Here is a 94112-nt window from a genome sequence, read left to right as displayed (position 1 = left end):
TATTTATTCATCAATTCAAAGTTATTAACATTTTTATTAGCTATGAGTCTCCCCCTGCACCCCCTCTTTAATCATCATCATCATTATAGATATAATCTATTATACAAATCTAAAGGACTGCGCTCAAGGCGACAAATCGCTTTATTAGTGAATTTATTGTTAAAAATTCCCTTGTTTTAAATCGAACTCACGTTATTTAAGTAAGGCAGGAATGTCAATCCTTATTCCTCCCCTTTTCATTAGGGTATAATGCTGGCAAATTATCACTTTGAAAAATAGCTTTTGAATCTAAGTCTATGGCGGACAACTTCCCTTTGAATGCAGCACCTGTATCAATATTCCAAACATTACCGGCATGCATTGGGGTATCAGATTTAAAATTAGTAGTGGGCGTATGTCCTATATAAATTTCTTTATAATGTTTTAAACGGTTAGGATACATAAGAGAGTCTTCGCTTATATTACTGTCCTTTGTTAAGGCCATCTCCCAAAGTGTCCTATCAAAATAAAATGTTTCTTTGTACACTTCTTTTTCCACACCATGCATCGATGTAAAACCTGCGTGTACAAATAAACGATTTTTATCATCAATGTAATATAATGGCATGTTTTCAAAAAATGCTAAATGTTTCTTTTTTTCATCTTCAGAAAAAGGAGCATAACTTTCAATAGTTTCTTTTCCACCGTGCATATACCAAATAGGATCCACATCATCGGATCGCAACCAGTTCTCACACCAAACATCGTGATTGCCCTTTATAAAAACACTATTTATTTTTTGGGATAATTCTATTAAAAACTGAATGACCTGAGCCGATTCACTCCAACCATCTACATAATCACCCATAAAAATAAGGGTATCCCCATCTTTAATTTCAATTTTGTTCAATACTTGAATTAAAGCCTTTAAACCGCCATGAATGTCCCCTATAGCAAATATTCTCATGAGTATCTTTTTTTGGGTAAAAATAATTTTTTTTAAAAGCTTATAAAATTAAAATTACATTATTAATAATCGAATCCACATAAACTGTCAATTATATAAAAATCAACTTAATTATTCACCATAATTTATTAAGTTTATAATCTTATATAACATATAACGGAAATTATTTAATAAATGGAAATTAAAAAAGTATTGGTCGCTAATCGTGGCGAAATTGCGATAAGAGTTTTTAGGGCATGTGCAGAAATTGGCGTAAAAACCATTGGTATTTACACATTTGAAGACAGATATTCCCTGCATAGGCACAAAGCTGATGAAGCTTATCAAATAGGTGAAGACAATGATCCTTTAAAACCATACTTGAACATAAACATTATTATAAAAATTGCATTAGAAAGTGGTGCAGATGCTATTCATCCCGGTTATGGTTTTCTTTCCGAAAATGCAGATTTTGCACAAGCTTGTGAAGATAACAACATCATTTTCGTTGGACCAAAAGTAGCTGTTTTAAAGTCTTTAGGTGATAAAATCACAGCTAAAAAAGTGGCCCTAGATAATAATATTCCTATTATAAAAAGCAATATCAAGCCTCTAAACAATATAAAAACAGCTTTAAGTGAAGCTGAAAAAATTGGATTTCCTATCATGCTAAAAGCTGCTTCTGGCGGTGGTGGTAGAGGTATGCGCGTTATAAGAAAAGAAGAAGAGTTAAAAAGCGCTTTTAATGAAAGTAAACGGGAAGCCCTCAATGCTTTTGGAGACGATACCGTGTTTTTAGAAAAATTTGTAGAAAACCCAAAACATATTGAAATTCAAATTGTTGCAGACAACCACGGCAATATGGTACATCTATACGAGAGGGATTGTTCTGTACAACGCCGCTATCAAAAAGTCATAGAGTTTGCTCCTTCTTATGGTTTAAAAGAGGAAACCAAAACGGCCCTATACCAGTATGCCATTAACATTTGTAAAGCTGTAGATTATAATAATATTGGTACCGTAGAGTTTTTGGTAGATGCCGATGATTCGATTTATTTTATTGAAGTAAACCCTAGAATTCAAGTAGAACACACCGTCACAGAGGTAGTCACCAATATTGATTTGGTTAAGACTCAATTGTTTGTAGCAGGTGGATATAAATTATCCGATCAGCAAATAAAAATCGCCAATCAGGAAACTATAAAAGTAACAGGGTATGCTTTACAATGTAGAATAACTACAGAAGATCCTCAAAACGATTTTAAACCAGATTATGGGACTATTTCGGCATACAGAAGTGCTTCGGGGTTTGGCATTCGTTTAGATGCTGGAAGTATATACCAAGGGGTTACCATTTCCCCTTTTTTCGATTCCATGTTAGTTAAAGTTACTGCAAATAGTAGGACTTTAGATGGAGCCAGTAGAAAAGTAATACGTGCTTTATCCGAGTTTAGGATTCGGGGCGTAAAGACCAACATCCCTTTTTTGATCAATATTCTTAAGCACGATACTTTTAAAGAAGGAAAGGTAACGGTTAATTTTATCAAGTCAAACCCAGATTTATTTAATTTTAGCATACCCAGAAATAGAGCTACAAAACTGATCACTTACCTTGGTGATATCATCATAAATGGAAATGAGGACATAAAAAAATTAGATACATCAAAAACATTTGTAAAGCCTAAAATCCCAAAATTCGACGTAACGGCCAATTATCCTGAAGGCACTAAAGATCTACTCACAAAATTAGGTCCGGAAAAGTTTTCAAAATGGTTGAAGCATGAAAAAAAAGTTCATTTTACAGATACCACCATGCGTGATGCCCATCAAAGTTTATTGGCAACCCGAATGCGTACTTATGATATGATGAAAGTTGCAGAAGGTTACGCAAAAAACCACCCGGAAATATTTAGCATGGAGGTTTGGGGCGGCGCTACTTTTGATGTTTGCATGCGTTTTTTACAGGAAAATCCCTGGGAGCGCTTACAAATGCTTCGAAAAGCCATGCCAAATATATTGCTACAAATGCTTATAAGAGGCTCTAATGGTGTGGGTTACAAAGCGTATCCAGACAATTTAATAGAAAAGTTTGTAGAGCAATCCTGGGAACACGGCATCGATATTTTTAGAATTTTCGATTCCCTTAACTGGATGGAATCCATTGCGCCCTGTATTGATCATGTAAGAAAAAAAACAAAAGGTTTGGCAGAAGGTTCTATTTGCTATACTAGTGATATTTTAAATCCCAAAAACACGAAATACAATCTAAAATACTATACAAGCCTGGCCAAGGACATTGAAAATGCCGGCGCTCATATTTTAGCCATAAAAGACATGGCCGGCTTATTAAAACCCCATGCCGCTTTCGAACTTATTTCAGCATTAAAACAAAAAGTAAACATTCCCATTCATTTACATACGCATGATACCTCGTCCATTCAATCTGCCACCTATTTAAAAGCGGTAGAAGCTGGTGTAGATGTCGTGGATGTCGCCCTGGGAGGTTTATCTGGATTAACATCGCAGCCAAACTTCAACGCCATTGTTGAAATGCTAAGATTCGATGCACGGGAACCTTCTATAAATATAGATTCCCTAAATGATTACTCAAACTATTGGGGAGCGGTTAGAGAGTATTATTATCCTTTCGAATCTGGTTTAAAGTCTGGGTCTGGAGAAGTGTTTAAGCATGAAATTCCCGGGGGGCAATATTCTAACTTAAAACCACAAGCACAGGCTTTGGGCCTAGAGGACCGTTTTCATGAAATAACAAAAATGTACGGTGAGGTCAATCAGCTTTTTGGAGACATTATAAAAGTAACCCCTAGTTCAAAAGTGGTTGGGGATATGGCCCAATACTTAGTTAGTAATCGTTTAACTATTAAAGATGTACTGGAGCGAGGTCATAGCATATCGTTCCCTCAATCTGTTGTGAGCTTCTTTAAAGGCGATCTGGGCCAACCTGTTGGAGGCTTTCCAAAAAAACTTCAAAAATTAATTTTAAAAGACCAAAAACCATACTCAGATAGACCGAATGCCCATATGCCTCCTATAGATCTGGAAGAAGACTATAAATTGTTTAAAAAAACATTTGAGAAAGGGATGGGAAGACCCATTGACTTTACCGATTTTTTATCTTATAATCTGTATCCAAAAGTATTTACAGACGCCTATAACAAACATTTAAAGTATGGTAATTTAATGCACTTGCCTACTAAAAACTTTTTTTATGGCATGGATGTGGGAGAAAATATCATAGTTCCTATAGACAAAGGCAAAACCATACTCATCACCTTGGAATCTGTAGGTGAGCCTAATGCCCTTGGGATGGTTACCGTATATTTTAGGGTGAACGGACAAGGACGTAGTGTGGAAATTAAGAATAATGCCATCAAGGTAGACAAGGTTGAACATGTAAAGGCAGATAAAGCCAATGAAAAGCAAATAGGCGCTCCCTTACAAGGTATGCTATCTACCATTTTAGTGAAAAAAGGAGAGCAGGTGGCAAAAAATCAACCTTTGTTTATTATTGAAGCTATGAAAATGGAAACGACCATTACCGCTATTGAAAAAGGCACTATAAAACGAATTGTTTTAAAAGCTGGCACTATGGTGAATTCTGAAGATTTGGTATTACAGTTGGAATAATGCAAATTCCTGCGCCCGCCTGCCGGACGGGCAGAAAGGCAGGAATCTGCTTAAATAATAGAAGCTATAAACTAGTAGATTCCTGCCTTCGCAGGAATTTGTTAAAAATACTGTCCTATACCAAACACAAAACCCTTGGTTGCATTTTTGGTAATACCATAACCATAATCAATTCTAAAAATGGCATTATATATTTTTTTGTGAATAAAACGAAGTCCTAAACCTGGATATACCTTCACATTATCCGCTTTACTAAAATCACCAAAATCACCTCCCGGATTCCGCCATGTACCGCTATCTACAAAAGCATTCCCTTGTAAAACAAACCAGTTTTTTTCATATAGCGTATGGCGATATTCGGTATTAAGCACAATCACGCCTGTTCCTCTATCAATAGTATTACCAACACCTCTCACGTTTAAATTATTGTCCACGGAAAAGGGAGCAAATGGTGTTTCATCATTCGTTGATAGCCCCATTCTTAACCTGGAAGCCCAATTTCCTTTTGTCCCGACACGCTTAAAATAAAAGAAATCGTTCCAACCAATAAAAAAATCCGGTAACATATCATTGGTAGATGTTACATACTGGAAGTGAAACCGACTTCTAAATCCAGATATATATTGATAATAATAATCTAAGCTATTATACTCATAAATACCTTTTACCAGCCATTTACGTACATTCAATTCTGGCTTGTTATTAATATTTTCTCCTTTAAAGGTGTAATCTTCTACAAAATAATTTACTCCTAGCTCAAACCTGTTCTTAAAATTAAGCTCATACAAACCTAAAACCTCAAAAGACTTATTTCTATATTTATAGTTAGCCGTTTCATCTTCAAAAAAAACAGGTTCTTGAGTGGTTAAATCTTGATGGTTTACAGCCAGTCCCAGTCTATTTGAAAATAAATAAGGCGCCCTAAAATTTACAGCATAAGAACTATAAATGTCTTTTTGATAAAAACCACCGAATATCATATTTCTTCCCAGTAAATTAAACTCATAAAGCCCTAACCTGTAAGCAAACTCATCACCGTCTGTTGTATAAACATTTAAAGACGGAATGAGTGTAAAGTTTTCTTCAACATGATAGAATACATGGTATTGATTTCCTTCAGATGGAAAGATTTGATAATAAGCGTGTGCCACCGAAGGCAATCGTTTTAAGCGTAAAATATCCTGCTCCATAACCAAGGAGTCGAGCTTACTACCAGATTTAATGGTAGATATACTTTTTATGAACGATGCTTTCAGCTTTTTATTCCCTTGTATTTTAAGATCATGAACGGTATGTTCTTGGGAGAACAGACTAGACAACACCAAAATAAAAAAGGCAAAAAAGAGCACTGCTTTTTTCATTCAATTTTAAATGTTTTTAAAACAACCCAATTTACCCAATTATCTTCACTTACATCCATCAATGTAAAATTATATTCATTGAACTCACTTAAATTTTTACCATCTTTAACTTACCAATAATCATTGTATTGTGAATCATTTTAAATTAAATGCCCACATTGTGTTTGTTGGCTGTTACACCGAGATTTCACAGAGCTACACGGAGAAACCATTACCAAACCCTGCGTATCTCTGTGTCATTCTATAGGATCACAATCACTAGGGCATGGGGGCATAATACCAAATAAACTTCAAAATAACTGGTTAAATCCGTTTAGCTCACTATCTTTTATTTTTATAATTAGGAGTTCATGAATCTTCGATTTCTATTTCCTTTATTTTTCAATAAAAAACATAAACATAACTAGGCTATGCTTATGTTTTTTATCTCATCTAAAGAAAATATAATTCAAATTTATTACCAATCATTTTAAAATTCATTTGGTATAATTAAAACTATAGGCACACATTATATTTTATTTATATAGGCCATAATGCGCTTTTATCAAATCTTCCACCGGTTTGTTTTGGGGTGTAAACTGAGCATTGTTTTCTCCACCAGATTTATCATGCTTGTGGAACCATTTCCAAATAAATCCACCAGCAAACCAATCTTCTTTCCAAAACGTTTCAAACAATGCCTTGGTCGTATTCGTTTGTGCTTCCAGATTAACCTGTGCCATATCCCTATCACTTTTCCAAGGTTCTTTCCCAGAATAATCGACACTCCTATATCCAAATTCCGTAAATAAAATGGGTTTTTTATATTTTTCAGAAATGGTATTGATAACTTTTTTATGTTGCTTCCAACCTGTTAAACATGCTTCAACTGTTGGTGTTTTACTATCGCTAACGGGAAAATAAGCATCAACACCAATAAAATCCAGCAAGTCCCAAAAAGGGGTTCGTTTAAACTCATCCCAATTGGCGGCATAAGTTAATTTCCCTTTATAAACCTGTTTTATCTCGCCTATTAATTTAAACCAATAATCAGGTCTCTTATCAATAAACTTTTCCAGCTCGGTTCCAATACAAAAAATCTCTGCATTGACTTCATGGGCCAACTTCGCATATTCTAAAATAAATTTTGAATACGACGACTCTAAAATCCTCCAATTCGCTTCATTATTCATTTCTATATAGCCGGTAAACTCGCCATGCCAAACCCAAATTTGCGGTTTTAGCATGGTTTTAACCTTCTTTTTTCTAAGTTCCCGAATGTACTGTTTTACACCTGCATGAGTCTCTCCAAACCATTGCCCTTTTGTGTTAAACACCACCTCGGGATGTGACAGATCCCTAATAAACCCAAAAGGCATCACTGCCGCATAATTCGCATTTACATTAATTACGGGGTTAACATGATGGTGATTGATCGCTTCTCTTGCAGCTACAAAACTAACGCCATTAATCTTTTTAATTTGGGAATTGCAAGATTGAAGAAGCAGAAAAACCGTAAAGACAATGAGGAACTTGAATCTTTTCATATAGAAGTGGTTTCTTTCAAACTCCTAATTTACCATTATACCTATTGAATTTCAATATGACATCTAAATAATTTGAATTATTTTGGGATTTAATTGGTATTAACAAAATAATCCCTTGCTTGAAACGAACTATCCTTGAGGCATTCTTTTCAATTAAAACAACGCTCTTAAACCTAAACTAAATGTTTGCCCCAAGCCCTGAAAACTATTGCCCGTTACTATTTTTCCAAACGAAGCTTCCAGGTTTAAGGATGGTGTTAATTGATATTTCCCCCCAAAACCTAATTGAGTATAACGCTGAGAGAAATCGTTACCTAAATCAATTAAAAAAGCCTGTTGGGCATTAATAAATAATGTTGATTTATTTGAAGGGAAATAACTTAAAAAAGCGCTTAACGGTAAAAACAGACTATTGTTCGCAAAACGTTCGCTTACATTTTCGGTAACAGGATCGGCTTCTGAGGATTTTTCCCCGAAATTAAACCCAAAATCGGCCTCGGTAAAAATTTGCCAATCTCCACCTCCAAATGTTCTATCGAAAAAGAACTTTGTCTCCCAGAACGTACTTTTTTTATCCAAATAGGCCGCATTTGGGGCATCACTAAATATGGCAAAATAAACAGAACTTGTAAATGAAAAATTGGGGACATTAGCAAAAGGTTGTACTCTTATAGACGGTGCCATAGTTGTAAAACCACTTCTAGAATCAACTTTATTGTTATCAAAATCAAACACACTCAAAGCACCCTGACCTCCAAAAGTATTAGATCTAACTTGAAAAACGAAGCCAATATTTATTCTTGCATTATCACTTACTCCGGTGTAGATCTCAGTGGTATTGGTAAAAAAGTTTTGCCGTGCTATTTTTTGGGATTTACTCCCGCCATCCGTTTGTTCTGTTTGTGTATAAAGGCTATTAAAAAATTTAATATCCCATTGTCCTTTCTTCAACAACTTTGAAGGGGTATAGGTTTGAATATTACTTTTCCCTTGGCTTTCATCGTCTAATTCTTGCGAAAAACCAGAAAACGATATGGTCGTCATTGCCAGTAACGTAAATATGATGCTTTTCATTCTATTTTTGATTTGTTGTTCGTTCTTATTGTTTGTTTACATTCCAATTATATGGAAAGTAGCTTAGTTTGAAATTATCAGGTATTTTTTCTGTTCTATAGCCATTAATAAAATCTATTTCCGTTTTACCGTTCATGGTAAAATCCTTTTTATACCATGCCATAATTTGTGATACCCGAACGCGTTTCTTTTTAGTATTCACCTTTAAGAAACTACTGTTCAATGCTTGCTTTGTTTGCGCATCCATTTGCGAATTCAATGTCTCTGGCAGGTATGCCCTATTAATTAAAGGTGGACATCCTAAAGCACCGCACACCAATACGAAATGAAAACGGGCATCGTTAAATTGTGCTCTTAATAGTGTATGCTCAATAGCGTTTAAAGTGATTTTCTTTCCTGCCAAATTATAGGTGGTTTTATCAAAAAACCCAGTGTGGTCCAAAGGGGAGTTTGTTGGATAGTTATCTATAATGCCTTTTATTACCGATAAGTTATAAGCATTAATCCAAAATGCTTGATAGTTTTTAGCATCATCCTTTGATACAGAAATTGTTTCCGCTAATTTCAAAACCTCATGAAGCGATTCTTTATTGGAGTTAATTTTTGAATATGCAACTTTTCCGTCTGCTACATAAACCTTAAAAAAACTATCTGCCTTTTCAAAAAAAGTATTTAGATCCTGTGCAGAAAGCGACAGGCTTCCAAAATACATTAATACTAAAACACCTATATGCTTCATTTTTGTATCGTTATTGATTTTTAACTTTGCTTCAGTCTGAATGATCTTGACAAACTTTCAAAAAAAACAAAAAGTTTTTCGTTTCTAAATTTTGAACTCATCTTGATTTTTTGTTTTTAACCGAAATCGAAGATTCATGAACTCCAATTTATGATAATAAGAGTTAAGTGAACTAAAATGAGATGAAATTTATTCAGGTACAGTGTTTTTTGAAGGGCATAGCTGAGCTATGAATAAGAAAAACACCAAAATGTGGGTGAATTTCAGCTATTCTTGCCTGACGGAGCTACGGTGTACCCACAAATAAATAAACAAAATAATTATCATGATCTTTTTGCCATTGCCGCAAAAAGACCCAAACCTGCCTGCCGGTAGCTACGGTGTACCCACAAGTCATGATCTTCTGTCGCAGCCACAGATAAAAAGAACTCGCCCTATGTCCCTTGCTTTCTGTATAGGTTTGCCGCACCAGCCTTGCAGACCACTTTTTATAGAGCGCTCAGGTCTCCCTGCTAGCTGTTGGAAAAATACCATAGGACTGTCCCCGACCTTTCGGAAGGGGACCGAGCGTTTAAAAATAGTCCAGTGGACTATTTTAGCGTAGGTGCCAGACTGCGCGAAGGACTAAAAAGCTTCGAGGGACAGGAGCATTGGCGTTGGCCATGGCGGTGGGGCGACGCGAAGTTTTGGGCCCGGTTCTTCTCTGGCGGCAGCATGAGAAGAAATACCTCTCGAAAGGGCGTCTTTTCTTTTGTTACTTTTCTTTGGACGGGCAAAGAAACCGAAGATTCACGAACTCCAATTTATCAAATAAGATCAGTGAGCTAAAAGTAAGTAAAAAGGGTAATAAGCTTTTGTTCTTTATATTGAAAAAAGATGTGGGTACTCCGTAGCTGCCGGCCAGGCAGGTTTTAGGAAACAGAAAAAGTCAAACTGAGCTCTTTATCTTAAAACTTACAGTTAAAAGTAATTTATATTTATTCTAAATATGTGTCCTCACATTAAGTTCTTATCTTTAGTTGCGACATAAACCCTAACAACAACTAAAAATTCACAAAATACCCTTTACCAAATCGGCAGACTTGATCTATTATTTTGGCTAACTGTATTTTGACAATAAACAACAAATGGAGCACATTGTTATTATAGGAAATGGCATTTCGGGCGTGACAGCTGCAAGACATATTCGTAAGTTATCGGACAAACAGATTACCATGGTATCTGCAGAAACAGATTATTTCTTTTCGCGCACGGCACTCATGTATGTATACATGGGGCATATGACATTTGAACACACGAAACCTTACGAAGATTGGTTTTGGGAAAAGAACAGCATTAATCTTAAAAAAGGGTATGTTAAGCATATTGAAACCAAAAACAAGACACTTCATTTCTCAGAAGGTGATACTTTATCTTATGATAAACTCATTATTGCAACAGGCAGCAAACCCAATAAATTTGGATGGCCCGGGCAAGATCTAGATGGCGTTATGGGCATGTATCATAAACAAGATTTAGAAAATCTTGAAAAATATGCACCCAATAATAAGGTTTGTAAAAGAGCCGTCATAGTGGGTGGTGGCCTTATTGGTATTGAATTAGCAGAAATGCTTAACAGTCGTAATATCCCTGTTACTTTTTTAGTTCGAGAAGATAGTTTTTGGAATGGCATATTGCCAGAAGGAGAATCGACCATGATTAACAGACACATAAAGAATCACCATATAGATTTAAGGTTAAGCAACAATTTAAAAGAGATCATACCTGATGAGAATGGCAAGGTTAAATCTATAATCATAGAAGAAACCGGGGAGGAAATTGCTTGTAATGTTGTTGGTCTCACTGCTGGGGTGTCTCCTAATATTGATTTCATAAAAGATTCGGACATTGAAACCGGACGCGGTGTAAAAGTAAATCCGTTTTTAGAAACCAATATCCAAGATATATACGCCATTGGTGATTGTGCCGAACAACACGAAGGTATTAATGGGCGCCGCCCTATCGAAGCCGTATGGTACACAGGTCGTATGATGGGTGAAACGGTAGCGCAGACCATTTGTGGTAATCGTATGCAGTACAATCCCGGACATTGGTTTAACTCTGCCAAGTTTTTAGACATCGAATATCAAACGTATGGATGGGTATTTGCAAAGCCCCGGGAAAATGAATCCCATTTCCATTGGAAACATGCAGACGACACTAAATGTATAACGGTATGTTATGACAAAAAGACTAACGCGTTCTTAGGAATAAACACCTTCGGTATTAGAATGCAACATGAGATATTCGATACATGGCTTACAGAAAAAAAGGATGTCGATTATGTTATGAAGCATTTGGGAAAGGCCAACTTTGATCCAGAGTTCTATAAAACTTATGAAGCCGATATTTATGCTGTCTTTAAAAATGAATTACAAACCGTATAAAATATATCATGAGCAATAAATTAAATCACAGCATGTCTTTGGCAAAACCGGATGCTGTAGATATTTCAAACAAGCAAAAAGTAGCTTTGGCGATTGGTATAATAGGATTATTCATATTAACACTTGCTTTATTTAACACCCATTTTCCCCACAAAGGATTATTCTTGACCCTATCATTAGCCTTGATCTTTGCTGGTACAATAATCTATTCAAGGGATGCTTATTTAACCACATTAGAAGGCATAAAAAATGATGGCGTTTGGTTTAAATCCATATCGTCACGTGGTGTTTGGGGTTGGATTCTGGGGGTTATTTTAACAGCATTCTATATTGTATTGTATTTTTATCCGCAATATTTGGGATTGGGCAAAGATGGTGCAGAAAATACAGGCTTGGTTTCTCTTTTTGATCCTTTAAGCAATCTATTAAGTGGAAGAAATGCCAGTCAATGGTTTGTTTACGGAACATTATACACGGTAGCTATTTTGGCTTTTGGATATAAATTCATGCTTAAATACAGGCATAACAGATATCAACAATTACGAACGGCTTCTGTTATGTTTTTTCAATTAAGCTTTGCCTTTTTGATCCCGGAATTTATGTATGTCATGAATTCCGATCTGCCTTATTATGATCTTAAAAGCATATGGCCCCTTAACTATTACCTTTTTGATGAATGGTCTGTAAAAGCATTTCTCTCTAATGGAAATATTGGGTTAGGGCTCCTATTATTTGGGATCATTTCTATTTTTGTTATCACGCCCATATTGACCTATAAATATGGAAAACGCTGGTACTGTTCCTGGGTTTGCGGTTGTGGCGGGTTAGCCGAAACTGCTGGTGACCCTTTTAGACATTTATCTTCTAACAAAATGTCTGCTTGGAAATTAGAACGTTGGTTAATTCATACGGTACTGGTATTTTCTGTAGTTATGACGGTAGCCATGGTATATAGCTATTTAGGCTATGATCACAATACGTTTTGGCTAACTAGAGGCGTATTTATTAGTTTGGTCATGGGGTTTTTAACCTTAGTTTTTGCAGGGGTGATGTATTTTAAACGTCACGAACTTGGTAAAGATGCCAAATATGGGGCCATAGGTTACTTTGTTGTTATTGTATTACTGGTTACCATGCACTTAACCGGTACAAGCGAACATGTGCTCTTTATAAAGGGAAGTGACTTACGTGCTGCTTACGGGATCTATATAGGCGCTATATTTTCTGGAGTTATTGGCACCGGGTTTTATCCTATTTTAGGAAGTAGGGCCTGGTGTCGTTTTGGTTGCCCTATGGCTGCTATTTTAGGATTCCAACAGCGTTTATTTTCTAAATTTAGAATCACGACTAATGGCGGACAATGTATTTCATGTGGCAACTGTTCTGTTAGTTGTGAAATGGGCATTGATGTTCGTGCCTATGCCCAAAAAGGTGAAAATATAGTACGTTCTAGTTGTGTGGGTTGTGGTATCTGTAGTGCGGTATGCCCAAGAGGTGTTTTAAAGTTAGAGAACGACACGATGAAAGGACGTATTAACCCAACAGAAATACTGCTAGGAAACAATGTTGATTTAATGGATTTGGTTAATAATAAATAGTTTTCAGTCGCAGTCTGCAGTTTAGTTTTATTTGTCATTTTAAAACTAAAAGACAAAAGACAAAAGACAAAAGACAAATTAAGGTTAACCTGTCATGCTGAGATAAATAGTTTACAGTTTTCGGTCGCAGTTTGCAGTTTAGCCCTAGAAAAAAAAGTGTTAATTAACGAGAATTGGAAAGGTTTGATTGAGTTTTCTAAAAATTATGCAGAATAAATAGAGAACAGCCATCGACAAGCTCGGACTGACATTTTGTTATTTAAATTGTCAACCTAATTAAATGAAAAGTAGTTATTTTAAATTAATGACATTGAAACGAAAAGACAAATCAAACTCATTCAGTCATGCTGAGATAAAAAGTTTGAAGTTTTCAGTCACAGTTTTCAGTTTAGTCCTATTCGCCACTTTTAGTGTGAACGCCCAAACATCATATAAGAAAACCTATTATGATAACGGCCATATAAAATCTGAAGGATGGATAAATAATGATCATAAGAAAATCAACTATTGGACATTTTATTATCCTAACGGTCACGTTAAAAAAGAAGGCCATTTTCAACAGGATAAACCTGTAAAATATTGGTATTTTTATGCCGAAAATGGCAATAAAAAATCGGAAGGCCATTTTATTGATGGTAAAAAGAACAATTGGTGGCTGTTTTATAACGATATGGAAAAAATTGATCACAAATGCCAATTAAAAGACAATCAGAAAAACGGTTATTGCTTGATGTATAAAAACGAAAAATTAGTTTCTGCAAAAAAGTATAAAGCTGGTAAAAAAATTAAGGAGTGGACAGATTACAAGTCCTTTAAGAAAGAAAACAAACTCTCTGATCTTCAATGACACGTATAAAAGTTATCATACCCGCTTATAATGAAGCGGAATCAATCGCGAATGTCATTAATGATATCCCAACCAGTGTTGATGAAATTATTGTAGTGAGCAATAATTCCAATGATGATACCGAAATTAATGCAAAAAAAGCAGGTGCAACCGTTTTAACCGAGGCCAATAAAGGTTACGGTTATGCTTGTTTAAAGGGGATGGATTATATCGCAAACCAAGAAAAGAAGCCAGACATTATTGTGTTTTTAGATGGTGATTACAGTGATTACCCTGAAGAACTAACCAAAATTGTCGATCCCATTATAAATGATAATATAGACTTTGTAATAGGTGCACGAGTAAAACGACTTAGAGAACAAGGTTCTATGACGGTGCCCCAAATTTTTGGAAATTGGCTGGCAACTTCTTTAATGACCTTGTTTTTTCGTGCAAAATTCACAGATTTAGGGCCTTTTAGAGCCATTAAATACGGGAAACTATTAGCACTTAATATGGAAGACAAAACCTATGGATGGACAGTAGAAATGCAATTAAAAGCACTAAAACACAAATTTACATATACCGAAATACCAGTTAATTATAGAAATAGAATAGGGATTTCAAAAGTTTCAGGCACGGTTAAAGGCGCTATATTTGCAGGCATAAAAATTTTAGGTTGGATTTTTAAATACAGTATTAAAAAATGATTCCTCAAACTATTATAATAGTGGTTTATACTATAGCTCTTTTGCTTATATTCTTATATGCATTAGCGCAATTAAACCTTCTTTTTAATTACATCAGTGCTCAAAAAAAATGTGATGATTGTTCAAAATTCGACCTTTCAAACCCTGACGAGGTTCCATATATAACGATACAACTACCTGTTTATAATGAAATGTATGTGATGGAACGTCTCCTGGATAACATGGCAAAAATAGAGTATCCCAAAAACAAATTAGAAATACAGGTTTTAGATGATTCTACCGATGAAACTATCGAAAGCACACGCCAACAAATAGAAACCTTAAAAGCTACCGGATTAGATATTAGACACATCACCAGAACCGATCGTAGCGGTTTTAAAGCAGGTGCTCTTAAAAAAGGTCTAGAAGTTGCCAAAGGCGAGTTCATTGCCATTTTCGATTCTGATTTTCTTCCTAAAAAAGACTGGTTAAAACGTACCGTTCCCTATTTTAAAGATAAAAGTATTGGCGTAGTACAGACCCGCTGGGGTCACATTAACCGTAATTATTCCATACTTACAAGAATTCAAGCCTTTGCTTTAGATGCCCATTTTACGTTAGAGCAAGTGGGCAGAAACAGTAAAGGCCATTTTATCAATTTTAATGGTACTGCCGGGGTGTGGCGTAAAGCGTGTATTATAGACGCGGGCAATTGGGAAGGTGACACCTTGACCGAAGATCTCGATCTAAGCTACCGCGCCCAATTAAAAAATTGGAAATTCAAATACCTTGAAGATGTAGAAACACCTGCCGAACTTCCAGTCGTGATAAGTGCAGCCCGCTCACAACAATTTAGATGGAACAAAGGCGGTGCAGAAAACTTTAGAAAAATGATGTGGAAGGTACTTAAAAACGAAAACATATCAGCTAAGACCAAAGTACACGGCCTATTGCACTTACTTAACAGCACCATGTTTTTAAACATCCTGATAGTCGCCGTACTAAGTATCCCCATGCTATACATAAAAAATGAATATGCCCATTTAAAGCCTTATTTTTATGTGATGAGCTTTTTTGTAGTAAGCACTATTATCTTTTTTGTTTGTTATTGGATTATGTATAAAAAAATCTATGGCGACGGTATAAAAAACTTTATAAGTTATATAGGGATGTTCTTTGTGTTTTTCTCAATCGCCATGGGCTTTTCGTTGCACAACTCTATTGCTGTTCTGGAAGGCCATTTAGGTAAAAAGAGTGAATTTATACGCACTCCAAAATTTAACATCAACACATTAAAAGATAGTTGGAAAAATAACAAATACATAAAAAAAACAGTTTCGGTACATGTTATTTTCGAAGGGTTGCTTATGCTTTACTTCGGTTTTGGCATGTACAGCGCCTTTGTTGTGGGCGATCAAGGTGGTGATTTCGGGCTCTTCCCTTTTCACCTGATGCTGTTTTTAGGTTTTGGCTATGTATTTATTAAGTCTTTGACTTCTAAGGCTTAAAAAGTATTTTGCTTAGAAAACTAATTGATTACAGTAGTTTTACCGACCTGTCGAGCCCCCCTTAAAATCAAGGGCTTTCTATTTGGATTAGCCTTCCACTTATTTAGATGGGATGTTATATGTTGGTTAAAACTCATTTAATTTTGTAACAGAGTAAGGATAAAATATAGTCAAACCAAGATAAAATGTCGTTCGAAGCTATTTTTTAAAAATCAGAAACAATATGATCATATCAGTTGTTTTTCATCTATAGACCTGACAGGTTTTAAAACCTGTCAGGTCTTTTGTAACAAAATAAGGGTAAAATAGGTTTTAGAAGATTATTATTAAAAAAAATTTCCTTAAATTATTTTAACCATGCAACACACGCATTCAGTAAGCCAGATTAAAAATGGACTCTAATACAGTTTTGGCCGTTTCACTTTTATCCGTAACTATTCATCATTCAAAGTAATACAGTTGAATCAAGATGAAATATCATAGAATGAGCAGACCCGACAGGTTTAAAAACCTGTCGGGTCTCTTCAAATGCAGATTATGTTAAATTATTATGATTATCGATTTCATGTAACAAAATAAGGTAAAATAGGTTTTAGAAGATTATTATTAAAAAAAAATTCCTTAAATTATTTTAACCATGCAACACACGCATTCAGTAAGCCAGATTAAAAATAGACTCTAATACAGATTTGGCCGTTTCACTTTTATCCGTAACTATTCATCATTCAAAGTAATACAGTTGAATCAAGATGAAATATCATAGAATGAGCAGACCCGACAGGTTTTTAAAACCTGTCGGGTCTATTCAAATGCAGATTATGTTAAATTATTATGATTATCGATTTCATGTAACAAAATAAGGTAAAATAGGTTTTAGAAGATTATTATTAAAAAAAAATTCCTTAAATTATTTTAATCATGCAACACACGCATTCAGTAAGCCAGATTAAAAATGGACTCTAATACAGTTTTGGCCGTTTCACTTTTATCCGTAATTATTCATCATTCAAAGTAATAGTTCCCAGTTCAATAACCTCAAAATGATCCAGGGTGACTTGTTGTAAGTTTTTAAGGTCGTCATTATCCCATTTTTCATGAGGCGCACCCGAAATAAACATATCAGAACCAACATCGGCCAACATAAGCCCATATTTTTTCATAGCAGTTAGGATCATTTGATTTGTTTCTGAAAAACCACTGATATCATAATCTGCTTTGAGTCGTAATCTTCCACCAAAAGGCAATAGCTCGTCGCTTGTATTTCCAGAGACGAGATGTCTTGCAGGGTGTACATAACCTTCATACACCTTACTTCTTGTGATAGTAAAACGTATAGGATGGTCTATAACGCCCTTTTCTATTTCCGGATATCTTACCAATAACGGAAATATAGGTAAACCCGCAGCATCTGCCGACGTCCAGCCATCTGGTCTAAATTCTATTTTGTTTAAATCATAGGCAGCGGCCGAAGAGGCCTCAAAACCATTGTCCACTTGGGAAGCATTATATAATTCATATAACATACCATGCTCTACATCAACAGAAATAACATGACTATCACCTGCTCCATTGCCCTCTATAGGTGCATTTAAAGGAATAGGAAACGGTCCTTGGTCGCTCTCGTCTCCATAATTCCCGTCATAGCTATTGGCCCTAAAAGCTATGGGTACTTTTGGCTGACTTCCATTTACAGCAACATAAGGAATTCCAATAGGGGCACCTTGCCACTCACCACTACCAAAATCTGGAAAAGGGCCTTTATCGGCACCTATATTATTGATTATTAAATCTGAGTTCACATCAACAGGGCTAGAAGAAATATCTACATTTAAAGGGTGTGTTACTGGAAAAATCCGAATATTTTCAACAGCCTCTATATAGCCCGTTGGATCTGGGTTGGTATTTTTATCACTGGGGTCGTCCGATGAACACGAGGTCATGAAACTTACAGCAACACAAAGAACTGCCATGTTAAAAATTGGGGTTTTCATAAGTAGGTTATTTTTGTTTGATAACGTTTTATCTTTTTGAATATTTTATTCATTGCTTAGTAAGCCATTCCATTTTTAAACCGACCAACAAATAATATTATATTTGGTACATGCTTTTAAGCTCGACTTTTTTCAAACTAAATAGAACACCATTATTACTTACGGTATTATGTGTGCTATTTTATATAACTTTTGCCTACCATTTAATCAGAACAGACTATACAAAGCTTATTATGTTATATGTTGCTTTGTTTTTTCTATTCTACAAATTGGTTCAAATTCTAAAACATAACCTCTCGCTTTTAACATGGATTGCTTTTGGATTTCGAACGATCTTTATTTTAGCTATTCCCAATTTATCCCAGGATTTTTATCGTTTTATTTGGGATGGCCGTATGATTTTAGAGGGCATTAACCCCTATTTATATACTGTAGAATCGTTTATAAACAAAGGGGAGTTTCCTGTAGCTCAAGCTCAGGAACTATATGTGGGCATGGGAGCTCTAAATGCAAGTCACTTCACTAATTACCCACCAATCAATCAACTTTGTTTTGTAATTGCCAATCTCTTTCCGGGGAAAAGCATTTTAAATGCCGTTATTGGCTTAAGGCTTATTATTATTGCTGCCGATTTTGGCACCCTTTATTTTGGCAAAAAGCTACTTAATAAACTCCATATTCCTGCTCATAATATCTTTTGGTGTATTTTAAATCCATTTATAATTATTGAGCTCACAGGAAACCTGCACTTTGAAGGGGTTATGATATTTTTCCTTATCTGGAGTTTGTATTTATTATACGCTGGTAAATGGCAATGGGCGGCCATTGTTTTAGCATTATCGATTTCCGTTAAATTAATTCCGCTAATATTTTTGCCTCTGTTTTTTAAGTGGTTTATGAAACGTAATGTCATTTCGATAGAGCGAAGCGACGAGAAATCTCGTGATGATAAAAAACGGGGCTCTGTCTACGCTGGACTAACAAAACTAATCGGATTTTACATTATAACGGCCATAACTACCCTACTCCTATTTGTACCTTTTTACTCATTGGAATTTATAAATAATTATGCTCAGACGGTCGGTCTATGGTTTCAAAATTTTGAATTTAATGCTAGTATTTATTACGTAGCCAGGGAAATTGGATACTTATTTAGAGGCTATAACGAAATTGCCATTATTGGTAAGATAACCCCAATTATTGTTGTGCTGTTCGTTTTAACAATGGCTTTTTTCAGGAAAAACAAAACACCTGTTGAACTTATAACTACGATGCTATTGGTGTTATCTTTTTACTACTTTACCGCCACTACTGTCCATCCGTGGTATGTAGCAACCCTTTTAATGTTATCAATATTTACAAAATATAAATTCCCATTGGTTTGGAGCTTTGTCATTATATTAAGCTATTTATCCTATATAAACCTTAATAAAGCAGACAAATCTGAAAACTTGTGGGTTATTGGTTTAGAATACCTTATTGTTTACGGCGTCTTTATTTGGGAAACGCTTCTAAAAAAGAATGGCTCTCAAACTAATTTTAAACGTTCGATTCTATAAATGGCTTGATCGGTATCATCAAACACCTCTATAAAAGATAACTTAAAGGATTTACCTATATAAGAATTGTCATTTTTTAAATCGTAATGATAAAGTGCTTTGGGATGAATTTCTTCAAAATCTAACTGAACTCCATCATCAAACAAAAACGTATAATAACCGTCTTTATATTGTTGAAAAATTGCTGTTTCCATTTACAAATAATTTAATAGATAAGTATTACTCTTCTTCTCCAAAATCTGTATCTGGTATTAATGGGGTTGTAGTATCGGTATCATCATCTTCATCATCATCTCCAAAATCTGCCATAGCTTTTGCTAAACGCGTCCCTACTTTAACTAAATAGATGGTATCCTCGGTTTTTACTTCAACAGCTTCAATTAAATCGTTGTGTGCATTTCTAAAGGAAATGATATGATCATCATCATATCCATCTGGAAATTTTTCAACTAAAAGATTTAAAATATCTTTATTAAGCTTCTGATAGTCAACAATAATTCGTTTCATTTTCTTAAAATCGGTTAAGTTTTAATTTCCTTTGTTAGTGTTAATATACAAATTAATTTCAGAATTTGATTTAAATAAACAAATTTAAGTGAGTATTTTCGCTCTAAAATACGCAACAAAAACCTGTATCTATATAGGGTAGATATTCTAGAATAAAAGGAAGCTAGTTCTGAGATTCGATTGCTTATCCTATAAGCTGCTTTTAAATTTGACTTCCTAACTTTCAAAAGCCCGAACATGTAAACATATTTCATGATACTCAGCTAAATGCTACTACAAATGAAATATAAAAAATTTAATTTAAAGTTTTTTTAAAATTATTTTTATAAAAAATTTTGGAACTAATTTCAATGTATAGAATTCATCTTGACTTTTTGTCTTTAATCAAAAACAAGATCGTATATCCTACCTGCCAGGGCTACGGTGTACCCACAAATAATCACACCAAGTTAATTAGTTTCTACTTTGTACCAACGGCTTGTCCGAGACGTGTTCCTCCCTTTTTAGCAAAAAAGGGAGGTGGCTGTATGTGGTAACATACAGACGGAGGGTTTGTTTTTTTAAGTGTTCTTTTCTTGTTTAATTTGTCAAACGCCCCTTTCTTTTCCTCCTGGCGTCGAAAAATTCATCCCCTCTTCTGTTGAACTACCGTGTGTACATATCTCAGTTTAGTAGAAGCCATCCTTTATATATGGAGTTAAATTCATCCAGCCCATTCTTAAAGGTTATGGGGCCGGGCGGCCTCTCCGACCTGTACCCGTTCCAACCTCCCAATCGGGCGATAATCCATGTGGCCCAACTTAACCTGTCTCCAGCATAAGGGTTCTGGGTTTTTTCTGTATTTCCTTCCAGCTTTTCATTGAGCTTTTCCAAGCACGCTATCTCTTGGGCCTCAAAGACTTCTGTAATAGGCTGGCTTTCTTCATTTTCATAGGCAACCATCATCTGGCATATCTTCAAAACACCCTGCAGAATCAGTATTGCTAGTTTGCGTATGGCCCATCCAGTTTCTAGTTCGCTGCTCTCTATGGCAAAGCCCTTCTTTTTCATTAATCTAAAAACCTGTTCTATAAACCAGCGGCAACCGTACCAATCTATGATTGCCTTTGCCTGGTCTACCGTTTCTATGGTATGGGTTGTCCATAGCCTCCAACAGACAGGGGCTTCTCCTTTTGGCACTGTTTTCTCTGATTCTTTAGCTTCTATGATGTAGAGGCTCAGTGTTTTTGGAAGATGGCTACGGCACTTCCCGGGCCGTTTGATTTCTACTTGCTCATACCTGATTTCCATGTCTGATTGTCTGGCCTTTCTGTTGTTGCGCACGTCTTCATCAATGGCAATGGTGTAGGTTGCCTGTGGCTGTAACTTCTTTAAGTGATCAAATAATTTATCTGTGCCAGAAGCCAGTTTTCGATTTGTGCTCGCACGCACTAAAAGATGGGTCTTATCATCTGGTATCAAGGCAAACTGCTCATATATGTCTCCTTCTCTGTCTTGGATAATGGTAATGGCATCTGATTCTGCAAGGTTTTGCTTTGAGGCTTCGCTACTGCTTATCCATTTATAGGACTCTTTCTCTTCTATGGGAAGTTTATGGTATTGCCTGCTATGCCTGGTGCCATTGTCTTTGTCGCGATGCCATAGCTCTATATGGGAAAAACCAAGGGGTGTAAGGGTATGTGCGTCCAACACTAAACTAGGGTGTAGAAAAAAGCCCGTATGGTTACTGATTCTTACTGGGCCAAGGCCTGTGCCGGGTTGTAACCTGCCTGAATGTTTTGTGAAATCAAACTCTGTTCCGTCCTGAATTACTAAAAGATGACGCCCCTTACAGTGAGCTTTTAATCGGGAGGTGCATTCTGATATAAGTGCTTGTTCTTCCACTTTGGGATTGTTTAAGAATCTATAATTGGCTCGCTGTTCTGCATAATCTCTGGATATATGCCGGATGGTACTACTCTTCCCTCTTATTATCGAGTTTAATAATGTAGCCCCCTTTTTACCAACCGCTGGTCGGGTAAATGGCCGGTAAAGTCTATCGAATCCTTGATCGGTTCTGTTTGCATTATCTTGTCTGTTTTTTTATCATAAATATAATTCAATATTTGTGTACACACGGTAGTTCTGTTGAAGTGGGGAGTCGGTTCAATTATAATGACTTACTGTATAATAACACTTATCTGTCGTGAAAGCTATTGGCTGATCCCTTTAAGTGAACTGCGGACAAAATATAGTTCCTTAAATGATGTGAGTACACCGTAGCTTCCCGAGATAAGTTTTAGGAAATAGAAAAAGTAAAGATGCTCTCATTTTTTAAGTTGTATTCAAAAAAAAGCTACCCAAATAGGTAGTCGTGGTTGGAAGAAATTCTGACCACTACTATCTAAAAGACTAGTTTTTGTCCGTTCGAGCATTACTGAACTACAAAATATATTTTGTAGAGAGAGAAGCGAGAATAGTTTGCTGAGAACTAAAAACACCTCATTAAATATGGAGGTTTTGACGAAGTTTATGCTACGCAGTCAATTATTATAAGTCGAATAAAGAATTAATTAACGTGAGTTCGATTTAAAACCTGTCTGCCGACAGGCAGGCAAGGGAGTTTTTAACAATAAATTCACTAATAAAGCGATTTGTCGCCTTGAGCGCAGTCCGAAAGGTCATTAAAACTAGCTATTTAAATGGGTTTTGGATTGCGCTCAACCTGACAACCAAGACTAAATTATTGATAGTCAGATTAATAATATTATGATTACATCGAACTCACGTTAATTATATCTAAATTTTCTCTTCATCAGATATTTTTAAATTAGAAAAAACGATGCTGTTTCATAATTTTATGATAGATGTATTTAACCAATTATCGACATAAATAAAAGAGTTAGCCCTCATGTCGATTAAGATTATAATTTTTATATTTACGAGGAATTTAACTACTCTAATATAAAGTTTATTATGAAAAAAGCCCCGATACACAAGGTAATATCTTGTGGGAAGTACCTATTAAAATCAGATTTCATATATGAATACTATGATGATGATCCTTTTGCTTCGCTTACTATAAAATGTTCGAATGATGTTAATAACAATGAAAAAACTTTTCGTGCAGAAATAATAGCAATGATACCTGATAAAGTTAATGATTTTGATGTATTTGTTAGAGATGTGAAACAAATTGGAGATACCGATGTTTATGCTAGGAACATTGCCGTAAAGTGGGCAAGTACTGAAATACCTTTGACAGGAAAACAAGATATCTGGTTAATCCAGATTGAGTATAAAAGCAGCGAAGCATGTGAAAATGGAATCAGGGCATTCTATGAATATGATAAACTAGATGATGATAAAGTTGAAACTACAAGAGGAACAGTAACGACCTCTGCCGACCCTGAATGGGAAGGACTAAGGTAGTTTAGTTTTTCTTAAGATGCACAGACTATCATTAAAAAAACAATACCTCTTTCTTTTAGGGGGCATGTATAGTTTTATCCTTTTTGGAATCGAAAAACAAGCAATTGTCCGGATAGATCAAGAACTAAAAAAGCAATGTTATCATTGCTCAGCATCTACGACCTTTTATAATGATAAAGATACATATCATGGGTTACATATTGCATTCTCTTCAAATAATATAGACAGGGCTTTTGCATTATGTAATGAATTACTGAGACGGAATATTATAAAAAAACCAGAAGCGAAGTTTTGGTTATATACTATAAAAGGGCGTATTCTTAAAGAAAAAAAACTATATCCGTTAGCCATAAAGGCCATTTCTAAAGCTATTGAAATAGGTCATGCCAATGAGATTCTATATGTAAAGGAGTCTTATGCGACCCAGGGACAATTATATTATGAACTCAAGGAGTTTCATAAAGCAGTCACTGTTTTAGAACAATGGAGATCCGTCCATAATAAAAATGATATAAATTGGAATGTGAACCTACATAATTTGGGGATATGTTATTTACACTTAAAATCTTACGCTAAAGCCTCAGAGAGTTTACAGGAAAGTTTGGCAATAAACCAGAAACGCGGAGACACCCTAAACATGGCAAAATCTGCTATGGATATTGGCAATCTATATTATGTACAGTATCTAGATAGCATTGCTATTCCGTATTTTAAAAAAGGTTTGGAGTATGCAAAAAAAGCAAAAGATCTTAAAACGCTACGAAATGCTTATTTAAATATGGCTATAGTAGAAGAGAATAGAAAACGGTTTAAAAAGGCACTGGAATACAGAAAAGAAGCTGAAAAAGTAAAAGATTCTATTTGGAACAGGGATAAAATCTGGCAGTTAGCAGAAAAAGATAAAGAATTGACTGTACGACTGAATGAAGAAAAATTGGCAAAAGAACGCTTAAAACGTCATGGAGCTTTTGTTATTACATTTTTTAGCTTGGCAGGTATTGTTTTGGTGCTCTTTCTTGGCATAAAACTCAGAAAAAAGAACCGTAAGATTACATTTCAAAAAAAGAAGGTAGATGCGCTCAATACAACCAAAGATAAATTGTTAACTATTCTTTCTCATGATCTAAAAACCCCTGTATATTTTTTAAGCAATAAATTACTAGCTTTAAGTACAAAAGACAGTAAAGAGCAACGATACCTTGATAAAGAGATACAGGCATGTTACAGTATTGCTTCTAATACTAGTTTATTGATTGAAAATACTTTGCAATGGGCATTAAATAATAGGAATAAACTTTTGTTTAAACTTACCGTGATACATCTGGAAACTATGATAGATCAGGTACTGTATTATTTTAAACCAGTTATAGCCTTAAAGAAACTCAATCTTAATATTCAAATACCAGAATTTTGCACTGTAACAGGGGACAATAATACATTAAAAATTATATTTAGAAATATTTTTGATAATGCCGTTAAGTATACCCCAGAAGAAAGAGCCATTACAATTACTGCCAAAGAAGATAACGAAAGTATCCTTTTAATAATAGAGAATCCAGTTCTGGATAAAAAAACAAGTTCAAATGTCTCGGGGCCTTTTAACTCTACAGGGTTAGGACATCAGTTATGTAAAGAATTTGCTATAAAAAATGGAGGTGTTTTTGAAGTTTTTGAAACGTCCTCTTATATCCAGATCTCACTTTCTTTAAGAAAAAGCCATCAAGATGAATATATTTCTGTTTGAAGACAATCAAGAAGATATAGATCGTTTAAAAACAACAATTTGTGGAAATTACGATCTCATTGTAGCTAATACTATTGAGGATAGTCTAGAAATGATAAATAATGTTTCTTTTGATATTGCTATTTTAGATATTTTTATTGATGGAATGCCCAAAGGAATCAATTTAGCCAATAGCATTAATGCGTTAATCCCCAAAAAACCTATCATATTTTTAACCAGTAGTATGGATAGAACCGTTTTTGAATGTGCTAAATATACTGAACCTAGTTCTTATTTAATAAAACCTTTTAACCCCTTAGAGCTACAATATGCCATAGAATTAGCTTTTGAGGAATTTACCCGGCAACCTGCAGCATTTGCAACTACTAATGGCGTAATACTTCAGGATTATATTTTTGTGAAGTCCGATAAAATCATTTCTAAAGTAAATATAAAGGAAGTAATATACGTAGAAACCGATGCTAATTATTGTAATTTGGTTACCGCAGACCAAAAATATTTGATCAAGGTTTCATTACAAAAATTATTGGATCAAACCTTAAAACCATTATTTATACAAGTACACCGCAGCTATGTAGTAAATATAGATATGATCGAGCATATTTATTTACAGGACAATTTGGTTATTATGGAAAATGGTGAAAAAATAACCCTAAGCCATCGTTTTAAAAGTCAAATTTTAAAGACTATGAATCTTTTTAAATAATGTGGGATAAAGTTAAGTTTTAAAAGAAAGAGGGTGTCTAAAAAGTAAGTTCGATGTCATATTGAGCTTGTCGAAATATTTTTAACTTACTGATAATCAATATCGGTTTCGACAGAGCCTGTACTGAGCGAAGCCGAAGTACTCAACCTGACAAATCAAATTATAAAGACTTTTTAGACACCCTCTCCTTGCTTTTAATACCAGTAAAACTATCAAGAAATATTTAGGTTTCAGGAAGTAAAACAATAGAGGTGCCCCAGTTTGCCTGTTAATTACAATCAAGTCTTTGTTCTTGGTTCTAATAGCGAAGCGGCCTTACGGCTTTAGTCGGACACTAATGATTATAAAACTAAATTAGCTTCACTTTTTGCACTATTATTATCAGCCTGTTTGCCACCTGCCATTAAAAGACATTGAATAGACTGACCCATACCGTAGTACCCAATTAATCCCATTTTTATTGTAAATATTTCGGGATTCTTTGCAAATGGTGACGCAATTCTATTTAAATTCCAAAAAGCAGTCGTAATGGCACCTGTTACACTTTGTGATGTAGTACTATAGCCTAAAGGAGCAAATGATGTTATTAGACCAGCGACCCCTAAAGTACAGTCAATAAATTTGGTAGCATTTGCCCAAACTTTCATTTTAGGGTCGGTATTTTGTCTGTATGTAAATACATCTACAAGCTTTTCTATAACAGTTATACCATAGATTACTTCGTTCATTACTTTATCCCAGCGTTGCTTTGTGCTTTTAATTAAACCTGCGGCAAAATTTGGTGCTGTTGTTGTATAGAAGCAAATACCGTGTAATATAGAAACCGATTTAGAATCTGGTGCTGTTTTTTTTGCTATGTTTAAACCAATAAAAACAAAACTACTACAAAAGGCAGTAAGCCTCAGGGCTAATATAAAGCCTTCTTGAAGCGGAGTTAGATCATCATCGGTAGATTGCGTTTTAGTAATATTTGTTTCTGCAAGTTTTCTTGCCTGTGTGGCATTACTTACTGAAGGGTTTAGTACATCTTGTAATTGACTCCAAGAAGATGCAGAAATTAACGCACTTGTAGTTGCGTTATCTGGAAATGGTGCTTCATCTTTAAAAACTTTATACAATAGTGTTGCAGGAATGGCAAGTGCTAAACATACAACATCTAATAAAGACAGATCGTTTCCTGTAATTTTCTTATACAACCAAGATAATACAGGTATTTCAATCTTAGCATCTAAAATGTCTAATACACCTTGCATTAAAATCTTAATAATATCTAAGGCAGTATCTACTAGGCTTTCTACGCTCTCAATTAAAATATTTCCTATAATAGCGATACTTCTTTTTATAATTTCACCAATTGGTAAGGTATCTACCTGATTAATGACTTGCGTCTTAAAAGTATTGAAAGCATTTTCAAAAATGTCTCCTTCTGTTTCAATTGCAGAAGCCAAGGTATTTAAAAGGTCTTCTAATTGATTTGTTACGCCATTGATTATACTTGTATTGGTTGTAGATTTTGCTGCACCATTATTTAGATGATACGTTCCGTAGTTAGATTGGGGGTCGTCTTTTCCAGGGCAGCTTCCTACAGCTGCGGATTTTTCAGAAAGACTACCTGTTATTGTTTCAAGTCCAGCCAAGCTATCTATACGGCTTTGAAGATTATCAAATATAAGGTTCACATGCTCTTTAAGATCATCTACTTGATTTACAGAATTCTCGATACCTCTTTTAAACACATTTTTTAAAACATTATGTGTTCTTATAATGTCTCCCCACTTAAATAAGAACCCAATCCACTTAATTAAATCTTCAACAAATACCTTAATCTTGTTGAAAACAAATTCTACAGCACTTACTATAGTATGGTAGCAGTCTAAGACAAAAGTGTATAATTCTTCTCCAATAGTAATAAAGAAGTTAGCCACTCCATCAATCACTTGTACAAAGAAGTTTTTTACATCGTTTAAAGTATGTTTAATCCATTTAAAGATATCTCCAGCTTCTGCAACAATAGCATGTCCAATATCATCTGTTTGAACAGTTGCAGAGCGAAGTGCAAACTTATCTGTTTGGTTGTTTTTTTGGATGCCAAAATGCGATAATGCGTCTTCACCAGAATGATATGAAGAACCATTGATATTAAAAGACATGCCCCAGATTGTATTGTCTGTAGCTACAAAATTACTAGCATTATAAGACATAAGAACAGCATGTCTTGTTTTGGCTCTTCCGTGAACGTTTCCGTCTTGAGGAACATTTTTTGAAGCCGCTACAAATTGTTGAATTGCTTGAGCCGTAGATGCTTTGTCTTCAGCAGAAATATTACTAGAAACTAGTTTCTGAGTAGAGCCATCTGCATTGGTAACAGTTACATTACCAAGATCTTCTCCAGATTTGATGCTTTCCATAATGTTCATCATTTTTACCATTGGATTCACACTAACGGTATCTGGAGCACCTGCTAGTTGAAGGTTATAGCATACGCCTCCAATTTCTTGAGTTTCTTGGAGTATCGTTATAGTTCCTGTTTCGTCTGTAATAACTTGGTGAGGAACAGCTGGTGAGAGAATAGTAAATTTATTATTAATGTATACCGATACAGGACTAGTTGCTGTAATATCAACACGTTGATTACTTGCTACTAAATTATCTTCTCTTGATACCTGTATATGAGTCGTGTAGGTATTAAAAGACAATACATCATTAACATTTGTTGTTGGCAACGTAATATGTCTCTGCTCCCACATGGTAGTTGTAGGGTTTTGAATGAGTTTTACTAAGTTAGTGCCATCTGTATGTGCAAAAATTACATTACTAGAGTTTTCAGTATTCAAGTAGCTTGCAATTTGTGTTACTTCTGTTAAGATAGGAATTGGAGTAGACCAAGCTGTTGGTTCTGTTTCCCATCCTATAGGACACTTTGTATAAAAAACTTGTCCTTGTTTGTTAAGTCCCCAAACAACAATGTCCAAATTATTTGCATTTGCATGCAATTCTGTAACGTTTAAGAAAAGATCATTTTCTAAGATAACTTGACCAACATCTCCATCTTCTTGCTTGTTATAAGGAAAATAGTGTAATGCTTTGTCTCCAGAAACAAATAAAGCAGTTCCATCAGGGTTATTTTTTACCGAAGCCATGGCACTTGCTCCAGTAGGTAAGGCTAACCTAATTGGATTTGCAGGTATCGCAGGGTTAAATACATTGTATAAAGGTGTATAAATTAATTCTGTGAGCGTATTAATTTGTCCCATGGTATAGATACCTTCAACCAATTGATCTGATTTTTTTCCAAGGCAACTAGAAATTTTATAGGCATTTAAATCGGCAGATAAATCATGTTCATTCCATACCTGGCCAGTATTTTTCTTACTTGGGTCAAGGTAGTATCTATTTACAAATGTATTGGAATTACGGGAATCCTTAAGAATGTCTACGACAATATACTCTGTATTGGTGCTTTCTGCAATGTATATATCACTTACTTCAACTTTTGGATGGGGATGAGACTTATCATCATATGCTTGTATAGACCAAATAAGATCTGAAGCCCAAGTAACATCTTCGTTAACAAGATTTAAAGCGGTATAAATATAATCTTGATTTTCGCCTTTAATTGCTATAATAATATCTATATTATTAGTAGCTATATTTTGACCAACTTTAAATGTTTTTACTGCTATTTTTATACCGCCATTAAATTCACTTAAGCAAGAAGATAAATCTGTTTTTACCCATCCACTTTCAGAACCAGGTACTTCTCTTGTTAAGTAAAGAACATTATCTGTTCCTATAGAGAAAAATAATGAGTGCCCCTCTTTGGTTTGAAGTGCTTGAAAAGCTTTTTGAGGAGACATAATGTCTGCCTGCTTATTATTCTCCATCAATTCTGATGAAGCATTAATTTTAATATTCATATTATTTAGAATTAAGTTATAGGAAATATATTTACGATACAGTTTCTGGGGTTTTAATTGTAGCAGCCGCAGTTGCAGCAGCTTTAAGAGCAGATCTTTTAGCTATCATTTTAGTTGATGGTTCTACATAAGTGACATCCGAAACCAAATCTTGGCTATTTGAGAACTTAGCATTCTTAAATACAAATGTTTGACTTCCTGGAAACACCCAAATTCCAGATCCGTTTAACATGCTTTCTATTCTATTTTGATGACCAGTCATAAAATTGTTCATCCAGCCTTGAGTTGTATTTTTCATAGTCTTTATTAATTTGTCAATAAAGCCTAAAGTTGCAATTTTTGCCCAAGCACTTGAATCCATACGATCAGATTGATCTACAATTTTTGGAGCCGATCCTTTAACGGTTAAATTCCCATAGCTATTTACCCCAATAGTGTATACTACGGTAGATTTATACTTTGAACAATTTCCTTCAACAACTATTCCCCAACCACCGTTTACGTGCAACCATACTGTTGCCGTAGTAACAGTTCTAATTGTTGTACCCTCTAAATAAACATCTGTTTTAAGGTTATAATTGTAGTCTATATTTCCCCAATTTGGAATATGAGTATCACTGGAATGAGATTTCCTAGAAAAATTATAGGTTAAGATCTTAGAAGTCCCATCATTTACAACTTGATAAAATTGTGGTCTTGTTTCCCTTTTCCATCCCCATTTGAACTTTACAGATATAAAGTTTGCATGTACATTGCAGTTAGGAATAATACAAGCTGAATTTAGTGTTGGAGATAATACCGTGCTAAGGAAATTAGTAAATATTCCTTTTTTAATAGCCATTGCTCCATGATATTCAGATTTATTTACTTTATCTACCCAGTTCCATTCAAATTGAACAGGTGCAGGCATCTTGTTGTATTCTGTCATCACTAACCAATTTAAGGTATACATTTCATACTCTTTAGTGGCATTCCCTTTGTCATCTAAATATGGAGAAACCATAAAGTTTAAGTCTGTAGGAGCAATAGAAGATGAGTCTCCTGTACAAGAAGGTTTTATAGAATATCCTAATAAATAGTTACCATCTGGATTTATCTCAGACTTACTGTTGTCTTGCATATTCTTAAAATACTTGTTTAAGAATATTTTTGTTAAATAAATGTACACATCACTCGTTGGGTCAAGATTTTTAATCTCTGGCGTAGATTCTAATCCAGCAGTATTTAGATCTAAGTATAATTGCTGTACGCTAAACATAGATCCTGGGCAAAGGTTTTTAACTTGGCTTTGTACATCTTCTGGTAAATGAGAAAAGGCGCTATCATTTCCGTATAAATCTAAATCTACCGTAAAGCCAAATACCCAAGGAGCATCTTCACCTTCTTGGGATAAGTTGTTCCAACTTCCTCCGTCATATCCTCCGGTCCTTAAATCAACAACTTGAAATTCTTTACAGAAAAGATGATACGATACCGAAGAGCTTCCTTTGTCTAACTCTATAATATTTGGTAAAGAAGAAAGCGGGAAAGTAGTTGGTAATCCCATTTTTGTTTTGAATCCGAAAGCGAAAAAATTAGCAATTAACTTTTTAACTCTTTCATCGTTCATTGGCGCATCGTTAGGAACATCAAAAGGATCAAAACCCAATATTGCTTTATAAGCATTATAGTCTGTTTCAACAAAATGACTTTCCCCTTCAGGAACATCCTTTTTGTATACATAAATTTTCACAAATTCTTGACCATCAAATTTTAATAAAAATTGTTTCATCGTAGCGTTAATAGACGCTTGTGTTGTACCTACGACCATATCGTATCCATACTTGCTTGCTGATAAATCAGATTGAACTGCACTCATATTATTAGTTTTATAAATTAGACTTAATCCTTAAGTTGTTATTCCCGTTTTAAGGGAATCCAAATACAGAATTTTTGTTTTTTGATCTTTTTTGGTCAAAACTTTGTGCTCAACTTCCTGCCTGCCGGCGAGGCAGGGATTGGGTATAAAACCAACGAAATACCTCTATAGCTCTGCCTCGAGCCTGCCTGCCGGCAAAGGCAGGGATAGTTGATTTCAAGAAATTATTTATTTGCAAAAAAATGATAGTAGCTACTCAACCAAATATATTGTTTGCGATTATGTTAAACACCTCATTACTATACACATATGGCATCAAAAATTATTTATATTACCTTGATTTTAATATACCTAGTATTGTTTTCACATGCCAAAGTTGAAGAATTTAATAACAGCTTTTTAAAAATATGTATTAAGCGTCGTGTATATACTTGTGAGTGTGCAAAGTGTGTGTGTGAGCGTAAATGGTGGTGTATCAAAATAACACGTTTTGCCAAATCTCTTTTTTCAAACAAATTCAATATCTTTTTATAGGAAACCCTGTAAATCATCTTAAATTATACCAAATGAATTTCAAAATGATTGGTAATAAATTTGAATTATATTTTCTTTAGATGAGATAAAAAACATATGCATAGCCTAGTTCAATGTCATTAAGTTAAGGCCGTAATGTCAGTCTGAGCGCAGTCGAAGACCTATTGGAGTTCTAGTTTTTATTAGCATTTCGACTTTAGTTTTTGCTGAGCGCCCGCCTGCCGGACCTACGGTGTACCCACATTTTTTTTCAATATAAAGAACAAAAGCTTATTTCCTTTTTTACTTACTTTTCTTTGCTTGTCCAAAGAAAAGTAACAAAAGAAAAGACGCCCTTTCGAGAGGGATTTCTTCTCATGCTGTCGCCAGAGAAGAACCGGGCCCAAAACTTCGCGTCGCTCCACCGCAATGTCCAACGCCAATGCTCCTGTTCCTCGAAGCTTTTTAGTCCTTCGCGCAGTCTGGCACCTACGCTAAAATAGTCCCCCGGACTATTTTTAAACGCTCGGTCCCCTTCCGAAAGGTCGGGGACAGCCCTATGGTATTTTTCCAACAGCTAGCAGAGAGACCTGAGCGCTCTATAAAAAGCGGTATGCGAGGCTGGTACGGCAAACCTATACTGAAAGCAAGGGACATAAGACGAGTTCTTTTTATCTGTGGCCGCGACAGAAGATCATGATTTGTGGGTACTCCGTAGCTGCCGGACGGGCAGGCAGACGAAGTACAATCAATGTGACAAATAAAGAACAAATTCCCTTAACTTAATGACATCTAGTTATGGTTATGTTTTTTATTGAAATTTAAAGGAAATCGAAATCGAAGATTCATGAACACCTATTATAAAAATAAAAGATAGTGAGCTAAACGGATTTAACCAGTTGTTTTGAAGTTTATTTGGTATAAGGTTAATATATCACATAATTTTGCAAGTTTTGATGTTTTTAAGACTTTCAATTAATACTAGTTTTGTGGCATAAAACAAACATAATGGATATAGGATTTTTATTAGATATGGATGGTGTCATCTATAAAGGAAAAGAGTTAATTAAGGGAGCAGATTTATTTATCAAAAAACTACAAGAAAAAAAAATCCCCTTTCTATTCATCACAAACAATTCACAGCGTTCGAGAAGAGATGTGCAATTAAAATTGAGCAAAATGGGAATTGATGTATCCGAATCTAATGTATTTACATGTGCCACTGCCACTGCAAGGTTTCTTGCCAAACAAAAACCAAACGCTAGTGCATATGTCATTGGAGATTCTGGACTTATGAATGCTTTGCACGACAATAACATAGCAAACTGTGATTCAGATCCAGATTACGTAATTGTTGGAGAAGGAACTTCTTTTAATATGAATATGATAGAAGCAGCTACAAAAATGATTATGAAGGGAGCAAAATTAATTGCTACAAATTTAGATCCTAATTGCCCTGTAGCAGATGGAATAAGACCAGGTTGCGGAGCTATTGTTGCCATGCTGGAAACAGCTACCGGAAAAAAAGCATTCTCCATGGGGAAACCAAGTCCTATTATGTTTAGAGAAGCAAGGAAAGAATTGGGAGTGAGAACAGAAAAAACATTTATGGTTGGAGATACTATGGAAACAGATATCATCGGTGGAGTAGAAATGGGGTATAGATCTATACTTGTTCTTTCAGGAGGTACGAAAAAAGAAGACCTTAATAATTTCGCTTATCATCCCGATAAGGTCATTCCAAGTATTTATAGCCTTATGGACTTACCTGAGCTAAACTAGATGAATTTTTTAATTATTTAGCACTGTTTTTTAGTATAAGATACCAGAGAAACTATATAAAACTACCTGTATTAAATAGAAATACAAGTAGTTTTATTTTTAATATTTAGGTTTCGATAATACTTCAGATTATTGATTGTATTTTTTTATACTAAAAAATTAAAATATCTTTATAGGCACATCATATAAGCTGTCAACGCTTCTTTTTCTTTTTTTGTTAGTATTTAATTCAAAGATTATATTAAAAAATTCTGCTGAATCATCTAAATCAATGAATTAAAACAAAATTATTAAACTCTAAAAAACAAAAAAAGTCGGAAGAAAAAAATCTTCCGACCATGACTGCCCAAATAGGGCAGCTTACATTATATATGCTTTTCGTTTACAGCTTTTCTAATTTGGTAATTGTATGAACCTCTGTTTCTACATCCATACCATCAGCATCCTTATTTACTACAACTTCGGTTGTAAAAGTCACCTTAAAACTTGTACCAACTAAAGTTTGAGAGCTTAAATCGAAATCCTTTAAAACAGCATCATCAACTTTCTGAAAAGACAGAGTATATGTTTCACCATTGCTTTGAATCGTAAAATCATAAGTACTGTCCTTGTAACCATCGTAAACAGCTTCCACTTCCTTGGAATCTTGAATACTCAATTGCACTTCATTTAAAGGCCCTTCTGCCTTAAAACTTGATAATGTAAAAAACATCATCGTAAAACAACATAACATAAATAAAAGCTTTGTTCTCATTTTGATAAAATTTAAAATTAAAATAAAATAATTACAGGAGCTAACCTGCCGGTTAAGTTCATAATACACTAACAGTTTTACGTCTAAAACCATTATTAGTCATTATATTACTAAATACGCCTCAACATTTCTTTTTAGATTTTACAAAACGGCTTTTAACTAAAGATTAACAAAGTCGATGAATCCGGATTAAATATTTTAAATGAATTTCAATAAAAGTAACATAAATGAATTTTAGCCATTCCTACCTCTGGCAGCTACGGTGTACCCACAAATAATACAAATAATCACTCCTTGTTGTTAATTAGTTTCTACTTTGTACCAAAGGCTTGTCCGAGACGGGTTCCTCCCTTTTTAGCTAAAAAGAGAGGTGGCTGTATGTGGTAACATACAGACGGAGGGTTTGTTTTTTTTAAGTGTTCTTTCTTACATGTTTAATTCGTCAAACACCCCTTTCTTTTCCTCCTGAGGTCGAAAAATTCATCCCCGCTTCTACTCAACTACTGTGTGTCCACAAATAATGCACAATAAAAAGATAATGTAAATTTTATTTGTTCTTATTATAATTCACAAACCATTCATATAAAAATCATTATAGACTTAATATGACATTTTAGCTCTTTTAAAGCATTTTTAAAGTATTCAATTCCTGCACTGTAAGATGCTTCCATGACCCACGGGGAATATCTTTTTTGGTAAGGTGACCAATGGCAACACAATCCAAATTTTCAACCTCGTACTTTAAATAGTCAAATATGGTACGAATAATGGTGTTTCCTGTATTTTTAATTTTAAGCCCTATTTCTTTTTTTGAAGCCCCATCGATATAACTAATCTCTTCAACAGCAATTAATTTCCCTTCTACCTTAAAACCTGCCTGGATCTTTTTTAAATCTTCCAGCTTTAAGTTTTTATTTAATTCTATATGAAATAAACGGGGCACGCCATTTTTAGAGTTTGTAAACTTATCTACAATAGTATCATCATTGGTGAATAGTAATAAACCTTTAGAGTTTCTACCCAAACGACCGATGGGCTTTATTCTGGAAGTTGTTGCATTGGCAACTAAGTCCATAACTGTTCTACCTTTCCCTTCACTGGTTGTCGTCGCAAAACCCTTTGGTTTATTGAGCAATACATAAGCTTTTTTTTCTGGGTTAATACGGGCACCATCATAACGAACCTCATCATCTATTTTAACTTTGTATCCCATTTCTGTAATCACCTTTCCGTTTACAGAAACTAAGCCAGTAGCAATATGGACATCGGCTTCCCTACGAGAGCACATTCCAGAATTAGCTACATACTTGTTCAATCTAATTTCGTTAGGGTTAGATGGTTTTTTATTTTGCTGAGTGTCGTTCTTTCTAAAAGGTGCATGTCCTTTCGCAAAACTTCTCTTGGCGTCTTTTTTATTACCTCTAACCGAAGACTTTCCTTTTCTTTGCCCACCTTGTTGCTTACTCATTACTCTATTTTTTTGCAAAGATACAGAAAGGCTAACAGCTTTCAATCAACAAAATACCAAAAACTCCTTTATAAAAATAACGTAGCATATCACCTCCTTATAGAAATGGCCACCACATGAATGAGGTGACCATTTTTAAATATACTTTTACTTTAACCCTACTCGTTTATTAGCATCCATAAACCAGAAAAATGTATCATTCATGCCCAGGGCATCACCTGTATTAACAGGTCCCCGAACATTATTTGAACTCCCATTGGGGGGGGATCGTAAAATTGACCAACCACCTTGAGCTACCCATATAAAATCGGTCGTTTGTATAGCTATATCCCCTTCTCATATGAAATAAGTTCAACCATCCATATACCAGCCAGTCCTGCCATACAACTTCCTTTAATAAAAGAATTTCTCGAAACTAACTATACCTACCTAGCCGGACAGACAGGCTCTACAGAAACCCTGCCTTTGCCGACAGGTCCGACGCAATGCGTCGAGGCATGCTTTTCGATTAAATTCGATTTAAAACGACAGTAATATCAATCAGTAAAATACTAAAAACACCTAATACAATAATGAATTTTAATGTATTATGAAGAATAAGATAGTGTGTTTTTGTTTTAGATTTCCAAAGTAATACCAGAAACCCGAGCAATAACAAGGTACTTAAATAAAAATATAAATTCATATGTCCAACTTCAAACTTAAACAATAACAAATAAGTTGGGATCAAGGTTAAACCAGACAAAAGGGTTAACATGAACTTAGAGGCTTTTTCGCCATAAGCGATTGGAATGGTTTTATAATTCTGCACTAGATCTCCTTTTATATTTTCTAAATCCTTAGTGAGTTCCCGCATTGAAATAATTAAAAACAAAAACATGGCATGTACAAAAATGACCGTTTCAAAATTTTTATAATACATGAAAATGGCAAAAAATGGTGTAATAGTTAAAACAGCGGATGTTAGATTTCCAATAAACGGCCGTTTTTTTAACTTATGGGAATAAAACCAAATGGCAAAAATATAAATAGAAAAGAATACTACAGCCTTAAAGGAAACATAGCTAGCCATAATAACCGCTAAAAAATTTAAAACAAAGTAAAAAGAGAGTTTTGTATTTTGACTCACTAACCTATCTAATCTGGATTTAATGGGCCTATTGATTAGATCTTTCTCCGAATCATAAAAATTGTTTATAATATACCCTCCTGCTATGGTTACAGATGAGGCTAAAACAATCATAAATAAATTAAGATCGAAAACGACTTGTTTTAACGGTTTGTTATGTGCCAAAATATAGATAGATGTTAAATATTGTGCAATAACAATAATTAAAATATTATAGCCCCTTACAACAGAAAACAAGCTGAAAAACTTGAGTAAAATATGTTTTTGCCTTCTGTTTAACATAAAAAACTTAATATTAAAAATCAAGAATTTGGAATGACAAGCGAAGTTTAGAAGTTATAAACAACTTCTAATTTATAGTCTCTTAGGGATTGTTTTGCTCTATCAATATTTTCTGTAAATCCAAGAATGTAACCACCTCCACCAGAACCACAAAGCTTTAAATAATATTCGTTTGTTTCGATCCCTTTTTTCCAAAGCTCATGAAACTGTTGAGGAATCATAGGTTTAAAATGGTTTAGAACTACTTTAGACAAGTGCTTTGTATTCTTAAATAACGATTTAATATTTCCATTTAAAAAATCGTCAATACAAGCATCGGTATGTTTTATAAATTGGTCTTTAAGCATACTACGAAAACCTTCCTGCTTCATATTTTCCATAAAAATATGCACCATAGGGGCCGTTTCTCCAATAATACCACTATCTAATAAAAACACGGCATTTTTACCTTCATTCTTTTGGGAAGGGATCCCCGTTGCTTCAATATTATCTTTAGAATTGATTAGGATTGGAATACTTAAATAACTATTTAATGGATCTAACCCAGAAGATTTCCCATGAAAAAAAGATTCCATTGCCGAAAAAATGGCTTTTAATTTCAACAACTTCTCTCGTGTTAGATTCTCCAATACCGTAATTTTGTTCTGAGCATATTTATCGTAAATAGCAGCAACTAATGCACCACTACTCCCAACACCATAACCTTGTGGGATAGAAGAATCGAAATACATACCTGCATTAACATGCTGTTTTAACAACTCAATATCAAAAGTCACTAATTTAGAATCTATATTTTCTAGATAACCAACAAAGCGCTTTAAACTTGCGTTTGATTCGATAGCTGTATCAGAAGGATTTTCGGCCATCTTTAAAGCACCATTATAAAAATTATAAGGTATGGACAATCCTTTGGAATCTTTAATGATTCCATATTCTCCGAAGAGCAATATTTTTGAGTAAAAAAGAGGTCCTTTCATATTCTAAATTGACAATTGACAATTGAAAATTGACAATGTAAAACTGACAATTAACGTTGCTTTGAGGCTTTAATAATACTTATTAATAATTTTAATAGTTCTTTAATATCTAATTGAATACTAAGATACTCAGAATTATTCATATAATCCGTTTCATTCAGCAAATCTAACCAATATTCCGTTTCGTTAGCCTCTTTTAAAGCAATTGATAATTTATGAATAAAATCTGCTTTACTTTCAGCGTGTTCTGCTTCTCTAATATTTGCTCCAATAGATGTTCCTGATCTCAATAATTGTTTAGAGATTACAAACTCTTTTTTTTCTTCAGCTAAGAACTTATATAAATTAACAATTCTAACGGCAAAAAGATAACTTTTAGATTTAACAACATTATCCTTTTTCATTGTCAATTATCAATTTTTAGTTGTTAATTGTTAATTAATTTCGCTCCAAAACCAATTACATCGCAAATATAATGCCCATTTTGGCAATATGCAACTAATTCATTTTTAATGAACTCACAAACTTTATCCAATTCGTTCTCAGGATATAGTACATGCACATTTGCCCCTGCGTCCAAGGTAAAACACACTTTAGAGTTTGTGGCCTGTCTAAAGGCCCAAATTTTATTTATTATTTCTAAGGTATTTGGTTTCATTAAAATAAAATAAGGCATACTGGCCATCATCATCGCATGAAGCGTCAATGCCTCACTTTCAACAATTTCTATAAATGTATCTAAATCGCCTTCTTTAAATACACGTATTAAACTGGATAGGTTTTTATGGGCTTGTTTAAAACGTTCTTGTGCAAACGGATGACCGTGCATTAAATTATGGCCAACGGTACTACTTACTTGTTTTTCGCCTTTATCGACCAACAGAATAGTATCTTGATAATTTTTAAAGTTTTTGTGCACTTCAAATGGATACTTGATACCAAATAAATCCGAGCTTCCGTCAATCTCGTTATGTTTTCCCCAAACTACCAAATCGCCTTCCAGGCTTCTACAGGCACTTCCTGAGCCCAAACGTGCTAAAAAGGATGCTTTTTGAATGAAAAAATCATCGCTCATAATACTTTTATCTGTACTTAAAGCAGTATCAGATTCCATTAATAATTTCTCTACACTCATTAAACACATAGCCAAAGCACTCATACCACTGGCAGAAGATGCAATACCAGAACTATGCGGAAAGGTATTAGAAGTTCCAATCTTAAAATGATAGTTTCTTAAAAATGGCAAATAAGCTTCAATACGCTTAAAAAAGGTTTCGATTTTTGGCTTAAAATCATCTTTTTTATCGCCATCTAAAAAAACATCAAACGAGAAAGCATCTTGATCTTCTTTTTTAGAAAAACTCAAGGTTGTTGTTGTTTTGCAATGATCGAGTGTAAAACTAACCGAAGGATTCTGCGGGATTTGCTGTTCTTTTTTACCCCAATATTTAACTAAAGCAATATTACTGGGTGATGACCAAGTAAAGCTTCCGCTTTCAATAGAACTTGTATAGGCTTGGGGAGTAAATGGCTCGTCTTTCATGCTTATTTTAAATCTGCGGACAAAGACTGTTTAAAACAGACTTTTATAAATCGATTATTAGTATTTGGCAAAAATAGGAAATATCCAATGGTTTTATTTATCAACAGATGACATTGCTATCAACTTTACCATAGTTTTATAGTTTCTTGCAGTCGCCGTTGTTTTTAATTTACGCTCAAAAAAATTATTATTGTATTTAGCCTTACCGTAACCTGTGGAACAATAAAAATAAATACAGTTATTAGCTATCACAAACGTTTCATTTGGGTAAGTTATTTTTGAGACATCATCAATGAGGCCTTTATCTGGAACACTATACAACAGTGTAAAATAACTATTTGTTTTTTTCTCATCGGGAAACGGACAATTATCAAAAATATACTGTAAGTCTTCGGGGGTCTTGACAAGAATCGGTACTTCAAAACCAAAATGCGTTTTGATGGCCTCGTGTATTTTTAATTCCAGTTTATGAATGTCTTTTTCTGAGGACTTAAAAATCACATTTCCACTCTGAATATAGGTCTGCACTCCTTCTAAACCAGAATTTGTTAGTAGTTCCCGTAACTTTGCCATGGGGATTTTCTTTTGTCCGCTTACATTGATCCCTCTTAAAAGCGCGATGTATGTTTTCATATTAAATATTTCGTATGACAGAAAAAGACAAAATTGTTCTTTCAAATTTAAAGATATTATCTTACATATATACGATCGTTTGTCATCCTAATGTTTGTAAAAGGGAAGAATAATAAAGAATCCATAGTCAACTATCTTTATATCCAATGCTCCTTACCATGATGAGAAATCCTATTCAATAATCGATTTTGCTGCAATATAAGCGCTCGTCCAGGCATTTTGAAAATTAAATCCGCCCGTAATGGCATCTACATTCAAGATTTCACCTGCAAAATACATCCCTTCACAAAGTTTACTTTCAAAGGTCTTAAAGTTTACCTCTTTTAAATCTACACCTCCTGCCGTGACAAACTCTTCTTTAAATGTGCTTTTACCGGTCACCTTAAATACGGCCTCTGTTAATTGCGCTGCCAAAGCTTCCAATTGCTGTTTGTTTGTATCTGCCCAAGTCGTAGTCATTGACATATTGGATGCTAAAACCAATTGTTGCCATAATCTTTTGGGCAATTCGTATTGTGCAAATTTAAATACTGTCTTTTTCGCTAATTCTTGTTTAAATTCCTTTAAATCACCTAAACAGTCTTTAAAAGTTTGTTTTATAAAATTGATTTTAATTTGAAATTTATAATTGTGTTTTGCCAATTCCAAAGCACCAAATGCCGAAAGTTTTAAAATGGCCGGGGCACTCATACCAACATGCGTAATAAGCAATGGGCCTTCCGACTCTAAATGGCTGTCAACAACTTTAATGACTACATTTTTAGCCACAACACCGGGGATGTCTTTAATCCGGGAGTCTTTAATATCGAAAGTAAACAATGAAGGAACCGGTTGTAAAATAGTATGACCTAAACGTTCTAACAAATTCCAGATCTTCGGGTTACTACCTGTAGCTATTAGTATCTTTCTTGCAGTAAACACCTGTTCTGTGGTGCCTAACTCCCACAAGTCCTGTTTCTTTTTAATCGATTTTACCGAATGGTTATATAAGACGGCTACGCCTTTCTTTTTTGCTTCACTTAAAAAACAATCAATAATGGTTTGGGATGAATTTGATACAGGAAACATACGACCATCGTCTTCAATTTTTAATGGAACGCCTCTTTTTTCAAACCATTCCATAGTATCGCCTGTCATAAACTGATGAAAAGGTCCTAATAATTCTTTTTCACCTCTCGGATAATTTTGAACCAATTCTGAAGGTATAAACTCCGCATGGGTTACATTACAACGGCCACCGCCAGATATTTTTACTTTTTGAAGCCCTTCTTTTCCACGTTCCAAAAGAACTATTTTTAAGCTTGGGTTTTGCTCTGCTATATTAATGGCCGCAAAAAAACCGGCCGCCCCTCCACCAACAATAATAACGTCGTATGCTTTCATATTAAAATTAATGCGTAAATTTAGCACTATAAATGATCACAGCCTAAATGAATAAATTTCTTTTATCATTAATACTATTAATAGCTTCATGTAACCTAGAAAACAAAAACATTATTGCCGATTTACCCAAAGTACTAAATGAGGTTTCGGGAACAGAAATAGCACCAAAATCAGATTTAATCTGGATGTTAAACGATGGCGGGAACGCTTCCAGAATTTATGGCCTAAACAAAAAAGGCGCTATTAAAAAAGAACTGAAAATTGATGCAAAAAATCAGGATTGGGAAGATTTAGCATCAGACAAGGAAGGTAATCTCTATATAGGTGACTTTGGAAACAATGCTAACGAACGTCAAGATCTAAGGATTTTGAAAGTGCATGCAAATGACTTAAAAAGTTCAGAAAAAATCAAGGTTGAACGTATTTCTTTTGAATATCCAGACCAAGAAAAGTTTCCTCCAAAAAAGAAAAGGTTCTATTTCGATTGTGAAGCGTTCTTCCATTATAACAATAGCTTGTATTTATTTACCAAAAGCCGTGTGAAAAACGATTTTGGCAAAACACATTTATATAAAGTCCCTGCAAAAAAAGGGCATCATATAGCAGAACATGTTAGTTCTTTTAGTGCCTGTAATGATTCTTACTGTTGGGTTACCTCGGCCGATCTAAGCGATGATGGTGAACAAATGGTTTTACTAACCCAAAAATCATTTTTGGTTTTCACGAACTATACTTCAGATGATTTTTTCAATGGTACTTTTAAAGAATATCGTTTTAAAAATAAATCTCAAAAAGAGGGCATTTGTTTTAAAGATAAAAACACGCTTTATGTTACTGATGAAAGGGCTCATGGCAATGGTGGGAATTTGTATGAGTTTAGGCTGGAATGAATAGTTAAAACTGCTATCAGCTTGAACGTAGCCGAAAGGCCTTCAATACTATATTCTGATTCCTTTTTTTTAAATTATTTCAATTTGTCTGCATGAAGTTTACGCAGTTTTGCCAACTTAGGCGTAATTACAAAACTACAATAGCCTTGTTCCCGATTGTTCTTATAGTAATTTTGATGGTAGCCCTCTGCTTCATAAAACACATCTAGGGGACTAATTTCCGTAACCACGGGATCCTTATAATAAGGCGTTACTTTTTTTAAAACAACCTCAGCCATCTCTTTTTGCTTTTCATCATGATAATAAATCACCGATCGATACTGCGTTCCTCTGTCCGCTCCTTGTCGATTCAAGGTTGTAGGGTCGTGAGTTGTCATGAAAATAACCAAAAGATCCTCATAAGAAATCACATGAGCATCAAACGTTACCTGTATCACTTCTGCATGCCCTGTTAATCCTGAACAAATTTCACGATAGGTGGGATGCCCAGGTGCATTCCCGCCCGAATATCCAGAGACCACTTTTTCAACGCCTTTAATTTCTATAAATACGGCTTCTGTACACCAAAAACAACCGCCACCAAATGTCGCTAACTGTAAATTTTTATGGCTCATTTTTCTCCCTTCCGTTTTTCAGTTTTTAATTTTCCAATTGCATGGATTCCGAATTTATACAATAACGCAATCCACTGGGCTCGGGACCATCTGGGAATACATGCCCCAAATGCGCATCGCAGGTATTACACATCACTTCTACACGTACCATTCCAAATGCCGTGTCCCTTTCATACTTAACAGCATTTTCTTTAATAGGCTGTGTAAAACTGGGCCAACCTGTTCCCGAACTAAATTTAATAGCAGAATCAAACAAAGGGGTACCACAACATACACAACTATATTTACCTGCAGCGTGCGTGCTACAAAATGCACCACTGTGTGGGCGCTCCGTTCCTTTTTGCCTGGTAATTCTATATTGCTCTGGGGTGAGTTGAGCGCTCCATTCGTCATCTGTTTTCTCAACACGCCTATCTGGAGCTGGACTTCCATTTACGGAAAAATTGATTACTTCTTTCCAAGTTAGCATAACAATTATTTCTTTTTTTTAATTACCTGAATATACTTTGCCTTCATACTAGTCCGATCTTAATTTAGTTCCTTACAATTTCATTTACATCTAAACATTCACGTAAAGTAATATTGAAATATACGACAAAATAGTGCGTTTACCCTGTATTGATTAAAGTTTAGTATTTTTACTAAAAGAAGTGGTTTAAACTTTTTATAATTGGCTGCAAAATGTCCTTTTATCCCCATATTTTGTCTTTTTATTACTCCGTAGCGATGCTATGCAGCTCAAAAAAGCCTTCTTATGGGAACAAAATGATTATTTTTCGCTTCAATCAAAAAACATGTGCTCAGCTTGACTGGGTAGTTTAAACCACTTCAAAATCATTTCTTTTCTATGGACAATCTTATTACTGAAGCAGAAAAATATGTCATTCAATATTTAAATGAAAACCTCGATGGCAAGTTCGTTTACCATAACCTATCACATACACAAAATGTAGTGAAAAAAGCCAATGAACTAGCCAAGTTTGCCAATTTAAAAGAAACAGACAAATCACTTTTACTATTAAGCGCTTGGTTTCATGACACTGGCTACACTAAAGGCATAGATAATCATGAAGCTGAAAGCGTGAAAATTGCGAGTGCTTTTCTAAAAGAACACAACGTATCTGAAAACGATATAAAAAGTGTCTCTGATTTGATTTTTGCCACTAAAATGAAACACGAGCCAAAAAACGAACTGGAAAAAACAATAAGGGATGCCGATTGTTCTCATATAGGAAGTAAAAAATTCGGTGATACTACCGAGCTTCTTAGAAAAGAATGGGAGCTTGCATGTAGCAAGACACTCAGTGATGAGGAATGGCTCAATATGAATATTGATTTCCTATCTAATCACCATAGATTTTACACTCATGAAGCTTCTGCAAAGTGGAGTAAAATAAAGAGTGAAAATCTTGCGCAATTGCTAAAAAACCTAAACAAATTAAAGAAAAACAATACCAAATTAAAGCAAAAAGAAGAAGCATTAAGTTTTAAAAAAAACAAAACCGTATTGCCCGAACGTGGCATTGAAACCATGTTTAGGGTGACTCTTAAAAACCACATCACCTTAAGTAATATTGCAGATACTAAGGCCAATATTTTATTGTCGGTCAATGCCATCATTGTATCCTTGGTCCTTTCTAATTTAGTTTCAAAACTAGACAACCCTTCAAACCATTATTTAATTGTTCCCTCGATTATTTTTGTACTGTTTACGGTGGCATCCATTATTCTCTCTATTTTAGCCACACGCCCTAATATTACAAGTGGTAAGTTTACCAAAAAAGATGTTGCTAATAAAAAAGTTAATTTATTGTTTTTTGGTAACTTCCATAAAATGACCCTTAAGGACTTCGAATGGGCTATGGGTGAAATGATGCAGGATAGGGACTATCTTTATTCTTCGATGAAAAAAGATCTATATTTTCTCGGATTGGTCCTAAACAAAAAATATAAGATACTTCGTGTAACCTATAGTGTATTTATGATAGGAATTATAGTGAGTGTTATTGCTTTTGCTGTGGCCTTTCAGTTTTTTTCCGGAGCTACCCCTATTATATAGCTAAATCGAGATAAAATAACATGACCCTTCAGAGTGAAAAACCGAATTTCTTCGTTAAAAATGCTCGCCGTAACTAGGCTATGCCTACGCTTTTTAGCTTGAACTTCAATTTTTTATATCTAAATATTCTATGCCATTTTATATCGATTTAGCTATATCATTAAATTTTTGAACACCATTGATTGAAAATAAGGATTTTGAAGCTCTAAATTGTTCCGAAAAACCTTTGCCGTTTTAGCTTAACTAAATAACTTGGTACTTAACGAACTCATCTTAACTTTTTGTGTTTAACCGAAATCGAAGATTCATGAACTCCGATTTACGATAATAAGAGTTAAGTGAACTAAAATGAGATAAAATATGTGCAGGTAAGGCACTTTTTGAAAAGCATAGCTCCGCTACGGTTCATGAACTCATTTAATAAAAGTAACGAAATATGGACGACTTTCAACCATGCCTGTCTGCCAGAACTATGATGTACTCACAAATAATACAAATATACCAACGGCTTGTCCGAGACGGGCTCCTCCCTTTTTAGCTAAAAAGGGAAGTGGCTGTATGTGGTAACATACAGACGGAGGGTTTGTTTTTTGCGTGTTCTTTACATGTTTAATTCGTCAAACACCTCTTTCTTTTCCTCCTGGCATCGAAAAATTCATCCCCGCTTCGGCTGAAGAAGGGCAAGTATCAAATTAAAATAACATGATATAAGCAATATTTGGTTTTCTTAGATTAAAATGATGTTTGTCATTCCTGCGCAGGCAGGAATCCACTAGTTTTATAAATAGCACATTATAGATAAACAGTTCACCAATACCACCTTTACATCTTAATTAATAGTGCCCGTTGTGTATTATTACATCGGAATAGCAAATGATTTTGAACGATGTATATAAAATAAAAGCAAAAAAGGCTTAATCTTTCTAAACATTCAAGTGGATTCCTGCTTGCGCAGGAATGACAAGCAGGAAAGGCCAAAACTAAACCTTGATCTCCTTCATTAAATCTTCATAAGTATAAAATGATTTATCGTTTTCCTCCTTATGATATAACACGCTCACCCTAATAGCCTTAAGCCCTGTAACAGCCTGTAAATCCTCAAGCTCTACTATCTCAACATCGGTATCTAAATAATGCTTGGACTGTAAAAATTTTATATATCTTAAATACTCTCTCTCATCTTGTTTTTGAGAATAAACGATACTTATTTTTCCTTTTTGGGTAATTCGTTCTGTCGTGCCTTTTATGTAAGCTTTATCGACTCGTTTTTTTACAATTTCGTAACGAGCATTATAAGTCCCATCTACATCAAACTGTTTTTCATCCATTCTAAAGCTTATAGATAACGGTTGGTTAAACACTAATATCATAGATGCGACATTTAACGATACAGGGAAATTTGATTGCATTTGATAATAGGCATTTTCCATTTCACACATCACCTGTAATTGCCACAAACGTAAATTATACAAATAGATAAGATTAAAGCTATCCTCTCTGGTAATAGATTCACCAATATACATATTGTGCTCTACGCCATCTGTTTTAAAACGCTCAAAATAATGCGGGTACATTTGTTGTGCATCTACTTGTTTTGCATCCAAAAGGGATGCCATTTCCTTATTGATCAATGCAATAGTATCGTCATAGTCTTTTCTATGTTTATAAAGCATATTTACCTTATCATCAATACTATCAAAATAGGCATTAATTTGTCCTTTTAATTTATCTATAGTATATAAATGTTTAAGAACCGGTTCTATCTCCTGTTTAAAAAACCCAGAAATTTGCTGTTCGCTGTCCACTTGAAAATGGGTCGCTAAATCTTTAAGGTAATTATCGGTCTGATATATATATTGACCATAAATTGGTAGACTTTCAATTTCTAAAGCGCTTTCAAATATTCTTTTAATAGCTTCTAATTGAAGCGTTAAATCTTGCTGTGTGGCCTTATTTCGTGCCTCCGATGATCCTTTAATATCAATCTGTCCATAAAGCGGATAGATATTTTCAAAAGCTATCTTTTTAAAAATAGCTTGCTCGCCTCTCATTTCAGACTTAATAAAATGCTTCGCCTCTCTTTCAAATCGCCAATGCACACTTGGATGGATTGAGGTACATTCTTTTTGTATAATCGCTTCTATTAAATTCTCTTCTTCACTTTTTGACCGTTCAACTGTCGACACAATAAAAGGCATGACATCTATTAGTTTATTGGCATTGATACTATTAAGTACTTGCGGTTTATTTGATACTATTTCCAAGATCCCCATTAAACCTTTATCATTAGCTATAGGTGCAAAAATCGCACTTTTAATACCTTGTTCGTGTAACGAAACAATATGTGGCACTTTTCCTTTAGATAATTTAAATACCTTATCTACATCTGACACCGAAAAGTATTTATTTTCATTTAACAACCTATTATGTGACCAGCCACATAGAGCGTCTTCACAACAAGTACTTTCCAAATTGTTTAGCAAAAAGCTGTTCATTCCAACACCGTAAACATGTTCAAATGTTTGTTCTTCTTCATTATAGGTTGAAAATCCGACTTTTAAATCATTTACTCCTAAAAGGGACCTGAAAACCTCATGAAATTCTTCTATAAAACCTTCTTGTTTTCGCTTGTCTTCGCCTATAAGATTAGACTTGATATTAGATATGGATTGATCGTCGGTAACGTCAAAAATATTTGATATGACAAATCCTTTGAATATGTAGCTATTAGGCGGGAACTTTTCTTTCCAAAGCTCTATATTTTCAAAATTATCCAGTAATTCATTATAGTCTTCCCGAGTGATTTTTTTTGCAGCCTCAGTTCGAACAATTTCACAAAAATCTGCATTGTATAGTATTTTATAATAACGAAGGATCCCATTAACATCAGGAATTTCGTAATAAAATGGTCTTTTAAAATTCAAGTTATAGCCATAGCAAAAGCTTAAAATAATGGTACATGCAATAATATATGTATCATCTTCTGGCATATTTTTAATTTTGAGCTCAAAATCATTACCAGCTGCTTTAATAATACTTTTAAATCGTTCTGACGAATTAAAAATCAAATTATGGAAAGGAACCGATGCCGTTTTTATTTCATTTTTAGTTAGAATTGGACTGAATGAATCCTCAAGGATGATCGCTATCTCCTTTTCTCTTTCTTTTAATATTGAAATATCGCTAAAACCTTCTTTCAATTCTGGATATGCTTGAGCTGTATTTAAAATACGCTTCGCTCTGGCCGCAACAAATTCATCCTCACTTTTAGCTAAAGTTTCATATTGTTTAAGCAGTAAATTGAAACTCACTTTTAAATTTAAAGGTGAATCGGTATGATCGTTAATATCCATAATGTTAGATCTCTTATAATACAAAGTTACAAATTATTGGTTTGTTCAGTATGAACTAGACTTAATAACATCAAAAATGTTACAAGTTTATATGTTAAATTATAGGACCTCTTTTATCTAAAAAAAAAAATCGGCTGCATGGATCCTAAATAAAAAATTTATTGAAACCGATGATCCCTGTCAAGACGTAGGAGTATTTCGGTGGTCTCATATACAATCCCTAGCTTGCTGGCAACTATGGTGTTCCCACAAATAATACAAATAACCACTCCATGCTAATTAGTTTCTCTTTGTACCAATGGCTTGTTCGAGATGGGTTCCTCCCTTTTTAGCTAAACTACCCTGAGTACACATCCATAAAAAAGACACGAATGGCACAAATTTACACGAATCCAATGTTTTATGGTATTGATTGGACTCGGCATGAATATGAATCCCTATTCTATATAGGCTTGAAATCTGTCGATAGACAGAATAATTTGTGAAAATTTGTGCCATTCGTGTCCAATCTTTTTTTGTGCTTTTTTTGTATACTCACAGTAGTTTTTAGCTAAAAAGGGAGGTGGTTGTATATAGCTAAATCGATATAAAATAACATGAACCTTCAGAGTAAAAAACCGAATTTCTTCGTTAAAGATACTCGCCGTAACTAAGCTATGCCTGCGCTTTTTTCCTTGAACTTCTATTTTTTATTTCTAAATATTCTATGCCATTTTATATCGACTTAGCTATGCAACATACAGACGGCGGGGTCGTTTTATACATCTAGACTTATAATATTGTGCTTTTAATTATTTTTTAACTAAAAAAATAAAGATTTAATAATTTTACATATATTTATCTGAATATTAACCAATTAAAACTAAAATATATGTTTTCAAAAACAAATTTAATTTCAACGATTATGACCGCCATTTGGGGATTTTTTGGTGGTTGGTTACTTTGGGGCATTATAGGAGACCCTATCTTGGCAGAGCATACTATGACTTCTGGCCTTATGAAAGAAATGCCAGATATGGCTTTACTTGCTATTGGTTGTTTAATTGTAGGGTTCGCTTTTTCAACAATATATTCAAAATGGGATCGAGGCACATACAGTTTTTCCCATAGTGCACAATTTGGCATATGGATTGGTATTTTAATAGGCCTTGGTAGCGGACTTATCAATCACTCAACATCTCATATTTTAGACCTACCCGGAACTATTATAAATGCTATTATTTATGTTGTGCATTTTGCAATCATGGGTATTCTTGCAAGTTTAGTTTACAAAAAATTTAATTCTGAAGATCAATAATACGTACTAAATAATTTATACCAATTATTATTTAAAATGAGCTATAAATAATTTGATTTATATTTTGTTCTGATATGATAGAAAATTCAATCATAGCCTTTGTTCAATGTCATTAAGTTAAGGCCGTAATGTCAGTCTGAGCCTTTCGGCTCCGCTCAAGACAGGCTAAAGTCGAAGACCAATTGAAATTCTAGTTTTTATTAGCATTTCGACTGCGCTCAATGTGACAAATAAAGAACAAATTTCCTTAACTTAATGACATTGAGCCTTTGTTATGGTTTTATACCCTGTCAAGCTGAGCTCATGTTTTATATTGAAATATGAGCAAAATCGTAATCGAAGATTCATGAACTCCTATTTTTAAAATGAAAGATAGTGAACTAAACAAATTATAGGGGTTGTTTTGAGTCATAATTGGTATTATACGGATCATGCTCAAAAGTTGTGTTTAGGTAAAAGTTTTGGTCGATCTGAAAAAAAGGTCTGTCATCGACCTATCTTGATTTAACCCTCCTAAATTTCGACCTTGTCGAAATTATCCTCCCTTTTCAAAAAAACTACCGTGTGTACACATCTATAAAAAAGACACGAATGGCACAAATTCACACGAATCCAATACATTATGGAATAGATTGGACACGGCATGAATATGAATCCCTAGACTATATAGGCTTGAAATCTGTCAATAGACAGAATAATTAGTGAAAATTTGTGCCATTCGTGTCTAATCTTTTTTTTGTGCATTATTTGTGTACACACAGTAGTTTTCAAAAGTGAGGAGCAAGTCCGATTTGTATTTTCGGGTACAGTTTTAATATTACCCCATATGTTGAACTAGCAGGGCCCTCTTAAATTTAAGAGGAGATGAATTCTAATTTTAAGCCTAAAATTGGAAGAAAGAGGCGTTTTATTTTTATGATGCGCTCTGGTATACTTGGGCTATCTGGATTTACCTTGAAGTGGTTATTATGCACTTGGTCATGGCTCGTTATAAATGATTCCATACCGCACATCGCACACAACTTTTGTTCTTGATCCATTTATACTTAGTTCTTCTTAATAACGCCAGTTCGATGTAAGTTTTATTGAAAATAATTAAATTAATCGAGTAAAAAACAGTTGTTTGTCATGTCAACACCTGCCTGCCGGCAGCTACGGTGTACCCACAAATCATGATCTTTTGTCACAGCCGCAAATAAAAAGAACTCGCCCTATACCCTTGCTCCCTAGATAGGCTGCTATGCCAACCTCCGAGGTCGCTTTTTATAGAACGGTCAAGTCTCTCTGCTAGTTGTTGGGAAAAGGCCATAGGGCTGTCCCCGACCTTTCGGAAGGATAGGGTACAAAAGCTTCGAGGAACAGGAGCATTGGCGTTGGACATTGCGGTGGGGCGACGCGAAGTTTTGTCCCCGGTTCTTCTCTGGCGATAGCATGAGAAGAAATCCCTCTCGAAAGGGCGTCTTTTCTTTTGTTACTTTTCTTTGGACGGGCAAAGAAAAGTAAGTAAACTTTTGTTTTTTATATTGAAAAAAGATCTAGGCACACCGTAGCTGCCGGCAGGCAGGGAGCGAAGGATGAGCGACGAGACATCTCTTTATGATGAGATTCCCTGCCTTTACAGGCAGGCTCCTCGTTCCTCGTTCGGGACGACAAGGTTTCTTTTAATGACTGATTACCTGTTTATAATATATCGAACTCACGTTACTTAATGAATAAAGGAGCAGCTTCTTTTGAAATTCCCTAATTCATATTTGGTTGTGCTCCCATTTCTAAATTAAAAACAAACAAGAATAGAATGTTTTTATTCCTTATTTCTTTATCCAAATTCAATGGTGCTTGTTCTGGGCTAATAAAAGAAGACGCTACTTTTATAGCTAAATCAATATAAATAACATGAACCTTCAGAGTGAAAAACCGAATATCTTCGTTAAAAATTACTCGCCGTAACTAGGCTATGCCTACGCTTTTTACCTTGAACTTCAATTTTTTATTTCTAAATATTCTATGCCATTTTATATCGACTTAGCTATACATGAACTTGTTCACCGTGAAATGCAAATGTTTTTTCATTAGTTGTAAACTTTATTTGATTTAGGCATTTCCGTTTCCACAAAAAAGGCATCATTAGGAGTCCTTGACATTATAAACTCTAAAACCCCTCCATTAATAATTTCCTTATGTGTTATATAAGCTCTTTTTAGAGGTTTTCCGTTTAAAGAAACTTTTTTTACAAATTTATTTTCATCAGAAAAATTAATTGCTGTTATTCTAAACGTTTTGTTATTAGGTAATTGGATTGATGATTTTTCGAACAAGGGAATACCTATATGATAAATGCCCTGTGCCGGATTAACAGGGTAAAAACCTAATGAATTAAAAATATACCATGACGACATTTGTCCGCAATCTTCATTTCCACAATGGCCATTAGGTTCGTTTTTATATTGTTCTTCTAAAATTTGACGAACTAACTTTTGTGTTTTTGATGGTTTTCCTAAATAATTATATAAATAAGCGACATGGTGGCTGGGTTCGTTTCCATGAGCGTACTGCCCAATCATACCAGTACTGAACAGGGGTAGTTTGTCGCTAGCTTCTGGATAATAAGAAAACATGGAATCTAGTTTTTGTTCAAAACGTTCTTTTCCACCTGTTTTATTAATTAATCCATCCATATTGTGTGGTACGAACCAGTAATATTGCCACGCGTTACTTTCACAGAAATGAGGCGTATATTCTTTAGGGGTAAAAGGTTTAATAAAACGCCCCTTAATATCTTTTGGTTGCAGCCATGAATTGTGTTCGTTATATAGATTTTTCCAATTCCCTGAACGTTTTAGGAAATACTCATAATCCTCCTGTTTGCCCAAATCTTTAGCAAACATGGCAATACACCAATCATCATAGGCATACTCCATGGTTTTTGAAACCGACCAGTTTTCATGTTGACCGTCTACAGGAACATAACCTAACGCTTTATATAAATCTATTTGTCGGTCATTAACCATCGCACTTGCTTTACAGGCTCTAAATGCTAGCTCTGAATCAAAGTCAAAACCCTTAAAATAGGCATCGACAATAACAGGAACGGCATGATAACCAATCATCATGTTGGTTTCACTCCCTTGCATGGACCAAATAGGAAGCTCATCTGTTTCCTTATAATGGGCTAAGAGCGATTTTATCATATCTGGAACGCGCTCTGGTTGCGTAATAGTATATAAAGGATGTGCTGCTCTAAAGGTGTCCCACAATGAAAAGGTGTCGTAACGACGAAACCCTTGGGCCTTTGTAATCGTATCTATGCCTTTTTTATACTTTCCATTTTCGTCATTAGCAGTTTTGTAACTGCCATCAGTATCGCTCAATAAGGTAGGTGCTAACATCGATTGGTACATCATGGTATAGAAGATACTTTTTTTGTCTTCATTCGGGGATTGTATTTTAATTTTTTGAAGTTCTTGTTCCCAAATAAACAGGGCCTTTTCTCTATGAAAATCAAAATCAAACCCTGTTGTTTCTACTTTTATGGCATGAGCCGCCGCTTTGCAACTTGTTGTAGATAAACCCGTTTTAATGATTATTTTATCTCCATCTTCAACATGGAATTTAAGCGCAGCTTTAGTGCCCCCTTTTATTGGGGAAGTATACATCTCATCATCTTTATAGTAGTTAAGGGAAGAAAATGATTTAGAAAACTGCATTTGAAAATATACTTTTTGATTTCTGGCCCAGCCTGTTGACATGCGATAGCCTTGAATGGTAGAGTCATTTACTTTTTCAATGTAAGTACGGGTTGGTCTGTCCCAATTTAATGAGTATCCTAAATCGACATGTATTTCTGTATTTTTATCTTTTGGAAATGTATAACGGTGTATTCCGACCCTGTTTGTTGCTGTTAGTTCTGCCTTTATCCCATAATCCAATAAATCTACAGTGTAATAACCAGGAGATGCTTTTTCTTTGTTGTGGGAAAAAGATGAGAACGGTTTAAAATTATTGGCCTTTATTCTTTTAGTAGATTTACTATTGGTCGGCATGACTAATATATCATATAAATCACCTGCTCCTGTTCCTGTGAGGTGTGTATGTGAAAATCCTGTAATGATTGAATCTTGATAATAATAACCTGCTATTCTATCCCAACCAGGAATGCCAATATCAGGACTTAATTGTACCATTCCGAATGGTACTGTAGCACCAGGGTATGTATTTCCCGGGCCATCGGTGCCAATAAAAGGATTTACAAAATCGACTAACATTTTTGTGTTAGAGATATGTTGTGTTTCTTTTTTACAAGCGTACAGGGAGACAATAATGAAAAAATAAATACATGGATTTTTCATACGACATTTTTATTTTTTAGTAGACTATGGACTTTATATAAACGACTCTTTATATACGCCTCTTTAGAAATGATTGAACGTAATTTTGCCATAAGCTTCTTTGGCAAAGAAATATATATTCCCAAGCTTCTGATTAATGTATCGTTATAGTACCTAGCCGAGATCATGTCCAATTGTTTTCATGGAAAGGCTTCTTGCCTGTATTTGCTTTACGTTGGTGTTTTTCTTTCCCTAATTGAAATTCCCAATGATCCTTAGGTAAATTCATAGGCCAAAAACCATCTTCGAGAGCTGTTTTTTGAGAGTAAGAGGTTTTAAAGGGGGCAAATGGAATGGCTGTTTTTATAAGCCATTTTTCATCTAGGTCATTGGGATTGTTCAACGTAACATCAACACAAGCAATACATTTAATTTTTATATTTTTTTGTGCGCGATTGGCAATGTATATCTTAGGAATATTTTCTTGTGTTTTACTTTGAGCGTTTATTTCATTATAAGACGAAATAGACATTATAGACACTATAGTTTTAATCCAAAAATATTTCGCATTTAATCTGCGCATGAACTATAAAGAATGTTGTTTTGTGAATTCAAGAATCTCGCTTATATAACCAAAAGCTAAACCAACCACAGTGTCTGCTGCACCATAATAGATCGCAACTTTATCTGCTTCTATATCTTGTAATGTGGCACATGGAAAAATAACATTAGGGACATCTCCAACCTGCTCATATAATTCTGAAGGCGTTAATAGGTAAGGCTGTGTCCTATACTTTACAATATTTGGTTTTTCTTTATCTAAAATAGCAGATCCCATGGCATATCTAAAACCGCTACATGTGGTAATAACGCCATGATAAAACATAAGCCAACCCTCATCTGTTAAAAAAGGAACCGAGCCTGCACCTACTTTTGTGCATTGCCAGGCACTGTCCTTAAAAGGTGTTGGAGACATGATATGTCGATGCTCTCCCCAATATTTCATGTCTGGACTATAACTTAAATAGATATCACCAAAGGGTGTATGGCCATTATCGCTTGGCCTACTCATCATGGCATATTTTCCGTTAATTTTTTCTGGAAACAACACCCCATTTCTATTAAAAGGGAGAAAAGCATTTTCGCACTGAAAAAAATCTATAAAATCGAATGTGTAACCTACCCCAATGGTAGGGCCGTTATGTCCTTCGCACCAAGTAATCCAATAACGATCTTCTATAAAAACAACTCTTGGGTCGTACTTATAATCTCCTTGAACTTTGTCTATATCGCCTGCTTTAAAGTCAATAGGCCGATGATTGATGTTCCAATGGATGCCGTCTTTGCTAAAACCTGCAAAAATATTCATTTGCACGGCTTTGTTATCACACCTAAAAACCCCTGCATAGCCATCTTTAAAAGCGACTACTGCACTATTAAAAACACTATTTGATGTGGGTATTGCGTCTCTTTTAATTATGGGGTTTTCATTATATCTCCATACAACATCATGACTCTTTTGTGGCCGCTCTTGCCAAGGTAATTTTGGTTTCATTATTTGTTATAGCTTTTATTGTATTAATGCTTTTGCTTTTTGAGTCTAAGTTTTATTGTATCAGGTTCGTTTTAAAATAAACAAGGTGATCACCATAAATACCAACAATGATATACAAACTATTATATTCTTAGATCATTAAATATATTGAAAGTAAAGTAAAAGTTTTTTGTAAGATAATTTCTGTGAAATATAAGATAATTTCTGTAAAATAATTAAAGGCATCAATTTTAAATGATTTGACTATTTGTTCTGCTTAATTTGTTCTACTTATATTTGTTGCCAATACACTTCTAAAAACACATGTCTGCTTAACGGTTTTAGAGTATTCACTAATAATATTAAATATTTATAATTTTACCCATTATACGAATATTTTTAGACCAACAACAAGTGTAGAGGGTTAAACGCCCTAAAAAATGGAATAATGTTATGTTTCAAAAAATTAAGGATATTATCAATATAAACGATAAAAATAATTTTAATATTACGCTTAGGCACCATGTTATATTTTGGGTAGTTTATTTTCTGTTTACCACATTTAGATGGGGCAGTTATTTTAACGATTATGAATATGCTCTTAAAACAACGCTTTTAGGCTTTTCTATTCATATGACATTATGTTATTTTAACGTTTACTACTTAATGCCTAAGTTTATTTATACACGTAGATACATTATCTATAGCATAGTTCTTATTGTTTCTTTGTTTTTCATGGTGGTAGTAAAATTCAATTTAACATATTTTTTGGTTAGTAGTAATGTATGGCCAGAAGGCCCTGAAACAACCTCTACTTTAACTTTGAATTATAGTATTGAAATGATGTTAGGGGAGTTATATGTTGTCACTTTTGTAACAGCCATAAAAGTAACATTCGATTGGATTAGAGAGCATAAAAGGCTTGTGGATATGGAAAAACGGCAACTGGAAACAGAGTTACGGTTATTAAGAACCCAAATTTCGCCACATTTTTTCTTTAATACTTTGAATAATATCTACGCCCTAACGATTGAAAAATCTGACAAGGCTCCAAAAATCATTCTTAAATTATCGGAATTAATGAGGTATCTTTTGTATGAAACTAACCAAAGAAGACAGAGTTTGACGAAAGAAATAATTTGTCTTCAAAGTTACCTCGATTTAGAGCGTATTCGATATGGGAGTCAGCTAAAAATTGATGTCAATATTTCTGGAGTTATAGAAGATAAAGAAATTGCCCCTATGCTCTTGCTGTCTTTTATAGAAAACTCTTTTAAACATGGAGCCAATAAAAATGTGGGAGAAGTAAATATTAATATAGATTTTAATGTTATTGAAGATTTTCTTCACTTTAGAATTTCAAACCCCATTCCGACGGAGAAAAATAATAATGCTGTAAAAACTTTGACAGGGGGGATTGGTATTGGGAATGTTAAAAAAAGATTGGAATTGGGTTATAATGAAGGTGAATATGACCTTGATATCAATAACGATGGTAAAGAATATATTGTGAACCTTAAAATTAAAGTTTGATGAGTTTGAAATGTGTTATAGTAGATGATGAACCGTTAGCAATAAATGTTATTAAAAGTTATATAGAGGAAACTACAGGATTGGAGTTGCTCAATTCCTTTAACAATGCAGTAGAAAGTATTAATTATATAAGGGACCATGCTATAGACTTGCTTTTTTTAGATATAAATATGCCTTTGTTAGATGGTTTGAACCTTTTAAAAAGTTTAGATAAAAAACCACTTACTATTATAACGACCGCTCATGAAGAGTTTGCGGTAGAAAGTTATGAATTGGAAGTTTTGGATTATTTAGTTAAACCCATACCTTTTCACAGATTTATAAAGGCAATAAATAAAGCTTTTAAAGTCCATAACCAGACTAAAGGAGCTGCTGCGGCACATAATGATAAAGCTTTTATTTTTGTTAAGGTAGATAAAAAGAAAATGGCAAAAGTTTATTTAGATGAAATTTTATCTGTTGAAAGCTTAAAAGATTATATAAAAATAACAACACATACCAATAGATATATTGTACATCAAACTTTAGGAAGTTTTACCGATGAATTACCTTCTGATAGATTTATAAGAATACACCGCTCTTATACCATTCCAATTGAAAAAGTAGAAGCTGTTGAAGGTAATAGCCTTGAAATAGAAGGTATAAGATATACCATAGGTAGAAGCTATTTAAACGAAGTAAAAAGCATCATCCTGAAGAATAATGCTTCAAATGAGTAAAATTTATATATGTCCACTAGGGAGGAGTGATACAGGGTATGGACGGAGAGAATAATATTTAATAAACCCATAGATTTTTAAAAACTAAAAAATAACGAATACCATTATGTACATTTGTAGCAAACCTTAAAATGAGTATATTAGCAACATGCTATCCAAAAAGACTAAATACGGCTTAAAAGCACTAACCTATATAGCCAAAAGTGAGGGGGATAACCCTGTACAGATAAGTGAGATTTCTAAGTGCGAAAATATTCCACAGAAATTTTTGGAAAGTATTATGCTGACACTTAGGAAATCAGGTTTTTTAGGCTCAAAAAAGGGAAAACATGGCGGGTATTACCTTATAAAAGAACCGGCTCAAATTAAAATGTCCGATGTTATGCGTGTTTTAGAGGGGCCCATTGCTATGGTGCCTTGTGTCAGTTTAAATTTTTATGAGAAATGTGATGACTGTCCGGATGAGCATGAGTGCAGTGTTCATAAGCTTATGATTCAAGTACGCGATAATACTTTAAAAGTACTAAGGAATAATACCTTAGAAGACCTGTCGGGGTCTTTAAATGATAAAACTTCAAAAATAACGTAATGTTTAAGTGCACAATAATCGCTTGAAGATAAACATCGGATTGGGTTTAGTATTATAAACGTTCGAGGGACAAAATAATATCTAGGAACAATAATAAAACACCTCTTTCTTCCAATTTAAAATTGGAATGCGTCTTCTTTTAAATTTAACTACTGTATGTACACAAATAATGCACAAAAAAAAAGATTGGACACGAATGGCACAAATTTTCACAAATTATTCAGACTATTGACAGATTTCAAGCCTATATAGACTAGGGATTCATATTCATGCAGAGTCCAATTTATACCATAAAGTATCGGATTCGTGTGAATTTGTGCCATTCGTGTCTTTTTTAAAGATGTGTACTCACGGTAGTTAAATTTAAGAGGAGGGTCATTCCGCATTAAAATGACACTAAAATTTAAAATAGTACTCGAAAATATAAATCAGACTGCTCCTCATTTTCAGAAGGGAGAATAATATCGATAAAATCAAAATTTAGGAGGGTTAATTAAGATAAATTAATAGTAAGTTCTTTTTAAATACTATTTATAGCCAAGAAGCTTTTTTTTGTATATAAAATAAGGATAATATAACTTATCCATTATCCATTATCCATTATCCATTATCCATTATCCATTATCCATTATCCATTATCCATTATCCATTATCCATTATCCATTATCCATTATCCATTATCCATTATCCATTATCCATTATCCATTAAAATAAACAGATTTTATCTTCAATCGAAAAGAATGCTTCAAAGCAAACCCCTGAAGGTATTGAAATTGTCATTCCTGCAAAAGTGAGAATCCAAATAACAGAATTTCAATTTTAGAGCTTTATTTCAGGCTAAAAATCTAAAAATCAGGGATTGTTCCAAATAAGTTGCTAATAATTTTTGTCATGTAACAAAAAGTATTACTTTTGTAATTCCTATTAAATCTATAGGATTAATGTAATACAAGAGCAAATGATAGCGCAGATGTTATTAAAAAACAAAGAAAAGTCTACTTATAAAGCTGATAGTATTGGCGAAAAACCTATTAGAAGTGTTGCTAAGGCTTTAAGTTGGAGAGTTATAGGAACTCTAGATACATTAATTGTTTCTTATGTATTAACTCAAGAAATAACAGTAGCCTCGCTTATAGCGTCCGTAGATTTTTTAACTAAAATGGTGTTGTACTTTTTCCATGAGAGGATTTGGAATAAGATTAAATGGGGAAAATAACTGAAAAGAATATGTTTACAGAAAATCAAATACAAGAATTGAACGAGGCGTTTAAAGATGCGTCGCCCATAGCCATTATTAAAAAAGCTTTTGAGCTTAATAATAAAGCGGTAGTAACAACTAATTTCAGGCCTTATGAGGCTGTTATTTTACATGCAGTAAATTTAGTTGAAGCGAAAGTGCCAGTGGTTTGGTGCGATACGGGTTATAACACACCTCAAACATACAGACATGCTGAGCAGGTGATTAAGGATTTGGATTTAAATGTCTTTTTATATGTGCCAAAACAGACAACGGCGCACCGGGATGTTGTTATGGGAATTCCAAGTATAGATAAACCTGAGCATGCTTTGTTTACAGAACAAGTAAAACTGGAGCCTTTTAGAAGAGCGATGGCAGAGCACAAACCAAAGGTGTGGTTTACAAACTTGCGTCAAGGGCAAACGGCATTTAGAAACAGTATTGGGATTTTTAGTTTGAGTAAAGATGGTGTCTTAAAAGTAAGTCCATTTTATTATTGGTCTGATGAAAAATTAGATGGCTATCTAGAAGAAAATAATTTATCAAATGAGTTTAAATATTTCGACCCAACAAAAGCATTAGAAAATAGAGAGTGTGGTTTACATGCGTAGTCGGTAGGCAGTCATCAGTAACAGTTGGCGGTTAACTCTTAAAGTAAATAAAAATAGAATAACAATAAAATAACAAATATTCTTATTTCACCCGAGTAAGAATTCCTCCCCTTTGGGGAGGTTAGGAGGGGCTTATTATGAATAAAGACACATCACATATCAATTCGCTAGAAAATGAAGCGATATATATCATGAGAGAAGTAGCAGCACAGTTTGAAAAACCAGTGTTGTTGTTTTCGGGAGGGAAAGATTCTATCACGTTAGTGAGACTGGCAGTTAAGGCGTTTTATCCAGCTAAAGTTCCGTTTCCTTTAATGCATATTGATACAGGGCATAATTTTCCTGAGACCATAGAATTTAGGGACCGATTGGTTGAAGAATTAGGGTTAGAGCTTATTGTTCGACATGTACAGGATTCTATCGATCAAGGAAAAGTAAAAGAAGAAACAGGAAGGTATTCAAGTAGAAATCAACTTCAAACGACCACGCTTTTAGATGCCATAGAAGAATTTAAGTTTGATGCCTGTATTGGAGGTGCTCGTCGTGATGAAGAAAAAGCAAGAGCAAAAGAACGTATTTTTTCTGTACGTGATGATTTTGGGCAATGGGATGAGAAAAACCAGCGCCCTGAGCTATTTGATATGTTAAATGGTGCTATTGAGCACGGACAAAACGTGCGTGTATTTCCAATATCAAACTGGACAGAATTAGATGTTTGGTCTTATATAGAAAAAGAAAATATTGAAATACCATCCATATATTTTGCACATAAACGTAAAGTGTTTTTAAGAGATGGTATGATATGGTCTGCAGAGGACGGTGTTGTTTATAGAGATGACCATGAGGAAGTTATAGAAGAATTGGTGCGTTTTAGAACCGTAGGAGATATGAGTTGTACAGCAGCTGTATTGTCTGATGCCGTATCTATTTCTAAAGTAGTACAAGAAATTAGGGAAAGTACCATTTCAGAACGTGGGGCACGTATAGATGATAAACGTTCTGAAGCAGCCATGGAAAAACGTAAACAACAAGGGTATTTTTAAGCCCCCTAACCCCCGAAGGGGGAATTAGCAAGTTTGCTAATATAATCCTGCAAGACCTTGAGGATCTTGTAGATGTTAAAGAATAAAAGAATAATAACAAATTTTAAAATATAACCCGAACAAGCACCCTCTCCTTTGGAGAGGGCGGGGGGAGAGGCATATGGAAGTATTAAAAATAGCAACAGCAGGAAGTGTAGATGATGGAAAAAGTACCTTGATAGGGCGTATTCTATATGATACAAAATCATTAACTACAGATAAGTTAGAAGCTATTGAAAAAACAAGTAAACAAAGAGGTTACGATTATTTGGATTTTTCTTTGGCAACAGATGGTTTGGTAGCAGAGAGAGAGCAAGGTATCACGATAGATGTCGCGCATATTTACTTTTCAACAGCTAAGAAAAGTTACATTATTGCAGATACGCCTGGTCATGTAGAATATACGCGAAATATGGTGACTGGGGCCTCGACATCTCAAGCATCCATCATTTTAATTGATGCTAGAAAAGGGGTGATAGAGCAAACGAACCGCCACTTTTTTATCAATAATTTATTGCGAATTAAAGATGTCGTAGTCGCTATTAATAAAATGGATTTGGTTGATTATTCGGAAGAAACCTATAAAAAAATCAAAGCAGATTTTGAAGCATTGATGAGCAAAAGAGATTATCAAGATCAAAAAATAACCTTTATTCCCGTGAGTGCTTTAAAAGGAGATAATGTTGTAAATAAAACGGGTAAGATGCCTTGGTATACAGGTCAGACTTTATTAGAGCATTTAGAGGAGATAGATAAAGCTGATATTTTTAATATCGGAACCCCAAGATTTCCAGTGCAATATGTAGTGCGTCCAAAAACTGAAGATTTCCATGATTTTAGAGGTTATGCAGGGAAAGTTTACGGAGGTAATTTAAGTGTTGGAGATGAGGTCGTTGTATTGCCATCGCAAACAAAATCTAAAATAAAGGATATTTATTTCTATGATGAAAAGTACGAAACGGCTTCAAGACGTTCGTCTGTTACCATCACTTTAGAAAATGATATTAATGTGAGCAGAGGGGATATGATTGTGAAAGATGGCGATTTACCAACTATAGATAAGCAATTTACTGCTAATGTTTGCTGGATGGATTCAAATCAATTAAGAGCTGGTTCAAAATATATAGTACAGCACGGTATCAATAAAGTGTTAGCAAAAGTAGCTGTTATTCATCATAAAATACATCCAGATTATTCAGGTATAGATACAGAGGTATCAGGATTAGGAGTTAATGATATAGCATCCATAACTTTCAAATTAAATAAGCCAATTTTTTACGATCAATTTAAAAATCACAGAACAAACGGATCGTTTATTTTAATTGATCCACAAACGAATAGTACGGTTGGAGCTGGTTTTATTCAATAAAGCCCCTAGCCCCCGAAGGGGGAATTAGCTAGTTTGCGGTTAAGGTGTGCTAATGAGGTTTAAAAAGACCTTGTAGGATATAAAAAAAAGAAAGAATAATAACAATGTTCTTACTTTACCCGAGTAAGAATCCCTCCCAAAAGGGAGGTTAGGAGGGGCTGATTATGCAAAGTTTTAGAACAGAAATAGAGAATCCGATTGTCGAAAAAGATATTATAGAATTAGCTAATAAAATTGAGCTTTTTCATAACGGAAAAATAGATGAAGAAAAGTTTAGAAGTCTTCGTTTAGCTAGAGGTGTTTACGGACAGCGTCAAGAAGGCGTGCAAATGGTTCGTATTAAATTGCCTTACGGAAAAGTTAAGAGCAATCAATTACGAAGAATCTCGGAGGTGTCCGATGAGTATTCTCGTGGCCGTTTACATATCACCACACGTCAAGATATTCAAATTCACTATGTTGATCTAAACAGGACCCCAGAGCTTTGGGCTGAGTTGGAACGTGACGATATCACACTTAGAGAAGCCTGCGGTAATACCGTTAGAAATGTAACCGCATCAGAAACTGCAGGAATAGATGTTAATGAACCTTTTGATGTATCACCTTATGCAGATGCCCTATTTCGTTCCTTCTTAAGAAATCCTATTTGTCAGGAAATGGGACGTAAGTTTAAGGTTTCTTTTTCTTCTTCAGATGAAGATACGGGGTTATCATACATGCACGATTTAGGTTTTATAGCAAAGATTGAAAATGGTGTACGCGGATTTAAAGTGATGCTTGGTGGTGGATTAGGTTCTCAGCCACGTCACGCAGATGTATTATATGATTTTTTAGAGACAGATAAAATCATTCCGTTAACAGAAGGTGTTTTAAGAATTTTTGATCGTCATGGCGAGCGTAAAAGTCGTGCCAAAGCACGTATGAAATTTTTAATAAAAGACATCGGGTTAGAGGCTTTTAAGGATTTGGTTGAAAAAGAACAAAATGCCATTGCGTTTAAATCGGTTGCCATTGATGCCAATTTATATGAAGCTTCAACACCTGTTGAAATAAATGAGATCCCACAAGTTGAAATAAAAGACCAAAAAGCTTTTGAAACCTGGAAGTCTACAAACTTGATTCCTCAAAAACAGGACGGTTATGTAGCCATCGGTATTAAAGTGCTTTTGGGAGATTTTTATACAGACAAGGCAAGATTATTGGCCGATTTGGTAGAGAAATATGCAGCTGGTGAGATAAGGTTGACATTACGTCAAAACATAGTCATTCCTTTTGTAAAAGAAGCCTTGGTGCCGTTTTTCTATAATGAATTGGAAAAATTAGGGTTTGTAGAAGCCGGTTATAATAAAGCGGTAGATATTACAGCGTGTCCAGGAACCGATACTTGTAATTTAGGAATTGCAAGCAGTACAGGGATTGCAGACGAATTGGAACGTGTTATTAAAGCCGAATACCCACAGTATTTAAATAATGAAGATTTAGTCATTAAAATTAGTGGTTGTATGAATGCCTGTGGACAGCACAATATGGCAAATATTGGTTTTCAGGGCATGTCTGTTCGTACCCCGGATAAATTAGTGGCACCTGCATTACAAGTATTATTAGGAGGTGGTAATTTAGGGGATGGCAAAGGTGTGTTTGCAGATAAGGTCGTTAAAGTACCAAGTAAAAGAGGCCCAGAAGCATTGCGACGTATTTTAGATGACTTTGAAGCAAATGCGAAAGGGAAATCGTTTATAGATTATTATAAAGAAAAGGGAGAAAGATATTTCTACGATTTCTTAAATGACCTTCAAGATGTTACGAATTTAACACAGGACGATTTTATCGATTGGGGTGAAAATGATAAATATGTTAAGGAAATTGGTGTTGGTGAATGTGCCGGTGTGGTTATCGATTTAATTGCAACGTTGTTTTTAGAAAGTGAAGAAAAGATTGAAAACGCTAAAAAATCTTTTGAAGATAAAGCCTATTCAAATGCAATTTATCACGCTTACAGCTCTTTGGTTAATTCAGCGAAAGCTTTGTTATTAGCTGAGAATAAGAAAACAAACACCCATGCAGGTATCGTAAGTCAGTTTGATGAATTGTTCGTGGCAAGTGGAAAAATAAATTTAGAAGTATCTTTTTCAGAATTGATATATCAAATTAATAAATTTGCACCAACAGAAGCGTTTGCTGCAAAGTACATTAGCAATGCCAATGTGTTTTTGGAAAAAGTAAGAACATTTAGGGAAACCGAAATCCCCCAGGCTTCCAAAGGGGGTAAAGTAACAGTTTAAAAAACTGTTTTTAGAAAAAGAATCGTGAATAAAGAAAAAAGTACATATTCTAAAGATCTGAGTCCAATCCCACCCATCGGGGTTAAGGGGCGCTTGACTGTAGTAGGAGCTGGGCCGGGCGATGTGGATTTAATAACGCTAAAAGCTATTAAAGCTATTGAGTCTGCAAATGTTATTCTATACGATGCGCTTATAAATGAGGAGCTGTTAAAATATGCATCGAGCGAGGCGGAACTTATTTTTGTGGGTAAACGTAAAGGATGCTATGTGTTTCAACAAGAACAAATCAATGAGCTTATAGTTAGTAGAGCTAAAAGTCATGGGCACGTTGTGAGGTTGAAAGGCGGTGACCCGTTTATATTTGGAAGGGGCGCAGAGGAGATAGACTATGCAAGAACATTTGGGATAGAAACTTTTGTAGTTCCCGGCATATCATCGGCTACAGCAGTGCCTGCGTACCAAGGGATTCCTTTAACAAAACGAAACGTTTCAGAAAGCTTTTGGGTGATTACGGGCACAACTAAAAATCATCAGTTATCATCAGATGTAGCTTTGGCAGCAAAATCGACTGCAACGGTGGTTATTTTGATGGGTATGAGCAAGTTGGATGACATTGTTCGTGTTTTTTCAGAAGAAAACAAACAAGATACACCAGTTGCTATTATTCAAGAAGGAACGACTGAAAATGAAAAAATGGGTTTTGGAACTATAGATACCATCTGCAAAGTTGTTGAAGAAAAAGAACTGGCAAATCCAGCCATTATAGTTATTGGAGATGTAGTGAAAGAACGAGTTCGGTTATCATCAATTCGTAAAGAATTTGCTCAATAATGTTATGACCAAGCAAAACAGAAATATTGACGATTCGAGTGAGCGAGTTCCCCCTTTTGGGGTTGGGGGACTCAGGAATCATTTATATCCCATTTTTTTAAAGGCTAAAAACTTAAATGTACTTATTGTAGGTGGTGGTTTTGTGGCAGAAGAAAAATTAACTTTTTTACTAAAATCGAGTCCAGATGCACAGGTTACTATGGTTGCGCCTATGTTTAGGGAAGGCACTATAGCGCTTGCAAAGAAAGGTGATATTACGTTGGTCGAGGATGCATATAATAAACGTTATTTAAAAGGAAAGCATATCGTTATTGCAACGACCGATGTACCCGAAGTAAATATAAAAGTTTACAAGCATTGCAGAAAAAGAAGCCTTTTGGTGAATGTTGCCGATAATCCACCATATTGTGATTTTTATATGGGTGGTATTGTAACAAAAGGCCATGTAAAAGTAGCGATCTCCACAAATGGGAAGTCGCCAACAACCGCCAAAAGATTACGTCAGTTTTTCGAGGATGTCATTCCAGAAAATGTAGACGATTTGGTTAAAAATTTAAATGAATATAGAAAAACAATAAAAGGTGATTTCGAGCAAAAAGTAGAAACACTTAATGAATTTACCAAAGGATTAATAGAAAAAAAGAAAGCGTAACATGATTAAGACAGATATACTTATAATAGGGGCAGGGCCAACTGGATTATTTGCAGTTTTTGAAGCGGGTTTATTAAAACTTAAATGCCACTTAATCGATGCATTGCCACAAGCAGGGGGGCAGTGTTCTGAGATTTATCCTAAAAAACCTATCTATGATATTCCTGGGTTTCCAGAAATTTTGGCAGGAGATTTAACTAAAAACCTTTTAGAACAAGGCAAACAATTTGAGCCTGGTTTTACTTTGGGCGAACGTGCAGAAACTATAGAAAAGCAAGAAGATGGTTCTTTTATAGTAACGACCAATAAAGGAACGCGACACCATGCACCTGTGGTAGCTATTGCAGGAGGGTTAGGGTCTTTCGAGCCTAGAAAACCCCTTATCGAAGGTATTGCAGATTATGAAGATAAGGGGGTCGAATATATTATTAAAGATCCAGAATTTTACAGAGACAAAAAAGTAGTGATTTCAGGAGGCGGGGATTCTGCTTTAGATTGGAGTATCTTTTTATCGGACGTGGCTTCAGAAGTGACATTGATTCACAGAAGAAACGAATTTAGAGGGGCGTTGGATTCTGTTGAAAAAGTTAGGGAATTAACCCTTTTAAATAAAATAAAACTAATCACTCCAGCTGAGGTTAAAGAACTTCATGGTGATGGAAAAATTGAAGCGGTTAGTGTCGTGAAGGATGGTGAAACAACTAAAATTGAAACCGACCACTTTATCCCTTTATTCGGTTTATCCCCTAAATTGGGACCTATTGGAAATTGGGGATTGGAAATAGAAAAAAATGCTATAAAAGTTGATAATTCCTTAAACTATCAAACAAACATTCCTGGTATTTTTGCCATAGGAGATGTAAACACCTATCCAGAGAAATTAAAATTAATCCTTTGTGGTTTCCATGAGGCGACATTAATGTGCCAGGCAGCTTATAGAATTATCAACCCAGGTAAAAAGTATGTGTTAAAATATACAACAGTTAGTGGGATAGATGGATTTGATGGAACACGTAAAGAAGCTCCTAAAGCGGTTGTTCAAGCGATTAATTAAATAAAAGCAAGAACCCTTGATGTTTAAAATTTAAGCGTATGAAAAAAAGTTACAACGTTTGTTTAAAAGATACGGTTGAAACATTTACAAAAAGATTGTTTTATGCTTTGTTTGATGAAGAACAACAGGTAACACATGCATCCTATTTAGAAACAACTTTTCTTAAAACACTTTCAAAACTATCCATAGAAGGAGGAAAAGAAAAATGGGAGGGTTTTAAGCAAAATCTCCCAGAAATTAGAAGGCAATTGGATTTAGATGCTATCGCTTTTGAAAATAATGACCCGGCATCGTACAGTTTAGAGGAAATCTATTTGGCATATCCTGGTTTTTATGCGATCTCCATTCATAGATTGAGTCATGCCCTTTATAAATTGAAGGTACCCATTCTCCCTAGAATGATGAGTGAATATATTCATGGTATTACAGGTATAGATATCCATCCAGGAGCCACTATTGGAGAATCATTTTATATAGATCATGGAACGGGAATAGTGATAGGAGAAACATCCATAATAAAGGACAACGTTAAAATTTATCAAGGTGTTACCTTAGGGGGTATTCAGGTTAGTAAAGACTTGGCCCAAGTAAAGAGGCACCCCACTATAAATGAAAACGTCACCATATATGCCAATGCAACCATTTTAGGAGGGGACATTGTTATAGGCGCCCATAGTATTATAGGCGCGAACGTCTGGATTACCCAATCGGTTCCGGAAAACTCGTTGGTAACTTATCAAACTGAAATAAAAATCAGACCCAAAAAGAATGGCATACAGTAAAACAATTTTAGATTTTATTGGTAACACCCCTTTAGTAGATGCCAGTCATTTGGTTTCCAAGGAAGGCGTTAAGCTTTTTTTGAAATTGGAAGGAAATAACCCAGGAGGCAGTGTTAAGGACAGAGCTGCTTTTAATATGATCAATGAAGCGCTTAAGCGTGGCGATATTAAAAAAGGAGGCACCTTAGTTGAAGCTACCAGTGGGAACACAGGGATTGCCTTAGCGTTTATAGCAAAACTTTTAGGATTGAATATGGTATTGATCATGCCCGAAAATTCTACGGAAGAACGTGTAAAGACCATGAAAGCTTATGGAGCCGAAGTTATTTTAACCTCTTCTGATATTGGTATTGAGGGGTCAAGAGATCTGGCATTTAAACTTAGGGATGAAAAAGGTTATACCCTGTTGAACCAGTTTGAAAATGACGATAATTGGAAAGCGCACTATAAAACCACAGGACCCGAAATTTGGGAAACAACACAAGGTAAAGTAACTCATTTTGTGTCTGCAATGGGAACAACAGGAACCATTATGGGCGTCTCAACATATTTAAAAGAACAAAATAAAGACATCACCATTGTGGGGGCACAACCAGATGATAACTCCAGAATTCCAGGAATAAGAAAATGGCCCGAAGCCTATGTGCCTAAATTTTTTAATAGGTCTAAAGTAGATCAAATTATAGAAGTGACCGAAGCTGATGCCAAAGCAACAACGCAACGTTTAGCGAAAGAAGCCGGCGTGTTTGCTGGAATGAGCAGTGGAGGTTCTGTATGTTGTGCATTGGAAGTGGCCGAGTCCATTAATGAAGGTGTTATAGTGGCTGTTATTTGTGATAGGGGCGATAGGTACTTGTCGTCTTCTTTATTCGAATAAATCAAGTATACTTTAACAAATTAAATTTACTGCTATAAGGTCTTTTGGCTGTAGTGTAGCTTAAGATAAACTTTAGCAGGCATCTAAAAACAAAGAAATTTTTAAAATTTTTTGTTTTCATGTGAATAAAAAAAATATTGTTAGTATTTTTGCTCACTATATCGATATGCTCAAGGTTTTATTATTGTGGAATTTTAAGTTTATTGCTATGAGTTCATTAATGTATAAATATTGTTATCAAGAAAGGTAGAGGGAATAGACCCTGTGAAACCTTGGCAACCCTTTAACTTTAAAGAAGGTGCTAAATTCTACTAATATTCAATGATATTAGAAAGATAACGAAAAGTGTTTCTTTTACTTTTCTTGATGATATTATAAATGATGAAGACTGACTAAAAAGTTAGGTTTTCGTCAAAACGGAATGTGTTTCAAAAAGAGAGGCAAATTTCATGAATTTACACAAATCAATTCGTGCCAATTCGTGAAATTCGTGTCTTAATTTTAAGAACATAGTTCTATTATAAGAGATAAAAAAGAAAAAGAGATGTCAAAAATACAACAAGCCTTACAAGAACGTATTTTAGTACTGGATGGTGCTATGGGTACAATGCTGCAGGCTTACAAATTTACAGAAGACGATTTTAGAGGCGATCGTTTTAAAGATTATCCGACGCCATTGCAGGGTAATAATGACCTGTTATCGATCACACAGCCAAAAGCCATTAAAGAAATACATGCCAAATACTTTGAAGTAGGGGCAGATATCGTAGAGACCAATACCTTTTCTGGTACAACAATCGCCATGGCAGATTATCAAATGGAAGATTTGGTTTACGAACTTAATTTCCAATCGGCAAAGATAGCCAAGGAGGTGGCTGATGCATTTACGGCAAAAGAACCACATAAACCCCGTTACGTAGCAGGATCAATTGGGCCAACAAACCGTACGGCAAGTATGTCGCCAGATGTTAATGATCCAGGTTATAGAGCAGTTACTTTTGATGAGTTGCGTATAGCTTATAAACAGCAAACGGAAGCGCTTATTGATGGAGGAGTCGATTTGTTATTGGTAGAAACTGTTTTTGATACCCTAAATGCCAAAGCAGCTTTGTTTGCCATAGAAGAAGTTAAAGAAGAACGGGACATAGATATTCCTATTATGCTTAGTGGTACCATTACCGATGCATCAGGAAGAACACTTTCTGGTCAAACAGCAGAAGCCTTTTTAATTTCCGTTTCGCATATTCCATTGTTGTCTGTAGGTTTTAATTGTGCTTTGGGAGCTAATTTATTACAACCTCACTTAGAGGCCATTGCTTCTAAAACAGATTTTGCCATTTCAGCACATCCCAATGCGGGGTTACCGAATGCTTTTGGTGAATACGATGAGACCCCGGAAGAAATGGGGGCTCAAATAGAAGCATATTTACAAAAGAATTTAATAAATATTATTGGAGGCTGTTGTGGTACAAGTCCAGAACATATTAGAGTTATTGCAGAGATAGCAGCGAAGTATAAACCTCGTGATTTTGTCATTCCTGCAGAGGCAGGAATCTCATAAATAGGAGTTAAGGATTATGATACTTGAAGTAGCCGTATTAAATATAAAGAAAGGACTTTCGGCAGATTTTGAGAAAAGTTTTCAAGAAGCGCAAAGTATCATTTCGTCCATGAAAGGTTATACATCACACGAATTAAAAAAGTGTGTAGAGCAGGAAGATAAATATATATTATTGGTGAATTGGGAAACCATTGAAGACCATGAAATAGGGTTTAGAAAATCTAACGAATATAAAAAATGGAAGGCTTTATTGCATCATTTTTACGAACCATTCCCAATAGTAGAACATTATACAAAGGTTGATGGTTGCTAGTTTTTGGTTGATGGTTAGAAAATAGTTATATGAATTATACAGAATTAGGTATTTGGAAATATTTAAGAGAATTGGTTAAGTTGGTTTATAAATTAACAAAATCGTACCCTCAAGAAGAGCTATATGGCTTAACAAATCAAATTAGAAGAAGTGTGATTTCTGTACCATCAAACATAGCTGAAGGTTGCGGAAGACAATCGACAAAAGAAACAATTCCTTTTTTATATATTTCAAGAGGTTCCTTATACGAATTAGAAACGCAATTATTCCTTTCTAATGATTTGGAGTTTCTTCCGGAAGAAAAATTAAATAATTTGTTAATTCAAATACAAACTTGGAAAAAGTTGCTTAACGAATTTATCAATTATTACAAGAAATTATGAGCATGAGTGAAACCAATAACCAACAACGAATAACTATCAGCCAAAAAAAATACATGAAACTTTCGGGATTAGAACCTCTAGTCCTTAATGAAAACAGCAATTTTATTAACGTTGGTGAGCGTACCAATGTTGCTGGATCACGTAAGTTTTTAAGATTAATAAAAGAAGAAAAATTTGATGAAGCACTGGATATTGCACGTCATCAAGTTGATGGAGGTGCGCAAATAATAGACATTAATATGGACGATGGCCTTATTGATGGTAAGGAATCGATGGTTCGCTTTTTAAATTTAATAGCTGCCGAACCGGATATTTGCCGCGTACCTATTATGATAGATAGCTCCAAATGGGAGATTATCGAAGCAGGGCTTCAAGTTGTACAGGGAAAATGTGTCGTAAACTCCATTTCCCTAAAAGAAGGTGAAGAAAAGTTTATTTGGGAAGCAAAGCAGATTAAGCGCTATGGAGCCGCTGTTATTGTCATGGCCTTTGATGAGGTTGGGCAAGCAGATAATTACAAAAGACGTATTGAAATAGCTAAGCGTTCCTATGATGTTTTGGTTGACAAAGTAGGATTTCCATCGGAAGATATTATTTTCGATTTAAATATATTCCCTGTAGCTACAGGTATGGAAGAACATCGCAGAAATGCGATCGATTTTATTGAAGCAACACGTTGGGTACGTGAAAATTTACCAAATGTAAGTGTGAGTGGCGGGGTGAGTAATGTGTCGTTTTCTTTTAGAGGAAATGATGGTGTGAGGGAAGCGATGCACTCGGTGTTTTTATATTATGCCATTCAAGCAGGTATGAATATGGGGATTGTAAATCCAGCGCTTTTAGAAGTGTATGATGATATTCCTAAGGATTTATTAGAGCATGTTGAAGATGTTATTCTAGATAGAAGAGACGATGCGACAGAGCGTTTATTAGATTTTGCAGAAACCGTAAAAGGTTCTAAGGTAGAAAAGACTTTAGATTTATCATGGAGAGAAAACCCACTTCAAGAGCGTGTTACACATGCCTTGGTAAAGGGAATTGATGCCTATATTATTGAAGATGTAGAACAGGCAAGACAGGAAGCCGAAAATCCTATTGATGTTATAGAAGGCCATTTAATGATAGGTATGAATGTGGTTGGCGATTTGTTTGGAGCGGGAAAAATGTTTTTGCCACAAGTCGTTAAATCGGCTCGGGTAATGAAAAAAGCGGTGGGCTATTTGAACCCATTTATAGAAGCTGAAAAATTGGAGAAACAGCAGGCATTAGGAAAGGTATTAATGGCAACTGTAAAAGGAGATGTGCACGATATTGGAAAAAATATTGTGAGTGTTGTATTAGGTTGTAATAATTACGAAATAGTCGATTTGGGGGTTATGGTGCCGCCGGAAAGAATAATTTCTGAGGCTAAGGAACATCATGTAGATGCCATTGGTTTATCTGGTTTAATTACACCGTCTTTAGACGAAATGGTTTATTTAGCTAAAGAAATGGAGCGGCAGAATTTTACCGTGCCCTTACTTATTGGTGGGGCAACAACATCGAAAGCACATACCGCTGTGAAAATCGATCCTCAGTATAAAAATGCGGTAGTACATGTAAACGATGCTTCTAGAGCGGTGACGGTTGTTGGTGATCTATTGAACAAGAAAACAGCGCATGCATATGTTGCCAAACTAAAAAAGGATTACGATGAATTTCGTGAGAAGTTTTTAAAACGAGGTAAAGAGAAATCATATATTTCCATAGAAGAAGCTCGGAATAAAAAATATACTATAGATTGGGAAACATCTAAAATTGTAAAGCCTAATGAATTAGGAGTTCAAGTGTTAAAGCAGCTAAGCTTAAAAGAGCTATTGCCTTATATCGATTGGAAGCCTTTCTTTATTTCGTGGGATTTACATGGTAAATTCCCGGAGATCTTAACAGATGAGGTTGTAGGTGAACAGGCTACTCAATTGTATGAGGATGCACAAGCGATGATTAAACAGATTATTGCAAAACAGTTGTTAAAACCAAAAGCTGTTTTTGGTTTGTTTGAAGCTAATACCATTAATGATGACGATATATCTATTCAGAAAAAAGGCCGTGAGATTGCGGTGTTTAGAACCTTACGTCAACAATTAAAGAAAAGAGATGAGATTCCAAATATAGCTTTGTCTGATTTTGTTGCACCAAAGGAAACGGGTAAAATGGATTATATGGGTGCATTTTGTGTAGGCATTTTTGGCGCTCAGGAACTAGCAACCTATTACAAGGAAAAAGAAGACGATTATAACGCTATCATGGCTCAAGCCATTGCGGATAGATTTGCAGAAGCATTTGCAGAATATTTACACAAGCAAGTGAGAACAAAACATTGGGGATATGCAGTAGACGAAAACCTATCTAATGAAGAATTAATAAAAGAAACCTATAAAGGGATCCGTCCAGCACCTGGTTATCCAGCATGCCCAGACCATTTAGAGAAAGAAACCATTTGGGAGTTATTAGAGGTCGAAAAACTGATAGGCGTCTCTTTAACAGAAAGTTTGGCCATGTGGCCAGCAGCAGCGGTATCTGGATATTATTTTGGGAATCCAGAAGCAAAATATTTTGGTTTAGGTAAAATTACCGATGATCAGGTAACCGATTATGCTATTAGAAAAGGTATTGAAAAAGATAAAGCCAGAAAGTGGTTGCATCCTAATCTTGCTAATCAATAAATACATTCCTGCGCCTGCCTGCCCAGCAGGCAGGCGCAGGAATCTTATGAAAATAAAAGTGTTAATTAAAAAGATTCCTGCTTTCGCAGGAAATGAATATGAGATTTATAGAGTTAACATTAGGAAGCCATGTCGTTGCACATGGCTATGATAATGCTAATAGAGAAATAACAGAGCATATAACTGTGGACGGGTTTTCTAAAAAAATGGTAGCCGTTTCCAGAATCAAATCAGTTAGTGAAAAGTATGTTTTAACAGACTACATAGATGGTCGATGGATATACTGGGAGTATGAAGAAGCTTTTGAAGATTTGAAGAAAATATTGATTTTGGACATTTGATAAAGAAAAAATAAAAAGCTTTAAGAGACCATTCGTGAATTCTTAGCTAAGAAAAAGAAAGTAATAAATTAAAAGATTCCTGCCTTTGCAGGAAATGAATATGAAAGTAACTGACCATATTAAAAAAGCCAACGGAAAAACATTGTTTTCGTTTGAGATTATTCCACCTCAAAAAGGTAGAAATATTCAGGAACTATATAATAACATAGATCCTTTAATAGAATTTAATCCACCATTTATTGATGTAACAACCTCAAGAGAACAATATGTGTATATTGATAAAGGTGATGGCTTGTTGGATAGAAAGATAACACGCATGCGCCCTGGTACAGTTGGTATTTGTGCGGCTATAAAACACAAATATAATGTGGATACTGTACCGCATGTTTTATGTGGTGGTTTCACCAAAGAGGAAACCGAATACCTACTGGTGGATTGTCATTATTTAGGTATTGATAATGTCATGGCTCTACGCGGTGATGCCATGAGTCATCAAAAATATTTTGAACCTTCAAAAGGCGGGAATCATTATGCAACAGATTTGGTGGCCCAAATCCAGAATTTAAATTGTGGCAAGTACTTGCATGAGGTCATAGAATCCGATCATAAATCTGATTTTTGTATTGGTGTTGCCGGTTACCCGGAAAAACATATGGAAGCCCCTTCTATGCAGGCCGATTTAAGACGTCTTAAAGAAAAAGTAGATGCTGGAGCAGACTATGTAGTAACACAGATGTTTTTTGATAACAAAAAATATTTTGAATTTGTAGAAAAAGCCAAAAAAGCAGGAATCAATGTGCCTATTATCCCAGGTATAAAACCACTGGCAGTAAAGCGCCATTTACAGATACTGCCACAAGTCTTTAAAATAGACTTACCAGAAACCTTAGTGGATGAAGTAGAGAAATGTAAAGACAATAAACAGGTAAGGCAAGTAGGTGTGGAATGGGCCATAAAACAATCTGAAGAACTTAAAAAGGCAGGCGTTCCCGTGCTTCATTATTACTCTATGGGTAAAAGTGATAATATAAAAGCCATTGCATCACAGTTGTTTTGATAATTCCATTATTTTTGCTTTTCAAGCAAATCCATAAATGAGATTATTTTTAGCCTGTGTTTTTTGTGCAGTTTTCAGTATTTCTTTCTCACAAGAAAAGGCATATACGTCTTATATTGATGCGAATTATTTTAAAGGAAACATCGCATTGCACAATAATGACTTGCTGCATTTAATAAAAGGACATCCTGAAGGTTATATTTTAAGCTGGAATAAAAAAACGTACGGATTTAAAGCTTGGGAACAACGCTATAATTATCCGGATTATGGGGTGACTTACGCCTATCAAAATTTAAAAAATGATGTTTTGGGGACCGTATCTTCACTGTATGTGCACTATAACTTCTATTTTTTCAAGCGACATATCATGTTGCGTATTGGCCAAGGCTTGGCATATACCGAAAACGCCTATGATAAGGTCAGTAACTTTAGAAATATTGCCTTTGGTTCCAAGTTAATGAGTAGTACGCTTTTGATGCTTAATTATAAAAAGGAACGTATTATAGAAAGGTTTGGGGTGCAGGCAGGCCTGTCTTTTGTTCATTATTCCAACGCCAATGTAAAAGCGCCCAATGCAAGTATAAATTCTATGGCTCTAAATGTCGGGGTAACTTATAATTTAGAAGAAGAGGAACCGGAATACATAACCACACTTCGTGATGAAGAGCAAGAAAGGTTTACACAACCGGTAAAATATAATCTTGCCTTTAGAACGGGTATTAATGAAAGCGATATTGTTGGTAGCGGGCAATTTCCTTTTTATATTTTTTCTGCCTATGCAGATAAGCGTATTAATATAAAAAGTGCGTTGCAGTTTGGGGCAGATGTTTTCTTTTCAAATTTTTTAAAAGAGTATATTTATTACAGATCAGTGTCTCATCCAGAAGATAATTTATCTGGAAATGAAGATTACAAAAGAGTTGGTGTTTTTGTTGGTCATGAATTATTTGTTAATAGAACATCACTGATAACACAGTTTGGATATTATGTTTATTATCCATTTGATTTTGAAGGGCCCACATATTTAAGAATAGGTTTAAAACGTTATTTTGGCGATAAGTGGTTTGGAGCATTAACATTAAAATCACATGCAGCCAAAGCGGAAGCAGTAGAATTTGGTATTGGTGTTAGATTGTAATTATTCCTGCGAAGGCAGGAATCTCATGAAATGAAACCTGAAATAACATGAGTTCGACAAAACTTAAATCTATATTTTACAACCTCTCGACTGAGCTAGAGGGGGATATTAGAATACAAATAGGATTAACGTTGATTAATAAAACTAATGTTAAAATAATAGATTTCTGCCGTCGTAGTAATAACAGCATATGAAAAGAATAATTCACCTATTAGTTTTGTTTTTAATAATAGCTTGCGATAGCGAGCATACCAGTGATTGTTTTCAAAAAGCAGGAAACATTATCCAACAAGAAATTGTTGTAGGTTCCTTTGGTAAAATATTAGTAAACCGCGATATCGAATTGGTGATTAAAGAAGGGGATGAGCAAAAGGTTATTATCGAAACGGGGGCTAACTTATTAAATGATGTAGAAGCTGTTGTTTTAGATGGTAAGTTAACGTTGACAGATCATAATACGTGCAACTATGTGCGCGATTATGGTATTACCAAAGTATATGTGACATCTCCAAATATTACAGAAATAAGGAGTTCTACACAATATGACATAAGCTCTGATGGTGTTTTGACCTATCCAAGTTTAACGATTCTATCAGAAGATTTTGGAGCTCCGGATACTTTTACAAATGCTAATTTTAGGTTACAGATTGATAATAATACATTTCGATTGGTGTTTAATAATTTGTCTAATTGCTTTATTTCAGGAAAAACAGAAAACCTGAACCTTACTTTTGCTGCAGGAACCTCACGTTTTGAAGGCCGAAATCTTATCGCTCAAAAAGTGCAATTATGGAACAGGGCATCAAATGATATGATTGTAAACCCACAACAAGAAATAAGGGGAACTATTTCTGGAACGGGTCATGTCATTTCTGTGAACCGTCCCCCTATAGTTGCTATTGATGAATTGTATAAAGGACGATTAATTTTTGAATAGATTAATCGATTGCTTAGCGATTTCCAGCTCTTCATTTGTTGGGATCACTAAAACTTTCACATTAGAACCGTCTGTATTAATGGCATGTGTTTCTTTGGATCTCACTTTATTTTTTTCGGTGTCTAATTCAATACCTAAAAAGTCCATATTCTCACAAACCATTTGGCGCATTAAAATAGAATTTTCACCAATTCCGGCAGTAAAGACAATAGCATCTAATCCGTTTAAAACAGCAGCATAACTACCAATATATTTTTTTATACGGTACGCATTCATTTGTAATGCCAATTGGCAAGCTTTGTTGCCTTTTTCAGCTTCAGCTTGAATATCCCTTAAATCGCTTAAACCTGTTAAGCCAAACATACCGCTCTTCTTTTGGAGTAGTGCGTTGATTTCATTTACGTTATAATCGTATTTTTCAGCTAAATGAAAAATAATCGAAGGATCAATGTCTCCAGAACGCGTACCCATAATCAATCCGTTAATTGGTGAAAAACCCAAAGAATGATCAACACTTTTTCCATTTTTAATAGCGGTCATGCTACAACCATTACCTAAATGGATGGTGATTATTTTTGAATTCTTTTTTCCCAGATATTCCATAGCCTTTTCTGAGACATATTTATGACTGGTGCCATGAAATCCGTAAACTCGAATATGAAGCTTTTCTGAATATTCATTTGGAATCGCATATTTATAAGCATATTCTGGAATTGATTGATGAAATGCCGTATCGAAAACGGCTATTTGTTTAGCGTTTGGAAATATGGTTTCGGCAACTTCAATACCTTCTAAATTAGGAGGATTGTGCAAAGGAGCCAATGATGAAAGTGTTTTTATCTTATCTTTTACAGCTTCGGTAATTTCGGTAGTATCACTAAAATGTTTACCGCCATGAACCACCCGATGCCCAACAATATGAATAGCATCGGTAGATTTAATAACACCAGTATCTTTATCTAATAACCGGTTTGCTAATAATTCCAGACCCGTTTTGTGATTGGGAATGGCAGTTACAACCTCAAGCGTGTTTTCTTTGGTTTTGAGTTTGAATTTTGCATCATCAAACCCAATGCGTTCAATGAGGCCAGAACAAAGAATGGTTTCTTCCGGCATTGAAAATAATTGAAACTTTAAAGAGGAACTTCCAGAATTTAAAACGAGTACTTGCATATTTATTGATTTTGGGCTTGAATAGCGGTAATGATAACAGTACTATAAATATCATCAGCAGTACACCCTCTGCTAAGATCATTTACTGGTTTATTTAATCCTTGTAGAACAGGCCCTATAGCTAATGCTCCTGTTTCTCTTTGTACAGCTTTGTAGGTGTTGTTGCCAGTGTTTAGATCTGGAAAAATTAAAATACTGGCATGTCCTGCAACTTTAGAATCCGGTAATTTACTTTTTCCAATACGCATATCTACCGCAGCGTCATATTGAATAGGACCTTCAATCTTTAAATCTGAATTTTGAGCTTTTACAATCTCGGTAGCTTCTCTAACTTTTTCTACATCGGCCCCTTTTCCAGAAGCACCGGATGAATAAGAAAGCATGGCAACCTTGGGCTCAATACCAAATTCTTTTGCCGTTTGGGCTGATGAAATAGCTATTTCTGCCAATTGTTGTGCGTTTGGATTTGGGTTGATGGCACAATCTCCAAACACAGAAATCCTATCTTCCAAGCACATAAAGAAAATAGACGATACCAAGTTTACTCCAGGTTTTGTTTTTATAAATTGTAAAGCTGGGCGTAAGGTGTGCTGCGTCGTATGCACGGCCCCAGAAACCATACCGTCTGCATGGCCTTTATAGATCATCATGGTACCAAAATATGAAACATCGGACATGGTATCCCTTGCCATTTCTAAACTTACGTTTTTATGCTTTCTAAGTTCGTAAAAGGTATGGGCATAATCTGCAAAATGAGGTGATTTTGTAGGCGATATAATATGTACCTCGTTAATATTTAGAGGGATGTCTAATTTTTCAATAAGCTCTTTAATTTTATCTTCTTCGCCCAGAAGCGTTAATTCTACAACATGCGCATTAACTAATCTCGCAGCGGCACGTAAAACGCGTTCATCATAACCTTCTGGTAAAACAATATGTTTTTTATTATTTAAAGCGCGTTGTAATAAATGGTATTGAAACATTCTAGGGGTAAATACCTCAGATTTAAAAGTGATAAGTTTATCTGCGAGCTTATCTGTATCTACATGTTTTTCGAAAGTAGCAATGGATGTCGTTATTTTTTCTTTGTTTTCAGCATATATTCTGGGCTTGATGTTTCCAATACTACTGGCTACATGGTAAGTGCCTCCTTTCACACTTATAAGGGGTACAATACTGGAAAGCCCTTCAATAAGTTTTAAAATAGGTTTCTCGGGAATAAGGCCTCCTGTTAAAATGATTCCAGCAATTTTAGGGTAATTTTTAGAAATATTCGCTTGTAGAGCTCCCAGAATAATATCGGCTCTGTCACCAGGGGCAATAACCAATGCATTTTCCTTTAGGTGGGTTAAATAATTACGCAATTGCATAGCCCCCACGCTAAAATTTTCGGTTAGGTTATTTAACATGTCTTGGCCAAAAAGAACTTCGCCATGTAAAGCCTTTGAAATTTCTTTTACAGTAGGGCTACTTAGATTAGGGATTTTTGGTATCACGGTAATATCTGTTCCCTTGCTTATACGTGTTTTTAATTGTGCTTTGAGCGTAGAAAGAGCATCAGGGTTTGCTTTGTTGGTTATTATTGAAAGCACATCAACATCTTGTTTAAAAGTGTCATGCGCTAATTGAACACTATCCACAATCTCTTTAAGCTCTTTCTTGTCCCCTTGAGACACTATAATAACAGGAAGCCCAAGGTTTTTAGATATTATAATATTAATGTCTAGCTCTAGACTTGAGTTTTCGTGAGAGAAATCGGTGCCCTCTACTAAAACAAAATCAAAACGCTCTTCAAGTTTTTTGTATTTTTTTATGATTTCATCTATGACTTCACCGGATTTCCCTTGGTTATATAGGTCAAGTACCTGACTTCTTGTATATGCAAATGTTTTTTTATAATTAATATCCAGTTCAAAATGAGACATCACGGTATTGATGTGATTGTCCATCTCGCCTGCTTCAAGATCTTCAATAATCGGTCTAAAATACCCAACCTTGGCAGTCTTTCCCAAAAGCATACGCATTAAGCCCAGAACAACAACAGATTTACCGCTGTTGGGCTCAATAGTAGCCACATAAACTCCTTTACTCATAGTGTTTTATAGTATTACAAGATAGTTTGTTGTTTGCTTTTAAGCAAAGTAACTATGCTTATATTTAAAATATTATACCGCAAAATTAATGTCTTCATATTATGATAAGGATGATATTTATCATAGAACTCATTTAAACTTTTTCAATGGGCTAAAAAACACCCCCTTTTTCATTTATATTTCGCCTTTTTTGAATGCCGTAACGATGCTCAATGTCATTAAGTTAAGGCCGTAATGTCAGTCTGAGCCTTTCGTCTCCCTGCCCGTCCGGCAGCCGAAGTACTCAAGATAAACTATAGACGAAGTACTCAATGTGACAAAAAAAGAACAAATTACCTTAACTTAATGGCATTGAACGATGTTATGCTATTAAAAAAGTCTTTATCTATATAAAAAATGACTCATTTTCGCTATAATTCAAAAACTTTAAATGAGTTTATACTTTTCATTTAAAGCATGCATATCAGGAAGCTATTTTGATGTTAAATCCCTAAAAAGGGATTCTAAACTGGCGTTCTTTTGATTAAGCTGTAAAATTTTCAATTGATTATCGTGAGCAAAGTCAAACACATAAGACCGCATGTCTTCCGAAGTTTTAAAAGTGATTTCATAAACAAAACCGTGCGTATTGGTTATGCTTTTTACTTTCGGAAGCTTTAATAAAAAAGCATCTTCAACGCGATAATCAAACTCTACAATAACAATTTGTTCTTTGGCATCACGTAATTCGTTTAGTTTTTTATCTGCGACAATTTCCCCTTTATTAATGATAATCACACGATCGCACATGGCTTCGACCTCTTGCATGATATGTGTAGAGAGAAATACGGTTTTGGTTTCTCCAATTTCTTTTATGAGATTTCTAATATCAATCAATTGGTTAGGGTCTAAGCCAGTGGTTGGTTCATCCAATATCAAAACATCAGGATTATGTAATAGCGCATTGGCCAAGCCTACACGTTGACGATACCCTTTAGAGAGCTGCCCTATTTTTTTATGGGCTTCGGGTGTTAAACCGGTAAGTTCAATAACATCATTAACACGTTGTTTGGAAATCTTGTAAATCTGGGCATTAAATCTTAAATACTCTTTAACAAACATGTCTAAATATAAAGGATTGTGCTCTGGCAAATACCCGATACTTTGTTGAACAAGCTGTTTGCTCTCCTTTATATCATGTCCATTTACCTTTGCAGTACCTTCGCTAGGGGTCATGTAAGTCGTTAAGATTTTCATCATAGTAGATTTTCCAGCACCATTAGGGCCTAAAAATCCAACAATTTCTGGTTTGTTGACTCTAAACGATATTTTGTTTAAAGCTTTTTGTTCTCCATAGTGTTTTGAAACCCCTACTACTTCAATAGACATAATTAAAATTATTTATTCAAAAATAATAATTATATAATGCAATAGAAGTTTTACTATATAATCTTTAAAATTTTTAAAAACTTCAAAAAAAAACAATACTACAATTTTGATTTCTTAAAATATTATTTACTTTAGCATCATAATTATGACAACAGTATATTATACATATTTTAACAACTGGTTTTATTTCTTTTTTAGCAAAAGGAACGAGGCGTTGTATGTATAATTTATAACTATAAATTTTAGATATGAGTCTCGATGAAAATCGGGACTTTTTTTTGTTCAACTTTTTAATTAAACAACCGCAATGAAGATTGAGGTCTTAATAAAATAAAACGAAGTTTTGATTAAAACGGTAGCTATACAGGGAGTAAAAGGGTCTTTTCATCACATTGTGTCAAAACAATTTTTTGATAAGCCAGTTGATGTCATTGAATGTTTGACATTCGATAGGGTGGTCGATTCTTTAATTACTAAAGAATGTGATGCGGCTATTATGGCCTTAGAAAATTCTATAGTAGGCTCCATTATCCCTAATTATGCTTTAATTGATACATATGGTTTACATATAGTCGGGGAGTATTATATAGATGTTCAGCATAACTTAATGGCATGGCCGGGTCAACGCATAGAAGATATAAAAGAAGTCTATTCACATCCTATGGCGTTGTTGCAGTGTAAAGAGTTTTTTAAGCAATATCCTCATATCAAATTAGTAGAAGATAAGGATACGGCAGAGGTTGCCCAACGGATACGTGAAAAAAAGCTTAAAGGAATAGGTGCTATTGCAAGTACTTTGGCTGCCGATATATTTGCGCTGGATATTCTGGCGTCTAGTATTCAAACTATAAAGCACAACGAAACGCGTTTTGTTATTATAAAACGAACGAATTCTGAAGTGCCTGAAAATGAAATCAATAAAGCTTCGGTTAAGTTTGAAAGCGACCATAAAAGAGGCAGTTTGGCAGCCATTCTTAATGTGATGAGCGACTGTAAATTGAATTTAACTAAAATTCAATCATTACCAATAATTGAAACACCTTGGAAATATGCTTTTTTTGTTGATGTTACTTTTGAACAATATGAGGATTTTAAAAAAGCAAAATCTATAATTAATATTATGGGAAAAGGACTTAAAGTGCTCGGTGAATATAAAAAAGCTAAGTTATGATTGAAGCTGCTAACAGATTGCTAACGGTAGAAGAATATTACTTTTCTAAAAAATTAAGAGAGGTAAACTTTCTTATAACCAGTGGAAAACCTATCATTAATTTAGGTATTGGGAGTCCGGATTTACAGCCACCGCAAAGAGTGGTAGAGGCCATAAAAGAAGGGTTGTTGGCTCCTAATGCACATAAGTATCAAAGTTATCAGGGATTGCCAGAGCTAAGAGACGCTATGGCGAGGTTTTACGAAGAACATTTTTCGGTTTCTTTAAGTGCTACCTCCGAGGTTTTACCGCTCATGGGAAGTAAAGAAGGGATCATGCACATTTCAATGGCATATTTAAATGAAGGTGATGCCGTGCTGATTCCAAACCCTGGATATCCAACGTATCAATCCGTTACTAAATTAGTAGGAGCAAAACCTGTTTTTTACGAATTGGATGCAGCAAATAATTGGTTGCCGGATTTTGAAGCTTTAGAGCAATTGGATTTGAGCAAGGTGAAGCTCATGTGGGTAAACTATCCACATATGCCAACAGGCGCTCTGCCAAACACATACTTGTTTGAAGAATTAGTGGCATTTGCGAAGCGTCACGGAATTTTAATAGTTAATGACAATCCGTATAGTTTTATATTGAATGATGCGCCAAAAAGTATACTTAGTGTTGCAGGAGCAAAAGAGGTGTGTTTGGAACTTAATTCGTTAAGTAAGACTTTTAATATGGCAGGATGGCGTGTAGGAATGGTTGTGGGAGATAGTGAGCATATAAGCAATATTTTAAAGGTGAAGAGTAACATGGATTCAGGCATGTTTTATGGTATTCAAAAAGGGGCTATTGAAGCTTTAAAATGTTCAGACATGTGGTTTGTTACGCTTAATAGTGTCTATAAACAGCGTCGCGATTTAGTTTGGCAATTAGCAGACGCTTTAAATTGTACGTACGATAAAAATGCCGTAGGACTTTTTGTTTGGGCTAAGCTACCAGGATCCGAAAATGCAGAAGCCTATATAGATTCAGTACTTAAAAACAATCACATATTCATTACCCCAGGAACTATTTTTGGAAGTAAAGGTGAAGGATATATTCGATTTTCTTTATGTGCATCTAACGAAGTTTTAGAGGAGGCTATAAAAAGGGTTAGGTAGTTTGAAGACAGAAAACAGAAAACAGAAGTTAGAAGTTAGAAGTTTGAAGTTTGAAGTCTGTGATTAAATTTATTATGAGTAAAAAACAGAGAACAAAATAACTAAATAAACGCCATAATAATTCCCTCTCCTTTGGAGAGGGTTAGGGAGAGGAAAATGGAAAACATATACATCATAGGAATTGGATTAATAGAAGGTAGCCTTGCTATAAAAAGGGTTAGGTAGTTAGAAGTTTGAAGTCTGTGATTAAATTTATTATGAGTAAAAAACAGAGAACAAAATAACTAAATAAACGCCATAATAATTCCCTCTCCTTTGGAGAGGGTTAGGGAGAGGAAAATGGAAAACATATAGATCATAGGAATTGGATTAATAGAAGGTAGCCTTACTATAAAAAGGGTTAGGTAGTTTGAAGACAGAAGACAGAAGTTAGAAGTTAGAAGTCTGTGATTAAATTTATTATGAGTAAAAAACAGAGAACAAAATAACTAAATAAACGCCATAATAATTCCCTCTCCTTTGGAGAGGGTTAGGGAGAGGAAAATGGAAAACATATACATCATAGGAATTGGATTAATAGGAGGTAGCCTTGCTATAGATATTAAAAAGAATAACCCTGGAGTGGTTATTCACGGTATTAGCAGGAAGGAAGCAACACTCAAAGAAGCTTTGTCGCTTCATTTAATTGATAAAAAAGCAACCTTAGAGGATATTGTTAATGCCGATTTAGTTATTGTATCCATTCCTGTGGATGCTACAGTAAAGTTATTGCCAACTGTTTTGGATAGGATACCCGATTCAGGATTGGTTGTGGATGCGGGGTCTACCAAATTAGACATATGCAAGGTCATTGAAAATCATCCCAAGCGTAGAAATTTTTTAGCCATGCACCCTATAGCGGGAACTGAACATTCAGGTCCCAGTGCAGCTATTAGCGGCCTGTTTAAGGGAAAAACAAATATTGTTTGTGAAGTTGAAAAAACGGCATTCAAGCTTCAAGAAAAGGCGTTAAAACTTTTTGTGGATATAGGGATGCGTATTCGTTATATGAATCCAGAAGCACACGATAAACACATTGCTTATATGTCGCATTTATCGCATATAAGTTCATTTATGTTAGGCAAAACAGTGATAGAAAAGGAAAAAAATGAACGTGATATTTTCGATATGGCAGGTAGTGGATTTGCTTCTACAGTTCGTCTGGCAAAGAGCTCCCCAGAAATGTGGACGCCTATTTTTAAACAAAATAAAGCCAATGTCATTGAGACCTTAGAAGAATACATCCATAATCTAAAGAATTTTAAAGAGCTTATGGAAAAAGATGACTTCGAAGCCATTTATAACGAAATGAAAAATACGAATTATATAAAACAAATTTTAAACGGAATAGCTTAGTCGGCTGAATATTAAGTAAAATGGAAAATAAAAAAGAAATGAGAAACTGGTTGGATGCATTGAATTTAGATCATCCTTTGGTTATTGCAGGACCTTGCAGTGCCGAAACAGAAGAGCAAGTATTAAAAATAGCTCATGAGTTAAAAGATACAGACGTTAACTATTTTAGAGCAGGTATTTGGAAACCAAGAACAAGACCAGGCATGTTTGAAGGTGTTGGTGCATTGGGTTTAAAGTGGCTACAAAAGGTAAAAGCGGAAACAGGAATGAAAATCTGTACAGAAGTAGCTAATGCTGCTCATGTAAAATTGGCTTTAGAGCATGATGTAGATTTATTATGGATTGGCGCACGTTCTACAGTGAGCCCGTTCATCATGCAAGAGATTGCAGATGCTTTACAAGGAACGGATAAGCCCGTGCTGATAAAAAATCCTGTAAATCCAGATTTGTCTTTATGGCTAGGGGGCATTGAAAGAATATACAAAGCAGGCGTTAAAAATATAGGCGCTATTCATAGAGGGTTTTCAACATATCAAAAAACCAAATATAGAAATATTCCAGAATGGCAATTGGCTATCGAGTTTCAAAATAAATTTCCAGATATTCCTTTAATTAATGATCCATCCCATATAACAGGTAATCGGGATATGATTTTTGATGTGTCTCAAACAGCTTTAGATTTAAATTTTGATGGGTTAATGATTGAAACTCATTACGATCCTGAAAATGCATGGAGTGATGCTGCACAGCAAGTAACACCTGCTACCTTAGTGCAAATTATGAAAGACCTTAAAATTAGAAAAGAGACGGATGCTGAAGCAGAGTACAACAGTGCCTTAAATAATTTAAGAGCGCAAATAGATGTTGTAGATAACCAAATTATCACTTTATTAGGAAAACGTATGGAAGCTGCTGATGGTATTGGATCTCTTAAAAAGCAGAAGAACGTAGCCGTATTACAATCTAAACGTTGGAATGAGATTTTAGGAAAAATGGTTTTAGAAGGAGAAGAGCACGGATTGAGTGAGGAGTTCATTCTAAGAATGTTTAAAGCCATTCACCAAGAGTCTATTAACCATCAAGAGAAGATCATTAATGGTTAAATGATAATGAACTTTATAAAAAAACCTCGCAATTGCGAGGTTTTTTTATTTGGTAAGTAAGGTTATTACTTATTTCTTTTAAAAATATAACGGGTAATAAAAATACCTTTACCATCTCCTTTACCACTATCACTTTCAACAGCACTAGTCACAAAAGCCAGCTCCCATCCTTCTTCTATCATCGTATTGATTTTTGAAGTAATTATGGCATCATTAGCGGCAATGTTTTGAAAACGGATACCACCTATATTATAAAAGTTTAATAATTTTGTTTCATCAAAACCTTTCACTCTTATTTCTCCACGTTTAGATTTGTTGCGGGTGTTGTCTTCTTCGGTTTGTGTGCTAGTAAATTCTTTATAATCTTTTTCTTCGTTAGCGCTAATAAGCCTAGAACGCCCTAAACCATTAGGAACAATAGATTCTATACTAGTAATAACTTTATACTCTACTTGAGCACTGGCGTCGATAAAAGAAAATAAAGCAATAGTAAAAACAATAAGTAGTTTTTTCATGTTATTAGAGTTTTTTTAAATTAATAATGACAAGATTAAACAATATCCATACCAAAAAAAAGATTTTTTAACTTTACTTTTGAAAAAATATGACAGGACTTGTTTATAAATCTACTGGAAGTTGGTACACGGTAAAAACCGATTTGGGCCATGTTTATGAATGTCGAATAAAAGGGAAATTCCGTATAAAAGGCATTAAAAGTACAAATCCCATTGCTGTTGGTGATATGGTAGATTTTGAACTCGAAACCAATAATAACCAAGAATCAGGTATCATACACAAGATTCATGATAGAACAAATTACATTGTTAGAAAATCGGTTAATCTATCTAAGCAAACACATATTATTGCTGCCAATTTGGATCAGGTTTTTTTAATGATCACTATTAATAACCCACCAACGTTAACCAGTTTTATAGATCGATTTTTAGTAACAGCCAATGCCTATTCCATTAAAACAATATTACTATTTAATAAAGTAGATACTTATGATGATGAAACGCTTTTAGAGGTTAAATACCTGGCCCATATTTATAGAAAAATAGGGTATGAATGTATAGGGGTTTCTGCTAAAACTGGCAAAAATGTAGATAAAGTAAAGGCTTTGATGCGTGATAAGGTTAGTATGTTTTCGGGACATTCTGGAGTGGGGAAATCTACACTTGTAAATGCTATTGAACCAACTTTAAATATTAAGACAAAAGAAATTTCAACACAGCATATGCAAGGGCAGCATACAACAACCTTTGCAGAAATGTTCGATTTAAGCTTTGGTGCAAAAATTATTGATACGCCTGGAATAAAAGGTTTTGGGGTGGTCGATATGGACAAAGAGGAAGTTGGTGATTATTTTCCGGAAATATTTCAATTGAAACAAGATTGTAAGTTTAATAATTGCTTACACATCCAGGAGCCTAAATGTGCTGTTAAAAAGGCACTGGATAATGATGAGATAGCGTTTTCGCGTTACAGAAGCTATTTACAAATTATTGAAGACGAAAATGAACATTACAGAACAGATCATTGGGAGAATTAGTAATCAGTAATCAGTAAGCAGTTTGCAGTGGCAGTAATCAGTGAGCAGTTTGCAGTTTGCAGTTTGCAGTGGCAGTAATCAGTGAGCAGTTTGCAGTGGCAGTGATCAATAATAATAATAATAATAATAATAATAATAATAATAATAATAATAATAATAATAATAATAATAATTTTTGGGGATTTAGGAAAAATGAAAGTTGTTATTCAAAGAGTATCAAAAGCAAGTGTCACTATTGATGGGGTAAAAGTAGCATCCATTTCTAAGGGGCTTTTAGTCTTTTTAGGCATTGTTAATGAAGATACGTTAGAGGATATTAAATGGTTAACCAATAAGATAGTAAACCTTCGTGTTTTTGGCGATGAAAATAACATCATGAATAAAGCCTTGTTAGATACCAATGGCGACGCTCTGGTGGTAAGTCAGTTTACTTTACATGCTTCAACAAAAAAAGGACATAGGCCAAGTTATATTAAAGCAGCAAAACCAGATATTGCTGTGCCACTTTATGAAAATTTTATAGAACAATTAGAAGTTGATTTAGGTAAAAAAGTGCAGACAGGACAATTTGGGGCCGATATGAAAGTAGAGCTGCTTAACGACGGGCCGGTAACCATAATAATCGATTCAAAAAATAAAACGTAATGGCATCTATATTTGGGCATGCAGTGGTTGGTTTTACCTTAGCTAAAGTTATTGATAAGCATCATGCCAAATGGCTCATGGTATTTGCTATATTTTCAACAATACTTCCAGATTTTGATGTTATAGCCTTTAAATTTGGTATACCCTACGGCCACCCCTTGGGACATCGGGGTTTTTCCCATTCTATATTGTTTTCCGTTTTATGGGCTTTTGTTTTGATGATTAGCTTAGGTAGAAAAAATAAAGGGATCTGGTTTTTAGTTATTTTTTTATCAACGCTTTCACACGGTATTTTAGATGCTATGACATCTGGAGGGAAAGGTGTTGGTTTTTTTATCCCTTTTAATAACGGTCGTTTTTTCTTCCCTTTTCGAGGGATACAGGTGTCGCCAATTGGGATAAAGGATTTTTTTTCAGAATGGGGAATGAAAGTGTTATTTAGCGAGTTTAAATATATTTTTATCCCATCTTTTCTTGTATTGTTTGTGAGAATTTTATTTTTCCGGACAAAAAGGATCTTTTATGGAAAAAACTGAGTTCATAACAATGATCGGTCAGATACAAATATCTTTTGAAGTTTAAAGTTGTAAATATATGATAGTAAAAAAAATTGTGAGCATAGTTATTATGCTCATAAGTTTATCTGTTTCTTCACAAGAAAATTTATATACCAGCTATACCATTCCAGCAAATCTTAAAGAAAAAGCTAATGCGGTTATTCGATCTAATGATATACATATTTCGTTAAGATCGTCCAGCGAAATGTATGTTACCAAGAAAAAAGTTATTACTGTCTTAAATAAAGAAGGAGATGATCATGTAGGTGCCTATGCGTACTATGATGATAATGTAAAAATCAAGAGTTTAGAAGTTTTGGTTTTTGATAATTTCGGTAAAGAAATTAAAAAAATCAAGAAAAACGATTTTAAAGACGTTAGTGCTGTGGACGGTGGCACACTATATTCGGATTCCAGAGTTAAATATTTAGAATATACGCCCATTGAGTATCCATATACCATCGAATTTACTAGTGAAATTGTAAATAACAATACGGCATTTATACAACCTTTTATACCTATAAATGATTATTTTTTAAGTGCAGAGAAAAGTACTTATACTATAGATTTTCCAGAAGATATTACTATTAGAACAAAAGAAAAGAATTTTGAGGCTTTAGGTTTAGAAAAAGAAGCCCTTTCAGGAAAAATTAAATATGAAGTAAAAAATATTGAAGCTATTAAACCTGAGGCATATAGTCCCACATCTTCTAGTTTGTACCCAAAAGTTTTAGTCGCTTCGAAACAATTTACACTAGAAGGGGTGCATACACAAGTTGAAAATTGGAGCGAGTTCGGAAAATGGATGTACCATGATTTAATAAAAGATACTTATGATTTGCCAGCAAGTACCATTAGTATGATACAAAGTTTGGTGAAAGATGCTCCAAATGATGTGGAAAAGGCAAAGAAAATATATGAATACGTACAAGGTAAAACACGCTATATAAGCGTGCAAGTAGGTATTGGAGGCTGGAAACCTTTTAACGCTTCAGAGGTAGATAAATTAGGTTATGGAGATTGTAAGGCTTTAACAAATTATACCATGTCACTTTTAAAAGCTGCAGGAGTTAAGTCTAATTATACCGTTGTATATGCAGGCAAATCTCAAAGAAGTTTAGAGAAAGACTTTGCAGCTATGCAAGGTAACCATGTTATCCTTAACATTCCACAAGAAGATAAAGAAGATATATGGCTAGAATGTACAAACCAAAAATTCCCCTTTGGTTTTATTGGGGACTTCACCGACGATAGAGATGTATTGGTCATCACTCCAGAAGGGGGTAAAATTCAGCATACAAAAAAGTACAGGGCAGAAGAGAGTGTACAACTAATTAAAGGGAATTATACGATTTCGAATGATGGGGCTATTGATGCCCATGTAAATGTTAATTCCAAAGGGATCCAATATGATGATAAATATTGGTTAGAAACCGAAACAGAGAGAGACCTTGATAAGCATTATAAAAAACGATGGAAATATATAAATACGGTCAACATCAATAATATGCATATCACAAATAATAAAGAAACTGTTGAGTTTATTGAAGATGTTAGTTTTCAGGCAACTAATTATTCTAAAAAAATAGGAAATAGAATGCTGCTTACGTTAAATGCTTTAAATAGAAATACAGAGATCCCGGATCGTTATAGAAATAGAAAGCTTCCTCTTAAAATTAAAAGAGGGTTTACAGATATAGACGAAGTCGAAATTAAATTACCACAGGACTATAATGTAGAATCCAAACCCGACAATAAAACCATTGAAAATAAATTTGGCAGTTATAAAACCGAGGTGATCGTTAAGGATGAGAACACCCTTATTTATAAACGAGCATTTGTAATAAAAGATGGTGAGTTTCCAAAAGAAGATTACGAATCATTTAGAAACTTTTACAAAGAAGTGAATAAACAAGACAATGCAAAAGTAGCCCTAATTAAAAAATAAAAAAATGAGAATCACAATGGTTTTATTTAGCTTATGCTTTACGCTAACAGCATTTGCTCAAGATTACAAATTTGGAAAAATATCAAAAGAGGAACTACAAGAAACATTTAATCTGCTGGATTCATCTGCAAGGGCAACGTGTTTATATAAGCACAGAAGAACTTATTTTGAATATCAACAAGGAGAAGGCTTTAATTTGGTAACGATAGAAAAAGAAAACGAACAAATAGTATTAACTAAAGTATAGATGGATATTAAAAACGCACAAAAAATAGTTGACGATTGGATAAATGAACATGGTGTTCGTTATTTTAACGAGCTTACCAATATGGCCCAGCTTACAGAAGAAGTAGGCGAAGTAGCCCGTATCATAGCAAGGCGCTATGGCGAACAAAGCGAAAAAGAAAGCGATAAAGGAAAAGACCTTGGGGAAGAATTGGCAGATGTTTTATTTGTGGTATTATGTTTGGCAAACCAAACAGGTGTCGATCTGCAAAAAGCTTTTGATAAAAGAATGGATAAGAAAGCAAAACGCGATCATAATAGGCACCATAATAACGAAAAATTAAAGTAAATTTGCAGCTTCTATTAAAGAGAATTTATAAGCATGCATATTACACTTCAAAAATCTAAAATAGCTAAGCAATCTTCAATTCAAATAACGGGGTCTAAAAGTGAATCCAATAGATTATTACTTTTAAAGGCACTATATCCTGAAATCAGCCTTGATAATGTATCAAATTCTGATGACAGTAACTTAATGACCGAGGCATTGCGTACAGATTTGGATTTGATTGATATTCACCATGCAGGAACGGCGATGCGTTTTTTAACGGCTTATTTTTCTGTTCAAGAGGGAAGGGAAGTGACACTTACGGGATCTAAGCGCATGAAAGAGCGCCCTATTGAAGTTTTAGTAGAAGCACTTCAAGAGCTTGGAGCGGATATTAGTTATGTTGAAAATGAAGGATTCCCGCCCATAAAAATAAAAGGGAAAAAATTAACCAAGCATAAAGTGTCATTAAAAGCAAATGTAAGCAGTCAATATATTTCTGCATTATTACTGATCGCTTCTAAACTTGAAAATGGATTGGAGTTAACCTTGGAAGGTGAAATAACATCGGTCCCATACATAAAGATGACACTTAGTTTGTTAGACGAAATTGGAGTAGTATCTTCATTTAAAGGAAATGTCATTACAGTAAAGCCAATAACCAACAACCCACAACCCAAAAGATTAACTGTAGAATCAGATTGGTCATCGGCATCCTATTTTTTTAGTATGGCAGCTATTAGTGACATTGGAACAGAAATCACATTATCCTCATACAAAAAAAACTCCTTACAAGGTGATTCTGTTTTA

At 34.7% G+C, this 94112-nt stretch carries 76 protein-coding genes and 1 riboswitch (1 of these 77 only partly in view); of the genes, 46 read left to right on the top strand and 30 right to left on the bottom strand.

Features of this window, described 5'->3' with window-relative positions; all coding sequences use genetic code 11:
- Positions 1 to 214: 214 nt before the first annotated feature.
- On the bottom strand, positions 215 to 946 hold the full coding sequence (locus tag PQO00_RS12990) for a metallophosphoesterase family protein (RefSeq protein ID WP_274185273.1): 732 nt from the start codon (positions 944 to 946) through the stop codon (positions 215 to 217).
- 174 nt (positions 947 to 1120) lie between these two features.
- On the opposite strand from PQO00_RS12990, the gene PQO00_RS12985 reads away from it, so the two are divergent.
- Complete coding sequence (locus PQO00_RS12985; RefSeq protein WP_274185272.1) at positions 1121 to 4573, top strand: pyruvate carboxylase; 3453 nt, start codon at positions 1121 to 1123, stop codon at positions 4571 to 4573.
- A gap of 101 nt (positions 4574 to 4674) precedes the next feature.
- Here PQO00_RS12985 and PQO00_RS12980 read toward each other — a convergent pair whose 3' ends face one another.
- The 4 genes from PQO00_RS12980 to PQO00_RS12965 all read right to left on the bottom strand — a co-directional run bounded on the left by PQO00_RS12980 (position 4675) and on the right by PQO00_RS12965 (position 9273).
- On the bottom strand, positions 4675 to 5934 hold the full coding sequence (locus tag PQO00_RS12980; protein ID WP_274185271.1) for an outer membrane protein assembly factor: 1260 nt from the start codon (positions 5932 to 5934) through the stop codon (positions 4675 to 4677).
- 515 nt (positions 5935 to 6449) lie between these two features.
- Entirely contained in the window at positions 6450 to 7460 is a 1011-nt protein-coding gene (locus PQO00_RS12975; protein ID WP_274185270.1) for a glycoside hydrolase, read from the bottom strand.
- A 153-nt stretch (positions 7461 to 7613) separates the two neighbouring features.
- Positions 7614 to 8534 carry a hypothetical protein gene (locus PQO00_RS12970; RefSeq protein ID WP_274185269.1) on the bottom strand — a complete coding sequence of 307 codons (921 nt, stop codon included), beginning with the start codon at positions 8532 to 8534 and terminating at the stop codon, positions 7614 to 7616.
- Between the two features lie 25 nt (positions 8535 to 8559).
- Positions 8560 to 9273 carry a DUF547 domain-containing protein gene (locus tag PQO00_RS12965; protein WP_274185268.1) on the bottom strand — a complete coding sequence of 238 codons (714 nt, stop codon included), beginning with the start codon at positions 9271 to 9273 and terminating at the stop codon, positions 8560 to 8562.
- A gap of 1127 nt (positions 9274 to 10400) precedes the next feature.
- Here PQO00_RS12965 and PQO00_RS12960 point away from each other — a divergent pair.
- From PQO00_RS12960 to PQO00_RS12940, 5 genes are all read left to right on the top strand, one after another.
- On the top strand, positions 10401 to 11699 hold the full coding sequence (locus PQO00_RS12960; protein ID WP_274185267.1) for an NAD(P)/FAD-dependent oxidoreductase: 1299 nt from the start codon (positions 10401 to 10403) through the stop codon (positions 11697 to 11699).
- An 8-nt stretch (positions 11700 to 11707) separates the two neighbouring features.
- Positions 11708 to 13297, top strand: a complete 1590-nt coding sequence (locus tag PQO00_RS12955; protein WP_274185266.1) for a 4Fe-4S dicluster domain-containing protein — start codon at positions 11708 to 11710, stop codon at positions 13295 to 13297.
- A 310-nt stretch (positions 13298 to 13607) separates the two neighbouring features.
- Positions 13608 to 14144, top strand: coding sequence for a toxin-antitoxin system YwqK family antitoxin (locus PQO00_RS12950; protein ID WP_274185265.1), 537 nt, complete (start codon positions 13608 to 13610; stop codon positions 14142 to 14144).
- On the top strand, positions 14141 to 14833 hold the full coding sequence (locus PQO00_RS12945; RefSeq protein WP_274185264.1) for a glycosyltransferase family 2 protein: 693 nt from the start codon (positions 14141 to 14143) through the stop codon (positions 14831 to 14833). Before PQO00_RS12950 ends, PQO00_RS12945 begins: the two co-directional genes overlap by 4 nt.
- Positions 14830 to 16320 (top strand): cellulose synthase family protein, encoded by a 1491-nt coding sequence (locus PQO00_RS12940; protein ID WP_274185263.1) that lies wholly within the window; start codon positions 14830 to 14832, stop codon positions 16318 to 16320. The genes PQO00_RS12945 and PQO00_RS12940 overlap by 4 nt, the downstream gene beginning before the upstream one ends.
- Positions 16321 to 17315: 995 nt before the next feature.
- Here PQO00_RS12940 and PQO00_RS12935 read toward each other — a convergent pair.
- Entirely contained in the window at positions 17316 to 18311 is a 996-nt protein-coding gene (locus PQO00_RS12935; protein WP_274185262.1) for a hypothetical protein, read from the bottom strand.
- Between the two features lie 110 nt (positions 18312 to 18421).
- On the opposite strand from PQO00_RS12935, the gene PQO00_RS12930 reads away from it, so the two are divergent.
- A complete protein-coding gene (locus PQO00_RS12930) occupies positions 18422 to 19870 on the top strand; it encodes a mannosyltransferase (protein ID WP_274185261.1) in 1449 nt (482 codons plus the stop codon).
- Here the strand turns inward: PQO00_RS12930 and PQO00_RS12925 are convergent.
- The 3 genes from PQO00_RS12925 to PQO00_RS12915 all read right to left on the bottom strand — a co-directional run bounded on the left by PQO00_RS12925 (position 19840) and on the right by PQO00_RS12915 (position 22318).
- Positions 19840 to 20064, bottom strand: coding sequence for a hypothetical protein (locus tag PQO00_RS12925; RefSeq protein WP_274185260.1), 225 nt, complete (start codon positions 20062 to 20064; stop codon positions 19840 to 19842). The two genes, PQO00_RS12930 and PQO00_RS12925, sit on opposite strands and share 31 nt — an antisense overlap.
- A gap of 25 nt (positions 20065 to 20089) precedes the next feature.
- Positions 20090 to 20377 (bottom strand): hypothetical protein, encoded by a 288-nt coding sequence (locus PQO00_RS12920; RefSeq protein WP_274185259.1) that lies wholly within the window; start codon positions 20375 to 20377, stop codon positions 20090 to 20092.
- Positions 20378 to 21040: 663 nt separating this feature from the next.
- Complete coding sequence (locus tag PQO00_RS12915) at positions 21041 to 22318, bottom strand: IS4 family transposase (protein ID WP_274185279.1); 1278 nt, start codon at positions 22316 to 22318, stop codon at positions 21041 to 21043.
- 1014 nt (positions 22319 to 23332) lie between these two features.
- Here PQO00_RS12915 and PQO00_RS12910 point away from each other — a divergent pair.
- From PQO00_RS12910 to PQO00_RS12900, 3 genes are read left to right on the top strand one after another with little or no spacing between them, the layout of a single operon-like run.
- Positions 23333 to 23788, top strand: a complete 456-nt coding sequence (locus PQO00_RS12910) for a hypothetical protein (protein ID WP_274185258.1) — start codon at positions 23333 to 23335, stop codon at positions 23786 to 23788.
- A gap of 16 nt (positions 23789 to 23804) precedes the next feature.
- Positions 23805 to 25532 (top strand): tetratricopeptide repeat-containing sensor histidine kinase, encoded by a 1728-nt coding sequence (locus PQO00_RS12905; RefSeq protein WP_274185257.1) that lies wholly within the window; start codon positions 23805 to 23807, stop codon positions 25530 to 25532.
- The gene (locus tag PQO00_RS12900; RefSeq protein WP_274185256.1) at positions 25513 to 26238 is read left to right on the top strand and encodes a LytTR family DNA-binding domain-containing protein; all 726 of its coding nucleotides are present in this window, start codon (positions 25513 to 25515) and stop codon (positions 26236 to 26238) included. Before PQO00_RS12905 ends, PQO00_RS12900 begins: the two co-directional genes overlap by 20 nt.
- Positions 26239 to 26579: 341 nt before the next feature.
- Here PQO00_RS12900 and PQO00_RS12895 read toward each other — a convergent pair whose 3' ends face one another.
- Entirely contained in the window at positions 26580 to 30155 is a 3576-nt protein-coding gene (locus tag PQO00_RS12895) for a hypothetical protein (RefSeq protein ID WP_274185255.1), read from the bottom strand.
- Between the two features lie 31 nt (positions 30156 to 30186).
- Positions 30187 to 32013: a hypothetical protein gene (locus tag PQO00_RS12890; protein ID WP_274185254.1), complete on the bottom strand. Its 1827-nt coding sequence runs from the start codon at positions 32011 to 32013 to the stop codon at positions 30187 to 30189.
- Between the two features lie 1521 nt (positions 32014 to 33534).
- On the opposite strand from PQO00_RS12890, the gene PQO00_RS12885 reads away from it, so the two are divergent.
- Positions 33535 to 34308, top strand: a complete 774-nt coding sequence (locus tag PQO00_RS12885; protein ID WP_274185253.1) for an HAD-IIA family hydrolase — start codon at positions 33535 to 33537, stop codon at positions 34306 to 34308.
- 382 nt (positions 34309 to 34690) lie between these two features.
- On the opposite strand, the gene PQO00_RS12880 is transcribed toward PQO00_RS12885, so the two are convergent.
- The 8 genes from PQO00_RS12880 to PQO00_RS12845 all read right to left on the bottom strand — a co-directional run bounded on the left by PQO00_RS12880 (position 34691) and on the right by PQO00_RS12845 (position 42477).
- The gene (locus PQO00_RS12880) at positions 34691 to 35062 is read right to left on the bottom strand and encodes a hypothetical protein (protein WP_274185252.1); all 372 of its coding nucleotides are present in this window, start codon (positions 35060 to 35062) and stop codon (positions 34691 to 34693) included.
- A gap of 622 nt (positions 35063 to 35684) precedes the next feature.
- Positions 35685 to 36530, bottom strand: coding sequence for a pseudouridine synthase (locus PQO00_RS12875; RefSeq protein WP_274185251.1), 846 nt, complete (start codon positions 36528 to 36530; stop codon positions 35685 to 35687).
- Between the two features lie 508 nt (positions 36531 to 37038).
- Positions 37039 to 37941, bottom strand: a complete 903-nt coding sequence (locus tag PQO00_RS12870) for a geranylgeranylglycerol-phosphate geranylgeranyltransferase (RefSeq protein WP_274185250.1) — start codon at positions 37939 to 37941, stop codon at positions 37039 to 37041.
- A gap of 47 nt (positions 37942 to 37988) precedes the next feature.
- Positions 37989 to 38918, bottom strand: a complete 930-nt coding sequence (locus tag PQO00_RS12865) for a mevalonate kinase (protein WP_274185249.1) — start codon at positions 38916 to 38918, stop codon at positions 37989 to 37991.
- Between the two features lie 50 nt (positions 38919 to 38968).
- Entirely contained in the window at positions 38969 to 39322 is a 354-nt protein-coding gene (locus PQO00_RS12860; protein WP_274185248.1) for a four helix bundle protein, read from the bottom strand.
- A gap of 23 nt (positions 39323 to 39345) precedes the next feature.
- Positions 39346 to 40461 carry a diphosphomevalonate/mevalonate 3,5-bisphosphate decarboxylase family protein gene (locus tag PQO00_RS12855; RefSeq protein WP_274185247.1) on the bottom strand — a complete coding sequence of 372 codons (1116 nt, stop codon included), beginning with the start codon at positions 40459 to 40461 and terminating at the stop codon, positions 39346 to 39348.
- A gap of 93 nt (positions 40462 to 40554) precedes the next feature.
- On the bottom strand, positions 40555 to 41094 hold the full coding sequence (locus PQO00_RS12850) for a DUF1697 domain-containing protein (RefSeq protein WP_274185246.1): 540 nt from the start codon (positions 41092 to 41094) through the stop codon (positions 40555 to 40557).
- A gap of 171 nt (positions 41095 to 41265) precedes the next feature.
- A complete protein-coding gene (locus PQO00_RS12845) occupies positions 41266 to 42477 on the bottom strand; it encodes an NAD(P)/FAD-dependent oxidoreductase (RefSeq protein ID WP_274185245.1) in 1212 nt (403 codons plus the stop codon).
- A 47-nt stretch (positions 42478 to 42524) separates the two neighbouring features.
- On the opposite strand from PQO00_RS12845, the gene PQO00_RS12840 reads away from it, so the two are divergent.
- Complete coding sequence (locus tag PQO00_RS12840) at positions 42525 to 43367, top strand: hypothetical protein (RefSeq protein WP_274185244.1); 843 nt, start codon at positions 42525 to 42527, stop codon at positions 43365 to 43367.
- A 74-nt stretch (positions 43368 to 43441) separates the two neighbouring features.
- Here the strand turns inward: PQO00_RS12840 and msrA are convergent, their stop codons facing one another.
- Both msrA and msrB read right to left on the bottom strand, forming a co-directional pair.
- Positions 43442 to 43981: a peptide-methionine (S)-S-oxide reductase MsrA gene (gene msrA / locus PQO00_RS12835; protein ID WP_274185243.1), complete on the bottom strand. Its 540-nt coding sequence runs from the start codon at positions 43979 to 43981 to the stop codon at positions 43442 to 43444.
- Between the two features lie 25 nt (positions 43982 to 44006).
- Positions 44007 to 44450: a peptide-methionine (R)-S-oxide reductase MsrB gene (msrB, locus tag PQO00_RS12830; RefSeq protein WP_274185242.1), complete on the bottom strand. Its 444-nt coding sequence runs from the start codon at positions 44448 to 44450 to the stop codon at positions 44007 to 44009.
- Between the two features lie 378 nt (positions 44451 to 44828).
- On the opposite strand from msrB, the gene PQO00_RS12825 reads away from it, so the two are divergent.
- A complete protein-coding gene (locus tag PQO00_RS12825) occupies positions 44829 to 46040 on the top strand; it encodes a Pycsar system effector family protein (protein ID WP_274185241.1) in 1212 nt (403 codons plus the stop codon).
- A gap of 980 nt (positions 46041 to 47020) precedes the next feature.
- Here PQO00_RS12825 and PQO00_RS12820 read toward each other — a convergent pair.
- Positions 47021 to 49393: a GAF domain-containing protein gene (locus PQO00_RS12820; protein WP_274185240.1), complete on the bottom strand. Its 2373-nt coding sequence runs from the start codon at positions 49391 to 49393 to the stop codon at positions 47021 to 47023.
- Between the two features lie 279 nt (positions 49394 to 49672).
- Entirely contained in the window at positions 49673 to 49891 is a 219-nt protein-coding gene (locus PQO00_RS12815) for a hypothetical protein (protein WP_274185239.1), read from the bottom strand.
- A 373-nt stretch (positions 49892 to 50264) separates the two neighbouring features.
- Here PQO00_RS12815 and PQO00_RS12810 point away from each other — a divergent pair, with 373 nt between their 5' ends.
- A complete protein-coding gene (locus PQO00_RS12810; protein WP_274185238.1) occupies positions 50265 to 50690 on the top strand; it encodes a hypothetical protein in 426 nt (141 codons plus the stop codon).
- A gap of 2069 nt (positions 50691 to 52759) precedes the next feature.
- On the opposite strand, the gene PQO00_RS12805 is transcribed toward PQO00_RS12810, so the two are convergent.
- The 3 genes from PQO00_RS12805 to PQO00_RS12795 form a co-directional block, all read right to left on the bottom strand.
- Positions 52760 to 55036, bottom strand: a complete 2277-nt coding sequence (locus PQO00_RS12805; protein ID WP_274185237.1) for a GH92 family glycosyl hydrolase — start codon at positions 55034 to 55036, stop codon at positions 52760 to 52762.
- A gap of 163 nt (positions 55037 to 55199) precedes the next feature.
- Positions 55200 to 55598, bottom strand: a complete 399-nt coding sequence (locus tag PQO00_RS12800) for a hypothetical protein (protein WP_274185236.1) — start codon at positions 55596 to 55598, stop codon at positions 55200 to 55202.
- A 3-nt stretch (positions 55599 to 55601) separates the two neighbouring features.
- Complete coding sequence (locus PQO00_RS12795) at positions 55602 to 56570, bottom strand: glycoside hydrolase family 130 protein (RefSeq protein WP_274185235.1); 969 nt, start codon at positions 56568 to 56570, stop codon at positions 55602 to 55604.
- A gap of 432 nt (positions 56571 to 57002) precedes the next feature.
- On the opposite strand from PQO00_RS12795, the gene PQO00_RS12790 reads away from it, so the two are divergent.
- From PQO00_RS12790 to PQO00_RS12690, 21 genes are all read left to right on the top strand, one after another.
- Positions 57003 to 58082, top strand: a complete 1080-nt coding sequence (locus PQO00_RS12790; RefSeq protein WP_274185234.1) for a sensor histidine kinase — start codon at positions 57003 to 57005, stop codon at positions 58080 to 58082.
- Complete coding sequence (locus PQO00_RS12785; protein WP_274185233.1) at positions 58082 to 58801, top strand: LytTR family DNA-binding domain-containing protein; 720 nt, start codon at positions 58082 to 58084, stop codon at positions 58799 to 58801. The genes PQO00_RS12790 and PQO00_RS12785 overlap by 1 nt, the downstream gene beginning before the upstream one ends.
- A gap of 148 nt (positions 58802 to 58949) precedes the next feature.
- Positions 58950 to 59390: an Rrf2 family transcriptional regulator gene (locus tag PQO00_RS12780; protein WP_274185232.1), complete on the top strand. Its 441-nt coding sequence runs from the start codon at positions 58950 to 58952 to the stop codon at positions 59388 to 59390.
- Between the two features lie 958 nt (positions 59391 to 60348).
- Positions 60349 to 60606 (top strand): DUF2061 domain-containing protein, encoded by a 258-nt coding sequence (locus PQO00_RS12775; protein WP_274185231.1) that lies wholly within the window; start codon positions 60349 to 60351, stop codon positions 60604 to 60606.
- Positions 60594 to 61238 (top strand): phosphoadenosine phosphosulfate reductase family protein, encoded by a 645-nt coding sequence (locus tag PQO00_RS12770; RefSeq protein WP_274185230.1) that lies wholly within the window; start codon positions 60594 to 60596, stop codon positions 61236 to 61238. The genes PQO00_RS12775 and PQO00_RS12770 overlap by 13 nt, the downstream gene beginning before the upstream one ends.
- A gap of 137 nt (positions 61239 to 61375) precedes the next feature.
- The gene (gene cysD / locus PQO00_RS12765; RefSeq protein ID WP_274185229.1) at positions 61376 to 62281 is read left to right on the top strand and encodes a sulfate adenylyltransferase subunit CysD; all 906 of its coding nucleotides are present in this window, start codon (positions 61376 to 61378) and stop codon (positions 62279 to 62281) included.
- Positions 62282 to 62441: 160 nt separating this feature from the next.
- Positions 62442 to 63689 (top strand): sulfate adenylyltransferase subunit 1, encoded by a 1248-nt coding sequence (locus tag PQO00_RS12760; protein ID WP_274185228.1) that lies wholly within the window; start codon positions 62442 to 62444, stop codon positions 63687 to 63689.
- A gap of 164 nt (positions 63690 to 63853) precedes the next feature.
- The gene (locus PQO00_RS12755; RefSeq protein ID WP_274185227.1) at positions 63854 to 65971 is read left to right on the top strand and encodes a HEPN domain-containing protein; all 2118 of its coding nucleotides are present in this window, start codon (positions 63854 to 63856) and stop codon (positions 65969 to 65971) included.
- A 75-nt stretch (positions 65972 to 66046) separates the two neighbouring features.
- A complete protein-coding gene (gene cobA, locus PQO00_RS12750; protein ID WP_274185278.1) occupies positions 66047 to 66802 on the top strand; it encodes a uroporphyrinogen-III C-methyltransferase in 756 nt (251 codons plus the stop codon).
- Between the two features lie 4 nt (positions 66803 to 66806).
- Positions 66807 to 67454, top strand: a complete 648-nt coding sequence (locus PQO00_RS12745) for a bifunctional precorrin-2 dehydrogenase/sirohydrochlorin ferrochelatase (protein ID WP_274185226.1) — start codon at positions 66807 to 66809, stop codon at positions 67452 to 67454.
- 1 nt (position 67455) lies between these two features.
- Positions 67456 to 68508, top strand: a complete 1053-nt coding sequence (locus PQO00_RS12740) for an NAD(P)/FAD-dependent oxidoreductase (RefSeq protein ID WP_274185225.1) — start codon at positions 67456 to 67458, stop codon at positions 68506 to 68508.
- A gap of 38 nt (positions 68509 to 68546) precedes the next feature.
- Positions 68547 to 69290, top strand: coding sequence for a serine O-acetyltransferase EpsC (gene epsC, locus PQO00_RS12735; RefSeq protein WP_274185224.1), 744 nt, complete (start codon positions 68547 to 68549; stop codon positions 69288 to 69290).
- Complete coding sequence (gene cysM / locus PQO00_RS12730) at positions 69277 to 70167, top strand: cysteine synthase CysM (protein ID WP_274185223.1); 891 nt, start codon at positions 69277 to 69279, stop codon at positions 70165 to 70167. The genes epsC and cysM overlap by 14 nt, the downstream gene beginning before the upstream one ends.
- Before the next feature lie 231 nt (positions 70168 to 70398).
- Positions 70399 to 70509: riboswitch (SAM riboswitch) on the top strand.
- A 202-nt stretch (positions 70510 to 70711) separates the two neighbouring features.
- Positions 70712 to 71728 carry a homocysteine S-methyltransferase family protein gene (locus PQO00_RS12725; protein ID WP_274185222.1) on the top strand — a complete coding sequence of 339 codons (1017 nt, stop codon included), beginning with the start codon at positions 70712 to 70714 and terminating at the stop codon, positions 71726 to 71728.
- 16 nt (positions 71729 to 71744) lie between these two features.
- Positions 71745 to 72041, top strand: coding sequence for an antibiotic biosynthesis monooxygenase (locus PQO00_RS12720; RefSeq protein WP_274185221.1), 297 nt, complete (start codon positions 71745 to 71747; stop codon positions 72039 to 72041).
- A 29-nt stretch (positions 72042 to 72070) separates the two neighbouring features.
- Positions 72071 to 72424, top strand: a complete 354-nt coding sequence (locus PQO00_RS12715) for a four helix bundle protein (protein WP_274185220.1) — start codon at positions 72071 to 72073, stop codon at positions 72422 to 72424.
- Positions 72425 to 72426: 2 nt separating this feature from the next.
- Positions 72427 to 75129, top strand: a complete 2703-nt coding sequence (gene metH / locus PQO00_RS12710; RefSeq protein ID WP_274185219.1) for a methionine synthase — start codon at positions 72427 to 72429, stop codon at positions 75127 to 75129.
- A gap of 98 nt (positions 75130 to 75227) precedes the next feature.
- Positions 75228 to 75470 (top strand): hypothetical protein, encoded by a 243-nt coding sequence (locus PQO00_RS12705; protein ID WP_274185218.1) that lies wholly within the window; start codon positions 75228 to 75230, stop codon positions 75468 to 75470.
- Positions 75471 to 75570: 100 nt separating this feature from the next.
- Positions 75571 to 76527, top strand: a complete 957-nt coding sequence (gene metF, locus PQO00_RS12700) for a methylenetetrahydrofolate reductase [NAD(P)H] (RefSeq protein WP_274185217.1) — start codon at positions 75571 to 75573, stop codon at positions 76525 to 76527.
- 37 nt (positions 76528 to 76564) lie between these two features.
- Positions 76565 to 77665, top strand: coding sequence for an acyloxyacyl hydrolase (locus tag PQO00_RS12695; RefSeq protein ID WP_274185216.1), 1101 nt, complete (start codon positions 76565 to 76567; stop codon positions 77663 to 77665).
- A gap of 190 nt (positions 77666 to 77855) precedes the next feature.
- Positions 77856 to 78602, top strand: a complete 747-nt coding sequence (locus PQO00_RS12690) for a head GIN domain-containing protein (protein WP_274185215.1) — start codon at positions 77856 to 77858, stop codon at positions 78600 to 78602.
- On the opposite strand, the gene PQO00_RS12685 is transcribed toward PQO00_RS12690, so the two are convergent.
- The 3 genes from PQO00_RS12685 to gldA form a co-directional block, all read right to left on the bottom strand.
- Positions 78588 to 79775: an acetate/propionate family kinase gene (locus PQO00_RS12685; protein ID WP_274185214.1), complete on the bottom strand. Its 1188-nt coding sequence runs from the start codon at positions 79773 to 79775 to the stop codon at positions 78588 to 78590. The genes PQO00_RS12690 and PQO00_RS12685 overlap by 15 nt on opposite strands.
- A gap of 2 nt (positions 79776 to 79777) precedes the next feature.
- Positions 79778 to 81868, bottom strand: coding sequence for a phosphate acetyltransferase (pta, locus tag PQO00_RS12680; protein WP_274185213.1), 2091 nt, complete (start codon positions 81866 to 81868; stop codon positions 79778 to 79780).
- Between the two features lie 471 nt (positions 81869 to 82339).
- Complete coding sequence (gldA, locus tag PQO00_RS12675) at positions 82340 to 83236, bottom strand: gliding motility-associated ABC transporter ATP-binding subunit GldA (RefSeq protein WP_274185212.1); 897 nt, start codon at positions 83234 to 83236, stop codon at positions 82340 to 82342.
- A 343-nt stretch (positions 83237 to 83579) separates the two neighbouring features.
- Between gldA and PQO00_RS12670 the strand changes: the two genes are divergently transcribed.
- The 4 genes from PQO00_RS12670 (at position 83580) to PQO00_RS12655 (ending at position 88047) form a co-directional block, all read left to right on the top strand.
- Positions 83580 to 84407 (top strand): prephenate dehydratase, encoded by an 828-nt coding sequence (locus PQO00_RS12670; RefSeq protein ID WP_274185211.1) that lies wholly within the window; start codon positions 83580 to 83582, stop codon positions 84405 to 84407.
- On the top strand, positions 84404 to 85549 hold the full coding sequence (locus PQO00_RS12665) for a pyridoxal phosphate-dependent aminotransferase (RefSeq protein ID WP_274185210.1): 1146 nt from the start codon (positions 84404 to 84406) through the stop codon (positions 85547 to 85549). Before PQO00_RS12670 ends, PQO00_RS12665 begins: the two co-directional genes overlap by 4 nt.
- A 543-nt stretch (positions 85550 to 86092) precedes the next feature.
- Positions 86093 to 86944 carry a prephenate dehydrogenase gene (locus PQO00_RS12660; protein ID WP_274185209.1) on the top strand — a complete coding sequence of 284 codons (852 nt, stop codon included), beginning with the start codon at positions 86093 to 86095 and terminating at the stop codon, positions 86942 to 86944.
- A gap of 20 nt (positions 86945 to 86964) precedes the next feature.
- The gene (locus tag PQO00_RS12655; RefSeq protein WP_274185208.1) at positions 86965 to 88047 is read left to right on the top strand and encodes a bifunctional 3-deoxy-7-phosphoheptulonate synthase/chorismate mutase type II; all 1083 of its coding nucleotides are present in this window, start codon (positions 86965 to 86967) and stop codon (positions 88045 to 88047) included.
- Between the two features lie 65 nt (positions 88048 to 88112).
- Here the strand turns inward: PQO00_RS12655 and PQO00_RS12650 are convergent, their stop codons facing one another.
- Positions 88113 to 88562, bottom strand: coding sequence for a hypothetical protein (locus PQO00_RS12650; protein WP_274185207.1), 450 nt, complete (start codon positions 88560 to 88562; stop codon positions 88113 to 88115).
- Positions 88563 to 88651: 89 nt separating this feature from the next.
- On the opposite strand from PQO00_RS12650, the gene rsgA reads away from it, so the two are divergent.
- The 7 genes from rsgA to PQO00_RS12615 form a co-directional block, all read left to right on the top strand.
- On the top strand, positions 88652 to 89599 hold the full coding sequence (gene rsgA, locus PQO00_RS12645; RefSeq protein ID WP_274185206.1) for a ribosome small subunit-dependent GTPase A: 948 nt from the start codon (positions 88652 to 88654) through the stop codon (positions 89597 to 89599).
- A 192-nt stretch (positions 89600 to 89791) separates the two neighbouring features.
- A complete protein-coding gene (gene dtd, locus PQO00_RS12640; RefSeq protein WP_274185205.1) occupies positions 89792 to 90244 on the top strand; it encodes a D-aminoacyl-tRNA deacylase in 453 nt (150 codons plus the stop codon).
- Positions 90244 to 90780, top strand: coding sequence for a metal-dependent hydrolase (locus tag PQO00_RS12635; protein ID WP_274185204.1), 537 nt, complete (start codon positions 90244 to 90246; stop codon positions 90778 to 90780). The genes dtd and PQO00_RS12635 overlap by 1 nt, the downstream gene beginning before the upstream one ends.
- Before the next feature lie 58 nt (positions 90781 to 90838).
- The gene (locus PQO00_RS12630; RefSeq protein ID WP_274185203.1) at positions 90839 to 92749 is read left to right on the top strand and encodes a DUF3857 domain-containing transglutaminase family protein; all 1911 of its coding nucleotides are present in this window, start codon (positions 90839 to 90841) and stop codon (positions 92747 to 92749) included.
- 4 nt (positions 92750 to 92753) lie between these two features.
- Entirely contained in the window at positions 92754 to 92996 is a 243-nt protein-coding gene (locus PQO00_RS12625) for a hypothetical protein (protein WP_274185202.1), read from the top strand.
- Positions 92997 to 93323, top strand: a complete 327-nt coding sequence (locus PQO00_RS12620; protein ID WP_274185201.1) for a nucleotide pyrophosphohydrolase — start codon at positions 92997 to 92999, stop codon at positions 93321 to 93323.
- Between the two features lie 33 nt (positions 93324 to 93356).
- On the top strand, positions 93357 to 94112 hold the 5' portion of the coding sequence (locus tag PQO00_RS12615; RefSeq protein ID WP_274185200.1) for a 3-phosphoshikimate 1-carboxyvinyltransferase. 468 nt of this gene lie beyond the right edge of the window; the window shows 756 of its 1224 coding nt (coding positions 1-756); the start codon lies at positions 93357 to 93359; its stop codon lies off the right edge, out of view.

Origin of the sequence: Flavivirga sp. 57AJ16 (genome assembly GCF_028736925.1) — a bacterium.
In the GTDB taxonomy this organism is placed as follows: Bacteria; Bacteroidota; Bacteroidia; order Flavobacteriales; family Flavobacteriaceae; genus Flavivirga.
The sequence above is the reverse complement of the archived record's forward strand: the minus strand, read 5'-3'. Positions and strand labels throughout refer to the sequence as shown.

What these genes read in the sequence shown, in the direction of transcription:
- PQO00_RS12785 (WP_274185233.1), top strand. Translation starts at nt 58,082, where the DNA reads ATGAGTTTGAAATGTGTTATAGTAGATGATGAACCGTTAGCAATAAAT.
- PQO00_RS12820 (WP_274185240.1), bottom strand. Translation starts at nt 49,393, where the DNA reads ATGGATATTAACGATCATACCGATTCACCTTTAAATTTAAAAGTGAGT.
- PQO00_RS12940 (WP_274185263.1), top strand. Translation starts at nt 14,830, where the DNA reads ATGATTCCTCAAACTATTATAATAGTGGTTTATACTATAGCTCTTTTG.
- PQO00_RS12625 (WP_274185202.1), top strand. Translation starts at nt 92,754, where the DNA reads ATGAGAATCACAATGGTTTTATTTAGCTTATGCTTTACGCTAACAGCA.
- metF (WP_274185217.1), top strand. Translation starts at nt 75,571, where the DNA reads ATGAAAGTAACTGACCATATTAAAAAAGCCAACGGAAAAACATTGTTT.
- PQO00_RS12855 (WP_274185247.1), bottom strand. Translation starts at nt 40,461, where the DNA reads ATGAAAGACGAGCCATTTACTCCCCAAGCCTATACAAGTTCTATTGAA.
- PQO00_RS12875 (WP_274185251.1), bottom strand. Translation starts at nt 36,530, where the DNA reads ATGAGTAAGCAACAAGGTGGGCAAAGAAAAGGAAAGTCTTCGGTTAGA.
- PQO00_RS12860 (WP_274185248.1), bottom strand. Translation starts at nt 39,322, where the DNA reads ATGAAAAAGGATAATGTTGTTAAATCTAAAAGTTATCTTTTTGCCGTT.
- PQO00_RS12965 (WP_274185268.1), bottom strand. Translation starts at nt 9,273, where the DNA reads ATGAAGCATATAGGTGTTTTAGTATTAATGTATTTTGGAAGCCTGTCG.
- PQO00_RS12740 (WP_274185225.1), top strand. Translation starts at nt 67,456, where the DNA reads ATGATTAAGACAGATATACTTATAATAGGGGCAGGGCCAACTGGATTA.
- PQO00_RS12945 (WP_274185264.1), top strand. Translation starts at nt 14,141, where the DNA reads ATGACACGTATAAAAGTTATCATACCCGCTTATAATGAAGCGGAATCA.
- PQO00_RS12695 (WP_274185216.1), top strand. Translation starts at nt 76,565, where the DNA reads ATGAGATTATTTTTAGCCTGTGTTTTTTGTGCAGTTTTCAGTATTTCT.
- PQO00_RS12780 (WP_274185232.1), top strand. Translation starts at nt 58,950, where the DNA reads ATGCTATCCAAAAAGACTAAATACGGCTTAAAAGCACTAACCTATATA.
- PQO00_RS12745 (WP_274185226.1), top strand. Translation starts at nt 66,807, where the DNA reads ATGACCAAGCAAAACAGAAATATTGACGATTCGAGTGAGCGAGTTCCC.
- PQO00_RS12900 (WP_274185256.1), top strand. Translation starts at nt 25,513, where the DNA reads ATGAATATATTTCTGTTTGAAGACAATCAAGAAGATATAGATCGTTTA.
- PQO00_RS12890 (WP_274185254.1), bottom strand. Translation starts at nt 32,013, where the DNA reads ATGAGTGCAGTTCAATCTGATTTATCAGCAAGCAAGTATGGATACGAT.
- epsC (WP_274185224.1), top strand. Translation starts at nt 68,547, where the DNA reads ATGAAAAAAAGTTACAACGTTTGTTTAAAAGATACGGTTGAAACATTT.
- PQO00_RS12800 (WP_274185236.1), bottom strand. Translation starts at nt 55,598, where the DNA reads ATGCGCAGATTAAATGCGAAATATTTTTGGATTAAAACTATAGTGTCT.
- dtd (WP_274185205.1), top strand. Translation starts at nt 89,792, where the DNA reads ATGAAAGTTGTTATTCAAAGAGTATCAAAAGCAAGTGTCACTATTGAT.
- PQO00_RS12910 (WP_274185258.1), top strand. Translation starts at nt 23,333, where the DNA reads ATGAAAAAAGCCCCGATACACAAGGTAATATCTTGTGGGAAGTACCTA.
- pta (WP_274185213.1), bottom strand. Translation starts at nt 81,868, where the DNA reads ATGAGTAAAGGAGTTTATGTGGCTACTATTGAGCCCAACAGCGGTAAA.
- PQO00_RS12770 (WP_274185230.1), top strand. Translation starts at nt 60,594, where the DNA reads ATGGGGAAAATAACTGAAAAGAATATGTTTACAGAAAATCAAATACAA.
- PQO00_RS12690 (WP_274185215.1), top strand. Translation starts at nt 77,856, where the DNA reads ATGAAAAGAATAATTCACCTATTAGTTTTGTTTTTAATAATAGCTTGC.
- PQO00_RS12925 (WP_274185260.1), bottom strand. Translation starts at nt 20,064, where the DNA reads ATGGAAACAGCAATTTTTCAACAATATAAAGACGGTTATTATACGTTT.
- msrA (WP_274185243.1), bottom strand. Translation starts at nt 43,981, where the DNA reads ATGAGCCATAAAAATTTACAGTTAGCGACATTTGGTGGCGGTTGTTTT.
- PQO00_RS12660 (WP_274185209.1), top strand. Translation starts at nt 86,093, where the DNA reads ATGGAAAACATATACATCATAGGAATTGGATTAATAGGAGGTAGCCTT.
- PQO00_RS12755 (WP_274185227.1), top strand. Translation starts at nt 63,854, where the DNA reads ATGCAAAGTTTTAGAACAGAAATAGAGAATCCGATTGTCGAAAAAGAT.
- PQO00_RS12685 (WP_274185214.1), bottom strand. Translation starts at nt 79,775, where the DNA reads ATGCAAGTACTCGTTTTAAATTCTGGAAGTTCCTCTTTAAAGTTTCAA.
- PQO00_RS12725 (WP_274185222.1), top strand. Translation starts at nt 70,712, where the DNA reads ATGTCAAAAATACAACAAGCCTTACAAGAACGTATTTTAGTACTGGAT.
- PQO00_RS12790 (WP_274185234.1), top strand. Translation starts at nt 57,003, where the DNA reads ATGTTTCAAAAAATTAAGGATATTATCAATATAAACGATAAAAATAAT.
- PQO00_RS12920 (WP_274185259.1), bottom strand. Translation starts at nt 20,377, where the DNA reads ATGAAACGAATTATTGTTGACTATCAGAAGCTTAATAAAGATATTTTA.
- PQO00_RS12795 (WP_274185235.1), bottom strand. Translation starts at nt 56,570, where the DNA reads ATGAAACCAAAATTACCTTGGCAAGAGCGGCCACAAAAGAGTCATGAT.
- cysM (WP_274185223.1), top strand. Translation starts at nt 69,277, where the DNA reads ATGGCATACAGTAAAACAATTTTAGATTTTATTGGTAACACCCCTTTA.
- PQO00_RS12885 (WP_274185253.1), top strand. Translation starts at nt 33,535, where the DNA reads ATGGATATAGGATTTTTATTAGATATGGATGGTGTCATCTATAAAGGA.
- PQO00_RS12720 (WP_274185221.1), top strand. Translation starts at nt 71,745, where the DNA reads ATGATACTTGAAGTAGCCGTATTAAATATAAAGAAAGGACTTTCGGCA.
- msrB (WP_274185242.1), bottom strand. Translation starts at nt 44,450, where the DNA reads ATGCTAACTTGGAAAGAAGTAATCAATTTTTCCGTAAATGGAAGTCCA.
- PQO00_RS12895 (WP_274185255.1), bottom strand. Translation starts at nt 30,155, where the DNA reads ATGAATATTAAAATTAATGCTTCATCAGAATTGATGGAGAATAATAAG.
- rsgA (WP_274185206.1), top strand. Translation starts at nt 88,652, where the DNA reads ATGACAGGACTTGTTTATAAATCTACTGGAAGTTGGTACACGGTAAAA.
- PQO00_RS12825 (WP_274185241.1), top strand. Translation starts at nt 44,829, where the DNA reads ATGGACAATCTTATTACTGAAGCAGAAAAATATGTCATTCAATATTTA.
- PQO00_RS12980 (WP_274185271.1), bottom strand. Translation starts at nt 5,934, where the DNA reads ATGAAAAAAGCAGTGCTCTTTTTTGCCTTTTTTATTTTGGTGTTGTCT.
- PQO00_RS12990 (WP_274185273.1), bottom strand. Translation starts at nt 946, where the DNA reads ATGAGAATATTTGCTATAGGGGACATTCATGGCGGTTTAAAGGCTTTA.
- cysD (WP_274185229.1), top strand. Translation starts at nt 61,376, where the DNA reads ATGAATAAAGACACATCACATATCAATTCGCTAGAAAATGAAGCGATA.
- PQO00_RS12930 (WP_274185261.1), top strand. Translation starts at nt 18,422, where the DNA reads ATGCTTTTAAGCTCGACTTTTTTCAAACTAAATAGAACACCATTATTA.
- PQO00_RS12665 (WP_274185210.1), top strand. Translation starts at nt 84,404, where the DNA reads ATGATTGAAGCTGCTAACAGATTGCTAACGGTAGAAGAATATTACTTT.
- PQO00_RS12815 (WP_274185239.1), bottom strand. Translation starts at nt 49,891, where the DNA reads ATGGCACAAATTTTCACAAATTATTCTGTCTATCGACAGATTTCAAGC.
- PQO00_RS12975 (WP_274185270.1), bottom strand. Translation starts at nt 7,460, where the DNA reads ATGAAAAGATTCAAGTTCCTCATTGTCTTTACGGTTTTTCTGCTTCTT.
- PQO00_RS12850 (WP_274185246.1), bottom strand. Translation starts at nt 41,094, where the DNA reads ATGAAAACATACATCGCGCTTTTAAGAGGGATCAATGTAAGCGGACAA.
- PQO00_RS12715 (WP_274185220.1), top strand. Translation starts at nt 72,071, where the DNA reads ATGAATTATACAGAATTAGGTATTTGGAAATATTTAAGAGAATTGGTT.
- PQO00_RS12705 (WP_274185218.1), top strand. Translation starts at nt 75,228, where the DNA reads ATGAGATTTATAGAGTTAACATTAGGAAGCCATGTCGTTGCACATGGC.
- PQO00_RS12880 (WP_274185252.1), bottom strand. Translation starts at nt 35,062, where the DNA reads ATGAGAACAAAGCTTTTATTTATGTTATGTTGTTTTACGATGATGTTT.
- PQO00_RS12970 (WP_274185269.1), bottom strand. Translation starts at nt 8,534, where the DNA reads ATGAAAAGCATCATATTTACGTTACTGGCAATGACGACCATATCGTTT.
- PQO00_RS12905 (WP_274185257.1), top strand. Translation starts at nt 23,805, where the DNA reads ATGCACAGACTATCATTAAAAAAACAATACCTCTTTCTTTTAGGGGGC.
- PQO00_RS12805 (WP_274185237.1), bottom strand. Translation starts at nt 55,036, where the DNA reads ATGAAAAATCCATGTATTTATTTTTTCATTATTGTCTCCCTGTACGCT.
- PQO00_RS12655 (WP_274185208.1), top strand. Translation starts at nt 86,965, where the DNA reads ATGGAAAATAAAAAAGAAATGAGAAACTGGTTGGATGCATTGAATTTA.
- PQO00_RS12985 (WP_274185272.1), top strand. Translation starts at nt 1,121, where the DNA reads ATGGAAATTAAAAAAGTATTGGTCGCTAATCGTGGCGAAATTGCGATA.
- PQO00_RS12865 (WP_274185249.1), bottom strand. Translation starts at nt 38,918, where the DNA reads ATGAAAGGACCTCTTTTTTACTCAAAAATATTGCTCTTCGGAGAATAT.
- PQO00_RS12955 (WP_274185266.1), top strand. Translation starts at nt 11,708, where the DNA reads ATGAGCAATAAATTAAATCACAGCATGTCTTTGGCAAAACCGGATGCT.
- PQO00_RS12630 (WP_274185203.1), top strand. Translation starts at nt 90,839, where the DNA reads ATGATAGTAAAAAAAATTGTGAGCATAGTTATTATGCTCATAAGTTTA.
- PQO00_RS12775 (WP_274185231.1), top strand. Translation starts at nt 60,349, where the DNA reads ATGATAGCGCAGATGTTATTAAAAAACAAAGAAAAGTCTACTTATAAA.
- PQO00_RS12810 (WP_274185238.1), top strand. Translation starts at nt 50,265, where the DNA reads ATGTTTTCAAAAACAAATTTAATTTCAACGATTATGACCGCCATTTGG.
- PQO00_RS12760 (WP_274185228.1), top strand. Translation starts at nt 62,442, where the DNA reads ATGGAAGTATTAAAAATAGCAACAGCAGGAAGTGTAGATGATGGAAAA.
- PQO00_RS12620 (WP_274185201.1), top strand. Translation starts at nt 92,997, where the DNA reads ATGGATATTAAAAACGCACAAAAAATAGTTGACGATTGGATAAATGAA.
- PQO00_RS12650 (WP_274185207.1), bottom strand. Translation starts at nt 88,562, where the DNA reads ATGAAAAAACTACTTATTGTTTTTACTATTGCTTTATTTTCTTTTATC.
- PQO00_RS12960 (WP_274185267.1), top strand. Translation starts at nt 10,401, where the DNA reads ATGGAGCACATTGTTATTATAGGAAATGGCATTTCGGGCGTGACAGCT.
- PQO00_RS12870 (WP_274185250.1), bottom strand. Translation starts at nt 37,941, where the DNA reads ATGTTAAACAGAAGGCAAAAACATATTTTACTCAAGTTTTTCAGCTTG.
- PQO00_RS12635 (WP_274185204.1), top strand. Translation starts at nt 90,244, where the DNA reads ATGGCATCTATATTTGGGCATGCAGTGGTTGGTTTTACCTTAGCTAAA.
- PQO00_RS12840 (WP_274185244.1), top strand. Translation starts at nt 42,525, where the DNA reads ATGAATAAATTTCTTTTATCATTAATACTATTAATAGCTTCATGTAAC.
- PQO00_RS12845 (WP_274185245.1), bottom strand. Translation starts at nt 42,477, where the DNA reads ATGAAAGCATACGACGTTATTATTGTTGGTGGAGGGGCGGCCGGTTTT.
- metH (WP_274185219.1), top strand. Translation starts at nt 72,427, where the DNA reads ATGAGTGAAACCAATAACCAACAACGAATAACTATCAGCCAAAAAAAA.
- PQO00_RS12935 (WP_274185262.1), bottom strand. Translation starts at nt 18,311, where the DNA reads ATGAAAACCCCAATTTTTAACATGGCAGTTCTTTGTGTTGCTGTAAGT.
- gldA (WP_274185212.1), bottom strand. Translation starts at nt 83,236, where the DNA reads ATGTCTATTGAAGTAGTAGGGGTTTCAAAACACTATGGAGAACAAAAA.